104 protein-coding genes and 4 pseudogenes (1 of these 108 running past the window's edge) are annotated in these 112,253 nt (G+C 72.1%); 59 read left to right on the plus strand and 49 right to left on the minus strand.

Annotation, left to right across the window (positions count from 1 at the left end):
• Positions 1-179: 179 nt before the first annotated feature.
• From ACIRNI_RS28680 to ACIRNI_RS28690, 3 genes are all read right to left on the minus strand, one after another.
• Positions 180-1,307, minus strand: coding sequence for a methyltransferase domain-containing protein (locus tag ACIRNI_RS28680; RefSeq protein WP_403555769.1), 1,128 nt, complete (start codon positions 1,305-1,307; stop codon positions 180-182).
• A 1-nt stretch (position 1,308) separates the two neighbouring features.
• On the minus strand, positions 1,309-1,443 hold the full coding sequence (locus ACIRNI_RS28685; RefSeq protein ID WP_403555771.1) for a hypothetical protein: 135 nt from the start codon (positions 1,441-1,443) through the stop codon (positions 1,309-1,311).
• A 270-nt stretch (positions 1,444-1,713) separates the two neighbouring features.
• Complete coding sequence (locus tag ACIRNI_RS28690) at positions 1,714-2,178, minus strand: hypothetical protein (RefSeq protein WP_403555773.1); 465 nt, start codon at positions 2,176-2,178, stop codon at positions 1,714-1,716.
• A 727-nt stretch (positions 2,179-2,905) separates the two neighbouring features.
• Between ACIRNI_RS28690 and ACIRNI_RS28695 the strand changes: the two genes are divergently transcribed.
• Positions 2,906-3,802, plus strand: a complete 897-nt coding sequence (locus ACIRNI_RS28695; protein ID WP_403555775.1) for a transcriptional regulator — start codon at positions 2,906-2,908, stop codon at positions 3,800-3,802.
• Here the strand turns inward: ACIRNI_RS28695 and ACIRNI_RS28700 are convergent.
• The 17 genes from ACIRNI_RS28700 to ACIRNI_RS28780 all read right to left on the minus strand — a co-directional run bounded on the left by ACIRNI_RS28700 (position 3,783) and on the right by ACIRNI_RS28780 (position 21,626).
• Positions 3,783-4,445: an HAD family hydrolase gene (locus ACIRNI_RS28700; RefSeq protein WP_403555777.1), complete on the minus strand. Its 663-nt coding sequence runs from the start codon at positions 4,443-4,445 to the stop codon at positions 3,783-3,785. The genes ACIRNI_RS28695 and ACIRNI_RS28700 overlap by 20 nt on opposite strands.
• A gap of 485 nt (positions 4,446-4,930) precedes the next feature.
• Complete coding sequence (locus ACIRNI_RS28705; RefSeq protein WP_403555779.1) at positions 4,931-6,388, minus strand: catalase; 1,458 nt, start codon at positions 6,386-6,388, stop codon at positions 4,931-4,933.
• A 209-nt stretch (positions 6,389-6,597) separates the two neighbouring features.
• Positions 6,598-7,488 carry a 2-hydroxy-3-oxopropionate reductase gene (locus ACIRNI_RS28710; protein WP_355352857.1) on the minus strand — a complete coding sequence of 297 codons (891 nt, stop codon included), beginning with the start codon at positions 7,486-7,488 and terminating at the stop codon, positions 6,598-6,600.
• A gap of 36 nt (positions 7,489-7,524) precedes the next feature.
• Entirely contained in the window at positions 7,525-8,364 is an 840-nt protein-coding gene (locus tag ACIRNI_RS28715; RefSeq protein ID WP_403555781.1) for a TIM barrel protein, read from the minus strand.
• A 200-nt stretch (positions 8,365-8,564) separates the two neighbouring features.
• Entirely contained in the window at positions 8,565-9,305 is a 741-nt protein-coding gene (locus ACIRNI_RS28720; RefSeq protein ID WP_403555783.1) for a hypothetical protein, read from the minus strand.
• Between the two features lie 56 nt (positions 9,306-9,361).
• Positions 9,362-9,901 (minus strand): hypothetical protein, encoded by a 540-nt coding sequence (locus ACIRNI_RS28725; protein ID WP_403555785.1) that lies wholly within the window; start codon positions 9,899-9,901, stop codon positions 9,362-9,364.
• Positions 9,898-11,184: an MCE family protein gene (locus ACIRNI_RS28730; protein ID WP_403555787.1), complete on the minus strand. Its 1,287-nt coding sequence runs from the start codon at positions 11,182-11,184 to the stop codon at positions 9,898-9,900. Before ACIRNI_RS28730 ends, ACIRNI_RS28725 begins: the two co-directional genes overlap by 4 nt.
• Positions 11,181-12,470 carry an MCE family protein gene (locus tag ACIRNI_RS28735; protein WP_403555788.1) on the minus strand — a complete coding sequence of 430 codons (1,290 nt, stop codon included), beginning with the start codon at positions 12,468-12,470 and terminating at the stop codon, positions 11,181-11,183. The genes ACIRNI_RS28730 and ACIRNI_RS28735 overlap by 4 nt, the downstream gene beginning before the upstream one ends.
• On the minus strand, positions 12,467-13,591 hold the full coding sequence (locus tag ACIRNI_RS28740; protein WP_403555790.1) for an MCE family protein: 1,125 nt from the start codon (positions 13,589-13,591) through the stop codon (positions 12,467-12,469). The genes ACIRNI_RS28735 and ACIRNI_RS28740 overlap by 4 nt, the downstream gene beginning before the upstream one ends.
• On the minus strand, positions 13,588-14,568 hold the full coding sequence (locus tag ACIRNI_RS28745; protein ID WP_403555792.1) for an MCE family protein: 981 nt from the start codon (positions 14,566-14,568) through the stop codon (positions 13,588-13,590). The genes ACIRNI_RS28740 and ACIRNI_RS28745 overlap by 4 nt, the downstream gene beginning before the upstream one ends.
• An 8-nt stretch (positions 14,569-14,576) precedes the next feature.
• Complete coding sequence (locus ACIRNI_RS28750; protein ID WP_403555794.1) at positions 14,577-15,614, minus strand: MCE family protein; 1,038 nt, start codon at positions 15,612-15,614, stop codon at positions 14,577-14,579.
• Positions 15,611-16,873, minus strand: coding sequence for an MCE family protein (locus tag ACIRNI_RS28755; protein WP_403555796.1), 1,263 nt, complete (start codon positions 16,871-16,873; stop codon positions 15,611-15,613). The genes ACIRNI_RS28750 and ACIRNI_RS28755 overlap by 4 nt, the downstream gene beginning before the upstream one ends.
• 6 nt (positions 16,874-16,879) lie before the next feature.
• Complete coding sequence (locus ACIRNI_RS28760; protein ID WP_403555798.1) at positions 16,880-17,683, minus strand: MlaE family ABC transporter permease; 804 nt, start codon at positions 17,681-17,683, stop codon at positions 16,880-16,882.
• Positions 17,684-17,687: 4 nt separating this feature from the next.
• Positions 17,688-18,458, minus strand: coding sequence for an MlaE family ABC transporter permease (locus ACIRNI_RS28765; RefSeq protein WP_403555800.1), 771 nt, complete (start codon positions 18,456-18,458; stop codon positions 17,688-17,690).
• Positions 18,455-19,384, minus strand: a complete 930-nt coding sequence (locus tag ACIRNI_RS28770; protein ID WP_403555802.1) for an ABC transporter ATP-binding protein — start codon at positions 19,382-19,384, stop codon at positions 18,455-18,457. The genes ACIRNI_RS28765 and ACIRNI_RS28770 overlap by 4 nt, the downstream gene beginning before the upstream one ends.
• Positions 19,385-19,487: 103 nt before the next feature.
• A complete protein-coding gene (locus tag ACIRNI_RS28775) occupies positions 19,488-20,465 on the minus strand; it encodes an RNA polymerase sigma factor (protein WP_403555804.1) in 978 nt (325 codons plus the stop codon).
• A gap of 51 nt (positions 20,466-20,516) precedes the next feature.
• Complete coding sequence (locus tag ACIRNI_RS28780; protein WP_403555806.1) at positions 20,517-21,626, minus strand: lytic murein transglycosylase; 1,110 nt, start codon at positions 21,624-21,626, stop codon at positions 20,517-20,519.
• 133 nt (positions 21,627-21,759) lie between these two features.
• On the opposite strand from ACIRNI_RS28780, the gene ACIRNI_RS28785 reads away from it, so the two are divergent.
• The 8 genes from ACIRNI_RS28785 to ACIRNI_RS28820 all read left to right on the plus strand — a co-directional run bounded on the left by ACIRNI_RS28785 (position 21,760) and on the right by ACIRNI_RS28820 (position 29,186).
• Positions 21,760-22,023, plus strand: a complete 264-nt coding sequence (locus ACIRNI_RS28785) for a hypothetical protein (RefSeq protein ID WP_355352890.1) — start codon at positions 21,760-21,762, stop codon at positions 22,021-22,023.
• Positions 22,020-22,397, plus strand: a complete 378-nt coding sequence (locus ACIRNI_RS28790; protein WP_403555808.1) for a helix-turn-helix domain-containing protein — start codon at positions 22,020-22,022, stop codon at positions 22,395-22,397. The genes ACIRNI_RS28785 and ACIRNI_RS28790 overlap by 4 nt, the downstream gene beginning before the upstream one ends.
• A gap of 154 nt (positions 22,398-22,551) precedes the next feature.
• Complete coding sequence (gene uraD / locus ACIRNI_RS28795; protein WP_403555810.1) at positions 22,552-23,100, plus strand: 2-oxo-4-hydroxy-4-carboxy-5-ureidoimidazoline decarboxylase; 549 nt, start codon at positions 22,552-22,554, stop codon at positions 23,098-23,100.
• Complete coding sequence (gene uraH / locus ACIRNI_RS28800; RefSeq protein WP_403555812.1) at positions 23,097-23,486, plus strand: hydroxyisourate hydrolase; 390 nt, start codon at positions 23,097-23,099, stop codon at positions 23,484-23,486. The genes uraD and uraH overlap by 4 nt, the downstream gene beginning before the upstream one ends.
• Before the next feature lie 7 nt (positions 23,487-23,493).
• Positions 23,494-24,417 (plus strand): factor-independent urate hydroxylase, encoded by a 924-nt coding sequence (pucL, locus tag ACIRNI_RS28805; RefSeq protein WP_403555814.1) that lies wholly within the window; start codon positions 23,494-23,496, stop codon positions 24,415-24,417.
• Between the two features lie 71 nt (positions 24,418-24,488).
• On the plus strand, positions 24,489-25,967 hold the full coding sequence (locus ACIRNI_RS28810) for a nucleobase:cation symporter-2 family protein (protein WP_403555816.1): 1,479 nt from the start codon (positions 24,489-24,491) through the stop codon (positions 25,965-25,967).
• Between the two features lie 45 nt (positions 25,968-26,012).
• The gene (locus ACIRNI_RS28815) at positions 26,013-27,398 is read left to right on the plus strand and encodes an 8-oxoguanine deaminase (protein WP_355352908.1); all 1,386 of its coding nucleotides are present in this window, start codon (positions 26,013-26,015) and stop codon (positions 27,396-27,398) included.
• Between the two features lie 318 nt (positions 27,399-27,716).
• Complete coding sequence (locus ACIRNI_RS28820) at positions 27,717-29,186, plus strand: nucleobase:cation symporter-2 family protein (RefSeq protein WP_403555818.1); 1,470 nt, start codon at positions 27,717-27,719, stop codon at positions 29,184-29,186.
• A gap of 116 nt (positions 29,187-29,302) precedes the next feature.
• On the opposite strand, the gene ACIRNI_RS28825 is transcribed toward ACIRNI_RS28820, so the two are convergent.
• Both ACIRNI_RS28825 and ACIRNI_RS28830 read right to left on the minus strand, forming a co-directional pair.
• The gene (locus tag ACIRNI_RS28825) at positions 29,303-29,878 is read right to left on the minus strand and encodes a TIGR03086 family metal-binding protein (RefSeq protein WP_403555820.1); all 576 of its coding nucleotides are present in this window, start codon (positions 29,876-29,878) and stop codon (positions 29,303-29,305) included.
• 97 nt (positions 29,879-29,975) lie between these two features.
• Positions 29,976-30,584 (minus strand): hypothetical protein, encoded by a 609-nt coding sequence (locus tag ACIRNI_RS28830; protein ID WP_403555822.1) that lies wholly within the window; start codon positions 30,582-30,584, stop codon positions 29,976-29,978.
• Between the two features lie 177 nt (positions 30,585-30,761).
• Between ACIRNI_RS28830 and ACIRNI_RS28835 the strand changes: the two genes are divergently transcribed.
• On the plus strand, positions 30,762-32,885 hold the full coding sequence (locus tag ACIRNI_RS28835) for a hypothetical protein (RefSeq protein WP_403555824.1): 2,124 nt from the start codon (positions 30,762-30,764) through the stop codon (positions 32,883-32,885).
• A gap of 6 nt (positions 32,886-32,891) precedes the next feature.
• On the opposite strand, the gene ACIRNI_RS28840 is transcribed toward ACIRNI_RS28835, so the two are convergent.
• Positions 32,892-33,812: a hypothetical protein gene (locus ACIRNI_RS28840; protein ID WP_403555826.1), complete on the minus strand. Its 921-nt coding sequence runs from the start codon at positions 33,810-33,812 to the stop codon at positions 32,892-32,894.
• Positions 33,761-35,116, minus strand: a complete 1,356-nt coding sequence (locus tag ACIRNI_RS28845; RefSeq protein ID WP_403555828.1) for a flavin-dependent oxidoreductase — start codon at positions 35,114-35,116, stop codon at positions 33,761-33,763. The genes ACIRNI_RS28840 and ACIRNI_RS28845 overlap by 52 nt, the downstream gene beginning before the upstream one ends.
• A gap of 445 nt (positions 35,117-35,561) precedes the next feature.
• On the opposite strand from ACIRNI_RS28845, the gene ACIRNI_RS28850 reads away from it, so the two are divergent.
• Positions 35,562-36,104, plus strand: a complete 543-nt coding sequence (locus tag ACIRNI_RS28850; protein WP_403555830.1) for a hypothetical protein — start codon at positions 35,562-35,564, stop codon at positions 36,102-36,104.
• Between the two features lie 88 nt (positions 36,105-36,192).
• Complete coding sequence (locus ACIRNI_RS28855; protein ID WP_403555832.1) at positions 36,193-37,164, plus strand: fibronectin type III domain-containing protein; 972 nt, start codon at positions 36,193-36,195, stop codon at positions 37,162-37,164.
• Between the two features lie 12 nt (positions 37,165-37,176).
• On the opposite strand, the gene ACIRNI_RS28860 is transcribed toward ACIRNI_RS28855, so the two are convergent.
• Positions 37,177-37,773 carry a TetR/AcrR family transcriptional regulator gene (locus ACIRNI_RS28860; protein WP_403555833.1) on the minus strand — a complete coding sequence of 199 codons (597 nt, stop codon included), beginning with the start codon at positions 37,771-37,773 and terminating at the stop codon, positions 37,177-37,179.
• Between the two features lie 77 nt (positions 37,774-37,850).
• Between ACIRNI_RS28860 and ACIRNI_RS28865 the strand changes: the two genes are divergently transcribed.
• On the plus strand, positions 37,851-38,252 hold the full coding sequence (locus tag ACIRNI_RS28865) for a hypothetical protein (RefSeq protein ID WP_403555834.1): 402 nt from the start codon (positions 37,851-37,853) through the stop codon (positions 38,250-38,252).
• 273 nt (positions 38,253-38,525) lie between these two features.
• Here the strand turns inward: ACIRNI_RS28865 and aceB are convergent, their stop codons facing one another.
• Together aceB and ACIRNI_RS28875 are read right to left on the minus strand one after the other, a co-directional pair.
• Positions 38,526-40,148, minus strand: coding sequence for a malate synthase A (gene aceB, locus ACIRNI_RS28870; RefSeq protein WP_356644144.1), 1,623 nt, complete (start codon positions 40,146-40,148; stop codon positions 38,526-38,528).
• Positions 40,149-40,388: 240 nt separating this feature from the next.
• Positions 40,389-41,009 carry an NTP transferase domain-containing protein gene (locus ACIRNI_RS28875; protein WP_403555835.1) on the minus strand — a complete coding sequence of 207 codons (621 nt, stop codon included), beginning with the start codon at positions 41,007-41,009 and terminating at the stop codon, positions 40,389-40,391.
• A 106-nt stretch (positions 41,010-41,115) separates the two neighbouring features.
• Here ACIRNI_RS28875 and ACIRNI_RS28880 point away from each other — a divergent pair, with 106 nt between their 5' ends.
• The 3 genes from ACIRNI_RS28880 (at position 41,116) to ACIRNI_RS28890 (ending at position 44,008) form a co-directional block, all read left to right on the plus strand.
• Positions 41,116-42,948, plus strand: a complete 1,833-nt coding sequence (locus ACIRNI_RS28880) for a serine/threonine-protein kinase (RefSeq protein WP_403555837.1) — start codon at positions 41,116-41,118, stop codon at positions 42,946-42,948.
• Positions 42,949-43,091: 143 nt separating this feature from the next.
• The gene (locus ACIRNI_RS28885) at positions 43,092-43,418 is read left to right on the plus strand and encodes a DUF5955 family protein (RefSeq protein WP_403555839.1); all 327 of its coding nucleotides are present in this window, start codon (positions 43,092-43,094) and stop codon (positions 43,416-43,418) included.
• Positions 43,419-43,474: 56 nt separating this feature from the next.
• Positions 43,475-44,008 carry a CbrC family protein gene (locus tag ACIRNI_RS28890; RefSeq protein WP_403555841.1) on the plus strand — a complete coding sequence of 178 codons (534 nt, stop codon included), beginning with the start codon at positions 43,475-43,477 and terminating at the stop codon, positions 44,006-44,008.
• 47 nt (positions 44,009-44,055) lie between these two features.
• On the opposite strand, the gene ACIRNI_RS28895 is transcribed toward ACIRNI_RS28890, so the two are convergent.
• On the minus strand, positions 44,056-44,640 hold the full coding sequence (locus ACIRNI_RS28895) for an XRE family transcriptional regulator (protein ID WP_355352949.1): 585 nt from the start codon (positions 44,638-44,640) through the stop codon (positions 44,056-44,058).
• A 123-nt stretch (positions 44,641-44,763) separates the two neighbouring features.
• Between ACIRNI_RS28895 and ACIRNI_RS28900 the strand changes: the two are divergent.
• The 3 genes and pseudogenes from ACIRNI_RS28900 to ACIRNI_RS28910 all read left to right on the plus strand — a co-directional run bounded on the left by ACIRNI_RS28900 (position 44,764) and on the right by ACIRNI_RS28910 (position 47,063).
• Positions 44,764-45,599 (plus strand): annotated as a pseudogene (locus ACIRNI_RS28900) (EamA family transporter).
• A 68-nt stretch (positions 45,600-45,667) separates the two neighbouring features.
• Positions 45,668-46,315: an FMN-binding negative transcriptional regulator gene (locus ACIRNI_RS28905; RefSeq protein WP_403555843.1), complete on the plus strand. Its 648-nt coding sequence runs from the start codon at positions 45,668-45,670 to the stop codon at positions 46,313-46,315.
• 40 nt (positions 46,316-46,355) lie between these two features.
• Positions 46,356-47,063: a B3/4 domain-containing protein gene (locus tag ACIRNI_RS28910; RefSeq protein WP_403555844.1), complete on the plus strand. Its 708-nt coding sequence runs from the start codon at positions 46,356-46,358 to the stop codon at positions 47,061-47,063.
• A 5-nt stretch (positions 47,064-47,068) separates the two neighbouring features.
• On the opposite strand, the gene ACIRNI_RS28915 is transcribed toward ACIRNI_RS28910, so the two are convergent.
• On the minus strand, positions 47,069-47,689 hold the full coding sequence (locus tag ACIRNI_RS28915; RefSeq protein ID WP_403555846.1) for a response regulator: 621 nt from the start codon (positions 47,687-47,689) through the stop codon (positions 47,069-47,071).
• Positions 47,686-48,861 (minus strand): sensor histidine kinase, encoded by a 1,176-nt coding sequence (locus ACIRNI_RS28920; RefSeq protein WP_403555848.1) that lies wholly within the window; start codon positions 48,859-48,861, stop codon positions 47,686-47,688. The genes ACIRNI_RS28915 and ACIRNI_RS28920 overlap by 4 nt, the downstream gene beginning before the upstream one ends.
• 112 nt (positions 48,862-48,973) lie before the next feature.
• On the opposite strand from ACIRNI_RS28920, the gene ACIRNI_RS28925 reads away from it, so the two are divergent.
• The gene (locus ACIRNI_RS28925; RefSeq protein WP_403555850.1) at positions 48,974-50,044 is read left to right on the plus strand and encodes an ABC transporter permease; all 1,071 of its coding nucleotides are present in this window, start codon (positions 48,974-48,976) and stop codon (positions 50,042-50,044) included.
• A complete protein-coding gene (locus ACIRNI_RS28930) occupies positions 50,041-50,751 on the plus strand; it encodes an ABC transporter ATP-binding protein (RefSeq protein ID WP_403555852.1) in 711 nt (236 codons plus the stop codon). Before ACIRNI_RS28925 ends, ACIRNI_RS28930 begins: the two co-directional genes overlap by 4 nt.
• 3 nt (positions 50,752-50,754) lie before the next feature.
• On the opposite strand, the gene ACIRNI_RS28935 is transcribed toward ACIRNI_RS28930, so the two are convergent.
• On the minus strand, positions 50,755-51,567 hold the full coding sequence (locus ACIRNI_RS28935; RefSeq protein WP_355352973.1) for an IclR family transcriptional regulator: 813 nt from the start codon (positions 51,565-51,567) through the stop codon (positions 50,755-50,757).
• 327 nt (positions 51,568-51,894) lie between these two features.
• Here ACIRNI_RS28935 and allB point away from each other — a divergent pair, with 327 nt between their 5' ends.
• The 4 genes from allB (at position 51,895) to ACIRNI_RS28955 (ending at position 56,244) form a co-directional block, all read left to right on the plus strand.
• The gene (gene allB, locus ACIRNI_RS28940; RefSeq protein ID WP_403555854.1) at positions 51,895-53,247 is read left to right on the plus strand and encodes an allantoinase AllB; all 1,353 of its coding nucleotides are present in this window, start codon (positions 51,895-51,897) and stop codon (positions 53,245-53,247) included.
• Between the two features lie 5 nt (positions 53,248-53,252).
• Complete coding sequence (alc, locus tag ACIRNI_RS28945) at positions 53,253-54,365, plus strand: allantoicase (protein WP_403555855.1); 1,113 nt, start codon at positions 53,253-53,255, stop codon at positions 54,363-54,365.
• A 245-nt stretch (positions 54,366-54,610) separates the two neighbouring features.
• Positions 54,611-55,243: a dihydrofolate reductase family protein gene (locus tag ACIRNI_RS28950; protein WP_403555857.1), complete on the plus strand. Its 633-nt coding sequence runs from the start codon at positions 54,611-54,613 to the stop codon at positions 55,241-55,243.
• 80 nt (positions 55,244-55,323) lie between these two features.
• A complete protein-coding gene (locus tag ACIRNI_RS28955) occupies positions 55,324-56,244 on the plus strand; it encodes a DMT family transporter (protein ID WP_403555859.1) in 921 nt (306 codons plus the stop codon).
• An 86-nt stretch (positions 56,245-56,330) separates the two neighbouring features.
• Here the strand turns inward: ACIRNI_RS28955 and ACIRNI_RS28960 are convergent, their stop codons facing one another.
• Positions 56,331-57,032 (minus strand): lytic polysaccharide monooxygenase, encoded by a 702-nt coding sequence (locus tag ACIRNI_RS28960; RefSeq protein ID WP_403555861.1) that lies wholly within the window; start codon positions 57,030-57,032, stop codon positions 56,331-56,333.
• A gap of 244 nt (positions 57,033-57,276) precedes the next feature.
• On the opposite strand from ACIRNI_RS28960, the gene ACIRNI_RS28965 reads away from it, so the two are divergent.
• From ACIRNI_RS28965 to ACIRNI_RS28990, 6 genes are all read left to right on the plus strand, one after another.
• Positions 57,277-57,606, plus strand: coding sequence for a polyprenyl synthetase (locus ACIRNI_RS28965; protein WP_403555863.1), 330 nt, complete (start codon positions 57,277-57,279; stop codon positions 57,604-57,606).
• Positions 57,607-57,608: 2 nt separating this feature from the next.
• The gene (locus tag ACIRNI_RS28970) at positions 57,609-58,727 is read left to right on the plus strand and encodes a polyprenyl synthetase family protein (RefSeq protein WP_403555865.1); all 1,119 of its coding nucleotides are present in this window, start codon (positions 57,609-57,611) and stop codon (positions 58,725-58,727) included.
• 68 nt (positions 58,728-58,795) lie between these two features.
• Entirely contained in the window at positions 58,796-59,956 is a 1,161-nt protein-coding gene (locus ACIRNI_RS28975) for an oxygenase MpaB family protein (protein ID WP_403555867.1), read from the plus strand.
• 40 nt (positions 59,957-59,996) lie between these two features.
• Positions 59,997-61,181, plus strand: coding sequence for a cytochrome P450 (locus ACIRNI_RS28980; RefSeq protein WP_403555869.1), 1,185 nt, complete (start codon positions 59,997-59,999; stop codon positions 61,179-61,181).
• A 10-nt stretch (positions 61,182-61,191) separates the two neighbouring features.
• Positions 61,192-61,626 (plus strand): PaaI family thioesterase, encoded by a 435-nt coding sequence (locus ACIRNI_RS28985; RefSeq protein ID WP_403555871.1) that lies wholly within the window; start codon positions 61,192-61,194, stop codon positions 61,624-61,626.
• A 239-nt stretch (positions 61,627-61,865) separates the two neighbouring features.
• Positions 61,866-62,183, plus strand: a complete 318-nt coding sequence (locus ACIRNI_RS28990; RefSeq protein WP_403555873.1) for an Imm51 family immunity protein — start codon at positions 61,866-61,868, stop codon at positions 62,181-62,183.
• 182 nt (positions 62,184-62,365) lie between these two features.
• On the opposite strand, the gene ACIRNI_RS28995 is transcribed toward ACIRNI_RS28990, so the two are convergent.
• Both ACIRNI_RS28995 and ACIRNI_RS29000 read right to left on the minus strand, forming a co-directional pair.
• Positions 62,366-63,337 carry a hypothetical protein gene (locus ACIRNI_RS28995; RefSeq protein ID WP_403555875.1) on the minus strand — a complete coding sequence of 324 codons (972 nt, stop codon included), beginning with the start codon at positions 63,335-63,337 and terminating at the stop codon, positions 62,366-62,368.
• Positions 63,338-63,425: 88 nt separating this feature from the next.
• On the minus strand, positions 63,426-64,433 hold the full coding sequence (locus ACIRNI_RS29000; RefSeq protein WP_403555877.1) for a Gfo/Idh/MocA family oxidoreductase: 1,008 nt from the start codon (positions 64,431-64,433) through the stop codon (positions 63,426-63,428).
• Between the two features lie 211 nt (positions 64,434-64,644).
• Here ACIRNI_RS29000 and ACIRNI_RS29005 point away from each other — a divergent pair, with 211 nt between their 5' ends.
• From ACIRNI_RS29005 to ACIRNI_RS29035, 7 genes are all read left to right on the plus strand, one after another.
• Complete coding sequence (locus ACIRNI_RS29005) at positions 64,645-65,370, plus strand: GntR family transcriptional regulator (protein ID WP_403555961.1); 726 nt, start codon at positions 64,645-64,647, stop codon at positions 65,368-65,370.
• A 135-nt stretch (positions 65,371-65,505) separates the two neighbouring features.
• Positions 65,506-66,510: a substrate-binding domain-containing protein gene (locus ACIRNI_RS29010; protein WP_403555879.1), complete on the plus strand. Its 1,005-nt coding sequence runs from the start codon at positions 65,506-65,508 to the stop codon at positions 66,508-66,510.
• Between the two features lie 152 nt (positions 66,511-66,662).
• Positions 66,663-67,658 (plus strand): sugar ABC transporter substrate-binding protein, encoded by a 996-nt coding sequence (locus ACIRNI_RS29015; RefSeq protein ID WP_403555963.1) that lies wholly within the window; start codon positions 66,663-66,665, stop codon positions 67,656-67,658.
• Positions 67,655-68,728, plus strand: a complete 1,074-nt coding sequence (locus ACIRNI_RS29020) for an ABC transporter permease (RefSeq protein WP_403555881.1) — start codon at positions 67,655-67,657, stop codon at positions 68,726-68,728. Before ACIRNI_RS29015 ends, ACIRNI_RS29020 begins: the two co-directional genes overlap by 4 nt.
• Entirely contained in the window at positions 68,725-69,564 is an 840-nt protein-coding gene (locus ACIRNI_RS29025) for an ATP-binding cassette domain-containing protein (RefSeq protein ID WP_403555883.1), read from the plus strand. Before ACIRNI_RS29020 ends, ACIRNI_RS29025 begins: the two co-directional genes overlap by 4 nt.
• Positions 69,565-69,688: 124 nt before the next feature.
• A complete protein-coding gene (locus tag ACIRNI_RS29030; RefSeq protein ID WP_355353024.1) occupies positions 69,689-70,855 on the plus strand; it encodes an ROK family glucokinase in 1,167 nt (388 codons plus the stop codon).
• Entirely contained in the window at positions 70,852-71,412 is a 561-nt protein-coding gene (locus tag ACIRNI_RS29035) for a hypothetical protein (protein ID WP_403555885.1), read from the plus strand. The genes ACIRNI_RS29030 and ACIRNI_RS29035 overlap by 4 nt, the downstream gene beginning before the upstream one ends.
• Before the next feature lie 6 nt (positions 71,413-71,418).
• On the opposite strand, the gene ACIRNI_RS29040 is transcribed toward ACIRNI_RS29035, so the two are convergent.
• Entirely contained in the window at positions 71,419-73,029 is a 1,611-nt protein-coding gene (locus ACIRNI_RS29040) for an ABC transporter substrate-binding protein (protein ID WP_403555887.1), read from the minus strand.
• Positions 73,026-74,147: a hypothetical protein gene (locus ACIRNI_RS29045; RefSeq protein WP_403555889.1), complete on the minus strand. Its 1,122-nt coding sequence runs from the start codon at positions 74,145-74,147 to the stop codon at positions 73,026-73,028. Before ACIRNI_RS29045 ends, ACIRNI_RS29040 begins: the two co-directional genes overlap by 4 nt.
• Positions 74,148-74,424: 277 nt before the next feature.
• On the opposite strand from ACIRNI_RS29045, the gene ACIRNI_RS29050 reads away from it, so the two are divergent.
• Positions 74,425-74,961, plus strand: coding sequence for a hypothetical protein (locus ACIRNI_RS29050; protein ID WP_403555891.1), 537 nt, complete (start codon positions 74,425-74,427; stop codon positions 74,959-74,961).
• Between the two features lie 161 nt (positions 74,962-75,122).
• Here the strand turns inward: ACIRNI_RS29050 and ACIRNI_RS29055 are convergent, their stop codons facing one another.
• Positions 75,123-76,040 carry a LysR family transcriptional regulator gene (locus tag ACIRNI_RS29055; protein ID WP_403555893.1) on the minus strand — a complete coding sequence of 306 codons (918 nt, stop codon included), beginning with the start codon at positions 76,038-76,040 and terminating at the stop codon, positions 75,123-75,125.
• Positions 76,041-76,139: 99 nt separating this feature from the next.
• Here ACIRNI_RS29055 and ACIRNI_RS29060 point away from each other — a divergent pair, with 99 nt between their 5' ends.
• From ACIRNI_RS29060 to ACIRNI_RS29100, 9 genes are all read left to right on the plus strand, one after another.
• On the plus strand, positions 76,140-77,351 hold the full coding sequence (locus tag ACIRNI_RS29060) for an MFS transporter (RefSeq protein WP_403555895.1): 1,212 nt from the start codon (positions 76,140-76,142) through the stop codon (positions 77,349-77,351).
• 282 nt (positions 77,352-77,633) lie between these two features.
• The gene (pcaC, locus tag ACIRNI_RS29065; protein ID WP_403555897.1) at positions 77,634-79,085 is read left to right on the plus strand and encodes a 4-carboxymuconolactone decarboxylase; all 1,452 of its coding nucleotides are present in this window, start codon (positions 77,634-77,636) and stop codon (positions 79,083-79,085) included.
• 27 nt (positions 79,086-79,112) lie between these two features.
• Positions 79,113-79,757, plus strand: coding sequence for an MBL fold metallo-hydrolase (locus ACIRNI_RS29070; RefSeq protein WP_403555899.1), 645 nt, complete (start codon positions 79,113-79,115; stop codon positions 79,755-79,757).
• Between the two features lie 57 nt (positions 79,758-79,814).
• A complete protein-coding gene (locus tag ACIRNI_RS29075) occupies positions 79,815-80,594 on the plus strand; it encodes an exodeoxyribonuclease III (RefSeq protein ID WP_403555901.1) in 780 nt (259 codons plus the stop codon).
• Positions 80,595-80,642: 48 nt separating this feature from the next.
• Entirely contained in the window at positions 80,643-81,089 is a 447-nt protein-coding gene (locus ACIRNI_RS29080; RefSeq protein ID WP_403555903.1) for a DUF6278 family protein, read from the plus strand.
• Positions 81,090-81,221: 132 nt separating this feature from the next.
• A complete protein-coding gene (locus ACIRNI_RS29085; RefSeq protein WP_403555905.1) occupies positions 81,222-81,965 on the plus strand; it encodes an amino acid ABC transporter ATP-binding protein in 744 nt (247 codons plus the stop codon).
• A gap of 14 nt (positions 81,966-81,979) precedes the next feature.
• Positions 81,980-82,894 carry a glutamate ABC transporter substrate-binding protein gene (locus ACIRNI_RS29090; protein ID WP_403555906.1) on the plus strand — a complete coding sequence of 305 codons (915 nt, stop codon included), beginning with the start codon at positions 81,980-81,982 and terminating at the stop codon, positions 82,892-82,894.
• A gap of 13 nt (positions 82,895-82,907) precedes the next feature.
• On the plus strand, positions 82,908-83,552 hold the full coding sequence (locus tag ACIRNI_RS29095) for an amino acid ABC transporter permease (RefSeq protein WP_403555908.1): 645 nt from the start codon (positions 82,908-82,910) through the stop codon (positions 83,550-83,552).
• The gene (locus ACIRNI_RS29100; RefSeq protein WP_403555910.1) at positions 83,549-84,415 is read left to right on the plus strand and encodes an amino acid ABC transporter permease; all 867 of its coding nucleotides are present in this window, start codon (positions 83,549-83,551) and stop codon (positions 84,413-84,415) included. Before ACIRNI_RS29095 ends, ACIRNI_RS29100 begins: the two co-directional genes overlap by 4 nt.
• Positions 84,416-84,450: 35 nt before the next feature.
• On the opposite strand, the gene ACIRNI_RS29105 is transcribed toward ACIRNI_RS29100, so the two are convergent.
• The 3 genes from ACIRNI_RS29105 to ACIRNI_RS29115 form a co-directional block, all read right to left on the minus strand.
• The gene (locus ACIRNI_RS29105; RefSeq protein WP_403555912.1) at positions 84,451-86,040 is read right to left on the minus strand and encodes a CocE/NonD family hydrolase; all 1,590 of its coding nucleotides are present in this window, start codon (positions 86,038-86,040) and stop codon (positions 84,451-84,453) included.
• Between the two features lie 120 nt (positions 86,041-86,160).
• Positions 86,161-87,387: an Ig-like domain-containing protein gene (locus ACIRNI_RS29110; RefSeq protein ID WP_403555914.1), complete on the minus strand. Its 1,227-nt coding sequence runs from the start codon at positions 87,385-87,387 to the stop codon at positions 86,161-86,163.
• 77 nt (positions 87,388-87,464) lie between these two features.
• Complete coding sequence (locus ACIRNI_RS29115) at positions 87,465-88,190, minus strand: hypothetical protein (protein ID WP_403555916.1); 726 nt, start codon at positions 88,188-88,190, stop codon at positions 87,465-87,467.
• 122 nt (positions 88,191-88,312) lie between these two features.
• Between ACIRNI_RS29115 and ggt the strand changes: the two genes are divergently transcribed.
• Positions 88,313-90,127, plus strand: a complete 1,815-nt coding sequence (gene ggt, locus ACIRNI_RS29120) for a gamma-glutamyltransferase (RefSeq protein WP_403555918.1) — start codon at positions 88,313-88,315, stop codon at positions 90,125-90,127.
• A gap of 3 nt (positions 90,128-90,130) precedes the next feature.
• Here ggt and ACIRNI_RS29125 read toward each other — a convergent pair whose 3' ends face one another.
• Positions 90,131-91,351, minus strand: coding sequence for a cytochrome P450 (locus ACIRNI_RS29125; RefSeq protein ID WP_403555920.1), 1,221 nt, complete (start codon positions 91,349-91,351; stop codon positions 90,131-90,133).
• Between the two features lie 235 nt (positions 91,352-91,586).
• On the opposite strand from ACIRNI_RS29125, the gene ACIRNI_RS29130 reads away from it, so the two are divergent.
• Together ACIRNI_RS29130 and ACIRNI_RS29135 are read left to right on the plus strand one after the other, a co-directional pair.
• Positions 91,587-92,393, plus strand: a complete 807-nt coding sequence (locus ACIRNI_RS29130) for a hypothetical protein (protein ID WP_403555922.1) — start codon at positions 91,587-91,589, stop codon at positions 92,391-92,393.
• Between the two features lie 161 nt (positions 92,394-92,554).
• Complete coding sequence (locus ACIRNI_RS29135; RefSeq protein WP_403555924.1) at positions 92,555-93,664, plus strand: LacI family DNA-binding transcriptional regulator; 1,110 nt, start codon at positions 92,555-92,557, stop codon at positions 93,662-93,664.
• Here the strand turns inward: ACIRNI_RS29135 and ACIRNI_RS29140 are convergent.
• The 3 genes from ACIRNI_RS29140 to ACIRNI_RS29150 are packed head-to-tail and all read right to left on the minus strand — an operon-like array spanning position 93,648 to position 97,065.
• Positions 93,648-94,358, minus strand: coding sequence for a sulfite exporter TauE/SafE family protein (locus ACIRNI_RS29140; protein ID WP_403555926.1), 711 nt, complete (start codon positions 94,356-94,358; stop codon positions 93,648-93,650). The two genes, ACIRNI_RS29135 and ACIRNI_RS29140, sit on opposite strands and share 17 nt — an antisense overlap.
• The gene (locus ACIRNI_RS29145; protein WP_403555928.1) at positions 94,355-95,743 is read right to left on the minus strand and encodes an amidohydrolase family protein; all 1,389 of its coding nucleotides are present in this window, start codon (positions 95,741-95,743) and stop codon (positions 94,355-94,357) included. Before ACIRNI_RS29145 ends, ACIRNI_RS29140 begins: the two co-directional genes overlap by 4 nt.
• Positions 95,740-97,065, minus strand: a complete 1,326-nt coding sequence (locus tag ACIRNI_RS29150) for a uracil-xanthine permease family protein (protein ID WP_403555965.1) — start codon at positions 97,063-97,065, stop codon at positions 95,740-95,742. The genes ACIRNI_RS29145 and ACIRNI_RS29150 overlap by 4 nt, the downstream gene beginning before the upstream one ends.
• 596 nt (positions 97,066-97,661) lie before the next feature.
• Here ACIRNI_RS29150 and ACIRNI_RS29155 point away from each other — a divergent pair.
• The 5 genes and pseudogenes from ACIRNI_RS29155 to ACIRNI_RS29175 all read left to right on the plus strand — a co-directional run bounded on the left by ACIRNI_RS29155 (position 97,662) and on the right by ACIRNI_RS29175 (position 102,959).
• A complete protein-coding gene (locus ACIRNI_RS29155; RefSeq protein WP_403555929.1) occupies positions 97,662-98,504 on the plus strand; it encodes a nitrilase-related carbon-nitrogen hydrolase in 843 nt (280 codons plus the stop codon).
• On the plus strand, positions 98,501-99,799 hold the full coding sequence (locus tag ACIRNI_RS29160) for an aspartate aminotransferase family protein (protein ID WP_403555931.1): 1,299 nt from the start codon (positions 98,501-98,503) through the stop codon (positions 99,797-99,799). Before ACIRNI_RS29155 ends, ACIRNI_RS29160 begins: the two co-directional genes overlap by 4 nt.
• Positions 99,800-99,829: 30 nt before the next feature.
• Positions 99,830-100,313, plus strand: a pseudogene (locus ACIRNI_RS29165) (amidohydrolase family protein); the annotation flags it as partial.
• 241 nt (positions 100,314-100,554) lie between these two features.
• Positions 100,555-101,946 (plus strand): dihydropyrimidinase, encoded by a 1,392-nt coding sequence (gene hydA / locus ACIRNI_RS29170; protein WP_403555933.1) that lies wholly within the window; start codon positions 100,555-100,557, stop codon positions 101,944-101,946.
• 11 nt (positions 101,947-101,957) lie between these two features.
• On the plus strand, positions 101,958-102,959 hold the full coding sequence (locus tag ACIRNI_RS29175; RefSeq protein ID WP_403555935.1) for a TIGR03842 family LLM class F420-dependent oxidoreductase: 1,002 nt from the start codon (positions 101,958-101,960) through the stop codon (positions 102,957-102,959).
• A 27-nt stretch (positions 102,960-102,986) separates the two neighbouring features.
• On the opposite strand, the pseudogene ACIRNI_RS29180 reads toward ACIRNI_RS29175, so the two are convergent.
• Positions 102,987-103,622, minus strand: a pseudogene (locus tag ACIRNI_RS29180) (transposase); the annotation flags it as partial.
• Positions 103,532-104,013, minus strand: a pseudogene (locus ACIRNI_RS29185) (transposase family protein). The pseudogenes ACIRNI_RS29180 and ACIRNI_RS29185, both read right to left, overlap by 91 nt.
• 409 nt (positions 104,014-104,422) lie before the next feature.
• Between ACIRNI_RS29185 and ACIRNI_RS29190 the strand changes: the two are divergent.
• Entirely contained in the window at positions 104,423-105,325 is a 903-nt protein-coding gene (locus ACIRNI_RS29190; RefSeq protein ID WP_403555937.1) for a hypothetical protein, read from the plus strand.
• 231 nt (positions 105,326-105,556) lie between these two features.
• On the opposite strand, the gene ACIRNI_RS29195 is transcribed toward ACIRNI_RS29190, so the two are convergent.
• Complete coding sequence (locus ACIRNI_RS29195; RefSeq protein WP_403555939.1) at positions 105,557-105,763, minus strand: transposase; 207 nt, start codon at positions 105,761-105,763, stop codon at positions 105,557-105,559.
• A gap of 248 nt (positions 105,764-106,011) precedes the next feature.
• Between ACIRNI_RS29195 and ACIRNI_RS29200 the strand changes: the two genes are divergently transcribed.
• Together ACIRNI_RS29200 and ACIRNI_RS29205 are read left to right on the plus strand one after the other, a co-directional pair.
• Positions 106,012-106,527, plus strand: a complete 516-nt coding sequence (locus ACIRNI_RS29200; protein WP_403555941.1) for a GNAT family N-acetyltransferase — start codon at positions 106,012-106,014, stop codon at positions 106,525-106,527.
• Between the two features lie 559 nt (positions 106,528-107,086).
• Positions 107,087-107,509 carry a glycosyltransferase gene (locus ACIRNI_RS29205; RefSeq protein WP_403555943.1) on the plus strand — a complete coding sequence of 141 codons (423 nt, stop codon included), beginning with the start codon at positions 107,087-107,089 and terminating at the stop codon, positions 107,507-107,509.
• A gap of 196 nt (positions 107,510-107,705) precedes the next feature.
• Here the strand turns inward: ACIRNI_RS29205 and ACIRNI_RS29210 are convergent, their stop codons facing one another.
• Positions 107,706-109,982 (minus strand): FG-GAP repeat domain-containing protein, encoded by a 2,277-nt coding sequence (locus ACIRNI_RS29210; protein ID WP_403555945.1) that lies wholly within the window; start codon positions 109,980-109,982, stop codon positions 107,706-107,708.
• Positions 109,983-110,338: 356 nt separating this feature from the next.
• Positions 110,339-112,253, minus strand: the 3' portion of a protein-coding gene (locus ACIRNI_RS29215; RefSeq protein ID WP_403555947.1) for a SpoIIE family protein phosphatase. It continues 164 nt past the right edge of the window; only the last 1,915 of its 2,079 coding nucleotides appear in the window; its start codon lies off the right edge, out of view; the stop codon is at positions 110,339-110,341.

Genomic DNA, 112,253 nt, shown 5'->3' on the forward strand with positions numbered 1-112,253 from the left:
CCATCCCGTTTGTGCCCCCCCTGCCCGGGGGGGGCCCCGGGGGCCCCACTTAACATACGCGGGGGGGTTTGGCCCTAAACCCGGGGGGGGGGGGGCCCCCCCCGCCCCCCCGGGGGGGGGGGGGGGGGGGGGCCCGGGGCCCCGGCGGCTGCGGGCGGTGCAGCGGCCGAGGCGGCCGGTCAGCCGGTCTGCGACATCCAGGCAGACTGAGTGGCGGGTTCGATCACGCGGCTCGGATCGTGCATCCAGACCTCTTGGCGCGAGGCGCGCACGGTGAGGCCGAACTCGGTCAGCTCCGGGCGGCCGAGCTGGTCGTACTCCGCCCAAATGCGTTCGATGTCGCTCCACAGCTCACGAGGCCCGTACTGCCAGACCTCGTTACAGGTCGCACTCGTCGCTGAGCCGTCGCGGTCCTGAGCCCACACTGCGACGGCGCCTTTGTGCCCGCTGTGCCACAGCCGCACATCCGGAAGGCGGGTGCCCGCGTACAGCGCGAAGCCCAGGGACTGGAGGAGCTGCCTCGGATGCACCGTGCTCTTGGAGGCGCGGGCCGTTGAGTCGTCCACCGGTGCGGGAGCGGGGGCCCGGTGGGAACGCATCGGCATGTACAGGGCGCCGCTGTGGGAGAACCCGGAGGCGGTGCCGTCGTCGCCTACGCGTAGTTGTACGAGCGCGCCACTCCAGAAGTCCCGCGCCACGGGTACGACGATGAGCCCGCCGGGGCTTACCTGCTGGACGAGTTCGCCCGGGATGTGGCGCAGGGCGCAGGTGGCGATGAGCCTGTCGAACGGAGCCTCGTCGGGCCACCCGCAAGCACCGTCGCCGCAGGCCAGGTTCGGGGTGTAGCCGGCCGCGCGCAGTGTGGCGGCCGCGTGGTGGGCGAGCCCCGGATCGATCTCGATGCTGTACACGTGTGCATCGCCCAGGCGCCGGGACAGCAGCGCGGCGACGTGTCCGGAGGCGGTGCCGATCTCCAGCACCCGGTGGCCCGACTCGACGTCGAGGAGCCGCAGCATGCGGGCGACCGTGGACGGCTGGGAGTTGGAGGAGGTGGCGATGCCGGGGCCGTCGGCGTGCCCGTCGTCGAGCTGGATGACGACCGGCTCGTCGCTGTGGATGAGGTCGAGGCGCTCCGCCTCGGTGGTGATGGGCACGCATTCGGTGGGGTCCTGGCGCCAGATCCGCTGGGGGATGAAGGGCTCGCGGGGTACGGCGTGCCACACCGCGCGCCAGTCTTCGTCGAGCAGGCCGCGCTCGTAGAGGTGCTCGACGAGGGTGGCGTGCCCGCTCGGGTGGGCGGTCGTCACGTCAGCTCCCGTCTGCCGCGTGCTTGCTCGGCTTGGGAGGGACGCCGTCGGGGTTCGGCGGGGTGGGCGGCGGCGTCCATGGCTTGTCGGACGGCTTCCCGGCGTGCTTTCCGCCGTCGTCCATGGTGGTGCTCATCTGTACCTCCTGGTACGTGGTGCCGGATGCGGCGGGGTGGCGGTGCTCGCCCGCTGCGCCATCCCCGCCGCAGGTCGTGGGCAGCGGGCGGGGCTCAGGGGCGGCGCGTCGGGACGCGCTGCGGTCGGGTCTCTTGGAGCCAGGCCAGATCGGCGAGGACATCGTGAGGCTGGAGCCGGCAGGTACGGCAGCTGTAAAGATGGGTGGGCGCGTTCACGAGGGTCAGGCGCTCTGCGGCGCCGCATCCGGCGCATAGCGCCTTCTGGTCCGTCATGGGGTCCTCCGCTCGTACGCGCGGCGCAGGTGGTCGCGCAGGAGCCCGGGGTCCGTCAGCACACCGTCGCCATGGGGCGGGTACAGCCACGTCCGGCCGCGACCAGTCGCGCCGGGCGCCGGGCAGAGCAGCGCGCCGCCGCGCCCCACGCACACGGTGCCGCGCAGGTCCTCCCACTCCTCGGCCGCACCCGCCGGTACGAGGAACTCGACGGTCTGGCGGGGCTGGCAGTACAGCACGGGCCCGAGCGACACTGGCGTGTTGGCGAGCTCGTCCAGGGCGCGCATGCCGAGCGAGTCGATGGCGCGCAGGACGTCGAACCGTACGCCGAGCGGTACTTCGGCGAGATGGTCGGGGTTGTCGGCCCATGCGGTCAGGATGATCGACGGCGGGTCCATCACGGAGGCGAGCCACAGGGCGCTGGTGTTGATCCGGCTGCCTGCCGGGGCCTGAGCCGTCACGACGTCAACTCCCGTTCCTTGGGCTCCAGTACGGCGTACAGGGGCCGGATTCCGCGCTTCTGGGCGCACGCGCGGTGCGCGAACACGTGCCGGACGGTGCCGTCAGCGTCTTTGGCTTCGCGGACACACACGTCCGCGTCCCGTTTCGGGCAGTACTCGCAATTCTTCACAGGTTGCTCCCCGTCGGTCAGATGGCCAGGCTGGCGAAGCGTCAGGGGCTATCGTGTCCCCCCTCCACGTCCTCTAGAAGGCCCTTGCTGGGACTCTTAGAGGACGTATAAGGGACTTCCACTCACTCCGCCCTGTACCTAGGCTGGATGCAGCCCCATCGTCGGAGGACCACATGGCCCGTACACCTGGTAACACGAAACTCAAGGCCGCCCGCGTAGCGGCCGGGTACGCCACACAGCAGGCCCTCGCCAACGCCCTGAACGCCGCAGGCCCGCAATTGGGCTTGGGACACCTCGATGTGAGCGTGCGCCAAGTCCGGCGGTGGGAGTCGGACTCACCGCCATGGCCGCAGGCGCACTACCAGCGCGCGCTGCGCCACGTGTTGGGCCGGTCCATGGAAGAGCTGGGTTTCACTCCCACGTGGGGCGCGACCGGGTCCCCGCCGACCGCCGGACCACCTGTCCCGTCGGGGTTGGGAGCACCTGCCCCGACTGCTCTGCCGTTGCCCGGTGGCGCGGACGGGCACCAACCCGCGAGTGCTGCTGCGGACTACGCAATGATCACGGCGGCACACCGGCGCCTGTACTGGACGGTGCAGCCCGCCCACATGCATCCCACGGTGGTGGAGCACATGCGTCTGGGGACCGCCTTGATGGCAGAGACCACCGGCGTCGCCCGCATCACCCTCGCCAGGGCGCTCGCGGAAAGCAGCCTCATGGCGGGCCGCATCGAGTTCTTCGACTTGCAAGACGCAGGCGTAGCCGCCGACACATACGTCCGAGCGCTACAGGCCGCCGGCGAGGCGAACGACGCCCTTCTCGGGGCGGCCATCCTGGCACACACCGCCTTCATTCCGGGTTGGGCGGGCGAGCGGACCCGGGCCCAGGAGAGGATGTGCGCCGCACGCTCCTATGCGCGGCGCGGGCGGGCCGGCGCCGAGTTCCGCGCCTGGCTCGACGCGGTGGAGGCCGAGTGCGAAACGCGGTGTGGCAATCCACGGACAGCCCTGAACCTTCTCCAGCACGCCGAGGAGGTCCTGACGGCGGAAAGCGATGCGGACGCGGCCCCAACCCCTGAATGGATGGACTGGTTCTCTCCCATTCGTCTGGCGGCGTTCAAAGGGAACACCCAGATCCGAGCCGGTCACTACACGCAGGCGCGAACAACCCTTCTAGCGGTCTTGGACGAGTTGCCCGCCAGCGCAGGCAAACAACGGGCCGTCGTGCTCGGTGATCTGGCAGCCGTGGCCGCCGCCCAGCGCAACCCGGAGGAGGCCTGCGAGTGGGCCATGCAGGCGCTGGGTCAGCTCTCCGTCACCTGGTACGCCACCGGGATGGACCGCGTCCGGGAGGTGCGCACCGCGCTCCATCCCTGGAATGGGCATCCCCGCGTTACCGAGCTCGACGACGCGATGTTCGGCTGGCGCGCCACCGTCAGTGCTCTTCAGCGCTGAGCTTGGCGATCCTCTCGGGAAGTTCGGTGAGGCTGTCAATGCGCATGGTCGGCAGTCGCACGGCGTCCTCGCTAGTCCACTGGATGTGGGCCCACGGCCCGCGGCGGATGAGCGCGGTGCGCATCCCCGCGGCGATGGCTGGACGCACGTCGTTGTCCATCCGGTCGCCGACGTAAAGGGTCTCCTCCGGCGCGTATGGCACTGCCTCCGCGACGCGCACGAAGAACTCCGGATCGGGCTTGCTGGCGCCCCAGTCGTCCGATGTGCCGATGAGGTCGACATCGTCGGTGAACAGCCGACGCAGGATGTGCCCGGCCCGTACGGTCTGGTTGCCCGCGATGCCGAGCCACAGGCCGTCGGCGCGAAGCTGCGCGAGGGCGGGGCGCACGTCGGCGTAGAGGTCTTCCTCGCCGAAGCGTTCGGGCTGCCCCGCCTGCGCGCGCTTCTCGCGCTCGGCGTAGAGGTCGAAGCCGGGGCGGAACTTCTGGAAGGTCTCCCGGTAGTCACGGCCCTGGGCGATCACAGCGCCGAACACGGATGCGAAGGTGTGACGTGGCACACCCAACCAGTCAGCCCACGTGCCGTACTCCCGCGTCTCGTCCACCAGGCACTCACCGACGTCGAAGACCACTGCGCGAATCATGGCGGCAGCGTAAACGGGAGCCTGGCATGAAGAAAGTGCCACCTCCCGCGCAGCGGCGCAGCCGCGGAAGGTCAACGGTGGCGGATACCGCCGCACCTGCTGCGACAGCACCGAGGCACGAGAAGAGCGCGGAGCTGGGGGACCGTAAACCCCAACTCCGCGCTCGGCTCTGCGATTCTTCAGTTGCTCACACGTGGATACGTGGTGACCGTCCGACGGTGCGAGGCTGGCGCGACAGGACGTTCGCGCCGCCGGACGGAGCTCATGGGGAGGTGTCGGGACCGCGGCGGCGGCGACGGGAGGTTCCGTCGTCCCTTCCTTCAGGTCAAGAAGGGGACGGGTCTCCCTACCACCGCACTGGCTCGCACGCCGCCACGGTCCTCGATCTGGTCCGTCGCACCGACCACCCCTCATCCGGGCCGGTGTTCCGGACCGCGTACAGCGACAGACCTCCCGTCGGCCGCCGTACGCCGTCTGACGGGGCCTCAGTCCTCGCGCAGGGCGCGGACCGCCTCCTCGACGCGCTTGCCGTAGTCCGGGTCGGCGGCGTGGAAGTGGGCCAGGTTCTTCTCGATGACGTCGTCGCGGGAGACCTGGGACAGGCCGCCGGCGATGTTCGCCACCAGGCGCTGCTTCTCGTCCTCCGACATCAGGCGGTAGAGCTCACCGGCCTGGAAGAAGTCGTCGTCCTTGACGTGCACCGGGGCCGCGTGGGTGCCCGTGTAGCCGGCGACGGCCAGCGGGGCGGAGAGCGGCGCGTCGGTCTGTGCAGGACCGGCGTACGAGTTGGGCTCGTAGTTCTTGTCGTGGCGCGAGCCGTTGCGGGTGGCCATGAAGCCGTCCCGGCCGTAGTTGTCGGCGACCGCCGCCTTGGGGGCGTTCACCGGCAGCTGGGTGTGGTTGACACCGAGGCGGTAGCGGTGGGCGTCCGCGTAGGCGAAGAGGCGGCCCTGGAGCATCTTGTCCGGGGAGGGGCCGATGCCGGGAACGAAGTTGTTCGGCGAGAAGGCGGCCTGCTCGACCTCGGCGAAGACGTTGTCCGGGTTGCGGTCCAGGACCATCCGGCCGACGCGCTGCAGCGGGTAGTCGGCGTGCGGCCAGACCTTGGTGAGGTCGAACGGGTTGAAGCGGTAGTCCGCCGCCTCGTGCGCCGGCATGATCTGCACGTACAGGGTCCAGGAGGGGTTCACGCCGCGCTCGATGGCCTGGAGCAGGTCGGTCTGGTGCGAGTTCGCGTCCTTGCCGACCACCTCGGCGGCCTGCTCGGACGACAGGCAGCGGATGCCCTGGTTCGTCTTGAAGTGGTACTTGACGAAGAAGGCCTCACCCTGGGCGTTCGTCCACTGGTACGTGTGCGAGCCGTAGCCGTTCATGTGACGGTACGAGGCCGGGATGCCGCGGTCACCCATCAGCCAGGTGATCTGGTGCGTCGCCTCGGGGGCGTGCGCCCAGAAGTCCCAGACGTTGTCCGGCTCCTGCTTGCCCGTGAAGGGGTCGCGCTTCTGGGAGTGGATGAAGTCGGGGAACTTGATCGGGTCCTTGATGAAGAACACCGGGGTGTTGTTGCCGACGAGGTCGTAGTTGCCCTCTTCGGTGTAGAACTTCACCGCGAAGCCGCGCGGGTCGCGGACCGCGTCCGCGCCGCCCAGCGAGTCGGCGACGGTGGAGAAGCGGATGAAGAGCTCCGTGCGCTTGCCGACCTCGGAGAGGAAGTCCGCCTTCGTGTACGCGGTGACGTCGTCGGTCACCTCGAAGTAGCCGTACGCGCCGGAACCACGGGCGTGCACCACGCGCTCCGGGATGCGCTCCCGGTTGAAGCGGGCGAGCTTCTCCAGCAGGTGCTGGTCCTGGAGGAGGAGCGGGCCACCGACGCCGGCGGTGGCGGAGTTCTGGTTGTCGGCGACCGGGGCGCCGGACTCGGTCGTAAGCACGCGCTTCGACATGGTGACCTTCCGTGCGGGAGCTGCTGAGCGGTGTCAGGAGCGTAAATTCGCTTCCGATGAAACGTCAACAGTTTGTTGAAATGAAGGTGGTGAATCCGGGCCGCGGCTGCGCTTGGGCGCGACAGGACAGGTGTCAGCGCAGCCACGGCCCGGATGCCGGGGGGAGGGCCGTCAGGCCCTCGGGCGGAGCCGCGAGGGCTCCCGCCGGGTCAGACCTGCTGGCCGGAGAGGCGCTCGACGGCGCGCAGCAGGGCCGAGTGGTCCAGGCCACCGTCGCCCTGCGCGCGCAGGGAGGCGACGAGCTGGGCGACCACGGCGCCGACCGGGAGGGCCGCACCGACGTTGCGGGCGGCGTCGGTGACGATGCCCATGTCCTTGTGGTGCAGGTCGATCCGGAAACCGGGCTTGAAGTCGCGGTTGAGGAAGTTGTCCTTCTTGCGGGTCAGGACCGTGGAGCCGGCCAGGCCGCCGTTGAGGACGTCCAGGGCCGCGTTGAGGTCCACGCCGGACTTCTCCAGGAAGACCACGGCCTCGGCGCACGCCTGGATGTTGACCGCCACGATGAGCTGGTTGGCGGCCTTCACCGTCTGGCCGGAGCCGTGCGGGCCGCACAGCACGATGGTCTTGCCGAGGGCCTCGAGGATCGGCTTGGCCTCGTCGAAGTCGGCCTGCTCGCCACCGACCATGATCGAGAGTACGGCCTCGATGGCGCCGGCCTCGCCGCCGGAGACGGGGGCGTCCAGGACGCGGATGCCCTTGTCCTTGGCGTTCTTGGCCAGGTCGACGGAGGTCTGCGGGGTGATCGAGGACATGTCGATCAGCAGGGCGCCCGACTTGGCGTTCTCCAGGATGCCCTCGGGGCCGTACGCGATGGCCTCGACCTGCGGGGAGGCGGGCACCATCGTGATGACCACGTCGGCGTCCTTGACGGCCTCGGCGATCGAGCCGGCGGCCGTGCCGCCTGCCTTGGCCAGGCGGTCCAGCTTGTCCTGCTCCAGGGTGTAACCGGTGACCTGGTAGCCGGCCTTGATCAGGTTCTCGGACATGGGGGAGCCCATGATGCCGAGGCCGATCCACGCGATCTTGGGGAGATTGCTCATGAGGTGCCTCTCAAAAACTGATGGTGCGGGAAGAAGTCAGCGGGCCGCGCGGGCCTCGGCCGGGAGCCAGTCGAAGGACTCGGCGCTCGGGCGGTCGCCGGCCTTGTACTCCAGGCCGACCCAGCCGTCGTAACCGGCCTTCTTGAGCTGGTCGAGCAGCTCCTCCAGCGGCAGCGAGCCGGTGCCCGGCGCACCGCGGCCCGGGTTGTCCGCGATCTGGACGTGACCGGTCTTCGCGGCGTACGCCTCGATGACCTCGCCGACGTTCTCGCCGTTCATCGACAGGTGGTAGATGTCGAGGAGGAACTTGGCGTTGCCGAGGCCGGTGGCCTCGTTCACCTTGTCCACGACCTCGATCGCGGCCGGGGCGCTCACCAGCGGGTAGAGCGGCGACTCCGGCTTGTTGAGGGTCTCGACCAGGAGGATCGCCCCCACCCGGTCGGCGGCGCGGGCCGCGGCGACCAGGTTCTCCAGGGCGAGCTCGTCCTGGACGGCCGGGTCGACGCCGTCGACGCGGTTGCCGTAGAGCGCGTTGAGCGCCTTGCAGCCGACCGAGGCGGCGAAGTCCGCGGCCACGTCGATGTTGGCGCGGAAGCGGTCCGACTCCTCACCCGGGACGGACAGTGCGCCGCGGTCCGGGCCCGGAAGGGCGCCGGCGTAGAAGTTCAGGCCCACCAGCTGGGTGCCGGCGTCGTCCAGCGCCTTCTTCAGGGCGTCGAGTTCGCTCTGGTCGGGCGTGGGCGTCTCGATCCAGGGCCACCACAGCTCGACCGCGGTGAAGCCCGCCGCGGCCGCGGCCGCGGGGCGCTCCAGGAGCGGGAGTTCCGTGAAGAGGATCGACAGGTTCACATCGAAGCGCTGGTCCGTGTATCCCATGAGGGGTTCGGCGCTCCTTCCGTATTGCGGAAGTTCGTTTCTGCTTAACGGAAGATTGCCTGGCGGGAGGGACGGCTGTCAAGACCGGCACGCAAAACGGGCGCACAAAAAGGCGCCTTCCGGACGATGGCCCGGAAGGCGCCTGGGGATCCCTGTGCGGTTGTACGGAAAGACGGGGCCGGGGGAGCCCGGCGGAGGGGTTACAGCGCGTCGACGGCGCTCACCTTCCACCCCTCCGACGTGCGCGTGAGCGTCATCCGCACCCGGTTCAGATCCACCCGCGGCCCCGACACCTGGGTGCTCGTGGTGACCTGGTTCACGAAGAGCAGCACGACCGCCCGGTCCGGGGAGGCCGACACCACCGACACCGCCGGAGCGCCCCCGTCCGGCGGCTCCACCACCGACGCCTTCACCACGCCCCGGTACTTCTTCGCCGTCGGCGCCACCACGCTCGTGGTCGTCCTGCGGTACTCGTCGCGGAACGCGCCCGTCAGGCGGCTCCGCGCCGCCGCGAAGTCCTTCTCCAGGCGCCGGTGGTCGTACGACAGCACCACCGGCGCCGCCTCCCGCGCCGCCTGGGCCGCCTCCGCCCGCGCCCGGTCGGTGCCCCGCCCGTCCGCGTACGCCCGTACGAGCAGGGCCAGCGCGACCGCCCCCGCCACCAGGAGCACGGCGAGCGCGACGAGCAGCGCGGTGCGCCGGCGCCCCGGGGGCGCCCCCTCCGGGCCCTCCCAGTCGGGCGCCTCCCAGTCCGGCTCCGGCGGCGGCGCCTGTGCGCCCGGCTCCTCCCGCGCGCGCAGGGTGCGGGAGGACACCACGGCGGTGCCCGGGCCGGACCGATCGGCACGCTCGGTGCGTCTGGCCGCCGCGCGGGCGGCCGCCGACAGGGAGCGGCGGCCGGGGGAGCCGGCGCCCCGGCCCCGGATGGACGTGTTCGCCATGGGTTTCTCCTTTCGAGCCGGCATCAGCCGGTCATGCGCCGGTCATCAGCCGGTCATCAGCCGACGAACTCGACGCCGGACGTCAGCCAGCGCCCGTCCTCGCGTACGAGATCGAGCTGGAGCCGGTACGTACGGGCCTGGCCCTGCGGCGCGGCGGTGTTGGTGACCTTGGAGTCGGCGACGACCAGCACGCGCGCCGACCGCTCGTCGGCGCGGACGATGCCCGCCTCCAGCACCTGGCCTTCCGACACCGACTTGTTGGCGGCCACCAGCTTCGTCAGCTGAGCCGTCTGCGCCGCGAACTGCTCCTTGAACTCGCCCGTGGCCCCCTTCAGGACGTTGGCGCTGTCCCGCTGGTAGTGCCGGTAGTCGAGCGAGGTGAAGTTCAGCGCCGACTGGCGCGCGGCGGCGAGGACGTCCTGGCGGCGTTGCTCCTCGGTCCGCTGCTCGTACACCCGCACGCTCAGCCAGCCCGACGCGGCCGTCACCGCCACGGTCGCCACCGCGAGCGTGGCGGGCATGGCCCGGCCCCGGCGCGCGGCCCCGCGGAGCCGCCGCAGCGCGTGGGCGCAGCGCCGCCGCACGGCCCCTGTCATGCCATCGGTCCGACGAGCAGCCATTGCCAAGAGTCCTTTCCGAACACGCTCTGTTCGCCTCCCGTCGAGCCGATCTCGACGAGCCTTCCGCCCGGACCGGCGGCGGTGCCGGTCGCGGGGTCGTACGGGGTGACGTGCGCGGCCGGATCCGCGCCTCCGGAGCCGGAACTCCCCGGCCCCAAGGGCCCCGGCGCGTTCTGCGCGCCGCGCACCGAGGTCTTCGAGCCCCGTGGCGCCGAGCAGTGCGCCCGCGTGTTCGCCGGGCGCTCGCTCGTGTCGGCGGGGTCGCGGCGCTGCGTGCCGTAGCCCTGGCGGCAGGCCGGCGGGTCGTCGGCGCCGACGACGAGCCCGAAGTGGGTGGTGCCGTCGCCGGGGATCACCGTGTAGCTGCCGGCCACCACCACCGGGAAGGTGACCAGCGCCTGCTCGACGCCGGGCAGCCGGGCCACCGTGACCTGGCCGCCGCTGATGAGGTTGCCGAGCAGCACCGGCACATGGGGCCGGGTCGAGGTCAGCAGGGAGTCGAGCTCCTGGGCGGCGGGCGCGCCCGCGCCGATCAGGCGGCGGAGGTCGCCGTCGCTCGACTTCAGCTCGGCGGTCAGGGCCGCCAGGTCCTTGGAGAAGGCCTTGATGGCCGAGCCCTGGTCCGCCTGGGTCTTCAGGACCGTCCGCGAGTCCTCGATCAGCGCGATCGTCTGCGGGAGGGAGTCCGACGCCGACTCCACGAGCTTGTTACCGGAGTCCACCAGCCGGCTCAGCTCCGGGCCCGTGCCCGCGAACGCCTTGCCCAGCTCGTCGACCGTGATGCGCAGGTCCTCCTTGCCGACGGAGTTCACCAGCCGGTCCAGGCTCAGCACGAGCTCGGTCGCCGGCAGCGGTACGCGCGTGTCACGGCGCGGGATGGTGGAGCCGTCGCGCAGGTACGGGCCGCCCGCGCCGCGGGGCTGGAGGTCGACGTACTGCTCGCCGACGGCGGAACGGTTCGCAACGACCGCGACCGTGTCCGCCGGGATCCGCGCCCCGTCCTCGATGTCCAGCTCCACCGTGACCCCGTCGCCGCCGGTGAGCCGCAGCTCGCCCACCCGGCCCACCGGCACGCCCCGGTAGGTGACCTCGGCGCCCTCGAAGACGCCCCCGGAGTCGGCGAAGTCGGCGTGGACGCGGTAGCCGCGGTCGAGGATCGCGTCGACGAGCCCCGTGTACTGGGCGCCGACGTACGACACGCCGACGGCGGTCACGGTGGCGAAGGCGAGGAGCTGGGCCTTGACCGTACGGGTGATCACGGTTGCATCCCCTTCAGCAGCAGTTCCGCGAGCGCGATGTCGTACGAGGCCGCGTGCAGGCCCGCGTGCGCGCTCCCGTACGAGACCTGCGTACCGGTGCAGACCGGCGGGCAGAGCGGCTCCGGAGGGGCCGATGGGGCGGGCCCGCCCGGTGGACGCGGTGCGCCGCCGGGCACCTCCGGTACGCCCGGCGTGTCCGGAACCTCCGGCACCTCCGGCAGCCCGGGCGTCTCCGGGAGCCCCGGTACGCCCGGCACCTCCGGCAGACGGGGCGCGGCCGGCGGCTCGTCGTCGAGGTTTCCGTAGATGCTCGCCAGGTCCAGGTCGGCGGTGACCCCGAGGTTGACGTAGTCGCCCTTGATCGCGTCCACGGCGTTGCGCGGGAAGGGGTACGTCGTCAGCAGCTCCAGGGAGTTCGGCAGATCGTCGCCCGCCTTGTTCAGCTGCTCCAGGACCGGCCGCAGGCTGCGCAGGTTGGCCACCACGTCGGAGCGCGAGGCGTTGATCACCTGCGTGCCGGTGGTGCTCAGCGCCGACAGGGAGGTGAGCATCGCCGTCAGCTTGGTCCGCTGATCCGCCAGCACCTTCAGCGCGGGCGGCAGGGTGTCGACGGCCTGGGCGATGGTCTTCTTCTCCGCCGCGAGCCGCTGCGCGAGCCGGTCGAGGCCGGCCAGGGCGCGGACGATCTCGGCGCGCTGCGCGTCGAGCCCGCCGATGAAGGTGTCCAGCTCCTTCAGCAGCGACTTCACCCGGTTCTCACGGCCCTCCAGGGCCTTGTTGAGCTCCGTGGTGATCGTCTTGAGCTGGGCGACCCCGCCGCCGTTGAGCAGCGCCGACAGCGCGGACAGCACCTCCTCGATCTCCGGGTTGCGCCCGGAGCGCGACAGCGGGATCCGCGCCCCGTCCTTCAGCCGCCCGGCCGGCGCCGCTTCCACGGGCGCCGACAGCGCCACGTACTTCTCGCCGAGCATGCTGGTCTGGCGGAGCTCGGCGACCGCGTTGGCCGGGAGCTTCACCGCGTCGTCGACGCGCAGCCGCACGCGCGCGTGCCAGCCGTCGAGCTCGACCTTCTCGACCGCGCCCACGGTCACGTTGTTCACCTTCACCGCGGACTGCGGCACCAGGTCCAGGACGTCCCGGAACTCGACCGTGACGCGGTACGCGTCGCCGTCGGCGGCCGCGCCGCCCGGCAGGCCGACGTCGTACAGGCCGTCGAAGCCGCAGCCCGACAGCAGCAGCGAACCGGCGGCCGTCCACACGACGGCGGTCACCCGCGGCGCCCTCATGCCTTCGCCTCCAGGATCCCGCCGAGCGTCCGGTCGACCGGGCCGCTCCCGGCGACCGGCGCCGCGGACGTCAACGGCTCCGGCAGCGAGTCGAACAGCCGCTTGAGCTCCGCGCAGTCCTTCGCCTTCGCCTCGCCCGCCGTGGAGAGCAGGGAGCACAGCAGCGAGGCCGGGTCCTGGGGATGCTCGGGGTTGTTGCGGGTGTCGAGGGTCCCGGAGGAGGGGTTGTAGGCGTTCTGGAGGTTCGACAGGCCGGTCGGCGCCACCTCCAGCAGCTCCGCGAGCGCGGCGCGCTGGGTGACCAGCACCTTGGTGACCTTGGCGAGCCCCTCCACGTTCGTGGTCAGCGCCTTCTTGTTGTCCCGTACGAACGCGGAGACGTCGGCGAGCGCCACGCCCAGGTGCCGCAGCGCGGCCGCCAGGTCCTTGCGCTCGGCGGCGAGCTGGTCGGCGACCTGCGCCAGGCTGTCGTTGAACGACCGCACGCTCTTGTCGTCGGCCGCCAGCGCCGCCGTGAACACCTGGAGGTTGCGGACGGTGGAGAACAGGTCCTGCCGGCCGTCCGACAGTGTGGTCACCGCCAGGGACAGGTCCTCCACCGTCCGGTGCAGCTGGGCGCCCTGCCCTTCGAGGGTGTCCGCGCTCACGCCCAGCAGCCGGGAGAGGGACCCGTCCTGGTTCGCGCCGCGCGGGCCGAGCGCCTCCGCCGTCGTGTGCAGGCTGTCGAAGACGCGGTCCAGCTCGACGGGCACGGCCGTCCGCTCCTCCGGGATGACGTCGCCGTCGCGAAGCCGCTCGCCGCCCCGGTACACCGGAAGCAGCTGGACGTAACGGTCGCTGACGACGGAGGAGTTGATGATCGCGGCCCGGGCGCCGGCCGGGACCGCGCGCTCGGAGTCGTACTCCAGAGTGACCCGCACCCGCCGGCCCTCCGGGGCGATCTCCTTCACCTCGCCGATGCGCACGCCCAGCACCCGGACGTCGGAACCCGGGTAGATGCCGACCGTGCGCGGGAAGTACGCGGTGACGCGGACCGGCTCCGAGCGGGGCCAGAGCACCACGGTGGCGGCGGCGACGACCGCGAGGGCGACGGCGAGGGCCAGGACTCGACGCGTCTTCATGACGAACCTCCCGTGCGCGGGACCACCGGGGCGGCGACCATGTTCTGGATGTAGCTGTCGAACCAGCGGCCGTTGCCGAGGGTGTTGGTGAAGACCCGGACGTACGGCGCCATGAGCTTGATGGAGCGGTCCAGGCTCGCCTGGTTGCGTTCGAGCATCGCCACCACCTGGTTCAGGCCCTCCAGGGCCGGGCCGATCTCCGCCTTGTTGTCCCGGACCAGGCCCGAGAGCTGGATGCCGAGGGCGGCGGAGCTCTTGAGCAGCGCGTGGATCGCCGCCCGGCGCCGGGCGATCTCCGTGAAGAGCGCGTCGCCGTCCTTGACGAGCTTCGAGAACTCGCCGGAGCGCGCGGCGAGCACCCCGCTCACCCCGTTGGCGTGGGCGAGCAGCTCGCGCAGCTGCTGGTCGCGGGAGGCGACCGTGCGGGAGATCCGCGACAGGCCCTCCAGGGACGCCCGCACCTCGGCGGGGGAGTCCTCGAAGGTGGCGGAGAGGGTGTCGAGCGCCTTGGCCAGCCGCTCCGTGTCGACCTGCTCGGTGGTGGTCGTCAGATCGCTGAAGGCCGCGACGACGTCGTACGCCGGAGTCGTACGGCTCAGCGGGATCTCGCTGCCGGGCGCCAGCTGCCCGGACCCCTTCGGCTCCAGGGCGAGGTACTTCGCGCCGAGGATCGTCTTGATGCGGATGGCGGCCCCGGTGCGCGTACCGAACGCGGGGTCGCCCTTGACCCGGAACACCACCTTGACGTGGTCGCCGTCCAGGTCCACCTCGTCGACCTTGCCGACCTTCACCCCGGCGATGCGCACCTCGTCGCCGGGCTTGAGGCCGCCCGCCTCCGAGAAGGCGGCGCTGTACGTCTCGCCGTCACCGATCAGCGGCAGGCTGTCGGCGTTGAAGGCGGCGACGGTGAGGAGGGCCAGGGCGGTGAGGCCGGCCGCGCCGATGGTGACGGGGTTGCGGTCGCGGAACGGGATCATGCGGGGTTTCATGAGCACCTCGCCCGGGCGACGTGGAGCTCGGGGGTGATGACCTCCCGCGTCTTCGGCAGCACGATCCGGCCGTCGAAGTCGCAGAGGTAGAAGTTGAACCACGAGCCGTACGACGCGGTCCTCGTCAGTTTGTTCAGCTTGTTCGGCAGCCGCTTCAGCACGCCCTCCACGGTCTTCTCGTTCTCGTTCAGCGTTCCGGTGAGCTCGGTCAGTTCGGCGATGTCGTCCTTCAGCGGCGGCCGGGCCTCCGCGAGCAGGCCGGAGGTGGCCTCGGTCAGGTTGTTGATGTTCACCAGGGACTCGCCGATGGGCTTGCGGTCGGCGGCCAGTCCGGAGATCAGCCGCTGGAGCTGCTGGATCAGCCCCGAGAAGCGGGCGCCGCGCTGGTCGAGCGTCGCCAGCGTGGTGTTGAGGTTGTCGATCACCGAGCCGATCAGCCGGTCGCGGTCGGCGAGCGTGGTGGTGAGCGACGCCGTGTGCGCGAGGAGGCTGTTGACCGTGCCGCCCTCGCCCTGGAGCGTCTTGATGATCTCGGTGGCCAGCTGGTTGACGTCCTTCGGGCTGAGCGCCGCGAACAGCGGCTTGAAGCCGTTCAGCAGCGCGTTGAGGTCCAGCGCGGGCTGGGTGCGGGCGAGGGGGATGGTGCCCCCGGGCCGCAGCCTGGTGCCGTCGCCGGCGCCCTCCGTCAGCGCGATGTAGCGCTGGCCGACCAGGCTGCGGTAGCGGATGACGGCGCCGGTGCTCGTCAGCAGCGGCCGGTCCCGGGTGACGGTGAAGGTCACCTCGGCGAGCGTGCGGTCCTTGATCTCGATCTCCTCGACCTCGCCGACGCGTACGCCCGCGACCCGGATGTCGTCACCCTCCTCCAGGCTGGTGACATCGCTGAACACCGCCTTGTACGTGTGCTCGGGGGTGAAGGAGATGCCGACGATGGTCGCCGCCAGCACCGTGGTCGCCAGGACCGTCACCACCGCGAACAGACCGAACTTGATCAGCGGCGCCGCGGCGCTGCGCGCGTTCTTCACCGGGCTCATGCGACGCTCACCGCCGTCCCGCGCGCCATCGGTCCGAAGAGCAGCGTCGCCACCGCCGGCACCTCGTCCGCCGGTACGCCCATCACGGGCGCGACCAGCGCGCCCACGGCACGCTGCTCGGCGGCCGTGGCGGACGACTGGCGGGCGCCCGGCCCGCCGTGGCCGGGGTGCGCGTCGCGCGTGCCGTCGTCGAGCTTGGTGTGCCCGGCCGGGACCTGAGGCCCGGGGAGCCCCCGGCAGTCCGGGCCCGACCGCTCGCGGTAGCGGGGCTCCTCGCCGGGTGCGTAACCCGGCCGCTGGCGGACGATTTCCAGGGTGATGCGCATCTTCCCGCCTCTGAAGGTCTCTTCGGCCGCGGCCTCCTGCCTCACCAGCCCCTTGAGAAGGCACGGGTACTCGGGCGCGTAACGGGCGAACAGCGCCAGGGTGGGGCGGGAGACGCGGCCCAGGGTGATGAGCCGTTCGCCGTTGTCGTCGAGGAAGCCCTCCGCGGTGCCGGAGACCGTGGCCGTGGAGGTGAACAGGGCGGCCAGCTGGTCCTGCTTCTCGACGATCGTGCGGCTGGTGGTGAGGGTGTTGCGCAGGATGCGCAGCAGATCGGGCGCCGCGTCCCCGTACACCTCGGCCACGTCGGCGAACCGCGTGATGTTCTCCTTGATGGACGGCATGTGCGGGTTGAGGCGGCGCAGGTAGTCCTCGACGCGGACGAGGTTGTCGCCGATGCGGTCGCCGCGCCCCTCCAGCGCCGTCGCGAACGCCGACAGCGTCGCGTTCAGCTCGGCGGGCCGTACGGTGCGCAGCAGCGGCAGCAGGTCGTTCATCAGCTGCTGCACCTCGATGCCGACCTTGGTGCGGTCCTGGGTGATGACGTCCCCGGCGCGGATGGGCCGGCCCGCCGGCCGCCCCGCAGGCGCGACGAGATCGACGTACTTCTCGCCGAACAGCGTCTTGGGCAGCAGCCGCGCGTGCACGTTCGCCGGGATGCGCGCCGTGTGCTCGGGCTTCAGCGCGATGTCGAGCACCGCCTTCTCGCCGTCGGCCCGTACGTCCCTGACCTCGCCCACCAGCAGGCCCCGCAGTTTGACGTCGGCGCGCGGCTCCAGCTGGTTGCCCAGGGTGTCCGCCTCCAGCGTGATCCGCACGACGGAGGTGAAGACCTGCTGGTAGACGGCGACGGTGAGGGAGAGGAGGAGGGCTATGACGACGAGGAAGACGACCCCGTACAGCCGCAGTTTCAGCACGTTGACAGGTGTGGCCATCGGTCCCTACCCCGCGATCCGTACGGTCGTGCCGGCGCCCCAGATCGCCAGGCTCAGGAAGAAGTCCAGGACGTTGATCGCCACGATGGACGTGCGCACCGCGCGGCCGACGGCGACGCCGACCCCGGCCGGGCCGCCGCGCGCGTAGTAGCCGTAGTAGCAGTGCACCAGGATGATCACGACCGCGAAGACGATCACCTTGCCGAACGACCACAGCACGTCGACCGGCGGCAGGTACTGCTGGAAGTAGTGGTCGTACGTCCCCGCCGACTGGCCGTAGTAGCCGGTGGTGATGGTGCGGGCCGCGAAGTACGAGGACAGCAGGCCGACGACGTACAGCGGGACGACGGCGACGAACCCGGCGATCATGCGGGTGGTGACGAGGAAGGGCAGCGACGGTACGCCCATGACCTCCAGGGCGTCCGTCTCCTCGCTGATCCGCATCGCGCCGAGCTGCGCCGTGAAGCCCGCGCCGACGGTGGCGGAGAGCGCGAGCCCGGCGACGAGCGGGGCGATCTCGCGGGTGTTGAAGTACGCGGAGAGGAACGCCACGAAGTTCGACGTGCCGAGCTGGTTGAGCGCCGCGTATCCCTGGAGGCCCACCTCGGTGCCGGTGAAGAAGGAGAGGAACGCGATGACGCCCACGGTGCCGCCGACGACGGCGAGCGCGCCGCGCCCGAAGCTCACCTCGGCGAGCAGCCGCAGGATCTCCTTCTTGTAGCGGCGCAGGGTGCGGCCGGTCCAGGCGAGCGACCGGCCGTAGAAGGCGAGTTGGGCGCCCAGCTCCTCCAGGCGGTGCAGCAGAGCCATGCGATCACCCCTTCTGCGGAACGACTTGGAAGTACACGGCGGTCAGCACGAAGTTCGTCACGAAGAGCAACATGAAGGTGATCACCACGGACTGGTTCACGGCGTCCCCCACACCCTTCGGGCCCCCCTTCGCCGTCAGCCCCTTGTACGAGGCGACGATCGCCGAGATCGCGCCGAAGACCAGGGCCTTGAACTCGGCGGCCCACAGGTCCGAGATCTGCGCGAGGGAGGTGAAGGAGGCGAGGTACGCGCCCGGCGTGCCGTTCTGGAGGACGACGTTGAAGAAGTAGCCGCCCGCGACGCCGACGACGGAGACCAGGCCGTTGAGGAGCACCGCGACCAGCATCGAGGCGAGGACCCGCGGGACGACGAGCCGGTGGATCGGGTCGATGCCCAGCACCTGCATCGCGTCGATCTCCTCGCGGATCTTGCGCGCCCCGAGGTCCGCGCAGATCGCGGTGCCGCCCGCGCCGGCGATCAGCAGCGCCGTCACGATGGGCGACGCCTCGCGCAGGACGGCGAGGACGGAGGCGGCGCCGGAGAACGACTGGGCGCCCAGCTGCCGGGTGAGGCTGCCGATCTGGAGGGCGATGACCGCGCCGAAGGGGATCGAGACCAGGGCGGTGGGGAGGATCGTCACACTCGCGATGAACCACGCCTGCTGGATGAACTCCCGCACCTGGAAGGGGCGGCGGGGCAGCGTGCGCAGCACGTCCAGGGCCAGCGCGAAGAGGCTGCCGGACTGGCGCAGGGCGCCGATCGGGGAGAGGCTCACTCGGCCACCGCCTCCTTCACCGCTGTCTCGCGCTCGGCGATGGCCTGCCAGCGCTCCGGCCGGTCGATCCCGGCGCTCGGCAGCAGCCGGGGCGTCAGAGGCGTCGGGGCGTCGTCGCCCGACGCGTCGATCTGGGCCAGCTCCTGCTCGACCTGCGCGGCGTCCTTCTCCTCCGCCATGCCGATCGGGCCCTGCATGCGGCCGTTCAGGAACTGCCGTACGACCGGTTCGGTGCTGGTCAGCAGCTTGTCGCGGGGGCCGAACATCACCAGCTCGCGGCGGAAGAGCAGCCCGATGTTGTCGGGGACCTGGCGGGCCGAGGCGATGTCGTGCGTGACGATCAGGAACGTCGCGTCGATCTGGGCGTTGAGGTCGACGATCAGTTGGTTGAGGTAGGCGACCCGGACCGGGTCGAGGCCGGAGTCCGGCTCGTCGAAGAGGATGATCTCCGGGTCCAGGACCAGCGCCCGGGCCAGCCCGGCGCGTTTGCGCATGCCGCCGGATATCTCGCCGGGAAGCTTCTCCTCGGCGCCGATCAGGCCGACCATGTCCATCTTCTCGAGGACGACGCGCCGGATCTCGCTCTCGGACTTGCGGGTGTGCTCGCGGAGGGGGAAGGCGATGTTGTCGTACAGGTTCATCGACCCGAACAGCGCGCCGTCCTGGAACAGCACCCCGAAGAGCTTCCGCACCTCGTAGAGGTCGTGCTCGCGGAGGGTGGTGATGTCCTGGCCCGCGATGCGGATCGAGCCCCGCTCGGGCCTGAGCAGCCCGACGAGCGTCTTGAGGAAGACCGACTTGCCCGTGCCCGAGGGGCCGAGCATCACCGAGATCTCCCCGGCGGGCAGTGTCAGCGAGACGTCCTGCCAGATGACCTGGTGGCCGAAGGACTTCGTCAGCCCTTCCACGCAGATCTCGACACCCATCCGGTTCACCCTTCAGCCCGTGAGCAGCTCCGACATCTGCTCTACGGGGAGGGGCGGGGCGTCCGTCGCGCGGAACCGGAGTTTTTTCCGGAGGGCTTCTCCGTCAGGGGGTGGGGAGCCCGATGTCCGAGGTCGGTACGGGTACGGGGAGCCCCACCGGCGGGAGGGGCAACTCCGGAACGCGGAGCTCCGGGACCTCGGCGACCTTCGTGACCTCCGGGACCTCGGGAACCCCGGGGAGCGGCGGAACCTTCGGCAGCGTCGGTGTGGGCAGCGGCAGGGACGGCAACGGCGGCCGCGGCGGAGCCGTACGGTCCGCAGGTGTCCTCTCCGCAGGTGTCCTCGTGGAGGGCGCCGACGTGGGCGTGGGCGTGGGGGAAGCCGACGGGGGCGGTTGGAGGGGGGCGCGGACGCTCGGGGCCTTTGAGGTCACCGGGGCCGAAGCGGGCCGCTCCCGGGCCGGCCGGTCCTGAACGTGCGGCAGTACGAACCCGGCCACGGCGAGGGTCGCGGCGGTCGAGGCGGCCGCCACCGCCACCTGCGTGGAGCGCGGGCGGCCGCGCCCGCAGAGCCACAGCAGCAGCCCCAGGGTGGCGGCGAGCGAGTTGCGCAGGGTGCGGCGGGCGCGGGCGAGCAGCGACTCGACCGTGCGGTAGCTCAGGCCCATCTTGTGCGCGACCTGCCCGACGTCCAGGTCCTCGGACTTCAGCCAGAGGGCCTCCGCCTGGCGCGCGGGCAGCTCCCCGCTCCGTACCGCGAGCCACCTCGCCTCGGCGCGGTCGCACACCAGCTCGTCGACCGGCGCCGGGCCGGGCGGGACCAGCGCGGCGGCCCGGCCGGGGTCGGCGTCGCGGTGGACCTGGCGGTACCGGTCGACGCACAGCCGCATCGTGACCGTGGTCAGCCAGGCGCCGAGGCGCTCGTCGTCGAGGTGCGGCTGCTCGGCGGCGCGCAGCATCGCCTCGTGCACGGCGTCCTCGGCGTCCTCCAGGCTCATGGACCTGCGCCGGGCCACCTTGAGCAGGTGCTCGCGGTGGCTCCACGCCCGCTGCCAGCGGTCATCGGACACGTCCGTTCCCATGAGGGCCCCTTCGCGCTACCCGCCGGTACCTGCCGCCCGGCGGGCGCGACATTACCGCCCGGTATCCGGAATTGTGGAGGGGGCTGCGGGCATCGAGTCCTGACCGTTGCCGAGCGGCGGACCTGGGAGGACGGCATCGGCATCCGGAAGCGGAAGATCTGATTCCGAAGCCGGGGCATCGGGTGCTTCCACCGTGGCCGTCGGCCGCGGCCGGGCCGGCTCCGACGGCTCCGAGGGCCGCGACGGCTGCGCACGCTGCGGCGGTACGGGTCCGGACCCGGCCTTCGAGGAGCCGCCCGGCCGCGCCGGGCCGGGGGAGCGGGCCGGCTCCGGCGACGGCGTACGGGAGGGCTCCGGGTCCACCACGGGACCCGCGACCACCACGGGGTCCCCGCCGAGGAAGTACGCGTACCAGGCCCTGACCGTCCGCAGGTACGCCGTCGAGTGGTTGTAGCCGAGGATCGCCCGGTCCAGGTCGGACGGGTCGGCCAGGTCGCGCCCGCCCGCGCAGAGGTAACGCCCGGCGGCCAGCGCCGCGTCGTGGATGTTCCCGGGGTCGGCGCGGCCGTCGCCGTTGCCATCGGCGCCCCAGGCGGCCCAGGTCGACGGGATGAACTGCATCGGCCCCACCGCGCGGTCGTACACCGCGTCCCCGTCGTACGCCCCGCCGTCCGTGTCCCTGATCAGCGCGAAGCCGTTGCCGTCGAGCCGGGGGCCGAGGATCGGCCGCACCGTCGTGCCGTCGGCGGTGAGGCGTCCGCCGCGCGCCTGGCCCGACTCGACCTGGCCGATCGCCGCGAGCAGCTGCCAGCGCAGCCCGCACCCCGGGGCGCTGCCCGCGAGCGCCGTCTCGGCGTGCCGGTAGGCGGCCAGCACCGCGGCGGGCAGCGTTCCGCCGAGGCCGCCCGAGCCCGTGCTCGTACCGGTGGCCGGGCCCGCGGGGGCGGCCGTCCCCTTCCCCGCCCGCAGCGGCGGGAGCTCCGTGCGGTACGGCGAGTCGCCCGTCACGCTCGGCCCCGCCGTGACGCGGCCGCGCCCGCCGGACTCCTCCGTGGCCGAGGCCACCGCTCCGGGAGCCTGCGAGGCGGTCAGCGCCGCCATCGCCGCCGCCGCGAGCGCCGTGCCCCTGACGGCTCTTCCCTTGTGTCCGCGTTCCGTCACCGCGTACGCCCCTTCCTGCCCTTTCCGTCCTGTCACCGGCTCTACGGGGCGAAGGGGCCGGTCCGTCGCACGGAGGAGGCGATTTTCGGGACCGGGCGGCGGAAGGCGGCCGGGCGGGCCTTACCGTGGGGGCATGCAGCGACTGAGAGTGGAGTTCACGACCGAGCCGTTCGACCTGGACGAGGCCCCCGCGCACGCGCTGGTGGCGCGCGAGGTCATCGAGGCGGCCGACCTGGACGCCGTGGACGTGGGACCCTTCGGCAACACCGCCGAGGGCGGCGCGGACGCGGTGCTCACCGCCGTCGACGCGCTCCTGCGACGGGCTCTCGGCGCGGGCGCCACCCGGGTGTCGCTGCAGGTCAACGTACTCGGCGACGCCGGAGAGGACGACAAGTGACCGAGCCGGGAGATCACCCCCTGGTCACCGCGGTGAAGCCGCTGGTGGACGCGATGGGCGCCGAGATACTGACCCCTCAGCAGGCCGCGGCCGACGACGTCGTCCTCACCTGGGAGGGCGAGGAGATCCTCGCCGTACGGCTTCCGCAGCTCGCCGACTCGCTGGAGCGCATCCTGGCGGCGATGGAGCGGCGCCACGGCATGCCGCTGTCCGCGCTGGACCGCAAGACGAAGCAGTCGGTGGTCCGTACGCTGGAAGCGCGCGGCGCCTTCTCGGTGCGGCACGGCGTGGAGACGGTGGCGAACGCCCTCGGCGTCAGTCGTTTCACCGTCTACAACTACCTGAACAGGGAAAACGCCGCGAAGAGTGAGTAGCTGAACACACTCGGTAGAAAGCCGCCGTCCGCATGTCGGGACGGCGGCTTTTGTGTCCCCGAAGTTTCAACAAAGTGTTGACGGGGCGTTGGCGGAGGGCGTTAGCTATCCGCAGCCCGTCAAAGCACAGCGAAAAACAGCCACGGAGGCTCCCGTGACCTCGAGTTCACAGCGCCTTTCGGGGGACGACAGCACCCCCGAGACCCCCGCGGGCCTCACCCGGTTCAACACCTCGGCGGACAGCGACGCGCTCGCCGCCCTGCACGAGGTGTGCGCCAGTTCGGCGTGGGGCAGCAAGCTGCTGGCCCAGCGCCCGTACGCCACCACCGAAGCCCTCCTCCTCGCCAGCGACGCCGCCATGGCCGAGCTCACCGCGGAGGACCTGGCCGAGGCGATGGCGGGGCACCCGCCGATCGGCCGCCCGAAGCCTGGTGACCCCACCTCCTCCCGGGAGCAGAGCGGGATGGCCGGCGCCTCCGAGGCGCTCAAAGCGGAAATGCTCGAGCTGAACCTGGCCTACCAGGAGAAGTTCGGGCACGTCTTCCTGATCTGCGCCACCGGCCGGACCGGAGAGCAGATGCGCGACGCGGTCCGCGAGCGGATCGAGAACTCGCCCGAGCAGGAGCGGGAGATCGTCCGCACCGAACTGGGCAAGATCAACCGCATCCGCCTGACCCGTCTCGTAGAGGAAGCACACGCATGAGCACGGAAACCACCGCCTCGGTGTCCACGCACATCCTGGACACCAGCATCGGTCGCCCCGCCGAGGGCGTCGCCATCTCCCTCGCGGCCCGCAGCGGCTCCGGCGCGGAGTGGGTGGCGCTCGGCGGTTCGCGGACCGATGCGGACGGGCGCTGCAAGGACCTGCCGGCCCTGCCGGAAGGCACCACCCACGTACGTCTCGACTTCGAGACCGAGGCGTACTTCGACAAGAAGCAAGCCGAGGCGCAGCAGGACGCCCCCCGCGTAAGGGACAGCGGCGCGTTCTTCCCGGAGGTGGCGATCACGTTCGCCGTCGTACCGGGCGAGCACTACCACGTACCGCTGCTGCTCAACCCGTTCGGCTACTCCGTTTACCGAGGGAGCTAGCAGACACATGCCCACGATTCTCGGCCAGAACCAGTACGGCAAAGCAGAGAACCGCGTCGTCAAGATCACGCGGGACGGCGACACCCACCACATCAAGGACCTGAACGTCTCGGTCGCCCTCTCCGGCGACATGGACGAGGTGCACTACTCGGGTTCGAACGCCAACGTCCTGCCGACCGACACCACCAAGAACACGGTGTACGCGTTCGCCAAGGAGTACGGCATCGAGTCCGCCGAGCAGTTCGGCATCCACCTCGCCCGTCACTTCGTGACGTCGCAGGAGCCGATCCACCGGGCGCGCATCCGCATCGAGGAGTACGCCTGGGAGCGCATCGAGACCTCGGACGCCAACTCCAAGTTCATCGGCGCCGACGAGGTCAAGCACTCCTTCGTCCGCAAGGGCCAGGAGACCCGCGTCAGCGAGATCACCTACGACGGTGAGAACTGGCAGGTCATCTCCGGTCTGAAGGACCTGGTCGTCATGAACTCCACCAACTCGGAGTTCTGGGGCTACGTGAAGGACAAGTACACGACCCTCCAGGAGGCGTACGACCGCATCCTGGCGACCCAGGTCTCCGGCCGCTGGCGGTTCAACTGGACCGACGACGAGCAGCGGATGCCCAACTGGGAGAAGTCCTACGAGCAGGTCCGCAAGCACATGCTCCAGGCCTTCGCGGAGACCTACTCCCTCTCGCTGCAGCAGACGCTGTACCAGATGGGCGCGCGCATCATCAACAACCGGTCGGAGATCGACGAGGTGCGCTTCTCCCTGCCGAACAAGCACCACTTCCTGGTCGACCTCGAGCCGTTCGGGCTCAAGAACGACAACGAGGTCTACTTCGCGGCCGACCGCCCGTACGGCCTGATCGAGGCCACCATCCTGCGGGACGGCGTCGAGCCCCAGATCCCGGTCGACATGACCAACCTCTGAGCCAGGCCGCTGACCGCCCCGCTCGACCGACCCCGGTCGGGCGGGGCGGCACCGGACCGGAGGGACCAGCAATGGCACAGCCTGCAGGGCCGGCATCCGAAGGCCCGTGTTCCACCTCGCCGGACACCACCGCGCCGCCCGGTGCCGCCCCGGAGGTGCTCACCTCCGCGGCCCACCGCGCACCGAAGAGCGCCGCCGGACCGGACGGCGTCGACTGCCACCCCGTCGACGAGAAACTGCCCTTCTCGCGGCTCGTCCCCGCCGCGCTCCAGCACATCGCCGCCATGTACGCGGGTGTCGTCACCCCTCCGCTCATCATCGGGCAGGCCGTCGGCCTGGACGCGGCCGGCATGACCCGCCTCATCGCCGCGAGCCTGCTCATCGCGGGGCTCGCGACCATCCTCCAGACCATCGGCATCACCAACGTCGCCGGAAACCGGCTGCCGTTCGTGAACGCCGCCTCCTCCGCCGGCATCGCGCCGATGCTCGCCATCGCCGAGACCAGCGCCCCCGGCCATCAACTGCCCGCCATCTACGGCGCGGTGATGGTCGCCGGAGTCTTCTGCCTCGCCGTCGGGCCCTTCTTCGGCCGGCTCCTCCGCTTCTTCCCGCCCCTGGTCACCGGCGTCGTCATCACCCTCATCGGGGTGACCCTGATGCCCGTACCGGTCGGCTGGGCGCAGGGCGGGGACGCGCACGCCGCCGACTTCGGCGCCATGAAGTACCTGGCGCTCGCCGCCTTCACGCTCGTCGTGATCCTGCTCTTCCAGCGCTTCGGCAGGGGCTTCGTCAAGCAGATCGCCCTGCTGCTGGGCCTGTTCATCGGCACGCTCGCCGCGATCCCCTTCGGGATGGCCGACTTCACCTCGCTGCGCGAGGCACCGGTCGCCGCGCTGCCCGCGCCCTTCGCCTTCGGCGCGCCCGAGTTCCAGCCCGCCGCGATCCTCTCCCTGTGCATCGTGATGCTGGTGCTGATGACCGAGTCCAGCGCCGGCATGCTCGCGCTGGGCGAGATCTGCGAGCGGCGCACCGACGGGAAGACCATCACCCGCGGCCTGCGCACGGACGGCATCGCCACCCTCATCGGCCCCGTCTTCGGCGGGTTCCCGACCTCGGCCTTCGCCCAGAACGTCGGAGTCGTCTCCCTCACCCGCGTACGCAGCCGCTACGTCGTCGCGGTCGCGGGCGGCGCGCTGCTCGTCCTCGGCGCCTTCCCGGTGCTCGGCGCGGTCGTCTCGCTGGTCCCCATGCCCGTCCTGGGGGGTGCCGGTATCGTGCTCTTCGGTTCGATCGCGGTCAGCGGCATCCGTACGCTCTCCGAGGCCGGACTGGACGACAGCTCCAACATCATCCTGGTGGCCGTCGCACTCGGAGCCGGCATCATCCCGCTCGCCGCGCCCACCTTCTACGCCGGATTCCCCGCGTGGGCACAGACCGTGCTCGGCTCCGGGATCAGCGCGGGCGCGCTCGTCGCGGTCCTGCTCAACCTGTTCTTCCACCATCTCGGCACCCGGAGCCGTCACGCGGCCCCGGCACTCAAATCCTCCTAGGGTCCTGCCGTGCCCACACCGCCACTGAACGAAGAAGGAAGCACCATGGCACCTTCGGCAGCCCAGCGCATCGTGATCGAGAACTGCGCGATCGCGACCGTCGACGCCAATGACACCGAGTACGCCTCGGGTCACCTCGTCATCGCGGACAACAGGATCGAGTCGATCGGAGCAGGAAAGGCCCCCGAGGGCCTGGAGAACGTGGTCCGGCGCATCGACGCCACCGGCCACCTCGTCACCCCCGGCCTGATCAACACGCACCACCACTTCTACCAGTGGATCACCCGTGGCCTGGCCACCGACCACAACCTCTTCAACTGGCTCGTCGCCCTCTACCCGACGTGGGCGCGCATCGACGAGCAGATGGGGTACGCGGCCGCCCAGGGCTCCCTGGCCATGATGGCCCGCGGCGGCGTCACCACCGCCATGGACCACCACTACGTCTACCCGAAGAACTCCGGCGACCTGTCCGGCGCCATCATCAAGGCCGCGTCCGAGATGGGCGTCCGCTTCACGCTGGCCCGCGGCTCCATGGACAAGAGCGAGAAGGACGGCTTCCTGCCGCCCGACTTCGCCGTCGAGACCACCGAGGGTGCGCTCGCCGCGACCGAGGAGACCGTCAAGAAGCACCACGACGCCTCCTTCGACGCGATGACCCAGGTCGCCGTCGCGCCGTGCTCCCCCTTCTCCGTCTCCACCGAGCTGCTCCGGGAGGGCGCCCAGCTCGCCCGCCGCCTCGGCGTGCGCATGCACACCCACGGCTCGGAGACCGTGGAGGAGGAGAAGTTCTGCCACGAGCTCTTCGGGATGGGCCCCACCGACTACTTCGAGTCGACCGGCTTCCTCGGCGAGGACGTGTGGATGGCGCACTGCGTCCACATGAACGACTCCGACATCGCGGCCTTCGCCCGCACCAAGACCGGCGTCGCCCACTGCCCGTCGTCCAACGCCCGCCTCGCCGCCGGCATCGCCCGCGTACCGGACATGCTGAAGGCCGGCGTCCCGGTCGGCCTCGGCGTCGACGGCACCGCCTCCAACGAGTCCGGTGAGCTCCACACCGAGCTGCGCAACGCCCTGCTGATCAACCGTCTCGGCGCGCACCGCGAGGCGGCCCTGAACGCCCGTCAGGCGCTGCGCCTCGGCACCTACGGCGGCGCCCAGGTCCTCGGCCGGGCCTCGCAGATCGGCTCCCTGGAGGCCGGCAAGCTCGCCGACCTGGTGCTGTGGAAGCTGGACACCCTCGCGCACGCCTCCATCGCCGACCCGGTGACCGCCCTCGTCTTCGGCGCGGCGGCCCCGGTCACCGCGTCCTTCGTCAACGGCAAGCAGATCGTCGAGGACAACCGCCTGCTGACGGTCGACGAGGACGCCATCGCGCGCTCCACCCGGGACGAGGCCCAGCGCCTCGCCCGGATCGCCGCCCAGGGCTGAACCCCTGGCACCGCACTCCGGCCGGGTACCTGACACCCGGGCGGACATCGCCACCCGGCCGGTTCTTCCGGCCGGGCGGGCGATCCACGAAGTCCGGTCGAGGGGGACGGCCCTCGACCGGTCGCCGTGGACCCGAGCGGGGTCCATGGCAGCCGGGCCGGGGGGTGCGTACCACGACTGGTACCGCACCTCCCGGAACGGTGACGCGTGTCTCCTCCCCCACGTCCCGACGACACGCACCGGGCGCACCACCTGCAACACCGCACCACCTCCCTGAAATCCACGTCGTCGCACGTGTAACCGACCGGAGGAACCGCCGTGGCCGCCAAGCCCAGGTTTCGCAACCCCGACAACACCCCCGACCCCGAGTCCCCGGACGTGGGAGCAGCCGCCGCGGACCGGAAGCATCCGGTCGACGAAACGCTTCCGCCCGCCAAGATGCTCACCAGCGGCCTCCAGCACGTGGCCGCCATGTACGCGGGTGTGGTGGCCCCGCCCCTGATCGTCGGAGCGGCCGTGGGCCTCTCCGGCACCGAACTCACCTTCCTGACCGGCGCCAGCCTCTTCACCGCCGGCCTCGCCACCTTCCTCCAGACCCTCGGGATCTGGAAGATCGGCGCCCGGCTGCCGTTCGTCAACGGCGTCACCTTCGCCGGCGTGGCGCCGATGCTCGCGATCGTCGCCACCACCGACGACAAGGCCGACGCCCTGCCGGTCATCTTCGGCGCGATCATCGTCGCCGGTCTGCTGGGCTTCATCGCCGCGCCGTTCTTCAGCAAGCTGGTCCGCTTCTTCCCGCCGGTCGTCACCGGCACGGTCATCACCCTGATCGGTGTCTCGCTGCTGCCGGTCGCCTTCGGCTGGGCCCAAGGGCCCAATCCGGCGGCCAAGGACTACGGTTCGACCACCTACCTCACCCTCGCGGCGATCACGCTCGTCCTGGTCCTGGTGCTGCGCCGCTTCACACGCGGCTTCGTCAAGCAGATCGCCGTCCTCATCGGCCTGGTACTGGGCACGCTGATCGCCATACCCTTCGGCGTCACCGACTTCAGCCCCGTCACCGAGGCCGACGTCATCGGCTTCCCCACCCCCTTCCACTTCGGTGCCCCGCAGTTCGCGCTCGCCGCGATCATCTCCATGTGCGTGGTGATGCTCGTGTCGATGACCGAGTCGACCGCCGACATGCTGGCGCTCGGTGAGATCGTCGACAGGCCCGCCGACGAGAAGACCATCGCCGCCGGTCTGCGCGCCGACACCCTCGGCTCGGCGATCAGCCCCTTCTTCAACGGCTTCATGTGCAGCGCCTTCGCGCAGAACATCGGCCTGGTCGCGATGACCCGCATCCGCAGCCGCTTCGTGGTCGCGGCGGGCGGCGGCTTCCTGGTCCTGATGGGCCTGTCCCCGGTCGCCGCCTCGCTCATCTCGGTCGTGCCCCGCCCGGTGCTGGGCGGCGCGGGCGTGGTCCTCTTCGGCTCGGTCGCCGCGAGCGGCATCCAGACGCTGGTCAAGGCCGGCCTGGAGAAGGACAACAACGTCCTCATCGTGGCCGTCTCGCTGGCCGTCGGCATCATCCCGATCACGGCGCCGGAGTTCTACCACGCCTTCCCGGAGACCGCGAAGATCATCCTGGACTCCGGCATCTCCACCGGCTGTGTCGCCGCCGTCCTGCTGAACCTGGTCTTCAACCACCTCGGCGGCCGCAGCGACGACGACGAGGTGACGGCGCCGATGGAGCCGGGCGAGGAGATCTCCGAAAGCCGCACGGCCAAGACGGCACCGGTGCACTGACCGGTGCACTTAGCCCGACCGCACCAAGCCCGACCGCACTCAGCCGTCCCCGCCCCGGCCCCGTAGGGAGACCTCCTTACGGGGCCGAGGTGCGCCGTCCACCGACCGACCCTCCCTTACGCCCCCGGCCAGTCCGGGTGCCGCCCGCTCAGCCCCACCACGCGGTCGAGCAGCGGCGCTTCGTCCGGTACCTTCACCGGCAGCCCGAACGGGCCCCGCTCCTCCGGGCTGTCGGCCGTCGGAGCCAGCAGCGCCTCGCACACGCGCAGGGCCTCCTCGTCGGCGGCGTACTCCTGGCCGGTCGCGCGGGCCAGGTCCCAGCCGTGGAGGACCAGCTCGTTGAGGGCCACCATGCCCGCCACCTCGCCCGGCAGGGTCACACCGCCCGCCCGCGTGGTGCCCTCCCACGCCTCCGGGGCCCGCCAGGCGGCGGCGAGTTCGTCGAGCCGGCGCGGGAGCGCGGTGCGCCAGTCCCCGTCGAGCGTCGGCAGGGCGTCCTCCGGGCTCGTGTCGGTGGTGGGCCCGAAGTCCTTCCGGGCGGAGTCCCGGAAGGCGAGCGCGAGCCCCGCGAGATGGCCCAGCAGATGCCGCACGGCGTAGTCGGGACAGGGCGTCGGTGCGTCCAGCCGGTCGCCGCCGACACCGTCCAGCAGCGCCGCGACCCGCCGGGCCGTGGGTCCGAGATCGAGCATGGCTTCCTCCTTCATAGACTTTTTCATCGGTTTCCGTGGTGTTCGACCCGGCACGGGCCCCGGAACTCATCGCCGTCCCGCCCTCGCCGTCCCGCCCTCACCGGATCCGCCGCCGGCACTCGGCCGCCAGCCGGGGGTACGCCTGCGCGATGGCCTCGTACACCCGCCGCCGCAGCAGCCGCTCGGCCTCCGCCCGCCCGGTCGCCCCGAACAGCCCGTCCAGCAGCGTGTCGTACCGCCCCAGCGCATGGCGCAGATAGTCCACCTGCCACCGCACCAGCGCCCCCGCCGGACCGGGACCGGGGCCGCGACCGGGCCCCGGACCCCCGCCCCCGCCATCGCCCGGCCGGTCCTCGGCCGTCAGCCGTCGGTGCCGTACCGCCCGCCGCTCCAGCTCCGGGCCGGGCAGCATCGGCACGCGGATCGGCTCCGCCCGGATCGCCGCCAGCACCGCCCGGCGGCGCTTGTCCGCCGCCGCCCGGGCGGCGGCCGAGCCCGGCCCGGCCGCCGCCGCGCACGCCGCGAACTCCGGCGCCCGCTCCACCGCCTCCACCCGCGCCAGCAGATAGAGCCGCACCGGCGCGACCGACCAGCGCCGCGGATCGCGCCCCTGCACATCCGGCTCACCGAGCAGCCCGCGCACCATCGCGTCCGTCCACCCGCGCTCCCGCAGCCCGGCAGGCGTCACATACGTCAGCACCGACACCACGTCGTCCCCCGTCCCTCATCCCCGGTCCCTCGGCCCCTCCATCGTCACGGAGAGTGATGAACCCAGTGAAGCGCACGCCACTGACAACGGACTCTGATCGCCCATTCGAACCAACACCACGTGAGTACGCCGCTCCCTCCCGCCGGGCGCCCATACGCTCCGGGAGTGACCCGAGTGACCCGTACCACTGCCCTGAACACCGGACGTGACGACTTCCTCAGCTGGGCGGAGACGGAGCAGGGCGTCACCCTGCCTCTACGCCCGGCCGACGCCGTCCTGACGCTGCTGGCCCTGCGCGGCGCCGACCGTCGCGCGGGCGTCCCCGAGCCGACGCCGCAGCTCCTGCGCCACGTCCTGCACGAGGACCTGCCGGTGCTGCTCCACGCGACCCCGGACGAGCTCGCCGCCGTACCCCGCGTGCTCACGGCCCTCGCCGACCGGGTCCGTGCCGCGCACCGCCTGAACGGCAAGCGCCACGCCCGCCTCCTCGAGGCCGTACAGGAGGCCGTACCGGAGTACGAGCGGGCCGTGAACGACCCCCTCAACCTCACCTGGCCCCGCTGGTACGCGTCCCTCCTCCAGGCCGACGGCGTCGACCCCGACGACCCCGGAGCCGTGCGGGACTGGCTGGCCGCGTACGCGCGCACCCCGCGCCCCGAGCGGCGGCCCCTCCCGCCGGAGGTGCGGCGCGCCGACGTGGCCGCCCGCACCTTCGCCGCCCGGGCGCTGCTCACCGAGGCGCTCCTCGACGCCTCCGCCCGCGACGCCGAGGGCGCGTCGCCCGCGGGCCGCCTGCTGCCCGGCGCGGCCTTCGACGCGGCGGGCCCCGACGAACTGGAGCGCCTCGCCGCCGAGCTGAGCGACCGCTGGACCGCAGCAGGGCTCGCCGAGGCGCTCGCCGGCCCGTACGCCGACCTCGCGCCCGGCCCCGAGTCCCTGCCGCACGTGGCCCTCGCGGACCGGCTGCTCGACGAGCACCTCGACTACTACGGCGACACCGGCCTCCCGCTGCCGCCACCGCCCGCGCTCCCCGCGCCCGACGAGCTCCGTGACCTCCTGCACGCGGCCCCGCTCCCGGCCGCCCTCGCCGCGGGCGCCGACGGCGACCTGAGCGAACTCGCCGAGCGCTGCGGCTTCCCCGACCCGGCCACCTCCGTCTGGACCGAGGGCACCCCGCAGGAGCTCACCGAACTCGCCGCCGACATCCTGGCCGCCACGGTGGAACGCATCGCCGCCGACAACGAGGAGGGGGAGGACGAGTACGCCCTCGACGCGGCGCACGTCCTGTACTCCCTCTACGAACGCGGCGGCACCCCCGAGTCCGTCGCCCGCAAGGCCTCCGACGTCGCCGGCGGGCCGCCGCTCCCGCCGGAGCTGGAGGACGCCCCGGCCGAGGTCCCCGAGACGGCCCCCGCCGCCTACACCACGCCGTCACCGCAGGAGCTGTCCGCCCTGCTCCACCGCCCCGGCCTCACCGCAGCCGACCGCGCCGAACTCGACGGCCACGCCCGGTCGCTGGCCGCCGTCGTGGACCGGCTCGCCGAGACCGGCTGTGTCTTCCGCACCGGCGACGCCTACGGCCTCACCCCGCTCGGCGACGCCGTCATGCGCCACCTGCTGACGGTGGCCCACGTCGCCGCCCCCGACCGGGACACCGTCCTGACCTGGCACGCGGACCGGGTCGCCGCCGCCGTCGAGTACTGGCCGCCGGCCATCGCCGCCGCGACCCTCACGGCCTGGACGGCCGGCCGGGCCGGAGACGGGGCCGGCGCCGACGACGCCTGGAGCGAGCTGCTCGCCGCCGTCTCCGCGTCCGCCCACCCCAGCACCACCCTCTTCTCGCACCTGGCGCTCGCCGGTATCCCCGACGCCCCGCTCCGGGCCGCGCTGACCGACCCGGTCGTGGGCGCCTACGCCCACCGCCTCCTCCGCGACCGCGGCGAGGGCGCCCCGCTGGACCCCGTCCCGCTCGGCGCCCGCGCGCTGCTCCTCCTGGACGAGCTGCACACGAGCTGGACGCAGGACATGCGCGCCCTCATCGACGCGGCCGCCGCCGAGGAGGAGCAGGAGGAGGCCCGCGAGCCCGAGCCCGCCCCGACGGCCCTGCTCGACGCCTTCGACGCGGCCGCCGCGGCCTGGCCGGGCGGCGCGGCCGCCCTCGTCGACGCCCTCGCCGCCGCCCACCCCTCCGCCTTCGTCCTCCTCGACGACCTGCGCGCCCGCCACCCCGACAGCCGCGTCGCGTCCCTCGCCGCCCGCGCGGTGAAGAACGCGCGCCGCCCGGCGGTCAGGGCCTGAAGCCCGTCAGGGCGTGAAACCGGTCAGCGTGACGGTGTAGTCGCCGTGGCCGGGCCGGTACGCCATGCAGTAGCGCGTCGGGTACCGGCCCGGGACCTGCCAGGAGCGGGGCTGGGGAACCGGGGCGCAGGCGTGGTGACCGGGCGCTGTGCGCAGGCCCTCGAGGAAGGCCTTCGTGAGCATCGGCTCCATGAAGATGATCTCGCCCGCGTAGGCGCCGTAGATGAAGGTGTGTCCGGACAGGGCACCGGAGTCGGGCGGGCGGCTGTCCAGGTGTTCGCCCATGGCGCCCTCCGCCGTCTCCGGGCTGGAGGGTGGATAACCGGGCGGGAGGTGGTCGGCGGGCACGGGCGCGGCGGCCGTGGGGAGCTGGGCGCAGTCGATGAGCAGGGCGCAGCGGCCGAGGCGGATGCGGTCGCGGACCTCTCGCGGTACGAGGTAGAAGTGCACGTCGAAGTGGGGGACGTCGTAGCGGCCGTGGGGCTGGTGGCCCTCGGGGTTCCAGTTGAACAGGACCCACCGGAACGGCAGGTCCGGCCGGCCGCCGGACGGCAGCGCCAGCTCCAGGCCGTGGCCGCCGACGCACTCGTGCGACGGGTGGACGCGCCCGTCGCCGTCCGCGTCCACGCAGTGCTCGCCGTCGGTCGGCGCCGTGGGCAGGCCGGCGAGGGCGGAGGCGGTGAGGACGACGCCCACGGAGCGCGGCCGCCCGCCCGCGTAGTCGGTGAAGACCCGGATCCGGCCGTCGCCGAGCCGCGCCGCCGGGCCGTACCGGGTGCCGGTCCCCTCCACCACCGCGGCCCCGGCTACGGGCTGGCGCGCCGGGACCGTCAGCGCCGCCGCCGGGAGCAGCGCGAGCAGCAGGGCGGCCGACGTCAGCCCCGTCCCGAGCGAGGGGAGTGAGCGGAGAGGGGGGACGAAGCGCATGCGGAAGCCGTTCGTGCCGGGACGCTCCAGGAGGAGCGTGCGTTGAGCCCCGCCGCGTCCACCCCGGTGACCTTGCGCGTGCAGGACCTGATGTCCGCCAGCTTGTGATCCGGCAGGACCTCGCGAATGTCGGAGAAGCCGTCCGGGGCAAGCATCTCCACCTGATGGAGCAGCGGGTCCGGCTCCAGGCGCCGGTGCGCGGCCAGCAGCCGGGCGGTCTCCGGGCGGCGCGTGCGGTCGTACCGGTCCAGCGCCTCGTCCATGTCGTGGTGGGCGAGCTGGTACGCCAGGACGCGCGCGTCGACGATGGCCTGGGACGCGCCGTTGGAGCCGGTCGGGTACAGCGGGTGGGCGGCGTCGCCCAGCAGGACGACCCGGCCGTCGACCCAGGTCGGCAGCGGGTCGCGGTCGATCATCGGGTACCGCAGCACGCGCGGCGCCGCCGCGATCGTGCCGTGGAGGTCGAGGAAGGGGACGCGCCAGCCGGCCAGGTGCGGCAGGACGACGCCGGGGGGCACGGCCGCGTCCCAGTCGGCGGGCGGGACCGTGGCGGGGCCGCCGCCGGGGCGGGTCTCCACGACCCAGTTCAGCGTGGACCGGCCCGCCGCGTCCGGCGGCGAGACCGGGTAGACGACGGCCTTCACGCGGGAGTTGCAGCCCACGATGACCATCGTCCGCCCGTCCAGGAACGGCGGCGCGTGGCTCAGGCCGCGCCACATGCAGATGCCGTTCCAGATCGGCGGCCCCTCGCGCGGGTACATCACCGCCCGTACGGCCGAGTTGATGCCGTCCGCGCCGATGAGCAGGTCGCAGGTGTACGGGGCCGGGTCGTCGGCCGCGTACACCCGCACGCGCCGCCGCGTTCCGCCGGCCGGGTCCTGCTCGTAGCCGGTCAGGCGTCTGCCGGTGAGCACGGCGTGCGGCCCCAGCCGCCGCCGCACCTCCCGCAGCAGCACCTCCTGGAGGTGGGCGCGGTGCACCGAGTACTGCGGCCAGTGGTAGCCGGCCGCCCGGCCGCGCGGCTCGGACCAGACCAGGCCGCCGTAGCGGTGGTGGTACTCCAGCCGGGCCGTGGCCACCGCCCGTGCGGCGAGGTCGTCGCCCAGACCGAGTTCGGTGAGCTCCCGGACGGCGGCGGGCTGAAGGTTGATGCCCGCGCCGACGGCCCGCAGGCGCGGGCACGACTCCACGACCACCACGTTGTCCAGACCTGCGGCGTGGAGGCTGAGTGCGGTCGTCAGCCCGCCGATTCCGGCACCCGCGATCAGAATCCGGGGAGAATTCTTTCCGCTGTATGGCGTCATTTTCAACAGCCCTCCCAGGACGTCCCCCATCAAAAATGCGGGTGGATCCGAAAAGGCACAAACGCAGAGCGGACCAACCCGGCGTACACGCCCGCCGCCCAGGGGCCCTTCACCCGATCGGGCTAGAACCGAGTGCCGCCTAACGTGTGACGTGCTTTTAATTGAGCGTCGGCAACAGAAAGGCTGCGACATGAATCACGTGGCATTCGACGCGTGCGACATCCAGCGCCTCCAGCATGCTGTTGACTACGCGCATCATGCGTCCCGGAGCTCCCTGGAGACTCTTCTCCCGCCCTGGATGCCCGGCGCGCTGAAACAGGAAATCAAGAGCCAGTGCATTGTGTCGCACTGTGCGACCCTGTTGTTCCCCGCCTCCGAAGAATCAGCCGTCGAGTACTTCGAGGAAAATGGCTGGCGGGCTTCGGCGGTAATTCCGAGCGTTCTGGTGAAGCGCCGGCTCGTCGAGCGCCACGGGCTGCCGGAAGACGCGCGAATACTCGTCACGCGCCTCAACGCGACGGCCAGTCCAGGGCCGCAGGTAGAGATATTCCTCTTTCCGCGGTCCAGCCCGGGATACCGCCCGGAGGTCGCCGAGGAGGAGCGCGCCCACGGCTTCGAGAACCACGTGGGACTCTTCCTGGACCGGCCCCAGCCCGCGGCGCTCGCCGCCCTGGCGGACCGGCTGGAGGGCGCGGGCTCGATGGTCTACGAGGGGTCCGCGCACAACCCCCACGAGAACACCACCATGCTGTACTTCGCGCCCAGCGCCCGCGTCGCGCGCGTGCGCCGGCGCTTCCCCCGCTGGGAGCTCCAGTGCGCCGGCGATCTGACCGCGGTCGCCGAGGCCCGGCCCGTACGGGCGGACGCCGTCGAGCGGGCCTACGCGGCGCTGCGCGAGAACTCCGCGTCGACGATCTTCACGGCGCCGATGGCGTCACCCGCGGCCTCGTCGACCTCCTCGGCCGCCGTCGCCTCGACCCGCGCCTGAGATTCCGAGGGGCTCCGGGGTCTTGCCGCCCCGACGCACCCTGTGCCATATAGGTCTGGACCAATACTCCGGACCTGGAGGCCCGACCGTGCGACGCTCCTCCCTCCTCGCCGCCGCCCCGGTCTGCGTGGCCGCCCTCCTGCTGAGCGCGTGCACCTCCGCGACGCCCCAGGACAAGGACACCGGGCGCCCCTCGGCGCCCACCGGGGTGACGGCGCAGGCCGGAAGTGCCACCTCCGTCCATGTGATGTGGCAGCCGGCCGCCGACGACACCGCGGTCACCGGCTACGACGTCCACGAGCGGGGCCGCAAGGTCGCGACCCTCCCGGGCACCAGGACCATGGTGGACGTCGACCGCCTCGCACCCTCGACCGCGTACACCTTCACCGTCCGTGCCCGCGACGCCGCCGGGAACGTCTCCGAGCCCAGCGCCCCCGTCCCGGTCACCACCCCCGCGCCCACGCCCGACGACCGCACCGCGCCCTCCCGCCCCTCGGGCCTGCGCGGCACCGCCGACGGCAGCCGGGCGGCGACGCTGACCTGGCGGCCCGCCTCGGACGACCGGGCGGTCACGGCGTATGACGTCTACCAGGAGGACTCCCGCATCCACAGCGTCGCCGGCACCGCGACCACGGCACGCCTCACCGGCCTGCGTCCCGGAACGGTCTACACCTTCACCGTCCGCGCCCGCGACGCCGCCGAGAACTCCTCACCCGACAGCGACGCCGTCGACCTCACCACCGCCCCCGCGCCCGGCGCCGGCCCCGTCACCGCCCCCACCGACCTCGCGGCCACCGCCCTCAAGGGCGGCGAGATCCGGCTCACCTGGACCCCGCCCCGTACCGACGGCGGCGCTCCGGTCAAGGAGCACCAGTTGTACCTCGACGGCAGGTTCGCCACCACGATCGTCTGGGGCGCCGAGCCGCCGCCCGGGACGGCGACGTACACCTTCACCGTCACCGATCCGCCCGGCACCCGCTACAGCGTCAAGCTCCGCGCCAAGCTGCCGGACGGCACCTGGGGCGACTTCTCCGCCCAGCGCACGGTGACCGTCGCCTGACGGGCCCGATCGTCAGACGACCCCCGACAGCAGGGCGTTGGCGACCGACTCCGAGACGGTACGGGCGAACTCCGGCACCTTGTCGCGGTCCGCCATCAGCATCAGCAGCCAGACGAAGACCGGCCCCACCAGCAGCGCCTGCACGGTGACCGGATCGGGCAGCTCGGCCAGCTCGCCGCGCGCCACGGCCCGCTGGAGCACCTCCGTCACCAGGAGCCGCTCGCGGGCGAGGAACGTCTCGGAGAACCGGGCCGCGAGCGAGGAGTCGCCGTAGATGTCGGCGAGCAGCCCGGCGAGCACGTCCATCGGCGCGGAGCCGAGCTGCGCGGCGATGATCCCGCAGAGTGCCGCCAGGTCCTCCCGCAGGGAGCCGGTGTCCGGCGGCGCCTGCTCCTGCATGTCGTGCACCACGGCGGAGAAGATCATCTCCTGCTTGGTGGCGTACCGCCGGTAGATCGCGGCCTTGCCGACCCCGGCCCTCTCCGCCACCGCGCCGACGGTGAGCCCGGCGTACCCGCGTTCCCCGAGCAGCTCCCGGGTGGCGCGGACGATCGCGTGATCCACCTGACTGTCCCGGGGGCGCCCGACTCCTTGTTTGGGGGTGATCATGGGCCTACTATACGGAACCGCTAGTATCGAAACTGCTGGTTCCGTAATGGGCGGGCAGTGATGACGTGGGGGTTCGAATGATCAAGTGGGCTGGCCGCATCTTCGTGTTCCTGGGGCTCGGGCACACGCTGGGCGCTCTGGTGCTGACCCTCCCGCGGTACGCGGACGCGTGGTTCACCGCCGAGCTGTGGCCCCTCAAGGAGGGCATCGTCGAGATGGGTCCGGCCATGGGGGCCTTCTGGCTGACCACGGGCAGCTTCGGTATCCCGCTCATCGTGGTCGGCCTGCTGGTGCTGTGGCTGGACCGCCGGGGCATCGTGCCGCCGCCGTTCGTCGCCTGGACGCTCGGCGTCTGGTCCCTGCTCGGCGCCGTGATGGTCGAGCCGGCGCCCTGGGTGCTCGCCTGGGTCGCGGTCGGGCTGCTGGTCGCCGGAGCCCGGCGGAGCGAGCGAGCCGCCTCGGTCGTCCCGGCGCCCTAGGGGGTGTCTTGCCGATCTTGCCGGGCTCGCGGCGTCTGGCACGCGCTCCCCCAGAGCTTCGCCTGGGGGTGCCCCCAGCCGCGTTGTCGTCGGTCGCCAATGCTCCGCAGTGGCTCCCTCCTCCGCCTTGCGATCACACGCACCAGACGCCGCTCGCTGATCCGGCCTGATCGACAAGACACCCCCTATAGGTGGCCCCGGACACGACTCCGGACATGACTCCGCCCCCCGGCGCCGTGCGACGCCGGGGGGCGGAGTGATCGGGTGGCGGCCTCAGCCGACCAGCTGCTCGTACGCGGGCAGCGTGAGGAAGTCCGCGTAGTCCGCGTCCAGCGAGACCTTCAGGAGCAGGTCGTGCGCCTCCTGCCACCGGCCGGCCGCGAAGGCCTCCTCGCCGATCTCCTCGCGGATGGCGGCGAGTTCCTCGGCGGCGACCTTGCGGGCCAGCTCGGCGGTGGCCTCCTCGCCGTTCTCGAAGACGACACCGGCGTTGATCCACTGCCAGATCTGCGAGCGCGAGATCTCGGCCGTCGCCGCGTCCTCCATCAGGTTGAAGATGGCCACCGCGCCGAGGCCGCGCAGCCACGCCTCGATGTAGCGGATGCCGACCTGGACGGCGTTGCGCAGACCCTCGTACGTCGGCTTCGCGTCGAGCGAGTCGATGGCGATGAGGTCGCCGGGCGCCACGGAGACGTCCTCGCGGAGGCGGTCCTTCTGGTTGGGCTTGTCGCCGAGCACCGCGTCGAAGGAGGCCATCGCGATCGGGACCAGGTCGGGGTGGGCGACCCAGGAGCCGTCGAAGCCGTCGTTCGCCTCGCGGTCCTTGTCCGCCTTGACCTTCTCGAAGGCGACCTTGTTGACCTCGGGGTCCTTGCGGGACGGGATGAACGCCGCCATGCCGCCGATCGCGTGCGCGCCCCGCTTGTGGCAGGTGCGCACCAGCAGCTCGGTGTACGCGCGCATGAACGGCGCCGTCATCGTCACCGCGTTGCGGTCCGGCAGGACGAACTTGGCCCCGCCGTCACGGAAGTTCTTGACGATGGAGAACAGGTAGTCCCAGCGGCCCGCGTTGAGGCCCGCGGCGTGGTCGCGGAGTTCGTAGAGGATCTCCTCCATCTCGTACGCCGCCGTGATCGTCTCGATCAGGACGGTCGCGCGGACGGTGCCCTGCGGGATGCCGACGTAGTCCTGCGCGAAGACGAAGATGTCGTTCCAGAGGCGGGCCTCCAGGTGCGACTCCGTCTTCGGGAGGTAGAAGTACGGACCCTTGCCCAGGTCGATCAGGCGCTGGGCGTTGTGGAAGAAGTACAGGCCGAAGTCGACCAGCGCGCCGGGGACCGGCCGCCCGTCGAAGCGTAGGTGGCGCTCCTCCAGGTGCCAGCCGCGCGGGCGCATGACGACCGTCGCGAGCTGGTCGGCGGGCTTGAGGGCGTACGACTTGCCGGTGCGCGGATCGGTGAAGTCGATGCGCCGCTCGTAGGCGTCGATCAGGTTGAGCTGGCCGAGGACGACGTTCTCCCAGGTGGGAGCGGAGGCGTCCTCGAAGTCGGCGAGCCAGACCTTCGCGCCCGAGTTGAGGGCGTTGATGGTCATCTTGCGGTCGGTCGGGCCGGTGATCTCCACGCGGCGGTCGTTCAGCGCGGCCGGGGCCGGCGCGACCTTCCAGCTGTCGTCCTCACGGAGCTGTGCGGTCTCCGGGAGGAAGTCGAGCGTGCTGGTGCGGGCGATCTCGGCGCGGCGCTCCGCGCGGCGGGCGAGGAGCTCGTCACGCCGGGGCGTGAACCGCCGGTGCAGCTCGGCCACGAAGGCCAGGGCCGCATCGGTCAGGACCTCGTCCTGCCGGGGCAGGGGCTCGGCTTCGACGATGGCCAGCGGAGACGGCGCTGGTGCGGACATGAGCTGTCACTTCCTTCAGCGGGGGCTTTGGCGCGGCGCCATGCCGCGGCCGCCGGGCGTACGCGCGCGGCACTGAGTGCCGCGGGAGCCGAGATACGGTCACGGGCGCCTTCTGACGGTCGGGTGCTTCTGAACAGTGGATACTAGTTTCCTCATAGTGGAAGTTCAATGGTCTGTTGATGTCGAGATTCTCTGGGTCGACACAACGTGGCTCTGGGTGCCACCTCATACACATGGCGTTCACTCCAACCGCGCGAGATCCGCCGCCGTGTCGATGTCGTAGGGCTCCGCGACGTCCCCGCACTCCACGAGAGTGATCACCGCCTCGTGCTCCCTCAGATAGGCGCGTGCCCCCCGGTCGCCCTCCGCACTCGCCCCCACCTCCGCCCATCGGTCCGCCCCGAACAGCACCGGATGACCGCGCTTCCCGTCGTACGCGGCCGCCGCCAGCGCGTCCCGCGACCGGTACGCGCCCACCACCCGGGCCACCGCCTCCGCCCCGATCCCCGGCTGGTCCACCAGCGACACCACGGCCGCGTCCGCGCCCGAACCGGCCAGCGACTCCAGCCCCGCACGCAGCGACGAGCCCATGCCCCGCTCCCACTCCGGGTTGTCCACCAGGACGCACCCGGGCAGCGACGCCCGCTCCCGTACGGCGCCGGCGGCCGCCCCCAGCACCACGTGCACCACCGCGCAGCCGCCCTCGCGCAGCACGCGCACCGCGTGCTCCACCAGGGGGCGGCCCCGGTGCTCCAGCAGCGCCTTGGGGCGCCCGCCGAGCCTGCGGCCGCCGCCCGCGGCGAGCAGCAGCCCGACGACGACCGGCTCTTGGCCTCTCGTCTCTTCTCTGGTCTCTTCCATGGGGAGTGCATACCTCATGGCGCGGCCCCGGCCCGGCTTGGATAGGGTGCGGCTTTCGGCATTGGCGTGTGTGCGGTGCCAAGTCCTGGTCAGGAGACATGGGTTGATGAGTGGTGCTCCGCGTGGGGGAAGCGGCGGAACGGTCTTCCAGCCGCTCGAGGAGGGCGATCCGCGGTCCGTGGCCGGCTACCGGCTGTCGGCCCGGCTCGGCGCCGGCGGCATGGGGGCCGTGTACCTGTCGTACACCCCCGGCGGCCGGCCGGTCGCCATCAAGGTGATCCGGCCCGACTTCGCCGAGGACGCCGAGTTCCGGCGCCGCTTCGCGCAGGAGGTGCGCGCGGCGCAGCGCGTGCAGGGGCTGTACACCGCGCCCGTCATCGACGCCGACACCGACGCGCGCCGCCCCTGGCTCGCCACGGCGTACGTGCCCGGGCCCTCCCTCGCCGACGCCGTACGGAACCACGGGCCGCTGCCCGTCGACACCGTCCTGCTGCTGGTCGCCGGGATAGCCGAGGCCCTCCAGGTCATCCACGGCGCGGGCATCGTCCACCGCGACCTCAAGCCCGCCAACGTCCTGCTCGCCGCGGACGGGCCGCGCGTCATCGACTTCGGCATCGCACGCGCCGCCGACGCCACCTCGCTCACCGGCAGCGGCGTCACCATCGGCACCCCGTCCTTCATGGCGCCGGAACAGGCGGCGGGCCGCGAGGTCACCGCGGCCACCGACATCTTCGCGCTCGGCCAGGTGGCGGCGTACGCGGCGACCGGCAGCCCCGCCTTCGGCGAGGGCACCTCGCACGGCGTGCTGTACCGGATCGTCCACGAGGAGCCCGACCTCACCGGACTGCCCGACCGGCTGCGGGAGTTGGTGACCCGCTGCCTGGACAAGGACCCGGCCGCCCGGCCGTCCGTCACCGACCTGCTCGCCCTGTGCCAGGGGGCCAGCGACCAGACCGCGCTGCGCCGCCCCGACGAGTGGCTGCCCGGCGCGGTCGCCGCGGACATCACCACCCGTACCGCCGCCCCGGCCCCGGCGGCGGCCACGACTCCGCCGCCCCCGGCGACGCCGCCGACCGTCGTGCCGCCGACCGCTCCCGCCGCTCCGGCTGCTCCGGTCGCCGCGCCGCACGTGCCGCACCCGCCGACGGCCCCGGCGACTCCCTCCGCGCCTCCGCAGGGCTTCGGCCCGCCCGTGCCCCCGCAGCAGCAGCACCTGCACGCGCCCACGCCCGCGCCCATGGCGGCACCGATGGCGGCGCACGCGCCCACGCCCCCGCCGGTGCCTGCGCCCGCACCCGCAGCCGCGCGCAAGTCGTCCTCGCGTACGGTCCTCTTCGCCGTCGTGGCCGCGGTGCTCGCGTTCGCCGTCGCGGGCGGTGTCACCGCCTTCTTCCTGCTCCAGGACAACGACGCCACGAAGCGCACGCAGGCGCGGGAGACGCCGGCCCAAGGCGGCGACAGCGGGACGGGCGACGGCACCGCCGCCGGCAACGAGACCCCCAAGGCGGCCGACCCCGCCAAGCCCTCCGGCCCCGCCACCCCGCCCAAGGCGCCCGAGCCGGTCACGTACAAGGCGATCGACCTGCCCAGCGGCTACGAGGTGTCCCTCGCCGACGACCCCGTGAAGCCCAAGGACAACAGCACCGGTTACGACCTGAAGTACAGCCTCGGCCTCTCCTCGAACGACGGCGGCCGCCTCGTCCTCCTGCGCAACGGCCAGGACCCGTCGCTGGCGACGTGCACGACCGAGACGCGGTTCGCCACCTACATCTCCCAGGACATGCTGACCAAGGGCTCCCGCCTCTGCCTCCAGTCGGGCGCCGGGGACGTGGCCCTCATCACGGTCCAGGGCTTTCCGCCCGAGTCCGACCCCAGTGACTACATCACCCTGGACCTGACGGTCTGGCGAGGCGCGCTGGACGTCGAACAGGCGAGCTGAGGGACCTCCCCCCGTGTGGCGCGCGCCGGTGCGCGGACCGTTAATCTGTCCGCAACCGTCCGGTATCCGACCACCACCGCGGCGGGTTTGCGAGACCGCACAGGGGTGTGCGTGTGAGGGGGAAGAGAGCAGTGTTGCGAAGCATGGGGCAGAAGGGTGCGACCGGCGGCGGCAGCGGCGAGGGCGCGGAGGACCCGAGGGTCACGGAGCTGCGCTCCGCCGTCGCCCGCCTGCGACGGGAACTGGCCGCGCATCCCGCCGAGTTCCTGGACCGCGGGATCGCCGAGGAGGAACTGGCCGCGCTCGCCGCGATGGCCCGCGACGGCGCCCCCGAAGTCCCCCGCCTGCGCCGCTCCCTGCTGCTGATCGCGGGCGCCGTCGGCTCGGTCAGCGCCCTCGGCGCCGCCCTCACGGGTGTACGCAACGCCGTGGAGCTCTTCGGGGGGCCGCCGGGGTCGACGGGGGAGTGACGGAGAACCCGTTTCTTCCTCTTGCGGAGGCAACGCGCTCCGTGGGAGCAAGGGGCATGAACGTCGGCCTGCCTTCCTTCCGCTACCACCCCGACCCCGTCACCAGCGGGTCCATCCGCGCGAGCGCGCAGAGGTGCGTCTGCTGCGAGCGCGCCACGGGCTGGATCTACACGGCGACCTTCTACACCGCCAAGGAGGTCGGCGGACGCTTCTGCCCGTGGTGCATCGCCGACGGCAGCGCCGCCGAACGCTTCGCGGGCGAGTTCACCGACTCCTACGGGCTGGACGGCGTCGGCGAGGACGTGGTGCACGAGGTCACCCGCCGCACCCCCGGCTTCAGCGCCTGGCAGGACCCCCGCTGGCTCGTCCACTGCGGGGATGCCGCCGCCTTCGTCGGCGAAGTCGGGTACACCGAGCTGGCGGCGCATCCGGAAGCCCTCGACCAGCTCCGGGCGGACCTGCGCATGGAGGGTTGGCGCGATGAAACGCGACGCGAGCGGTTCCTGACCAGCCTTGGCGGGGATGCGACCGCCATGCTTTTCCGCTGCACCGTCTGCGGCGCCCACCTCGCCTACATCGACGCGTCCTGAGGGGGTGCCTGCCCACCTCCTCAAGGCCTTGCCGCGCGGCCCGTGGGTCAGCTCGGAGAGGCCGGGCCGGGCGGCAGGTGGACGGTCATGATCAGGTGGCAGGGGCCGTCGCCCGCGCCGCGGTAGGTGTGGGGGGCGTCGCCGTCGAAGGCGGCGGTCTGTCCGGCCTCGACCGGATGCTCGACGCCGTCGACGATCAGGGTCATCCGCCCTGACGTCACGCTGACCGTTTCGACGACCCCCGCCTGGTGGGGGTGGCTCGGGTACTCCTCGCCCGGGTGGAGCCGCCAGCGCCAGACCTCGACCGGGGCGGCGCCCGACGTCGTCAGCATGAGCCGGGCCTCGCTGCCCTGTTCGCCCACCCACAGGGGCCGCACGGCGTCGGCGGACACCACGCGGACGCGGCCTTCGGCCGGCCCCTCCAGCAGCGCGGACACCGAGACGCCGAGGGTGTCGGCGAGCCGGACCAGGGTGGCGAAGTTCGGATTCCCCTGGGCTTTCTCCAAGCCGACCAGAGCCCCCTTGCTGACCTTCGCGCGCCGGCCGAGCTCGTCCAGGGAGAGGCCCGCGCGGGTGCGAGCCGTGCGGACGTTGTGGGCCAGCGTGCGGAGGGCCGCCTCTGTCTCGGTCATCCGGTCACCATCCTCGCCAGTGGATCACTTCAATGCACCGTCCGGTCGTTTGGTTGACAGCGGGCGGTCGTTTCAATGTACGGTCTGGTCGTTCCACTGCAAATGGTAAGGGATGTACGTACCGTGATCGCTCTGCTCCTGGCCCTGGGCAGCTCCCTGGCCTACGGCTGCGCCGACTTCCTCGGCGGTCTCGGCGCCCGCAAGGCCCACGTCCTGCGCACCGTGATGATCGCCGCGCCCGCCTCCCTCGCGGTCGAACCGGTGCTGTGGCCCGTGCTCGGCGCCTCGTTCAGCGCCGGCGCAGTGGCCTGGGGCGCCGCGTCCGGTGTCGCCTCGGCCGCTGCCTTCGCCCTGCTCTACCGGACGCTGGCGATCGGCCCGATGAACGTCCTCTCGCCCGTCACCGCGCTCGTCTCCGCCATCCTCCCCGTCGGCATGGGCCTGCTCCAGGGCGAGCACCTCGGCCTCGCCGGCCTTCTGGGCCTGCCGCTCGCGCTGGCCGCCGTGGTGCTGGTCAGCGCCGGGCACGGCGCCGGGTCGGCCCGCCCGTCCCGTACGGCGCTGCTGCTGGCCTTCGGCGCGGGCGCCGCCATCGCCCTCCAGCTGGTCTTCCTGCACCAGGCGCCGTCCGACAGCGGCGTCGCCCCGCTGATCATCGGCCGCGCGGTCTCCTCGGCCGTCACCCTGGCCGCGGCCGCGCTGATGTTCCGCAGGCTCGGGACGGAGCGGCCCGCGTACGCGATGTCGGCCGCCGCCGGCGTGCTGGACTCGGTGGCGAACCTGCTGTTCCTCCTCGCCGCCCGCAGCGGGGCCTCGCCGTCGTCGCCGTCATCACCGCCCTCTACCCGGCCGGCACCGTCCTGCTCGCCCGCGGCGTCCTCGCCGAGCGCATCCACCGCGGCCAGCTCGTCGGCCTCGGCACCGCCGCCGTCGCCGTCAGCCTCCTCGCCCTGAGCTGACCGCAGCAACACCGCCTGCCGCACCACCGCCCCACCCCGCACCACCGCACCACCGCAAGGAGCCCCGCATGTTCATCCAGCCCTGGGACGCCAGCCTGGACGAAGCCGAATGGCAGACCTGGATCGCCGACGGCCATGACTTCGGCATCCTCAGCGTCAACGGTCTGCCCGGCCGGCCGCCGGCCGCCGTCCCCACGCACTTCACCGGCGAGCCCGGCCACCTCCTGATCCACCTCGCCCGCCCCAACCCCGCCTGGCAGGCGATCGAGCACGACCCGAACGTCCTCTTCACCGCCTTCGGCGACTACGCCTTCATCCCCGGCCCCTGGCGCGCCAAGCCGGACACCCCGCCCGCCGACGGCGTCCCCACCAGCTACTACACCGCCGTCCAGTTCACCTGCCGCGCCACGATCGTCGACGAGCCCGAGGCCAAGGCCGAGCTGCTGCGCCGCCAGATGGCCCACTTCCAGCCCGACGGCGACCACGCCCCCATCGCCGTCGACCAACCCCCGTACGGCCGGCTGCTGCCCGGCATCCGCGGCCTGCGCCTGGAAGTGACCGACGTACGCGCCAAGTTCAAGTACGACGACCAGAAGCCCGTCGAGCACCGCGCCGCCGTCGCCGACCGCCTCACCGCACGCGCCGAGGGCCTCGACCTCCCCGCCGCCGCCCAGCAGCGCCGCCGCCTGGACCGCATCGGCCCCTGGACGCCCTGACCACCCACCCTCGTAGGACGAAGGAACGGCACCCCCTCCCATGACCACCTTCCGCATCACCCCCGCCGTCGCGGACGCCTTCCCCGACACCCGCATCGCGCTGGTGACCGCCACCGGCCTGCGCGGCCGCGCGTCCTGGCCGGGCACCGCCGCCGCCCTGGAGGCACTGGAACAGCGGCTCGCCGACGGCGCCTGGCAGCCCGCCGACGAGACCGACCCGCGCATCGCGGCATGGCACACCGCCTACCGCTCCTTCGGCACCAACCCGCGCCGCGTCCGCCCCAGCGTCGACGCCCTTGGCCGCCGTATGGCCAAGAGGGGCACCCTGCCGCGGATCAATCCGGCCGTCGACTCCTACAACGCCGTCTCCGTCCGCCACGGCCTGCCCGCCGGCGCCTTCGACCTCGACCACGTGCACGGCGACGTCGACATCCGGTACGCGGACGGCTCCGAGGAGTTCACGCCGCTCGGCGAACCCGGCACCGTCGAGCACCCCAAGCCCGGCGAGATCGTCTACGCCGACGGCACCGGCGTCCTGACGCGCCACTGGAACCACCGCGACGCCCACCGCACCCGTGTCACCGAGGACTCCGCCCGCGTCGCGTTCGTCCTCGAAACACTCCACGCCACCCGCGACGGCCACCTCCTCGAGTCGGCAACCGAGGAACTGCGCGGCCTGCTCGTCCCGCACACCGACCGGATCGGGGTGCGCCACCTCAGCCCGGAACAGCCCCAGGCCACCGTCTGAAGGCGTCAGCGGCGGATCAGGCGGCGCTCCCTCGCCGCCGCCACCGCCGCCGTGCGCGAGTCCACGCCGAGCTTCGCGAAGACGTGCACCAGGTGCGACTTCACCGTCGCCTGGCTCAGGAAGAGCCGCTTGCTGATCTGCTGGTTGGACAGGCCCTCGCCGACCAGCTGCACCACCTCCAGCTCGCGCTTCGTCAGCGCCTGCGCCGGGGTGCGCATCCGGTCCATCAGGCGGTGCGCGACCGCCGGCGCCAGGGCGGACTGGCCGGCCGCCGCCGTTCGCACCGCCGCCGCCAGCTCCTCCGGGGGCGCGTCCTTGAGCAGGTAGCCGCTCGCGCCCGCCTCGACGGCCGCGAGGATGTCGGCGTCCGTGTCGTACGTCGTCAGCACCAGCACCCGGGGCGCGCCGGCGCCCGCGGTGATCGCGGCCGTCGCCTCCGCGCCGTCCATCCCGGGGCCGAAGCGCAGGTCCATCAAAACCACGTCCGCCTCTGGGGCGAGCTCCACGGCGCGCTCGGCCGTCGCGGCCTCGGCGACCACCGTGAAGTCCGGCTCCGTGTCGAGGACGGCGCGCAGGCCGGCCCGTACGACGGGATGGTCGTCGGCGAGCAGCAAGCGGATCGTCATACCGCCTCCTCCCGGGGCAGCGGAAGGGCCACGGCCACGGCCGTGCCCTGGCCGGGCGCGGACTCCACGGTGAAGGTCCCGCCGAGCGACTCCGCCCGCGAGCGCATCGCCGGGAGCCCGAACCCGCCCCCGGGGGAGGCCGCGGAGGCGGCGGGGTCGAAGCCCGTGCCGTCGTCCACCACGTCCAGCGTCACCGAGGCGTCCATGAAGGTCAGCGTGATCTCGGCGCGCTCGGCACCCGCGTGCCGCACCGTGTTCGCCAGTGCCGACTGGGCGATCCGCAACAGCGCCACCTCGTACGGCGTCGGAAGCGGCAGCGGCGTACCGCTCACGGAGAAGCGCACCCGGGGCCCCGGCTCCGGTCCCGGCCCCGGCTCGCACAGCCGCTCCAGCGCCGCCGCCAGCGAGCCGCGCTCCAGGTCGGCCGGCGCCAGCGCCCGCACGAACCGCCGCGCCTCCGCCAGGTTCTCCTGCGCCGCGCGGCGCGCCCGCTCGATGTGCACGCCCGCCGGGGAGCCGCCCGGCAGGGCGCGCTCGGCGGCCCGCAGCAGCAGCTGGATGGAGGACAGGCCCTGCGCGAGCGTGTCGTGGATCTCGCGCGCCAGCCGCTCCCGCTCCGCGAGCGTGCCCGCGTGTCGCTCCGCCGCCGCGAGCTCCGCGCGGGTCGCGATCAGTTCCTCGATGAGCCGCCTGCGCCGCTCGCTCTCGCGGTACAGCGCCTGGTAGCCGAGGACCGTCGCCACCGCGACCGCCGCCCCCAGCAGCGGCCCGATGAACGCCCCCGGGTTCATCGGCGCGCCGTGGTGGACGTACGACAGGATCGCCGCGCCCGCGGTGGCGGCCACCGCGGGCAGGGACCACCGCACCGGCAGCAGGTGCAGGTGCAGGAAGTACAGCGGGAACGCCGCCCACAGCCCGTCGGGCGTCAGGCCCAGCAGCACCAGCCAGGCCACGCCCAGCACGCCCAGCCACAGCGCGGCGGCCGGCACCGAGGTGCGTACGGGCCGCAGGACCGAGCCCGCCGCGTACACCGCGCCCATCAGCGTGGCGGCCGCCACCACGGCCGGGTCGCCGGAGGAGCGCAGCGCGGCGAGGGCCAGCAGCCCCGCCAGCAGCAGATGGAGGCAGAGGCGCAGCACGCGCAGGACGGGGGTGAGGGAACGCGGATCCATGGCCCGTCCAGGGTAGGCAGCAACGCCGCCGCCGTCCTCAACCGAAAGTTTGATGCCCGGGCCGTCCGGCGCGCGATGCGGCACCGGGCGGAGCGTGGGCAGGCTGGGCGGCATGTTCGTGGCATGGAGAGATCTGCGGTCCGCCAAGGGGCGGTTCGCGCTGATGGGCACGGTGATCGTGCTGATCACCCTGCTGGTGGGGCTGTTGTCGGGGCTGACGGCCGGGCTCGCGCGGGAGAACGTCTCGGCGATCACCGGGCTGCCCGCCGACCGGCTCGCCTTCGCCGCCCCGCCCCCCGGCCGGTCGGTGTCCTTCGCCGACTCGGCCGTCCCCGAGAGCGCGTGGCGCACCTGGTCCCGGCAGCCCGGCGTCACCGCCGCCGAGCCCCTTGGGATCAGCACCCTGAACGCCACCGCCGCGGACGGCCGCACGGCGGCCGTCTCCGCCTTCGGTACGGCGCCGGGCGCCGGGCTCGCCCCGCAGAGCGCGAAGCTCGGGCCCGGGAAGGCGGTCCTGTCGCGGTCGGCGGCCGACGAGCTCGGCGTGGCCGGCCCCGGGGACCGGGTACGGCTGGGCTCCCGGGAGCTGACCGTGGTGGCGGTCGCGGGCGACGCCTCGTACAGCCATACGCCGGTGGTGTGGACGTCGCTGGCCGACTGGCACGCCTCGGGGCGCACGGGCGCGACGGTCGTCGCCCTGCGGGGCGCGGGGATCGACGTGGCGGCGGGGGACCGGGCCGCCGGTACGCGGACGCTCGGCGTCGCCGAGGCGCTCACCGCCATCGGCTCGTACCAGGCGGAGAACGGCTCGCTCCAGCTGATGCGCGGCTTCCTGTTCGTGATCTCCGCGCTCGTCATCGGGGCCTTCTTCACGGTGTGGACGATCCAGCGCGCCGGCGACGTGGCCGTGCTGAAGGCGCTCGGCGCGTCCACGCCGTACCTGTTGAAGGACGCCCTCGGGCAGGCGGCGCTCATGCTGGCCGGCGGGACGCTGCTCGGGACGGGCCTCGCGGTGGGCGTCGGCGCCTTGGTGAGCGGGGGCGACGTGCCCTTCGTGCTGGAGCCGGCGACCGTCCTCGTACCGGCCGCCGTGATGATCGCCCTGGGGATGCTCGGGGCCGCCCTGTCCATCCGGCGGATCACCGCCGTCGACCCGCTGACCGCGCTGGGGAGCGCCCGATGAGCCTTCTTCTCGACCAGGTGACCCTGACCTATCCGGACGGCGACGGGCGGGTCACCGCACTCGACTCCGTCTCGCTCGCCGTCCCGCCCGGCACTCTCACGGCGGTCGTCGGCCCGTCCGGCTCCGGCAAGTCCAGCCTGCTCGCGGTGGCCGCGACGCTGGTGACGCCGGACCGGGGGCGGGTGGTGGTCGCCGGGACCGACACCGGCACCCTCGACCGGGCGGGCAGGGCCGCGCTGCGGCGCACGCGCATCGGGATCGTGTTCCAGCAGCCGAACCTGCTGCCGTCGCTCACGGCCGCCGAGCAGCTGGTGGTGATGGCCCACCTGTCGGGTGGCTCGGGCTCGGGCCGGGGGAGCCGCGGGGCTGCCCGCGCGCGGGCCCTGGAACTGCTGGACGCCGTCGGTCTCGCCGACCAGGCCGGGCGGCGGCCGCACCAGCTCTCCGGAGGTCAGCGCCAGCGCGTGAACATCGCACGGGCGCTGATGAACGACCCGGCCGTGCTGCTGGTCGACGAGCCGACCAGCGCGCTCGACCACGAGCGGGGCGCGGCGGTCCTGGACCTGCTGGTCATGCTGACCCGGGCACGCTCCACGGCCACCGTGCTGGTGACGCACGACCGCGCCCACCTGGACCGGGTGGACCGCACGGTGACGGTCATGGACGGCAGGCTGTCCGAGCCGCGGCCGCGGCCGCTCCGGCTCTGAAGTTCAGCCCTGGCCGTTGGCGGCGGCGGTGTTCGCCAGCGCCGTCGACAGGTCCTGCGCGACTTCCTGGAGGATCGGGACGATCTTCTCCGTCGCCGCCTCCGTCACCCGGCCCGCCGGGCCGGAGATGGAGATCGCGGCGGCGGTGGGGGAGTCGGGCACCGAGACCGCGATGCAGCGCACCCCGATCTCCTGCTCGCTGTCGTCGACCGCGAACCCGGCCTCCCGCACCTGCACCAGGGCGTCCAGGAAGCCCTCCGGCGTGGTGATGGTCTTCTCGGTCGCGGCCGGCATCCCGGTACGGGCCAGCAGCGCGCGGACCTCCTCCGGCGGGGTGTGCGCGAGGAGCGCCTTGCCCACGCCGGTGGAGTGCGGCAGCACGCGGCGGCCGACCTCGGTGAACATGCGCATCGAGTGCTTGGAGGGCACCTGCGCCACGTACACGATCTCGTCGCCGTCGAGCAGCGCCATGTTCGCGGTCTCGCCGGTCTCCTCGACGAGGCGGGCGAGGTACGGGCGGGCCCAGGTGCCGAGCAGCCGCGACGCGGACTCGCCGAGGCGGATGAGGCGGGGGCCCAGCGCGTACCGCCGGTTGGGCTGCTGGCGTACGTAGCCGCAGGCGACCAGCGTCCGCATCAGGCGGTGGATGGTGGGCAGCGGCAGTCCGCTGCTGGACGAGAGCTCGCTCAGGCCGACCTCGCCCCCGGCGTCGGCCATCCGCTCCAGGAGGTCGAAGGCACGCTCGAGGGACTGCACACCGCCGGTCGCGGGGGCGGGCTTGGCGGCGTCGGTGGTGCTGGCGCTGGACGTCGGCACGGCACGGTCCTTTCGGGGCGGATGGGCAAGTCAGCAGCCTACCGGGCCGTCCGGCCGGGCACATCGCCCGCAGTGGGACGTCTTTGCCGGTCAGGGGCCGTTTGTCCGGGTGCTCGCCGGGATCGGGGGCTGCTCGCCGGACCTCCCTCTGTGGGTAGCTACGTTCCCTTGAATGAAATTATCTTTCCACTTCATGGAAACATCCAAGCCGCCCGCACGCCACCCGGGCCGCCCCGGGGGGCCTCTTGACGGCGCCGGATCCGGAGTGAAGACTCCATCGCAAGCTTCAACAGTTCGTTGAAGTTCCTCTGCTGTAGGACGATGTGGATGGAGAACGACGGGAACGTGGACGTGAATCTGGTACTGCGCTCGACGCGCGTCATCACCCCCGAGGGGACGCGCGCCGCCTCGGTCGCCGTCGCCGACGGCAGGATCGCGGCGGTGCTGCCGTACGACGCCGAGGTGCCCGCCGGCGCCCGCCTGGAGGACGTCGGCGACCACGTCGTCCTCCCCGGCCTCGTCGACACCCACGTCCACGTGAACGACCCGGGCCGCACCGAGTGGGAGGGCTTCTGGACCGCCACCCGCGCGGCGGCGGCCGGCGGCATCACCACCCTCGTCGACATGCCGCTCAACTCCCTCCCGCCCACCACGACGGTCGACAACCTGCGCACCAAGCAGGAGGTGGCCCGGCCCAAGGCCCACATCGACGTCGGCTTCTGGGGCGGCGCCCTGCCCGACAACGTCAAGGAGCTGCGGCCCCTGCACGACGCCGGCGTCTTCGGCTTCAAGTGCTTCCTGTCGCCGTCCGGCGTGGACGAGTTCCCGCAGCTCGACCAGGAGCAGCTGGCCGCCTCGCTCGCCGAGATCGCCGGCTTCGGCGGCCTGATGATCGTGCACGCCGAGGACCCGCACCACCTGGACGCGGCCCCGCAGAAGGGCGGCGCCAAGTACGCCGACTTCCTCGCCTCCCGGCCGCGCGACGCCGAGAACACCGCCATCGAGAACCTCATCAACCAGGCCCGGCGGCTCAACGCACGCGTGCACGTCCTGCACCTGTCCTCCAGCGACGCGCTGCCGATGATCGCCGCCGCCCGCCGCGAGGGCGTCCAGGTCACCGTCGAGACCTGCCCGCACTTCCTCACCCTCACGGCCGAGGAGATCCCGGACGGGGCGACGGAGTTCAAGTGCTGCCCGCCCATCCGCGAGGCCGGCAACCAGGACGCCCTGTGGGAGGGCCTCGCCGACGGGACGATCGACTGCATCGTCTCGGACCACTCGCCCTCCACCGCGGACCTCAAGACCCCCGACTTCGCCACCGCCTGGGGCGGCATCTCCTCCCTCCAGCTCGGCCTGCCCGCCATCTGGACCGAGGCCCGCCGCCGCGGCCGCAGCCTCGAGGACGTCGTCCGCTGGATGTCCACCGCCCCGGCGCGCCTCGCGGGCCTCGGCCAGAAGGGCGCCATCGAAGCGGGCCGCGACGCCGACTTCGCCGTCCTCGCGCCCGACGAGACCTTCACCGTCGACCCCGCCGAGCTGCACCACCGCAACCGGGTCACGGCGTACGCGGGCAAGACCCTGCACGGCGTCGTGAAGTCCACCTGGCTGCGCGGTGTGCGCATCGCCGACAACGGCACCCTGGCCGAGCCGAGTGGCCGGCTCCTCGAAAGGACCAAGTGACACCCGTGACCGCCATACCCAGCTTCACCGGCGACGCGAACCCCTACGGCGGCGGCGACCCGTACGCCGACTACCGCACCGCCGACTTCGCCTTCACCAGCCTGGTCGACCTGGCCGACCGCCGCCTCGGCGCGGGCGTCATCGCCGCCAACGACGAGTTCTTCGCCGAGCGCGAGAACATGCTCAAGCCCGAGCCCGCCGAGTTCGACCCCGAGCACTTCGGCCACAAGGGCAAGATCATGGACGGCTGGGAGACGCGCCGCCGCCGCGGTGTCTCCGCCGACGAGCCGCACCCCACGGCCGAGGACCACGACTGGGCGCTCGTACGCCTCGGCGCCCCCGGCGTCGTACGCGGCATCGTCGTCGACACCGCCCACTTCCGCGGCAACTACCCGCAGGCCGTCTCCATCGAGGCGACCTCGGTGGCCGGCTCCCCGTCGCCCGAGGCCCTCCTCGCCCCCGACGTGAAGTGGACGACGCTCGTCCCGCGCACCGCCATCGGCGGCCACGCGGCCAACGGCTTCGCCGTCGACGTCGAGCAGCGCTTCACGCACCTGCGCGTCAACCAGCACCCCGACGGCGGCATCGCCCGCCTGCGCGTCTACGGCGAGGTCGCCCCCGACCCGGCGTGGCTCGGCGTGCTCGGCACCTTCGACGTCGTGGCGCTGGAGAACGGCGGCCGCGTCGAGGACGCCTCCGACCGCTTCTACTCGCCGGCCACCAACACCATCCAGCCGGGCCGCTCCCGCAAGATGGACGACGGCTGGGAGACCCGCCGCCGGCGCGACAAGGGCAACGACTGGATCCGCTACCAGCTGGTCGAGCAGTCCGCGATCCGCGCGGTCGAGATCGACACCGCGTACCTCAAGGGCAACAGCGCCGGCTGGGCGGCCCTCTCCGTACGCGACGGCGAGAGCGGCGAGTGGACCGAGTTCATGGCGCGCACCCGCCTTCAGCCGGACACGAACCACCGGTTCGTCCTGCCGGAGCCGGTCGTGGGCACCCACGTCCGCATCGACATCTACCCCGACGGCGGCATCTCCCGCCTGCGGCTGTTCGGCTCGCTGACGGACGAGGGCGCGAAGCGCCTGGCGGCCCGCCACGAGGAGCTCAGCTGACCGCATGACCCGGGCAGCACGACACCTGCCCGCACGCGAGCGGCGCACCGGCCCGACAGCACCGGTGCGCCCTCGCGCCTTCTCACGCCCGCGCCCCTGCCGTATGGACGGCTACGCCGCGTGGCCGCCGTCACGCCGCGTGCCCGCTGGAGATCCACTGCCGGACCAGCGATGAGTTCCGGCCACGCGCGCGGTCCGACCATGTGACGGACGATGAAGAAGGACCTGATGAGAAAGGCACCGCCATGGCCACGCTCGCCCTCACCACCTTCATGACGCTCGACGGAGTCATGCAGGCCCCCGGCGGCCCCGACGAGGACCGCAGCGACGGCTTCGAGTACGGCGGCTGGAGCGTGCCGTTCGTGGACGAGGAGTTCGGCCGGTTCATCGACGAGGTCTTCCAGCGCGTGGACTGCTTCCTCCTCGGCCGGCGGACGTACGAGATCTTCGCCTCGTACTGGCCCAAGGTCACCGACGAGAACGACCCCGTCGCGAGCCGCCTCAACACCCTCCCCAAGTACGTCGTCTCGACCACCCTCGACCACGCCGACTGGCACAACACCACCGTGCTCAAAGGCGACCTGGCCGAGGAGGTGAACCGCCTCAAGCAGCGCCCCGGCCGCGAGATCCAGGTCCACGGCAGTGCCCGCCTCGCCCAGAGCCTCCTCGCGCACGGCCTCGTCGACGAGCTGAACCTGCTGGTCTACCCCGTCTTCCTCGGCAAGGGCCGCCGCCTCTTCCCCGACGGCGGGACCCCGACCGCCTTCGAACTCACCGGCCACCGCACGACCACCACCGGCATCGCCATCCAGACCTACCGGACCGCCGGGCCCGCTCAGTTCGGCTCCTTCGAGCTCGACGTCGACCTCGACCGGTGAGCGCGGCCCCGGTACGGTGATCGTCCGCGTGCGAGCCGCCGAAGTCTCCACACCGCCTCGCCCGTTGGAGATCCAGGCGCATGTCGTCGCTCGCCGCATCCGCACCCCCGTACGCCCGGAGGGCGTGGCTCACCGACCTGCCCGTCCTGCTCGTCGCGGCCGTCTGGGGCGCCAGTTACCTCGCCGCCAAGGGCATCACCACCGCGCACACGGTCATCGCCGTACTGGTGCTGCGCTTCGCGGTCGTCCTGCCCGTGCTCGTCGCCGCCGGATGGCGAGCGCTGCGCGCGCTGACGGCTGCCCAGTGGCGCGGGGCGGGAGCCCTCGGAGCCGTACTGAGCGGCATCTTCCTGCTGGAGACGTACGGCGTCGTCCACACGTCCGCGACCAACGCCGGGCTCATCATCAGCCTCACCATGATCTTCACGCCGCTCGCCGAGGCGGCGCTGACCGGGACCCGCCCGTCCGGCTCCTTCCTGGCCGCCGCCGGGACGTCGCTGGCGGGCGTGGTGCTGCTGACGCAGGGCGGGGGGCTCACCGCGCCGTCGGGCGGCGACCTGCTGATGCTGCTCGCCGCACTCGCGCGTACGGTGCATGTGCTGGCCATGTCCCGCATCAAAGCCGTCCAGGGCGCGGACTCGCTCTCGCTCACGACGGTCCAGCTCGGCGGCGCCGTGGCCGTCTTCGCCCTGATCGCCGTCGTCGTGCCCGGGACCGGCGCGTCACCGTGGGCGGTGGCGGCGGGCTTCGGGGCGCGTGAGTGGGCCGGGCTGCTCTTCCTGGCCGTGTTCTGCACCCTGTTCGCGTTCTTCGTGCAGATGTGGGCGGTACGCCGCACCTCGCCGTCCCGCGTGAGCCTGCTGCTCGGCACCGAGCCCTTGTGGGCGGCGGCGGCCGGGATCGCGGTCGCCCGGGAGCAGGTGGGCGCGGTGGGCCTCGGCGGTGCCGCGCTCGTGCTCGCCGGGACGTGGTGGGGGAGGAGCGCCGCGGGCCCGCGGTGATCGGCGGCACCGCGGGCCCGGGCTCCGATGTGGCTCAGCAGCTCACAGCAGCTCAAAGCGGCTGAGCAGCTCAGTGGCTCAGTGGCTCAGCCGAAGTTCACGTCGCTGCACAGGTAGTACGTCTGGTCCATGTGCGAGGCCTTCCAGATCGTGTAGACGACGTGGTGGCCCGTGCGGCCCGGAGCGCTGACGTTGTCGATCACGTAGTTCTGGCTCGGGGCGTAGCGGCCGGTCTGCTTGACCAGTTGCAGGTCGCTCCAGCTCAGCGCCTGGGTGGCGGGGTTGAAGCCCTGCTTGGTGACGTAGACGAGGAAGTAGTCCGCGCCGTGGCTGGCCTGGTCGAAGAGCTTGACCGTGAAGTTGCTCGTGACGTTCGTGGTCTTCCACGGGCCGACGGCGTCCAGGGCGTTGTAGCGACCGCCTTCGGCCTGGCCGCCGCTGCACAGCTGGCCGTTGGGGATGGCCGCCTGGTGGTTGCCGCCGACGCCGTTGCGGTAGAGGCCGTTCCAGTTCCACATGGCGTTCGGGTTGGCCTGCCACGCCTGCCAGCACATCGGGTCCTGCTGCTGCATGGCCGGGTTCATGTGGTCGCTGCCCCAGCGTAACCAGCAGCCGTAGTTGCGGGACGCCGGGTCGACGACGGAACCGTGCGCCGAGGCGGTGCCGGACCAGGGGATCAGGCTGAGCAGCGCCGCGGAGAGCAGGGTGAGCAGGTGCACCGCCCATCGGGGTCGGCGCGGACGGCCCGCGACGGTGCGGGCGCGACTGTCGAGAACATGACCAGTCATTGTGCGGCTCCATCTTCCGGTTGAGTGGGGTGCCGGGTGGATGGGAGCGCTCCCAGACCCTGTGCTACCCATCGCCATGCCGCGGGAAACACGCCTGTCGTTTGTCACCCATTGGGGTATTCGCCGATCTTCGGCGCTCCCGCGCCGCCATGATCGGGTCGGGTCGGGCGCCCGGACGGGCGTCGCTGCTCGACCCGCGCTCTCTGGGACTTCGCGAACTCTGGGACATGGGGACTCTACGGACATGACGCACACGACACGACGGGCGAGCGGCCCGGACGGGCGGGCGGTGCTGCTCGCCGCCGGGCTGGCCGATCTGGCGGTGAGCGCGGTCGGATCGGTGGCGGGCACACTGGGCACCCTGCTGCGCCGGTCGGACGCGGTGGATCTCGCCCGCGACGCCGAACGGGACCTGGAGGCGCGAGGCCGCCTCGCCCTCGACCGGTACGCGCACGTGCCCCCCGCGTACCTGGAGGTGCTGGCCCGGCACGTGGTCGAGCGGCGGGCCGCCGCCGACGGCCGGACCGCCGACGGCCGGACCACCCACCGCCGGGCCCCTGACGGTGATGTCTGACGATGTCCGACCGCTGGGACCCGGCCGCGTTCAAAGCCCGTATCGACGGCACACTGCGGGACTTCCTGGCCGAGGAGGCCGACCGGCTGCTGGACATCGACGACGACCTGAAGCCGGTGGCCGAACAGCTCCAGGCCGCCGCCCGGCACGGCAAGCGCCTGCGGGCGGCGTTCTGCTACTGGGGCTGGAGAGCGGCCGGGCAGCCGGACAGCGACGCCCTCGTACGCGCGGCCGCCTCGATGGAGCTCGTCCACGCCGCGGCGATCGTGCACGACGACCTCATCGACGGCAGCACCCTGCGCCACGGCCTGCCCACCGCCCACCTGGCCCTGGAGGCGGCCCTCGCCGGCCGGCCCCGGGAGACCGCCGCCACCGCCCGCTCCCTGGCCATGCTCGTGGGCGACCACCTCATGGCGCTGGCGGGGGAGCTGTTCGCCACCAGCGGCCTGCCCGCCGCGTACCTCTCCCGCGCCCGACCGCTGTGGGCCACCCTCGCGCGGGAGCTGATCGCGGGGGAGTGCCTGGAGATCCTGCGCACCGGAACCACGCCGGACCTCGGCGCCTCGCTGCAGGTCATCCGCTACAAGACCGCCAAGTACACCGTCGAGCAACCCCTCCTCATCGGCGGCCTGCTCGCCGGCGCCGGCCCCGCACTCCGCGAGGGCTACTCCGCCTACGGCCTGCCGCTGGGCGAGGCGTTCCAGCTGCGCGACGACCTGCTCGGCCTGTTCGGCTCCTCCTCCCGTACCGGCAAGGCGGACCTGGACGACCTGCGGACCCGCCGCCCCACCGCGCTGCTGGCCGAGACCTGGCGCGCCGCCGACCCCGAGGGAAGACGGCTGCTCGCCCGCATCCTCGAAGGCACCGAAGGCACCGAAGGCACCGAAGGCACCGAAGGCACCGAAGGCACCGAGACCGGAGAGACCGGTGAGACCGGGGAGGGCGACCTGGCGGCCGCACGCGCGCTCATGGCGCGGGTCGGGGCACCGGAGCGGATCGAGCACCTGATCCGCGGGCGCGTGGAACAGGCCGTCCGGACCCTGGACGAGCTCGACATCCCGCCGTACGCGCACCGCGTCCTCACCGACCTGGCGAGGCGGGCCACCGACCGCCTGCACTGACATCCCCCGGCCCTCCACCCCTGTCCACCCCCGTCCCCGCCGGCGCGGCCCCCCTCAAGGAGAGAGCGATGACCTACACCGAAGCTTCGATGGACGCCCTGCGCGACAAGGGCGACGAGCTGGCCGACGCCGTCGTGGCCACGCTGTTCGCGCGGGGAGAGGTGGGCACGTTCAACACCCTCATGCGCTACGTCTCCGCCGCGGGCGCCCCCCTGCCGGACGGACTGCCCGACGTCGCCCGCGACTACCTGCGGGAGACCGCCGCGCCGCCGTCCTGGGTGGACTGGGAGGAGATGGAGAAGGCGCGGCTCTTCTTCATCGACAACAACGTGCACATCTCCACCGCCCTGTCGTTCGCCTCCATGCCCGCCTGCTACGTCGTCCCGCACGTCGCCAGGCTGCTGTCGACGACCCACGGGCTGAACTACCCCAACAAGCGCATGGCGGAGACCGGCCAGTTCACCGTCCACCTCATGCAGCCCGGCGCGTTCGAGGCCGGCAGCCGCTTCATCCCGGCCGCCCAGAAGGTACGCCTCCTGCACGCCTCCATCCGCCACCACCTCCGGCGCGAGGACCGCTGGGACACCGGTGCCCTGGGGGTGCCGATCTGTCAGGAGGACATGCTCGGCGGGCAGATGTTCTTCTCCCTGCTGGTCCTGGACAGCCTCCACCGGCTGGGCATCCACATGAGCGAGGAAGGGGCCGCCGCGTACTTCTACGCCTGGCGCGTGGTGGGCGCCATGCTCGGCGTCGACCAGGACGCCGTCCCGCACACCCTGGAGGAGGGGCGCCGGTTCCTGGACCTGTACATGGTCCGCCACATGGGCCCCAGCGAGGAAGGCGTCCGCCTCACCCGCCAGCTGATCGACCTGTACGAAGAGGTCGTCCCCGGGACCTTCTTCGACCCCGTCGTCTCCGCCCTGATCCGCCACCTCATCGGAGACACCTGCGCCGACTGGCTCGACGTCCCGCGTACCGCCTGGGACACCGTCGTCAAGGCGGCCCCCCACCTGCTGGGGGTCCTGGAGACCATCGAGGACCGCTCGCCCCTCGGCGCCTGGGCCCTGGACCGGCTCGGACACCTCACCACCGTCTTCGAGCTGTCGTCCCTCACCCGGGGCCGCGTCATGCACTACGCCATCCCCGAACACCTCAAGAAGGACTACGGCGTCAGCGCCACCGTCCCCCCGCGCCACCGCTGGACCCCGCCGCCCGCCACCGTCTCCTGAGAGGCTGCCCCGCGCCGCCGCCGGCGCGTAGGCTGGGCCGATGGCCATCGTCGATCTCGGCGCGTACGGCGAGGAGTTCAACGCCGACCCGTACCCGTACTACGCCAAGCTCCGCGACAGCGGACCCGTCCACCACGTCCGTACGCGCCTCGGCCACGAGGTGTGGCTGATCGTCGGCCACGCGGAGGCGCGAGCCGCGCTCGCCGACCCGAGGCTGGCCAAGTCGCCCGCCGCCGCCGGTCTCCCGAGCATGCTCGACGAGCAGCTCATCGGGCCGCACCTGCTGGTCGTGGACCCGCCCGACCACACGCGGCTGCGCAAGTTGATCGCCCGCGAGTTCACCGGGCGGCGCGTGGAGGCGCTGCGGCCGCGCGTCCAGGCGGTCACGGACGAGCTGCTCGACGCCATGGACGTACCCGAGCGGCGCGCCGACCTCGTCGACGCGCTCGCCTTCCCCCTGCCCATCACCGTCATCTGCGAACTGCTGGGCGTGCCCACCGCCGACCGCGCCCGCTTCCGCGCCTGGTCCACCGAGATCGTCGCCCCGACCGGCGCGGACCCCGAGCTCGAAGCCGTACAGGCCCTCGGCGCGTACCTCGACGAACTCATCGAGGACAAGCGCTCCTCCCGCCCCACCGACGACCTGCTCTCCGCCCTGCTGCGTACGCGCGCCGAGGACGGCGACCGGCTCTCGGCCGCCGAACTGCGGGCCATGGCGTACCTGCTGCTGATCGCGGGGCACGAGACGACCGTCAACCTCGTCTCCAACGGGATGCGCGCCCTGTTCGCCCATCCGGAGCAGATGGCGGCGCTGCGCGCCGACTTCGGGCTGCTGGACGGAGCGGTGGAGGAGATGCTGCGGTACGACGGGCCGGTCGAGACCGCCACGGCCCGGTTCGCCCTGGAGGCCGTGCCCCTCGGCGACACCGTCATCCCCGCCGGCGCGACCGTCCTCGTCGGCCTCGCCGCGGGCGACCGCGACCCGGCCAGGTTCACCGACCCCGACCGCTTCGACATCCGCCGCGACACCGGCGGCCACCTCGCCTTCGGCCACGGCATCCACTACTGCCTGGGCGCCCCGCTGGCCCGCCTGGAGGCCCGCATCGCGCTCCGCGCCCTGCTGGAACGCTTCCCGTCCCTCGAACCCGACCCCTCCGCCGGCCCGCTCGACTGGCTGCCCGGCCTCCTCATGCGCGGCGTCCGCCGCCTTCCCGTCAGGTGGTGACGAACAACCCATGAACGAATCCGATCTCGACCTCGCCCTCGCCCAGAAGGCCCTCGACAGCCAGCCCTTCAGCCGGCTCCTCGGCGCCCGCATCACCGCATTCGGCGACGGCCGCGCCGTGCTGGAGCTGGACATCCGCGAGGAGCTCCACCAGCAGAACGGCTTCCTCCACGGCGGAGTCCTCTCGTACGCCGCCGACAACGCCCTCACCTTCGCCGCCGGCGCCGCCCTCGGCCCGGCGGTGCTGACGGCCGGCTTCTCCATCCAGTACGTCCGCCCCGCCACCGGCCGCACCCTGATCGCCCGCGCGTCCGTGGTCCACGCGGGGCGACGGCAGGCGGTGGTGCGCTGCGACCTGCTGACGGTCGACCGGGAGGGCGGGGACGAGACGCTCTGCGCGGTGGCGCAGGGCACGGTGCTGTCGGCCCCGCAGACGGGTGGCTGACGCGCGCGGCGGCGTGGACCGCGTACGGCGATCCGTCGAGGGTGGGAGGGCGCCGGGCGAAGCCCAACTCGGTGGGTGAGCAGGCTCGGCGGCGTTGTCAGTGGTGTCTCCCAGCCTGTTGATCACGACAGCGGCGGTGCGGGGCTGAAAAGGTTCACCGGGATCGGCAGCGGCGAGGGACCGGACGAGCAGTGTGAAGGAGTCGGCAGCCCGCGCAGTGGCCGTGAGAGGATCGCGCCGTGACCATCCACCTGCATGCCTTCGACGGCGAGCACTCGTTGACGTGGGATGCCGGCGGCCTGGCCGCCGATGCCGCAGTAGCCGCCGCCGGGCACGAGCCGAACGGGTACTTCTGGGAAGGTCTCGTGCGGTTTGCCTGGCCGGACATTGCCGAGCGCCTCGATTTCGACAGCGAGGCCGGAATGTTCTGCGCGGTCGGGAGTTCGAGCGACCTCGCGCAGCTTAAGACGGCCGTTGCATCCGTCATCACGAGCCCCGAGGCGGTCCGCGACATCATTGCCCGTGCGGAGACCGCGGGCTTCGAATTCGACGACTAGGGCCTGTCTGTAGTCGCGATGACGCGGCAGGGCGGTTGACGCCTTCGGCGAGCGGCCGATTAGGGTCCGCGCCATGTCTGTCGCGCCCGTTGTCGCCCCTGTTTGCTCCGGCTGCGGAGCCCGATCATCATCGGCGCATGCGCACACGAAGGAAACCGCTCACGGCGGGAACACCCCCGTGCTCATGCTTCCACGCGCAGCCAGGTGTCGCCCGCGCGGAGCCAGAGGGAGCCGTCGCGGCCCTGACCGCAGCGGAGGACGACGCGGCCGGGCACCCGGAGCCGGTGGCGGCTGGTCACGGCCCAGGTGGTGCCGGTGAGCTCGGCACGTATGAGCTCGACGGACCGCTTGTTGTGGTTCCTGCGAGTGAGGAGCGCCCGGTTGCCGCGGACGGCGAATCCGTCCGGATCGGGGAGGGGGCTGGGGTAGCTGACCACGTCGCCGGTGGACGGGGTGATCCGCGTCAGGAAGGTGCCGCCGGTGCTGCTGCCGGAGTACCAGACGAGCCACACGTGTTCGTCCTCGGTCGCGGCGGTGCAGCCTTCCAGGGGGTGGGCGGGCAGCCGTCCCCCGGGTGCCCAGGCCGCCTGGCCCCGGGTGTTCCAGCCCGCGAGGCCCGCTCCCGACTCGGGGTGGCCGCCGTAGACGCCCTCGTCTCCGTAAGCCGTCCAGATGCCTCCGTGGACGTCGGTGACCAGGGCGGGGATGTCGTCGCCGACGCAGAACTCGGCTTCGGGGGTGCCCGAGGGGGAGAACACCACAGCGTTGGGCGTCCAGGAGCCCCCGGGCTCGTTGCGGAACGTCCGGCCGCTCACCAGCAGGAACCGGGAATCCGGGAGCAACGCCAAGTGGCTGGGCCGCACCCGGATGTCTTTCACGACGGTGCGCCGCTCCTCCTGCCCCGCGACGGTGACCAACTCACCGGTGAACGGCGTGTCCGCGCCCCAGCCGATCCATCCCTTGATGGAGCGCCTGCGCTCGAGGTGGCGCCGGTGGACCAGCATGACCGCGAGCTCCCCGGCGGGCCCGACGCTCCACCACAGGGCTTTGAAGCCCTTCACGGCGTCGGCGGCGGGCAGCCGCCACACGTGGTGGAGCGCGGCATCGGAACGAGCGGTCGCCGGGCGCGGGTTCAGCGGGTTCAGCGGATTCATGGGCAGTCGCCTTGGGGACTCCGGGGGCCGAGCCGCCCGAAGAGAGCGACCTTACCCGGCCTCGGCGACAGCGACTGCGCGCGGGGCCTCACAGCGCGGACGCGATCTCCTCCAGCCGTACCGGGCGGCGCTCGCGGCGCGACAGTTCGCACGCCTCGGCGATGCGCAGCGCCCGCAGGGCCTCGTGGCCGTCGCAGGGGTTGTCGCGCTCGCCGCGCGCCAGGCGGACGAAGGCGTCGAGCTCGGCTTCGTACGCCGGGGCGAAGCGTTCGAGGAAGCCCGGCCACGGTTTGTCGGCCGGGGGAGGGCCGAGGGGTTCGGTGGAGGTGAGGGGGGTGCGCTCGTCGAGGCCCACCGCGATCTGGTCGCGTTCGCCGGCCAGTTCCATGCGGACGTCGTAACCGGCGCCGTTGCAGCGGGTGGCGGTCGCGGTGGCGAGGGTGCCGTCGTCCAGGGTGAGGAGCACGGCCGCCGTGTCGACGTCGCCCGCGTCGCGGAACATGGCGTGCCCGGTGTCGGAGCCGGTCGCGTACACCTCGGTGACCTCGCGGCCGGTGACCCAGCGCAGGATGTCGAAGTCGTGGACCAGGCAGTCGCGGTAGAGGCCGCCGGAGAGCGGCAGGTACGCGGCGGGCGGCGGCGCCGGGTCGGAGGTGATGGCCCGTACGGTGTGCAGCCGGCCGAGTCGCCCGGCGCGCACGGCGTCGCGGGCCGCCCGGTAGCCGGCGTCGAAGCGGCGCATGAAGCCGAGCTGGAGCGGGGTGCCGGAGGACTCGACCTCGCGCAGCGCGGTGAGGGTGCCGGGCAGGTCGAGGGCGATGGGCTTCTCGCAGAAGGCGGGCAGGCCGGCGCGGGCGGCGCGGGCGATGAGATCGGGGTGGGCGGCGGTGGCCGAGGCGATCACGACGGCGTCCACGCCCCAGGCGAAGACGTCGTCGACGGTGGGGGCGGCGGTGGCGCCGGTGATGCCGGCGACCTCGGCCGCCCGTGCCGGGTCGGCGTCGGCGACCACGAGTGCCCCGACCTCCGGGTGGCGGCTGAGCACTCCGGCGTGGAAGGCGCCGATACGTCCCGTTCCGATGAGTCCGATGCGCATGGCCCCCAAGGTGGTGCCGGGCCCGGTGCCATGTCAAGCGTTTGTCAGGACAATCGGACTTCACGACTTCCCGTCATGATGGCATGCGGATACGCTCGGGGCCGTGCCCAAGCAGACCCCAGAAGCCCGAGACACGCGCGCCCGCGCCGGACGCGTCGCCGGCCGCGGCGGACGCGATCGCGACGAGGTCGCCCCCGTCGCGCGGCTCCCCCTGAGCGTCGACCGCACCAGCCCGGTGCCGCTCTACTTCCAGCTCTCGCAGCAGCTGGAGGCGGCCATCGAGCGCGGCGCCCTCACCCCGGGCAGCCTCCTCGGCAACGAGATCGACCTGGCCACCCGGCTCGGCCTCTCCCGGCCCACCGTCCGCCAGGCGATCCAGGCACTCGTCGACAAGGGCCTGCTCGTCCGCCGCCGCGGCGTCGGCACCCAGGTCGTCCACAGCCAGGTCAAGCGCCCGCTGGAGCTCAGCAGCCTGTACGACGACCTCGAGGCGGCCGGCCAGCGCCCCGCCACCATCGTCCTGACCAACCGTTTCCAGCCCGCCACCGCGGAGGTGGCCGCCGCCCTCGGCGTACCGGAGGGCAGCGACGTCCGGTTCCTGGAGCGGCTGCGGTTCGCGCACGGCGAGCCCATGGCGCGGCTGCGCAACCACCTGCCGCCCGGCCTGCTCGACCCTGCCACCGAGGAGCTGGAGGAGACCGGCCTGTACCGGCTGATGCGCGGCGCGGGCATCACGCTGCACAGTGCCCGCCAGTCCGTCGGGGCCCGGGCCGCCACCGAGCTGGAGGCGGAGCTGCTCACCGAGGAGCCGGGCGCGCCGCTGCTCACCATGGAGCGCACCACCTTCGACGACACCGGCCGGCCCGTGGAGTTCGGTTCGCACCTCTACCGGGCGTCGCGGTACGCGTTCGAGTTCCAGCTCCTCGTCCGGCCGTGACTCCGTCTCCGGCACGCAGCACACAGCGGGCGCGTAAGAATGTTCGGACAAAGTATTGACGGGTCGTCGCCACCGCCGTAGAAACTCACCCAGCCGCAACCGGGCGGCGCCGGGCACAGAAGGCGGACGACCACCATGCGAACCCCCCGCACGGCCGCAGCGGCCCTGCTGACCGCAGTCGCACTCACCGTCACCGCCGCCGGATGCAGCGACTCCGGCGGCAAGGACGCCGAGAACAAGCCCTCCACCCCCGCCGGCGGCGGCAGCCCCGCCACCAGCGACCGCATGACCATCGCCATGGTCACCCACTCCGGCGAGGGCGACACCTTCTGGGACATCGTCCAGAACGGCGCCGAGCAAGCCGCCGCCAAGGACAACGCCGCGTTCCTCTACGCCGCGAACAAGGAAGGCAAGGAGCAGGCCCAGCTCATCGACTCGTACGTGGCGAAGAAGGTGGACGGCCTGATCGTCACCCTGGCCAAGCCCGAAGCCGTCAAGGCGTCCGTCGCCAAGGCCGTCGCGGCCGGCATCCCCGTCATCACCATCAACTCCGGCGGGCAGCACTCCGCCGCGTACGGCGCCCTCACCCACATCGGCCAGGACGAGTCCGTGGCGGGCGAGGCCGTCGGCGAGGAGCTCACCGCACGGGGCAAGAAGAAGGCCCTGTGCGTCATCCACGAGCAGGGAAACGTTTCCCTCGAGGAGCGCTGCGCCGGCGTGCAGAAGACGTTCAAGGGCACCGTCGAGAACCTCAACGTCGAGGGCACCAACATGCCCGCCGCCACCTCCTCCATCGAGGCCAAGCTCCAGAGCGCCGACGACATCGACGCCGTCGTCACCCTCGGCGCGCCCTTCGCCGCCGCCTCCGTCAAGGCCAAGCAGAGCGCCGGCTCCCACGCCGAGATCGACACCTTCGACCTCAACGCGGCCGTCGTCGCCCAGCTCAAGGCCCGGCAGATCGGCTTCGCCGTCGACCAGCAGCCCTACCTCCAGGGCTACCTCGCCGTCGATGCGCTCCGGCTCCACAAGGACAACCTCAACGTCCTCGGCGGGGGCAAGCCCGTCCTCACCGGCCCCGCCCTCGTCACCGAGAAGGACGTGGAGCGGCTGGAGGACCTCACCGCCCGCGGGACCCGATGAAAACCGGACACATCGCCATGACCGATACTTGCCCAGTCGTACGGCAAGGACAGCGAACAGAGCAAAAGGGGCACGGCGTCGTGGCAAGGAGTCCAAGGAGTTCGAGGAGTCCGAGGAGTGCGGGGAGTTCGGAAGCAGCATGGCGCGGCGCCCTGCGCACGGCTCTCGCGGCGGCGCTCGGGCTCTCCCTCGCCGCAGCCCTCGCCGGGTGCAGCGCCACCGGCGGCAAGCGCGCCGAGGACGCCCGCAAGGCGGCCGCCGCCCAGGGCCGGGCCGCCGTGGACACCCCGAGGTGGACCGTCGCCATGGTCACCCACTCCGGCGACGGCGACACCTTCTGGGACATCGTCCAGAACGGCGCCAAGCAAGCGGCCGCCAAGGACAACATCACCTTCCTCTACGCCCACAGCGACGAGGGACAGCAGCAGGCCCAGCTCGTCGAGTCCTACATCGACAAGAAGGTCGACGGCCTGATCGTCACCCTCGCCAAGCCCGACGCCATGAAGGCGGCCGTCGCCAAGGCCGTCAAGGCCGGCATCCCGGTGATCACCGTCAACTCCGGCGCCGAGCAGTCCAAGGCCCTCGGCGCCCTCACCCACATCGGCCAGGACGAGAACATCGCGGGCGAGGCGGTCGGCGACGAGCTCGACCGGCGCGGCCGCAAGAAGGCCCTGTGCGTCCTGCACGAACAGGGCAACGTCGGCCACGAGCAGCGCTGCGCCGGCGTGAAGAAGACCTTCGACGGCGACGTGCAGAACCTCTACGTCGACGGCACCAACATGCCCGACGTCCAGGCGTCCATCGAGGCCAAGCTCCAGACGGACCGGTCCATCGACGCCGTCGTCACCCTCGGCGCGCCGTTCGCGGACGCCGCCGTCCAGGCGAAGAAGACCGCCGGGTCCGACGCCGAGGTCGACACCTTCGACCTGAACGCCAAGGTGGCCGCCGGCCTCAAGGCCCGGCAGCTCGGCTTCGCCGTCGACCAGCAGCCCTACCTCCAGGGGTACGAGGCCGTCGACCTGCTGTGGCTGCACCGCTACAACGCCGACGTACTCGGCGGCGGCAGGCCCGTCCTCACCGGCCCGCAGATCATCACCCAGCAGGACGCCGCCAAGCTCACGGAATACACGGAGCGGGGAACCCGATGACAGCGACCGCACCACCCGTCAAGGACAAGGACGGCGCCCCCGGCACCGGCGGCGGCGACGAGCGCCTGCTGCGCACCTCGCCGCTGCGCAGGCTGCTCGGCCGCCCGGAACTCGGCTCGGTCGTCGGCGCCGCCGCCGTCTTCCTCTTCTTCGCCCTCGCCGCCGACAGCTTCCTGCGCGCCTCCAGCTTCGGCACGGTCCTGTACGCGGCCTCCACCATCGGCATCATGGCCGTGCCCGTCGCCCTGCTGATGATCGGCGGCGAGTTCGACCTGTCGGCCGGTGTGCTGGTGACGACGTCGGCGCTCGTCTCGTCGATGTTCAGCTACCAGATGACCGCCAACGTCTGGGTCGGCGTGGCCGTCTCCCTGCTCGTCACCCTCGCCGTCGGCGCGTTCAACGGCGTCATGCTGACCCGCACCAAACTGCCGAGCTTCATCATCACGCTCGGCACCTTCCTGATGCTGACCGGCATGAACCTCGGCTTCACCAAGCTCATCAGCGGCACGGTCTCCACCAAGACCATCGCCGACATGGAGGGCTTCTCCTCCGCCCGCACCCTCTTCGCCTCGCACGTCACCGTCGGCGGCGTCGACCTCAAGGTCACCATCCTGTGGTGGTTCGCCCTGGTCGCCCTCGCCACCTGGATCCTGCTGCGCACCCGCTTCGGCAACTGGATCTTCGCGGTGGGCGGCAACGCCGACGCCGCCCGCGCGGTCGGCGTCCCGGTCCGTACGACGAAGATCGGCCTCTACATGGGCGTGGCCTTCTGCGCCTGGGTGTCCGGACAGCACCTGCTGTTCTCGTTCGACGTCGTCCAGTCCGGCGAGGGCGTCGGCAACGAGCTGATCTACATCATCGCCGCCGTCATCGGCGGCTGCCTGATCACGGGCGGGTACGGGTCGGCCATCGGCTCGGCGGTCGGCGCGTTCATCTTCGGCATGACCAGCAAGGGCATCGTGTACGCCGAGTGGAACCCGGACTGGTTCAAGTTCTTCCTCGGAGCGATGCTTCTCCTCGCGACCCTGCTCAACGCCTGGGTCCGCAAGCGTGCGGAGGCCACGGCATGAGCACCCCTCTCGTACAGCTCGACGACGTCAGCAAGTACTACGGCAACATCCGCGCCCTGGAGGGTGTCTCCCTCGAAGTCCACGCGGGCGAGATCACCTGCGTCCTCGGCGACAACGGCGCCGGGAAGTCCACCCTCATCAAGATCGTCGCCGGTCTGCACGCCCACGACGGCGGCACCCTGCGCATCGACGGCGAGGAGACCTCCCTCGCCTCCCCGCGCGACGCCCTGGACCGGGGCATCGCCACCGTCTACCAGGATCTGGCCGTCGTCCCGCTCATGCCGGTCTGGCGGAACTTCTTCCTCGGGTCCGAGCCCACCAAGGGCGCCGGCCCCTTCAAGCGGCTCGACGTCGACCTCATGCGGGAGACCACCCGAGCCGAGCTGCTGCGCATGGGCATCGACCTGCGCGACGTCGACCAGCCGATCGGCACCCTGTCGGGCGGCGAGCGGCAGTGCGTGGCCATCGCCCGCGCCGTCCACTTCGGTGCCAAGGTCCTCGTCCTCGACGAACCGACGGCGGCGCTCGGCGTCAAGCAGTCCGGGGTGGTCCTCAAGTACGTGGCCGCCGCGCGCGACGCGGGCCTGGGCGTGGTCCTCATCACGCACAACCCTCACCACGCGTACCTGGTCGGTGACCGGTTCGTACTGCTGAAGCGCGGTGTGATGGCCGGCAGCCACACCAAGGACTCCGTCACGCTCGACGAGCTGACCCGTCAGATGGCGGGCGGCAGCGAGCTGGAGGGCCTCCGCCACGAGCTCGAACGAGCCCCGGCCCCGCCCCCCGCCACCTCCCCGCCCGGCGCCCCCGCCGGCCCGCGGCCCGAGGCGCCGTAACCCCGCCGCACCGCCGCCCCCGTCCCCGTACCTGGCAGAATCGGGGGCGGCGGGCGCCGCCCGCCGCCGGCTCCGGCGCCCCACGCACCGCCCGGCCCACCCCCCACGAGGGACGACAGGACACGTGAGCACGTACCGCGACCCCGCACACCGCGGCTCCGCCCGCGCCACCGTCCTGCGCACCATCTCCGCCCGCGAACGCCGCTCCCACCTCACCGCCCCCCGCGTGCCCACCGTCGGCATCGACATCGGCGGTACGAAGGTGATGGCGGGCGTCGTCGACGCCGACGGCACCATCCTCGAGCAGCTCAGGACCGAGACCCCGGACAAGTCCAAGAGCCCCAAGGTCGTCGAGGACACCATCACCGAGCTCGTCCTCGACCTCTCCGACCGGCACGACGTCCACGCCGTCGGCATCGGCGCCGCCGGCTGGGTCGACGCCGACCGCAGCCGCGTCCTGTTCGCCCCGCACCTCGCCTGGCGCAACGAGCCGCTGCGCGACGCCCTCCAGGCCCGCCTCGCCGTCCCGGTCATGGTCGACAACGACGCCAACACCGCCGCCTGGGCCGAATGGCGCTTCGGCGCCGGCCGCGGCGAGGACCACCTCGTCATGATCACGCTCGGCACCGGCATCGGCGGCGCCATCCTGGAGGACGGCCGCGTCAAGCGCGGCAAGTACGGGGTCGCCGGCGAGTTCGGGCACATGCAGGTCGTCCCCGGCGGCCACCGCTGCCCGTGCGGCAACCGCGGCTGCTGGGAGCAGTACAGCTCGGGCAACGCCCTGGTCCGCGAGGCCCGCGAGCTCGCGGCGGCCGACTCGCCGGTCGCGTACAACATCATCGAGCGGGTCAAGGGCTCCATCCCCGACATCACCGGACCCCTCATCACCGAGCTCGCCCGCGAGGGCGACGCCATGTGCGTGGAGCTGTTCCAGGACATCGGCCAGTGGCTCGGCGTCGGCATCGCCAACCTCGCGGCCGCCCTCGACCCGTCCTGCTTCGTCATCGGCGGAGGCGTCAGCGCCGCCGACGACCTGCTCATCGGGCCCGCCCGGGACGCCTTCCGCCGCCACCTCACCGGCCGCGGCTACCGCCCCGAGGCCCGGATCGCCAAGGCGCAGCTCGGCCCGGAGGCCGGCATGGTCGGCGCCGCCGACCTCGCCCGGCTCGTCGCCCGCCGCTTCCGCCGCGCCAACCGCCGCCGCGTCGAGCGCCACGAGCGGTACGAGCGCTACGCCCAGGCGCTGCGCACCCCGCGCGGCGCCCGCTCCACCGAGGAACCGCAGCCATGACCGTGCCCCACCAGCCCGTACCCGAGCCCGGGGAGGACCGGCGGCACATGATCCGCCGCCGCTGGCTGACCGCGGTCGTCATCGCCCTGCTCATCGGCATCCCGGCCGGCTACCTCGTCATCTCCGCCGAGCAGAGCCGGAGCAGCGGCCGCGACAAGCAGGCCGAGTCCTCCGCCTCCGGCCTGCGCGACAGCTGGCCGTCCAAGATGAAGCGCCGCGTCTTCGAGGTGCCGATCCCCGGCGCGGCCACCGACGTGGCGTACTTCGAGACCAGCAACTGGAAGTCGAGCCGGCTGTACGTGCAGTTCACGACGGACGCCTCGGGGCTGGACGACTTCCTCCAGGACGTCGGCACCAGCCGCTCCGAACTGGTCGCGGACCAGATCACGATCGGCGAGCGCGACGCCCACACGGTCGGCTGGCACTTCCCCGACACGCACGACTGGGCCGGCACCACGCACCGGCGGCCCGACCCGCGGCCCACCCGCGACATCACGGTCGACCTCACCGACCCGGCGGCCCCGCGCGTGTACGTCGTCTCCACCGCGACCCCCTGACAAGACCTACGACCGGGGGATCTGGCAGGCCCCGCTGCCTTCCTGGCCCTTGGGCGGCGGGGAGGCCTTCGGCCAGGCGAGTCCCACGAACGTCGGCCGCTCACCGCGCACTTCCGGGTCGAGCCGGACCACGGCGACGGCCTTGTTGTAGGCGTTGCCCTTGTTGTCGATGCAGATCCAGCCGCTGGCCCCGTCGACCTTGTGCACCCCCCTGAGGGCGTTCCAGTCGGTGCCGATCTCCCGCAGGGTGGGGATGTAGCCGCTCTTGCGGCCCTCCGCGTGCAGCCTGATCCCCGCGATGGCGGTCTTGGCGGAGTCGTGGACGGAGACGGTGCGCGAGTCGTAGATGTCCGCGGGCCCGATCGGCCCGACGGGGGGCGGCGCCGCCAGCCGCTGCATCAGCTCGCGGACCACCGCCGGTGAACCACCCGTCTCCGGCGGCCGCGGCCGCTTGCCGATCCAGCCGTCGGGGTGCGAGACGGAGGTGTACAGGACGGTCACCTTCCCCTCCCACCGGCCGCCGTCTCCGCGCAGGCCGCGCAGGGCGTCCCAGTCCAGCTTCGTGTCCGCGTACAGCGTGGACGCGCCGGACCCGCTGACCACCGTGAACGGCTCGTTCTTGCACGGGCGGTTCCTGGCCAGCTCGTTGAGGAACTGCCGCAGATGCGTGGGCCGGCCGGCGAAGTAGACGGTGTTGACCTGCGGCCGCAGTACGCAGATGTCCGTGGCCATCCGCTTGAACTCGCCGGCCAGCGCGCCCTCGGTGTCCGTCCCCTCGGACTCGAAGGGCATCGGCTCGTGCGGTGACCGGCGCAGCTTCCCCTCGTAGGCCTGCAGGAGCGACTCGTTGTACGGGTCCGACGGCCTGGTGTCCTTGACCAGGATGGCGTGCTCGAGGTCCAGGTTCCTGTCGAAGTGCACCAGGGCGTCCGCCTGGTCGCTGTTGGTGGGCGCGACCCGGGCGAACAGGGGGTAGCCGGTGAACTCGTCGCCCGTGATGGGGCCACCGACCACCGGTATCTTCTTCTCCTTCGTCAGATACGCGATGGCCTCGGCGGTCGGCCGCACGCTGAGGTCGAAGCCGAAGACGGTACGGAGGTTGTGCTTCTTGTCCCGGGAGAGGGCGGCGAGCTGGTCGGCGACCGGCCGCCACTGATCGCGGTTCTTGCCGGGGTTGGCGAGGACGAGGCGGATCTTGGGCTGCTCGCCACCGCTCTGCTTCTCGGACGCGGTGGCGCCGTTGGCGAAGTACTGCGCGATGTAGGCGCCCTGGACCTCGTGCAGGATCTGCCGCCTGACCGGTTCGTGGTCGGAGGTCATCGGGATCATCAGGGCGATGGTGACGTGCGGTTGGCCGTCGATGCGGTCGTTCTCCTCCTTGATGCGCTTCATGACCTCGGCGAGGTCGTCCATGAAGGGCGTGCCGCCGCCGTCGCTGACCCCGATGCACTCGCCGCTGGTGGTGTGCAGGCCCGGGCCGCACGGGTCGGGGTCCTCGGGGCCGTACCGGTCCCACAGGATCCAGCCGGCCACCAGGGCGAGGACCACGCCCAGGGCGAGCGCCACCATGGTCACCGGGCCGTGCCCGGGCCCGGGCCTGTCCGGAGTGTCTGTCACTGCCCCTCCCCTGAGGTGGGCGGCCGTGCCGCGGATGCCGCCTCCCGCACCGTCACCCGCAGCAGCCGCCGCTCGCGCACGTCGCCCTCCAGCCGCAGGGTCCAGGTGTTGAGGAGGGCTTCGAGCTCGTCGAGGGGCGCCGCCGTGAGCCGGGCGCCCGCGTCGTCGTCGCTGACCACAAGGACCACGGGATGGGTGGCCGTACGCCGCCCCACGACGCGGCGCAGGGTCCGGTAGGCGGCGAGGTAGGTGTCGAGGACGGCCCGGCCCCGTGCGTTGTGCACCCGCAGGAGCATCAGCGGGGGCTGGTTCCTGTTGAGCCGGCGCAGCAGGCCGTAGTGCGCGTCGATGTCCGCGAGGAAGGCGGCGATGAGGAACTCGTTCCGGTTGTCCACGCGAGCCGCCTCCGCCCGGGCCGCCTCCACGCGGACGTCCTCCGGGTCGTCGGGGCGCGGCGGGCGCGGCCGGAAGAAGTAGAACAGCCTGATGGCGATCGCCTCCCGGTTGGAGAACGCGCCTCCCTTCTGCACCCTCAGGGCCCGCCCCCACCAGCGCAGGGCCACCCGGTCGGGCCGCGGCCGCCCGGTCAGGAAGCGCACCAGCGTGGAGAGCATCGCCAGGAGGCCGCCGAGCGTGCCGGTCCCCGCCAGCGGCACCTCGAGCTCGCGCAGCAGCTGGTCGCGGCGGGGAGGTTCCTCCTGCCGCCGCCGACTCAGGTCACGTACGAGGGCGCGGTGCGCGTACTGCAGCCGGTCCAGGCCCAGGTCGGCGTGGTCGGCGGCCCAGGTGTGGGCGAGGAGCCCGAGGTGGAAGCGCGGAAAGGCCGGGGCGCGCCGTCCGGCCGGCCCGCCCAGCCCGGACATCCGGGTCGACAGGTACCAGAAGGAATCCGCGACCCCGTTCTCGACCGGGACCTCGGGCACGTTCACCGGCAGCCGCTCCGCGTACGTGTGGCGCAGGCTCCACAGGAGGTCGTTCTGCTGCGTCCGGTCGAGCCCCACGACCTCGATGACGGGAGGCCCGCCCTTGCGCCGCAGCCTGCTGCCCACGCTCGGCCGGTTCCGTGGCTCCATCAGCAGCCCGGATACGACGCGGGCGAGGAGGCGCTCGTACGTCACACGCTTCCCCCCGTCCTCGCGGCCCGAGGCCCCATACGACCCGTCAGCCCCGCGTTGTTGGCGGCCATGTGTATCCGGAGCACCCCGCACTGGCAAGGGGAAGGGAGCCGGGACTCCCGTGATTGGCGTGATCTGGCGCCTGCGCCTACGGGGTCCTGCCGGGCGTACTCCCCGCACGGGCGGTCTCTCGGGATTCGCCGGACCCGCGTCAGCCCGGCGGTCTACCGTACGGGCAGGCCGCGCCGCCTGCCGCGGTCACGTGAGGAGGAACCGTCCTGTGTCATCGCCTTGCGACCCCCAGAACGCCCCCGCCGGTGACGTGGGTGCGGCGCTCATGGTGATCGACTCCCAGCTCAAGGCCATCTACGCCGGCAGGACCGAGATCGACGCCGAGCAGCGCCAGTTGATCAACCAGTACACCGCGTCCTTGAGCCGCAGGGAGCTCCGTGACCTGCTGGACGGCGCGTGCACGCTGATCTACATGTTCATGCGGTGGCTGCGGATGGCCTACGAGGACCACGGCCGGGACGTCTTCGAGTACGTGGTGCCGAGCCTCGTGGGCACGATGCGCAACATGCCCAAGAGCTTCCCTCCCGAGACCATCCCCACCATGGCGGGCCTGGTCATCGCGGCGGGTACCGACCTGAGCCCCAGCCTCTGGCGCAAGCAGTACGGGGAGTGGCCCCAGGAGGAGATGACCCCTCTGGAAGCCACCGCCGTCCTGCTCGCGGAGCACATCAACCGGATCACCGACGACCACGACTTCGCCACCCGGCTGATCACCGGGGCTCTTTCCCGCGCGGACGCGGACTGACTGACCCCCGTCCGTGAGAGGTGACGCGCCCCGCCGGCGTCGAGTCCACCGGCGGGGGCGCGCGGCCTCCCGGCGACGGCCCGGTCAGCAGGTGGAGGTGGAGGAGCGGAAGTAGCGTCGGCCGGGTTGGTTCCGTGAGGCCCCCACCGGGAGGGTCACGGTCACCGACCCGGCGTGACGCCCTTCACCGCCCGCGCGAAGGCGAGGGCGGTCGGGGGGACATGGGAGCGGTGCCAGATCAGCCCCAGCTCGGAGGGGGGCAGTCCGTCGACCGGGACGAAGGCGATGGAGCTGCGCCGCCCGTGGTAGTCGGCCGTGGACCGGCACAGCAGCATGGCACCCCGGTCCGCCGCCGCCAGACTCAGCCCCTCCTGAAGGGTGTTGACCAGCGGGCCCGCCGGGATCGGCCGCAGCTCCGGGGTGCGGTCCGGGGCCTGCGCCAGGCGCCAGTACGCGGGCGCGGGACCGGGCGCCCCGCCCGCGCCCACGCCGATGAGCCGGCAGTCGGCCAGTTCCTCCGCCGACACCGACTTCCGGGCCGCGAACGGGTGCCGGGCGGAGACGGCGAGGGTCTGCGGCTGCCGGGAGAAGACCGGCCCGAGCACCAGGTGCTCCTCCCGTACCGGCAGGAGCACCACCGCGCAGTCCACCTCCTGGCGGCGCACCGGCCCGAACGGGTCCGACAGCGGGATCTCCGTCAGCTCCAGGACGCACCCCGGGCACTCCTCCTCGAACAGGGCTATCGCCTGGGCGAGGTAGTCGTCGACGGTGCCCTGGAAGCCGATCCGCAGCACCCCGCCCATCTCCGCCCGGGCGGCGGCCCGCGCCTCGTCCAGGGTGGCGCGCAGTCCGTCGTACGCGGGCCGCAGGCTGTCGGCGAAGGACTCCCCGAGCGAGGTCAGCCGCACCCGGCGGCTGGTGCGCTCGACCAGCGGGGCGCCGATTCGCCCCTCCAGGGCGCGCAGCAGCTGGCTCACCCTGCTCTGGGAGACGTACAGCCGCTCGCCCGCCCGGCCGAAGTGCAGCTCCTCGGCGAGGACGAGGAACGCCTCCAACTCGCGGATCTCGATACCGCCCACGGAATCCCGGCCTCCTTCCCCCCGATCGATTAATCCCACTCATGGAAGGATGAGGGATTGGCCGTTGTTCCCGAACGGCCCTGCGGGTTGGCTGGCCGTATGGCACAGACAGGGGAAATCGCAGGCAAGGCGCCCGGAGAGGGGCAGTCCGCACGACCCGGGGGCTGGCCCGCGGTCGCCGCCGTCGCCGGGGCGACGTTCACGGTGGTCACCTCCGAGATGCTGCCGGTGGGGCTGCTCACCCCCATCGGCGACGCGCTCCATGTGAGCGAGGGGACCGCCGGGCTCACCCTCACCCTCACGGGTCTGGTGGGCGCGGTCTCCGCGCCGCTGCTGACGCCGCTGCTCGGCCGGCTGGACCGCCGGGTGCTGCTGTGCTCCATGATGGCGGTGCTCGCGCTGGGCAATCTGCTCGCGGCGTGGGCCCCCGACTTCGGGGTGATGGTGGTCGCCCGCGTCCTCGTCGGCATCGGCATGGGCGTGGTCTGGGCGGTCGCCGCCGGACTCGCCGTACGGCTCGTGCCCGGCGCCGCCGCCGGCCCGGCCACCTCACTCATCTTCAGCGGGATCGCGGTGGCCTCGGTGCTGGGCGTCCCGGCCGGTACGTACATCGGCGAACTGGCCGACTGGAGAACGGCGTTCACCGTCATCGCCACCCTCGCCGCGGTGGTCCTGATCGCGCTCGCGGCCCTGCTGCCGCCGCTCCCGGCCGAGCAGGACATCCGGCTCGGCGGCGTGCTGAAGCTGTTCGGCAACCCGCGGGTGGCTACCGGGCTCGCCGTGGTGGCGTTCCTGGTCACCGGGCACTTCGCCGCCTACACGTACGTACGGCCCGCGCTGGAGGAGATCTCCGGGGTCGGCCCCACGATGATCGGCACCCTGCTCCTCGTCTACGGCGTCGCCGGCGTCCTCGGGAACTTCGCGGCCGGCGCCGGGGCGGGCCGCTCCCCGCGCGGCACGCTCCTGGTGATCGCCCTGGTCCTGGCGGCCACGGTGGGGCCGCTGCCGTTGCTCGGCGGCTCGGTGCTGACGGCCGGTGCGCTGCTCGCGGTGTGGGGCATCTCGTACGGCGGCGTGTCGGTGAGCACCCAGACCTGGCTGCTGGCCGCCGCGCCGCTCGCCCGCGAGGCGGTGTCCTCGCTCTTCGTGGGTGTCTTCAACGGGGCGATCGCGCTGGGCGCCCTGGTCGGCGGTCTCACCGCGGACGGCGCCGGGATCGAGGCCGTGATGTGGCTGGGCGGCGGCCTGGCGCTCGCCGCCCTGCTGGTGGCGTCTCTGGGCCGGGCCCCGGAGAGCGGCCGAATCGGCTAGGGGGTGTCTTGTCGATCAGGCCGGCTCTTCTGCGGCGATGGCGTGCCCGCAGTGTGCTCAGTGACGAGCCCGCGTACGGAAGTGCGAGGGCCCGCTGCGCGAGGGCCTGCTGCGACGTGCCGGCACTGGCTTTTCGCGAGTACCCGGGCCCGCGCCGAAGCCTCGGCCAAGGCCGGCTGATCCCTGCGGCCGGCTCTGGACCTGATCCGCGGAGGAGGGGAAGGAACCGCTAGGTTCGACCCGACGCTGTGAGCGATTGTGAGAGATGAGAGGGTCAGGCGGGTGAGTGAGACACCGACGAACACCCTGCAATACCGCTTTGACGGGCCAGAAGACGCCCCTGTGCTGATCATGGGGTCATCCCTCGGTACCACCTGGCACATGTGGGACCGGCAGATACCCGAGCTCACCCGCCAGTGGAGGGTCCTCCGGTTCGACCTGCCCGGGCACGGCGGCGCGCCCGCCGAACCGGCGTCCGCCGTCTCCGAGCTGACCGACCGGCTCCTCGCCACGCTCGACGGGCTCGGCGTCCACCGCTTCGGTTACGTGGGCTGCTCCATCGGCGGCGCCATCGGCACGGACCTCGCCCTGCGGGCCCCGCACCGCCTCGCCTCGCTCGCTCTGGTCGCCTCCTCGCCCCGGTTCGGCACCGCCGACGAGTTCCGCCGGCGCGGCGTGATCGTCCGCACCAACGGCCTCGACCCCATGGCCCGCACGGCGCCCGAACGCTGGTTCACCCCCGGCTTCGCCGCCGCCCAGCCCGCCATCGTCGAGTGGGCCGTGCAGATGGTCCGTACGACCGACCCGGGCTGCTACGTCGCCGCCTGCGAGGCGCTCGCCGCCTTCGACGTACGCGCGGAACTCGGCCGCGTCGGCGTGCCCACGCTCGTGCTGGTCGGTTCGGAGGACACCGTCACCGGCCCCGCCGAGGCCCGGACCCTGGTCGCCGGCATCCCGGACGCCCGCCTCGCGGTGGTGCCCGGCGCGTCGCACCTGGCGCCCGTCGAGCAGCCCGCCGCCGTCACGGACCTGCTGGTACGCCACTTCTCGACCTCGTGGCAGGACACCATGGCCGCCCTCGCGGCGCCGCCCGTGATGCCCGCCATCGCCGCCGCGGCCCCGCACCCCGGGCCCCTCGCGCCGCCCGCCCCCGCCCCCGCCCCCGTGCCCCCCGCCCCCGGCCCCGTCGCCGCCGCGCCGGCACCCGCACCGGGAGCGCCCGCCGCCCCGGTCACCGCCGCACCCGTCGTCGCGCCCCCGGTCGCCGCCGCACCCGTCGTCACGCCCCCCGTCGCGGCGGCTCCCGTCGCTCCCGCCGTGTCGTCGCCGGAAGCGGCACCCGCCGGCCGGCCCGACCCGTACGACGCCGGCATGAAGGTGCGCCGCGAGGTCCTCGGGGACGCTCACGTGGACCGCGCCACGGCCGCCGCCGACGACTTCACCCGCGACTTCCAGGAGCTGATCACCCGCTACGCGTGGGGCGAGGTGTGGACCCGCGAGGGCCTCGACCGCCGCACCCGCAGCGTCGTCACCCTCACCGCGCTGGTCGCGGGCGGCCACCTGGAGGAGCTCGCCTTCCACACCCGCGCCGCCCTGCGCAACGGCCTCTCGCCCGCCGAGATCATGGAGGTGCTCCTCCAGACCGCCGTCTACTGCGGCGTCCCGGCGGCCAACTCGGCCTTCAAGGTCGCCCAGCAGGTGATCCGAGAGGAGACGACGCCCCCCGAGGCGTAACCCTCCGTGGCGTAAGAGGATGCCCTCATGGAGACGAAGCTCAAGCTGACCAAGAAGTCCCACGCCTGCGTCCGGCTGGAGAAGGACGGGCGGACCCTCGTCATCGACCCGGGCGGGTTCAGCGAACACGACGCCGCGCTCGGCGCCGACGCGATCCTCGTCACCCATGAGCACCCGGACCACTTCGACGAGGACCGCCTCCGCGCGGCCCTGGAGTCCCACCCGGGCGCCGAGATCTGGACGCTGCGCAGCGTGGCGGAGCAGCTCTCGGCGGCCTTCCCGGGCCGGGTCCACACCGTCGGCCACGGTGACACCTTCACCGCGGCCGGCTTCGACGTGCAGGTGCACGGCGAGCTGCACGCCGTGATCCACCCGGACATCCCGCGGATCACCAACATCGGGTTCCTGGTCGAGGACTCCCTCTTCCACCCCGGCGACGCGCTCACCGTGCCCGACCGGCCGGTCGAGACGCTGATGCTGCCGGTCATGGCCCCCTGGAACAAGATCTCCGAGGTCATCGACTACGTCCGCGAGGTCAACCCGCAGCGCGCCATCGACATCCACGACGCCCTGCTCACCGACCTCGCCCGGCCGATCTACGACCGCCAGATCGGCGCCCTCGGCGGCACGGTCCACGGCCGGCTCGCCCCCGGGGACTCCACCGACCTCTGACGCCCACCACCCGTCGGCCACCGCCGACTGTCGGTGGCCCCGGTTAGGCTTGCCGTCATGCGCATCGCCACCTGGAACGTCAATTCGATCACCGCCCGGCTGCCCCGGCTGCTGGCCTGGCTGGAGAGCAGCGGCACGGACGTGCTGTGCATCCAGGAGACCAAGTGCACCGCCGAGCAGTTCCCCACCGAGGAGCTGCGCGCCCTCGGCTACGCGTCGTCGGTGCACGCGACCGGGCGGTGGAACGGCGTGGCCCTGGTCTCCCGGGTCGGCCTGGAGGACGTCGTCCACGGCCTGCCCGGCGGCCCGGAGTACGAGGGCGTCGCCGAGCCCCGCGCGATCTCCGGCACCTGCGGCCCCGTGCGGGTCTGGTCGGTGTACGTGCCGAACGGCCGCGAGGTCGCCCACGACCACTACGCGTACAAGCTGCGCTGGCTGGAGGCGCTCCAGGCGGCGGTCGCCGAGGACGCGGCGGGCCCGCGCCCCTTCGCGGTGCTCGGCGACTTCAACATCGCCCCGACGGACGACGACGTCTTCGACGCCGCCGCCTTCGAGGGCTCCACGCACGTCACCCCGCCGGAGCGCGCCGCGCTCGCCGGGCTGCGCGAGACCGGGCTCGGCGACATCGTGCCGCGCCCGCTCAAGTACGACCACCCGTTCACGTACTGGGACTACCGCCAGCTCTGCTTCCCGAAGAACCGCGGCATGCGCATCGACCTGGTGTACGGCAACAAGCCGTTCGCCGACGCGGTCAAGGACAGCTACGTCGACCGCGAGGAGCGCAAGGGCAAGGGCGCGTCCGACCACGCGCCGGTCGTCGTCGACCTCGACGTGTAGCGCGCGCCCTGTAGTGCCGCCGACCGGTTCGGTGCGACGCTGGACGGTATGAACATCCCCTTCCTGGACACCTGGCGCAAGCGGCGCGGCGATGAGCGCGGCGGTGCGCGCGCCCCTTCCGCCGTGGGCGGCGGCGACCCGGACGGCGTGGCGAACATGCTCGCCGAGTGCGCGCTGCTGCGCGCCAGGGTCAAGGAGTTGGGGGTGCGGCTCGACGACACCCCGCGCTCACTGGAGGCGATCGACCAGCTGCTGCCGCGCTGGCGCGACGACCCGGAGGAGCTGCCCTGGCTCGGCAACGACGCGGGCCTGTACCTCGGTACGGTCATCGTGCGGACGGTCCCGGGCGCGGCCTGGCACCTGACGCCGGCCGGCTACCCGGTGGTCAGACTCGCCTCGGGCCGGGAGCTCCATGTCGTCGAGGCCGGTCTGGAATGGGCGATGAGCGGGTCGCCCCAGCTGTCCCAGGTGTACGCCGAAGCGGCCGAGGCCTGACGGACAACAATTTCGGTAAATACGGCTTATGTAGCTTACGCGGCCTTTATGCGTGTCGGTGGTGTTAAGTCCCTTTCAGAGCTGGATAGTTTGCGCTGACCTCGACACAGCGAGCAAGGGGCAGGGCAGCGCATGGCCGTCGATCCGTTGATCGAGCTGCGGGACGTCAACAAGTACTACGGACAGTTGCACGTCCTGCAGGACATCAATCTCACCGTCGGTCGCGGGGAGGTGGTGGTCGTCATCGGCCCGTCCGGCTCGGGCAAGTCGACCCTGTGCCGGACCATCAACCGGCTGGAGCCCATCGAGTCCGGCACCATCACGCTCGACGGGGAGAAACTCCCCGAAGAGGGCAAGGCGCTGGCCGCGCTGCGCGCCGATGTCGGCATGGTCTTCCAGTCGTTCAACCTCTTCGCGCACAAGACCGTGCTGGAGAACGTCTCCCTCGCCCCGATAAAGGTCCGCAGGCGCAAGAAGGAGGACGCCGACCGCCGCTCCCGCGAACTGCTGGACCGCGTCGGCCTCGCCGCCCACGCCGAGAAGTACCCGGCCCAGCTCTCCGGCGGCCAGCAGCAGCGCGTGGCCATCGCCCGGGCCCTCGCCATGGATCCCAAGGTGATGCTCTTCGACGAGCCGACCTCCGCCCTCGACCCCGAGATGATCAACGAGGTTCTGGAGGTCATGCAGCAGCTCGCCCGCGACGGCATGACCATGGTCGTCGTCACCCACGAGATGGGCTTCGCCCGCTCCGCCGCGAACCGCGTCGTCTTCATGGCCGACGGCAGGATCGTCGAGGACCGCACCCCCGAGGAGTTCTTCACCGCCCCGAGCAGCGAGCGCGCCAGGGACTTCCTCTCCAAGATCCTCAAGCACTGAGAGGGGGTACGACGATGACGCGCGTACAACACGCTCTCGTGGCCCTCCTGCTGGTGCTGCTCGCCACCGCGGCCACCGCCTGCGGCAAGGACGGCAGCCCGCCGGTCAAGGGGCCCCAGCCCGACGAACTGCCCGTCTACCGGGTGGCCACCGGCTTCCGGCTGCCCGACTCGCCGACCTGGAACCGCGCCAAGCGCCGCGGCCACCTGGTCGTCGGCGCCAAGGAGGACCAGCCGTACCTGGGGGAGAAGGATCCGGCCACCGGCCGTTACTCCGGCTTCGACATCGAGATCGCCCGGATGACCGCCGCCCACCTCGGCTTCGACCCGGACACCATCGAGTTCCGGACCATCGCCTCCGCCAACCGCGAGACCGCCCTCCAGAACGGCCAGGTCGACTACTACGTCGGTACGTACACCATCAACGACAACCGCAAGAAGCTCGTCGGCTTCGCCGGGCCCTACTACATGGCCGGCCAGTCCCTCCTCGTCCGCACCGACGAGGACGACATCAAGGGCCCCCGGGACCTCGCGGGCAAGCGTGTCTGCTCGGCCGCCGGCTCCACCCCCTACCAGCGCATCGCCGCCGAGTACCCGGACGCCGACCTCGTCGCGTACGACACGTACGCCGTCTGCGTCGACAACCTGCTGACCTTCCAGGTCGACGCCGTCACCACCGACGACACCATCCTCCTCGGCTTCGCCGCCAAGGCCCCCGACGAGCTCAAGGTGGTCGGCAGGCCCTTCTCGCAGGAGCCGTACGGCATCGGCGTCCCGCGCTCCGACAACGCGCTGCGGTTCGCCATCGACGACGCCCTCGCGGCCAACGAGAGGAACGGCAACTGGAAGAAGGCGTACGACGCCACGCTCGGCCTCTCCGGCGCCCCGGCGCCGAAGCCGCCGGCCATCGACCGCTACCCGGTGAGCTGAGGAGGCAGCAGTCATGGACGTACTGACAGAGAACTGGTCCGTCTACGGCGAGGGGTTCCTCGGCACCGTCGAACTCACCGTCTACTCCTCGCTCCTCGCCCTCGCGCTCGGCTTCGTCATGGCGTCGTTCCGCGTCGCGCCCGTCCGCGCGCTGCGCGTCTTCGGCGCCGCCTGGGTGACCGTCCTGCGCAACACCCCGCTCACCCTCCTCTTCTTCGCCGTCCTCCTCGGGCTGCCGCGCTTCGGGCTGGTCCTGCCCTTCACGCTCTTCGCGGTCATCGCGCTCGGCTGCTACACCTCCGCCTTCATCTGCGAGGCGCTGCGCTCCGGCATCAACACCGTGCCGACGGGGCAGGGGGAGGCGGCCCGGAGCCTCGGCATGACCTTCGGCCAGACGCTGGGCAACGTCGTCCTGCCGCAGGCCTTCCGCGCGGTCATCCCGCCCGTCGGCTCCACCCTCATCGCGCTCGCCAAGAACTCCGCGATCGCGGGCGCGTTCAGCGTCGTCGAGCTCCTGGGCACGTACCGCACCCTCAACGAGCTGGGCTACAGCATCATCTGGACCTTCATCTGGATCGCCGTGGGGTACCTGATCGTCACCCTCACCATCAGCGCGCTCTTCAACGTGCTGGAGAAGCGCTGGGGAGTCGCCCGATGACCACCACCGCCCTCTACGACATCCCGGGCCCCAGGGCCCGGCGGCGCCACCTCACCTACGGGCTGGTGGCGACCGCCGCGATCCTCGCCCTCGTCGGCTGGGTCCTCCACCTGCTGTTCGACACCGAGCAGTTCACGTACGCCAAGTGGAACCCGTTCGCGTACGAGGGCATCCAGGAGCTGCTGCTGCGCGGGCTCGGCAACACGCTCAAGGCCTTCGCGCTCGCGGCGGTGCTGTCGCTCGCGCTGGGGGCGGTGCTCGCCCTCGGACGCCTCTCCGAGCACCGGGTCCTCCGCTGGGCGGCCACGCTCGTGGTCGAGTTCTTCCGCGCGATGCCCGTCCTGGTGATGATCTTCTTCATCTTCGTGGCGCTGCGGGTGCACCCGCTGCCCGCGCTCGTCGCCGGACTGACGCTCTACAACGGCTCGGTCCTCGCCGAGGTGTTCCGCACCGGCGTCAACTCCGTGGAGCGCGGGCAGCGGGAAGCCGCGTACTCGCTCGGCATGCGCAAGACGCAGGTCATGACCTACGTCCTGGTGCCGCAGGGCGTGCGCGCCATGCTGCCCGCGATCATCAGCCAGCTGGTGGTCGCCCTGAAGGACACCTCGCTCGGCTTCCTCATCACCTACGAGGAGTTCCTCCACGCGGGCAAGCTGATCGCGTCCAACCTCGACTATGATCTGCCGTTCATCCCCGTGGTGATGGTGATCTCGCCGATCTACATCGGGATGTGCATGTTGCTCTCCTGGTGCGCCACCTGGGTGGCCAGGAAGGAGCGCCGCAGCCCCAAGACCAAGGGCCTGGAGGTGGCGGCCCCGGACGAACCGGGGCCACTGCTGCCCGGGGGCCCCACCAAGCCCTGACGAGAGGGCCAATCCCGCCCGGCGGCGGCCGGAGATCACTCCTCGCGCAGCGGCACCGACACGTACGACGGGTCGGACGCCGGTGAGGAGAAGGTCAGCCGCGCGCCGGACGGGTTGTGCTCGATGTAGAGCGGGTCGACCGTGTCGACGACCAGCGCGAGACGGTGGCCGGCCGGCACGTCGTACGCCGTGGAGAACAGCTCCAGGTCCACGGCGAACGGCTCGCCGGGCACCTTGTCGTGGAAGGTGTACGGCGCGTTGCTGACCAGCTTGCCCACGCCGAGCGGGCCCACGTCGTAGAGGTACGCGACGAGGGTGCCGCTCGACGCGGTGCTGGTGACCGTGGTGTGCAGCTTCGCCGTGCCCCGGACGCGCTGGGCGGAGTCGTACCGCTCGGACTGCCACACGGCGGCGAAGGAGCGGGGGAGGAGCGGGATGGAGGCGACCGGCGGGAGCTTGAGGAACTGGTCGAGGGCGTTGGAGAGCATGACGACACCGCCGTTGGCGCCCGAGTCGACGTTGGCGTACACCTTCTGATTGTCCGCCAGGGCGATCTTGCGCTCGGTCGCACCGACCGATTTCCAGTCGGGGTAGCCCTCGTAGCCGCCGCCGGAGCGGGACTTCAGCTGGACCGGCCGCTCGCGGTCGATGCCGTTGGCCGCGCCCTTGAGGTGGTGGTCGAACCAGCGGTGGGCGTTGGTCCAGGTGTCGTTGGGCAGCCCGAGCAGGCCGGTCGCCTCGGCGGTGGCGTGGTCGCCGGGGCGCAGCTCCAGGCGCTTGGGGCCGGTGAGCTTCTCGTAGAAGGAGGCGTACTGGTTGGGCGGGAAGATGGTGTCGCCCCAGGCGTTGCCCAGCATGATGGCGGTGCCGTTGGCGTTGAGCCGGTCGAGCTGGGTGACGGGGGAGCGCTGGGCGCCCCAGGCGATCATCTCGTCCTCGCGGTCCAGGTTGGAGGCGAGGAAGTCCTTGAGCGTCTGCTGGAGTTCGGCGCTCGGGCGGCCGGTGAGGAAGCCGGTGCCGCCGAGCATCGCGGCGGCCTGGAGGTGCTGGGTACGGCCGCTGTAGATGGAGTTGATGAGGTCGGCCCAGCCGCTCATCGCCACCACGGCCTTGACGCGCTCGTCGTGGGCGGCGGCGAGCAGGCTGATGCCCGCGCCGTAGCTGACGCCCGCCATGCCGACGCGCTCGGGGTCGGCGGGGGTGTGGGCCAGCGCCCAGTCGATGACCTTGGAGGCGTCGGCGATGTCCGGCGGGCCCGCCACCTCGACGTGTCCGCCGGACTGCCAGAAACCGCGGGAGTTGTAGCTGACCACGACATAGCCGGAGTCGGCGAGCTTCTTCGCCTGGGCGAGGTACTCGATCTGGGGCGTGGCCCAGCTGGTCGGCAGCACGATCACCGGGTAGCGGCGGCCGTCCGCGCCGGCGCCCGCGGGCGTGACCACGTTGGCCTTGAGCACGGTGCCGCCGTCACCGGTGATGTCGACGAAACGTATACCGGCGGTCGTCCCGGTGCTCGTCCCGGTGGCGGCGGCGGTGGGGGCGAACCCCAGGGCCGTTCCGGCCAGCAGGGCGGCCGAGACGGCGCCGGTCGTCGTCGTACGCAGGGCTGCGCGCGGCTTTCCCACGGTTCACTCCCTCATCAAATTGAAAGGTGAACCGAAGGAAAGCACGTGTCACTTACCGGAAGTAACCCATCGGTAAGTTACGCGCTGGTAACGATTGTTGGACGCCGTGTCAACGAGGGGTCAGCGCAGGGCGCTCTTCGCCTGCCAGTCGGCCCAGGACAGGTTCCACTCGCCGTAGCCGTTGTTCAGCGCCTGCGTGCCCTTGGCGTCGCCGCCCGTCACCTCGAAGGGGTCGCCGACCTGCACCTTCTCGTACAGCGACCGGGCGTCGGCGGTCGTCATGCCGAGGCAGCCGGAGCTCTTGTTGGCGTTGCCCATGTAGCGGGCGTTCCACGGCGCGGCGTGCGCGTACATCCCCGACCAGGTCAGCCGCATCGAGTAGTCGACCATCTTGTCGTACGCGTCCCCGAGGCCGACCGTCTCGGAGCGCATGTTGATCGTGCCCTCCTTCGACATCAGCACCGTCTTCCCGCGCCACGACGCCTTCTCGCCGCCCGGCGTGCCGCCCGACATGGGCAGGTCCTCGACCACCTCGCCGTCCCGCAGCAGCTTCAGCCGGTGGGTGTCGAGGTCCGCCTTGACCACCTGGTTCCTGCCGATGGTGAAGGTCGTCGCGTAGTCGCGCACGAACCAGCCGCCGGCCTCGCCGGTGTCGATGCCGTTCAGCTCCGCGTTCAGGGTGACCTTGGTGCCGGGCTGCCAGTACTGCTTCGGGCGCCAGTCGACCCGGTCCTTGCCCGACCAGTCCCGCATCCAGCCCCAGGAGCCGACGGTGCTGTTCGACGTCGTCACCTTGAGGTGCTTCTCCACCTCGGCCTTGTTCTTCACGGGGTGGTCGAAGACGATCGACAGCGGCTGGCCGATGCCGACCGTGGTGTTCTTGCCCGGGGCCAGCGTCAGCTTGTTCACCTTGCCGGCGGCGGCGGTGGTGAAGCCCGCCGTGGCCGTGCCGCCGTTCGCGTCCCGCGCCTGGACCGTGTAGCCGGTGCCGGGGGCGGCCTTCCGCGCCGACGTCCAGGACTTCCCGTCGGCGGAGAGCGTGCCCGCCAGGGTGGCGCCCTGGGAGTCGGTGACCGTGACCTGCTTGAGCGTGCCCTCGGCGAGCGTGACGCGGACCGGCTCGCCCGCCCGGGCCTGCTGACCGGAGAGGTTCACCGAGATACGGGTCTCGGGCTTGGCCCCCTTGCCGCCCCCGTCGGCGGCCTGGGCGGCGCCGGAGCCGCCCGAGCACGCGGTCAGTGCGGCCATGGCCAGGCCCGCGGTACCGGCCAGGGCGGTGGTGCGGAAGGGGCGGCGCGGGCGGGTGCGGCGGAGCAGGCTCAACGGGAAAACCTCCGATGCGATCATTCGTCGCCGAGGGAGAGGGCGATCGGAGGCGACCGGTTGCGTTAAATCGGAAGATTTCCGCCCGTGCCGGATGTGACTTATGCCGCGGTTTCGACGGCGGTCCGCGCCTCCCGCGTCACATCCGCCACCAGCTCCACCACGTCGGGACCGTACGCCTGCGAATTGACCACCTTCAGCAGGAGGACGAAGGAGCCGTCGGCGCCGTACTTACGGGCCAGCTTCTCGTGGTGGCGGACCAGGTAGCGGGCGGCCGCCTGGTTGGTGATCGCGCGCTGCCCGCAGAAGAGGAACACCGGCCGCCGGCCCTCGCCCGCCGTCAGCCGCGCGAGGAGCACGTACTCGTGCATGCCCGGGTCGATGAGGTAGCGCTCGGCACCGATCGCGAAGGCGCTGCGCTCCTCGGCCGGCTCCATCTCCGTGTTGACCGTCACCCCCGGCAGCAGGATCCGCAGATGCGCCTCCATACGGCGATTCGAGGAGGGCCCGCCGAGGCAGAACTCCGTGCGCTCCCCGAAGCCCTGCTGCGCCGCGTCGTGCGACACGATGCGCGCGTGGGCCCCGCAGTCCTTGATGAGCGCCGACAGTTCGAGCAGCGCGAACACGTCGAAGCGCCGGACGGCGCCGTCGGTGCCGGCGTCGCGGTTGACGACGAGCAGGCACTCGGCGTTCCCCGGAAGCCCGAAGAAGGCCTGTTTGCGGCGCAGTCCGCGACGCCACAGGGCCGTGCGGGCCAGCCAGCCGAGCGCCGCGCTGACCCCGGTGGCTATCACGCCGAGCACGATGTTGAGCAGGTCGTCATACATGGGCGCGCATGCTAGCGGGTGCCCCGCCGGTGACACCGTGTCGGCGGGGTCCTGGCGGGGTGCCCTCCCCGAAGTTACGCTCGCCGGACGGTCGTTCGACGGTCGTCTGACTGGAGGTACGGATGCGTCGCCCCACGGTACGGACCCTCTCGCTCGTCGCGGTCACCGCGACGGCCCTCACGGTGGGCGCGGCCGCGCCGCCGCCGCAGAGCAGCGCCATCACCCCTCCCGCCAAGTCACCGGTGGCGGTGGGGTACGGCGGCGCCGTCGCCAGCGTCGACCCCGACGCCTCGGCCGCCGGCATCGAGGTCCTGCGGCGCGGGGGCAACGCCGTGGACGCCGCCGTGGCCACGGCCGCCGCGCTCGGCGTCACCGAGCCGTACTCGGCGGGCATCGGCGGGGGCGGCTACTTCGTCCACTACGACGCCAAGACCCGCACGGTGCGCACCATCGACGGACGCGAGACCGCGCCCCTCTCCGCCGACGCCTCCCTCTTCCTCGGCGCGGACGGCACGCCCCTGCCCTTCGCCGAGGCCATGACCAGCGGGCTGAGCGTCGGCACCCCCGGCACGCCCGCCACCTGGAAGACCGCGCTCGACGCCTGGGGCACCAAGCCGCTGCGCGACCTGCTGAAGCCCGCCGAGCGGCTGGCCCGCGACGGCTTCACCGTCGACGCCACCTTCCGCGCGCAGACCGCCGCCAACGAGGCCCGGTTCCGCGACTTCCCCGCCTCCGCCGAGCTCTTCCTGCCGGGCGGCCGCCTGCCGGAGGTCGGCTCGACGTTCAAGAACCCCGATCTGGCGCGGACGTACGAGAAGCTGGGCCGGCACGGCACCGGGGCGCTGTACCGGGGCGACCTCGCCCGCGACATCGTCCGCACCGTGCAGGACCCGCCGGTTCGGGAGGGCGCCCAGCGGACCGTACGGGCCGGGGACCTGGCGGAGCGTGACCTCGCCCGGTACGAGACGGTGTGGCGCAAGCCCACGAAGATGTCCTACCGCGGCCTGGACGTCTACGGGATGGCGCCCTCCTCGTCGGGCGGCACCACCGTCGGCGAGGCGCTCAACATCCTGGAGCGCACCGACCTGTCGTCCCTCTCCAAGGCCCAGTACCTGCACCGATTCATCGAGGCGAGCCGCGTCGCGTTCGCGGACCGGGGGCGCTGGGTCGGCGACCCGGCGTTCGAGGACGTCCCCGTGCGCGGGCTGCTGTCACAGCGGTTCGCCGACGCGCGCGCCTGCCTCATCCGCGACGACGCCGTACTGACCAGCCCGCTCGCGCCGGGCGACCCGCGCGACCCCGACCCGGAGCCGTGCGCGGCGGGCGGGACCGCGGCCCCGACGACGTACGAGGGCGAGAACACCACGCATCTGACGGCGTCCGACAAGTGGGGCAACGTCGTCGCGTACACCCTGACCCTCGAGTCCACGGGCGGCAGCGGCATCACCGTGCCGGGGCGCGGCTTCCTGCTCAACAACGAGCTGACGGACTTCTCCTTCGCCCCGGCGAACCCGGCGGTCCACGACCCGAACCTCCCCGGCCCCGGCAAGCGCCCGCGCTCCTCCATGTCCCCGACGGTCGTCCTCGACGGCCACGCCCGGCCGGTCCTGGCCCTGGGCTCCCCGGGTGGCGCCACCATCATCACGACCGTCCTGCAGACCCTGACGGGCGTGGTCGACCGTGACCTGCCACTGGTCGAGGCGATCGCGGCGCCGCGCGCCAGCCAGCGCAACCAGACGACGACCGAGCTCGAACCCGCCCTCTACGGCAGCCCCGTGCGCGCCGAACTGGAGGCGCTCGGCCACCGCTTCCGCGAGAACCCGGAGATCGGCGCGGCCACCGGCATCCAGCGTCTGCCCGACGGCCGCTGGCTCGCCGCCGCGGAGAAGACCCGGCGCGGCGGCGGCTCGGCGATGGTGGTCAGGCCCGCGTCGTAAGGCTCACCACGCCACGGGCAGCGTCTGCGGCCCCCGGATCAGGCCCTTGCTCTGCCACACCATGTCCTCCGGCTCCACCGCGAGCCGGAGGCCGGGGAACCGGTTCAGCAGACTGGAGAGCATCACTTCCGACTCCATCCGGGTGAGCTGGGCGCCCATGCAGTGGTGCGGCCCGTGGCCGAACGCCAGGTGGCCCAGCTCGCCGCGGTCGAAGTCGAGCGCGTCGGGGTCGTCGAAGACCTCCGGGTCGCGGTTGGCCGCGAGGTACGAGGCGTAGACCACCTCGCCGGCGCGGATCAGCACACCGCCGACCTCGAGGTCCTCCGTGGCCACGCGCGGCAGGCCCACGCCGTTGCGGTGCGGGATGAACCGCAGCAGCTCGTCCACCGCCCGCGGCAGCAGTTCCGGCTCGGCGCGCAGCCGGGCCAGGTGCGCGGGGTGCGTGAGCAGCGCGTACACCATGTTGGCGCTGTTGTTGCGGACCGCGTGCGCGCCGCTGACCTGGATCGCGGTGGTGACGGAGACGGCCTCCTCCTGGTTGAGCTCCCCGCGGTCCAGGGCGTCCGCCAGCACCGTCGCCAGGTCCTCCCGGGGCTCGCGTCGGCGCCGCTCCAGCAGTTCGACGATGTACGAGGTCAGCTCCGCCTTCACCTGGCGGCTGCGCTCCGGGCCCGGCCCGGTCGACATGATCAGGTCGGGCCAGCCGGCCAGCCGCGGCCGGTCCTCCTCCGGTACGCCGAGCAGGTCGCTGACCACCGACAGCGGCAGCGGCCCGTGGAGCATCGCCATGAGGTCCGCGGGCGGACCGTGCCGCTCCACCTCGTCGAGCAGGCGGTCCGCGGTCTGCTGCGCCAACGGGCGCAGCCGCTTCATGCCCTGCACGGTGAACGCCCGGGCGACGACCTTGCGCAGCCGGGAGTGGTCCGGCGGGTCGACGTAGTTGAAGCCCGCGCTGGAGGCGATCTGGTGCGCCGTCATCCCGGTCGCCTTCGCCGTGCGCTCCACCAGCGCCCGCCGGCTGAAGCGGGGGTCCGACGTCACCAGCCGGACGTCCTCGTACCGCGTCACGAGCCACGCCTCGCCCTCGCCGTACGGCAGGCGGATACGGGCCACGGGCTCCTCGCGCAGCAACTCCTCCAGCAGCGGGTCGAACTCCAGGCCGGGCAGGTCGTCGATCGCCCAGAAGCGCGCGGGCGGGGTCTCCGCCGTAGTGGTCTGTGTCATCCCGGTGCTCGCTTTCCCATAGGTCCGTCAGGTCCGTTCAGGCCAGGGCGATGTGTTCCCGGCCCAACCCGCGGCGCCTCGCCGCACGGAGCCAGCTCCCCCCGGACGGACCAATGGGAAAATAAACACACTTGATCGTATGAATGGGTGACAGACCATCGGATGACCGTGGGACGGGCGGACCGACCGGGCAAGGACGAGCTCGTCGGCACGAGCAGCCACAGGAGATCCAGGAATGCCCAGAACTTCCCGCAAGTCCCGCGTCGCCGTGCGCGGCGCGTTCGCCGCCTCCGTCATCGCCACGTCCCTGACGGCCTTCCCCGCCCACGCCGAGGACGCGCAGCACAGCGCGCTCCCCAGCCACCAGTGCACGGTCAACGGCAAGGCCGTGGAGCCCGGCGAGCGCGTCAACGGCACCAGCCGGGACGACAAGATCGAGTGCGAGAACGACATCGAGAACGTCATCATCTGGGGCGGAGGTGGCAACGACAACATCCGGGTCAAGGGCCTCATCCTCGACTCCCAGGTGCTCGGCGGCGACGGCGACGACACCATTCAGACCAGCCACCTGATGCCGCGCCACGGCTCGTCGTCCATCCGCGGCAACAGCGGCCACGACACCATCATCGTCGCCACCGTGCGCGGCACCGCCGACCACGGCGCCACCGTCTACGGCGATATGGGCAACGACCGCATCACCGTCGGCAGCGTCCACGGCGCCCCCGGCGACTACGCCCGCGGCGGCGGCCAGGTCTTCGGCAACGACGGCACGGACCGCATCACCAGCGGGACCATCGACTTCGGCGGCCGGGTCCTCGGCGGCTCGGAGAACGACCTCATCGAGGCCAAGGCCGTCGGCCCCGAGGCGGGCGGCACCATCCAGGGCGGCCCCGGCGTCGACACCATCCGCGGCACGAACGACGGCGTCCTGTCCGCCGGTCCCGGCTGGGGCGTCGTGGACGGCGGCCTCGACGTCGACAAGTGCAAGGTCGAGCACGCCTCCCCGGACCGCGCGCGCAGCACCATCGCCAGCTGCCCGTGAGGCGTCGCCCATGAGGCGCTGACGCGACACGCTCTCGCCCCCGGCCGGTGCACCGGCCGGGGGCGAGCCTTTGGGCCGGCCTCCGGGCGAGCCTTTCCGTGGCGGAGGAGGTCGGGGAAGATGTGGGCAGCATCCACCTCGAGCGAGGAGCCCCCAGCCAGATGCCCCCCTCCGGATCCGCTCCCGGTCCCGGCACCGGTCCCGACACCGGCACCGGCCCTGTCGGCGGCCCGGCCGTCTCGCGGCCGCCGACGATCGCCGACGTCGCCAAGGCGGCCGCCGTGTCCCGTACGACCGTCTCGCACGCCCTCAACGGGCTGGGCAAGGTCGATCCCCGGACCCGGGAGCGCATCAAGAAGGTCGCCGCGGAGCTGGGCTACCGGCCGAACCTGCGGGCCCAGCGGCTGCGCCGCGGCGAGGCCAAGGCGATCGCCCTCGCCTCCTCCATGCCGTTCGCCGTGGCGGGTGGGCCCTCGCGCCTCGGGTTCTACATGGAGGTCGCCGCAGCGGCCGCCGAGCGGGCGCTCGTCCACGGCTACGCGCTCGTCCTCGTCCCGCCCGTGCGGACCGGCTCCCCGCTGTACTCCGTCGACATCGACGGCGCCATCGTCGTCGAACCCGACCAGGACGACGTGGCCGTGGCGCAGCTGCGCGAGCGCGGCCTGCCGTACGTGGCGCTCGGCCGGCCCGTCGCGGCCGGTGACGAGGCGCCGTACGTCGACCTGCGCGCCGGGCTCGTCGTCGACCTGCTCCTCGCCCACCTGCGCGAGCAGGGCGCGCGCCACCCGGCCCTCATCGTCGGAGCGGGCGCGCGGCACTCCACCGTGGACGCCCGCGCCGCGTACGAACGCGCCGCCGCCGAGCACGGCTGGACGCCGGTCGTGGCGACCGCGTCCGAGCAGGGCGGCGAGGAGGCGGGATACGCCGCCTGCGCCGCCCTGCTCGCCGAGCACCCCGACGTCGACGCCGTCTGCGCGCTGGTGGACGTCTTCGCCGTCGGAGCCGTACGGGCCATCCGGGACGGCGGCCGCCGCGTCCCCGACGACATCATGGTCGTCACCCGCTACGACGGCCTGCGCGCCCGCACCTGCGAACCGCCGCTGACCGCCGTCGACCTGCACCTGGACCGGGCCGCCGACGACGCCGTCGAGCTGCTCCTCGGCCGGCTGCGCGGCGAGGCCACGGCGCCCGTCGCCACGCCCCCGGAGCCGCGCGTGGTGCCTCGCGCGTCGTCCCTGCGGCGCACGCCGGGCGTCACACCCCCAGCATGAGCACCGCGCCGGAGACGAGCGCGAAGACCAGCACGAACAGCCGCATCCGGCGGGCGTCCAGCCGGTGGTGCACCAGCCGGCTCAGCCACGCCCCGGCGGCCAGCGCGGGCAGCAGCGCGACCGCCCAGCCCAGCTGGCCGGCGTCGCCGCCGCCCGTCGCGAACAGCAGCGCCAGCGACGCCACTTCCCCGACGAGGAAGCAGACGGCGACCGTGGCGCGCAGCTCCGCCGGCGGCCGGTGCTGGTACACCAGCGCGAGCGGCGGCCCGCCGACCCCGGTTGCGGTCTCCGTCAGGCCGGTGACCAGGCCCGCGCCGACGTACGCGCCCCGGCCGGGCGTGAAGGCGGGCGCGGCGAGGCTCACCACCGCCGCCAGCACGGTCGCCGCCCCGACGAACAGGCCGAGCCGCCGGTCCGGGATCACCCACAGCAGCATCAGCCCGCCGGGCGTGGCCGCGAGCCGGGCCGCCGTGATCCAGCCCGCGCCGCGCAGGTCGAGCGAGGCGCGCTCGCGCCACGCCACGTACAGGTTGAGCGGGATCATCGACGCCAGCACGAACACGGGGACCAGCCCCGGGTCCAGCAGCCCGGCGACCGGCGCGACGATCAGCGCGAAGCCCAGGCCGCTGGCCCCCTGGACGAACGCCGCGACGGCCACCGTGACGGCGAGGACGATCAGTGTCTCCGTGCTCACGGCCGGGCCGCCCACCCCTCGGCGGCCGTCGGGTGGACGCGGGTCACCGGCGCCCGGAGCAGCACCTCCTGGGCCAGCTCGGCCGCCCGCCGCACCAGCGCCGGGCCGTCCCAGTCCACCGGGCGGCCGCGCCACAGCCGCAGCCGCCCGGCCACGAACACCGCGTCGATCTGGTCGCGGTTGCCGCGCCGTACGAGCTCCCACGGCAGGTCCCAGCTCAGCCGCAGCTCGGGCGTGTCCACGTCGACCAGCAGGAAGTCGGCCGCGGCGCCCTCGGTGACCGTGCCCGTACGGGCGGAGAGGCCGACGGCGTCCGCGCCGCCCCGGTTGGCGCGGTCCAGCCACGTCCAGCCGCCGCCGCACGACGAGTCGCCGGTGGCGAGCCCGTACGTGAGGCGCTGCGCGAACTCGGCCGCCTCCGCCAGCCGGAACGCGTCGCCGCGCGTGCCGTCCGTGCCGAGCCCGAAGCGTATGCCGCGCTCCGCCATCGTCGTCGCCGGGGCGACGGCGTTGCCCTTCCAGGCGCTGGCGACCGGGTTGTAGCTGACCGCCGCCCCGCTGTCCGCGAGGAGCGTGACCTCGCGGGGCGTCAGCAGGGTGGCGTGCGCGGCGAGCAACTGCGGCCCCAGGGCGCCGACTTCGTGCAGGTACTCCAGCGGCCGCAGCCCGTGCTGGACGAGCGAGCGCTCCACGGCCGCCAGGTGCTCGTTGACGTGGATCTGGACGACCGCCCCCGCCTCGGCGGCCAGCCGGGCGGTACGCGCCAGGGCGCGCTCCGTCGCCGCCTCGGGTACGGAGATCGCCAGGGACGGGTGGACCAGCTCCTCGGTGCCGTACCGCGCCAGGTGCTTCTCGGCCGCCGCCAGCGTGGTGTCGGTGTCGCCGTCGAGGTCGTTGCAGACCAGCCCGAGGACGCAGCGGATGCCGGCGTCCCGGGCCGCCGCCGCGACCAGCTCCACGTCCACGGACGCGCGGGTGCCCGCCTCGGCGACGGTGGTGAAGCCGCCGCGCAGCGCTTCGAGGGCGGCCAGCTTCGCCGCCACGTACACCGCCTCCTCGTCCAGCGCCCCTTCGAGCGGCACCCACACGCGCCGGAAGATCTCGGACGGTTCGCCGAAGGCGAGCGCCGCGCCGAAGCTCTGCGTGAGGTGGTGGTGGGTGTCGACGAACCCGGGCATCAGGACGTACCCGGGCAGCCGGACCGGCCGCAGGTGCGGATGCGTCCGCTCCACCTGCTGTACGGGCCCGACGGCGCGGAAGGTGTCGCCCTCGACGACGGCCGCGTAGTGGTCCATCAGCCCGTCGGGCGTGAGGACGGCGTCGGGCGCGAGCAGCAGTCCGCGGGTGTCGTCGGTACTCAGACGGTCGGGGGTCAGGTCTCTCATCGGTCGCTTTCGGTACGCGTACGAGTACGGGGGAGGGGCAGCCGGACGTGGTGGAACAGGACGTTGAGGACGGCGGCGACGGTGGCGCCGACGGCGACGCCGCTCTCGAGGAGGATCCGGGCGTTCGGCGGGAAGCCGCCGTACACGCCGGGGATGAGGATGGGCAGCAGTCCGAGCGCAAGGGCGACGGCGCAGATGAACGTGTTGGTGTGGCGGTCCAGCTCACCGGCCCGGCCGAGCATCTGCACGCCCAGCACGGTGATCACGGCGAAGACCACCATGGCCGTGCCGCCGACGACGGCCGACGGGATGACGCTGATGGCGCGGGTGACCGGCGCCAGGACGCCGATGAGGATGAGGACCACGCCCGCGGCGGCGGTGACGAACCGGCTGCGTACGCCGGTGACGCGGACGATGCCGATGTTCTCGCCACTCGTCACCATCAGCGGCAGGCCGAAGAACCCGCCGATGAAGGAGGTGGCCGCGTCACCGCGGATGGTCTTGGGCACGTCGGCCCTCTTGTCGACCTCCTTGCCGACCGCCTCCGCGTTGATCACCGTCTGGCCGGTGGCCTCCGCCATGGAGGCGAGGCTGTACAGCATCAGCGGGAGCGCCGCGATCAGGTTGAACTCGGGGGAGCCGAAGGGCAGCGCCTGGGGCAGGCTCACCAGTCCGCCCTCGGCGGCCCGGCTGAAGTCGACGCTGCCGAGGGCGAAGGCGAGGACCGTGCCGGCGATCAGGCCCAGCATGACGGCGAGCTGGCGCAGGACGCCGCTGAAGAGGGCGTAGAAGGCGACGGTGAAGCCGATCGTCGCCATGCCGAGGAGCAGGTTGGCGGGGTCGGCGAAGCCCGGGGTACCGGGGCGGCCGGTGACGAGCACGGCGCCGACCTTCACCAGATTGACGCCGACGATCACGATCATCGTGCCGATGACGAGGGCGGGGAAGAACGCGAGCAGGCGCGAGAAGACGGGCAGGACGACGAAGTAGAACGCGGCGGTGAGGATCACCGCACCGGTGGCGGTGGGCAGGCCGTGCTGCTCGGCGATGGCCAGGAAGAGGATGAGCGGCGCGCCGCCCGGCAGCATGACGAACGGAAGCTTGGGGCCGAACTTCCAGGGGCCGAGCGACTGGATCAGGGACCCGATCCCGGAGAGCACGAAGGCGGCCGAGAGCAGGTTGACGGTGAGGGCGGCGTCGAGCCGCAGCGTGGCGCTCATCAGGAAGATGGCCGAGATGGGGGTCGCGGCCATGACGAGCACGTGCTGCACCCCGAAGAGCAGGATGCGGCCGAGGGGCCGCGACTCGTCCACCGGATGCACGGCGGTCGCGGTCGCCTTCGTGGTCGTGGTGGGGGTCTTGGTGGCGTCGGCGGGGGAGGGGGCGGGACCGGGGGTGGAGGCGGTGGCGGGGGCGGTGGCCTCCGGTGGCGAGGGGACGGGGGGCGTGGGGCGGGGACTGGACACGGGCGAGCTCCGTTCGGCGCACTCCGACTTCGGCTGTGGTCCGGCCCGGACGGGGGCCAAATCGATTTGGCCAATCGATGTGGCGGTCAGTATTGGGACCCCGTGAGGGTCGCGTCAAGAGATGCGCGTGGATGGAAACCCGCAGCGGCCGGCGGCCGGCGGCATTGGGGCCGGGCGGCCGGGCGCGTACGGCACGCGGCCCGGCGTGCGGCGCGGGCTACGGCCGTCCGCCAGGCCCGGCGGCGGCGATACCGCCATGAGCTGCGCACCTGAAAACGCCCGAGAAGCGCCGGGTGTCGACCACTCGGGTGCGAAACGTGATCGACTCCGTCGGTTCACGGCGGCGGTCTTGCTCCGCGATGTGACGAGGCTTACGTTCACTGTCTACGCACCGCGTCTACGTGCGTAGAGACTCGCAGAGGCTCGTCGACGCCGTGCCGAAGGAGCAGCTCATGTCCCACATCGTGCGCGCCGCCCTCGTCCAGGCGGCCTGGACCGGCGACACCGAATCCATGATCGCCAAGCATGAGGCGCACGCCCGCGAGGCTGCCCGGCAGGGCGCCAAGGTCATCGGCTTCCAAGAAGTGTTCAACGCCCCGTACTTCTGCCAGGTGCAGGAGCCGGAGCACTACCGCTGGGCCGAGCCCGTCCCCGACGGGCCGACCGTCCGCCGGATGCGGGACCTCGCCCGCGAGACCGGCATGGTGATCGTCGTCCCGGTCTTCGAGATCGAGGGCCCCGGCTTCTACTACAACACCGCCGCCGTCATCGACGCCGACGGCTCGTACCTCGGCAAGTACCGCAAGCACCACATCCCCCAGGTCAAGGGCTTCTGGGAGAAGTACTACTTCCGCCCCGGCAACCTCGGCTGGCCGGTCTTCGACACGGCCGTCGGCCGGGTCGGCGTCTACATCTGCTACGACCGCCACTTCCCGGAGGGCTGGCGCCAACTCGGCCTCAACGGCGCACAGTTGGTCTACAACCCGTCCGCCACCCACCGCGGTCTCTCCTCCCACCTCTGGCAGCTGGAGCAGCCCGCGGCCGCCGTCGCCAACCTCTACTACGTCGCCGCCATCAACCGCGTCGGCCAGGAGGAGTACGGCGACAACGACTTCTACGGCACCAGCTACTTCGTCGACCCGCGCGGCCGGTTCGTCGGCGACGTCGCCTCCGACAAGGAGGAGGAACTGGTCGTCCGCGACCTGGACTTCCGCCTCATCGACGACGTACGCCAGACCTGGGCGTTCTACCGCGACCGCCGCCCCGACGCCTACGACGGGCTGGTGAAGCCATGAACACGACGGGCAACGGCCACGATCTCCACGCCCGCCACAGGGCCGTCCTCCCCGACTGGCTCGCGCTCTACTACGCCGAGCCGATCGAGATCACCCACGGCGAGGGCCGGTACGTCTGGGACGCGAGCGGCAAGCGCTACCTCGACTTCTTCGGCGGCATCCTCACCACCATGACCGCCCACGCCCTCCCCGAGGTCACCAAGGCCGTCACCGAGCAGGCCGGCCGGATCCTCCACTCCTCCACCCTCTACCTCAACCGCCCCATGGTGGAGCTCGCCGAGCGCGTCGCCCACCTCTCCGGCATCCCCGACGCCCGCGTCTTCTTCACCACCTCCGGTACGGAGGCGAACGACACGGCGCTGCTCCTGGCCACCGCGTACCGTCGCACCAACCAGATCCTGGCGATGCGCAACAGCTACCACGGCCGCTCCTTCTCCACCGTCTCCATCACCGGCAACCGCGCCTGGACCCCGACGACCCTCTCCCCGCTCCAGACGCTGTACGTGCACGGCGCCGTCCGCAGCCGCGGCCCGTACGCCCACCTCACGGACGCGCGGTTCATCGAGGCGTGCGTCGCCGACCTGGAGGACCTGCTCGGGCACACCGGCGACGTCGCCGCGCTGATCGCCGAACCCATCCAGGGCGTCGGCGGCTTCACCTCCCCGCCCGACGGGCTGTACGCCGCCTTCCGCGAGGTGCTCGCCCGGCACGGTGCCCTCTGGATCACCGACGAGGTGCAGACCGGCTGGGGCCGCACCGGGGAGCACTTCTGGGGCTGGCAGGCGCACGCCGCGAGCGGCCCGCCCGACATCCTCACCTTCGCCAAGGGCATCGGCAACGGCATGTCCATCGGCGGTGTCGTCGCCCGCGCCGAGGTCATGAACTGCCTGTCCGCCAACTCCATCTCGACCTTCGGCGGCTCGCCCATCACCATGGCGGCCGGCCTCGCCAACCTCTCCTACCTTCTGGAACACGACCTCCAGGGCAACGCCCGGCGCGTCGGCGGCCTGCTCATCGAGCGGCTGCGCGCCATCGGCGCCGGCGTCGCGTGCGTACGGGAAGTACGCGGCCGCGGCCTGATGATCGGCATCGAGCTGGTGAAGCCGGGTACGGACGAGCCCCACCCCGAGGCGGCCGCCGCCGTCCTGGAGGCGGCCCGCGAGGGCGGGCTGCTCATCGGCAAGGGCGGCGGCCACCACACCACCGCGCTCCGCGTCGCCCCGCCCCTCTCCCTCACCGTCGCCGAGGCCGAGGAGGGCGCCGCCCGCCTCGAACAGGCCCTGCGCTCCGTCTGAGCCGAACCAGCCGCCGAAGGGGGCCGCACCATGAGCACCACCCGCACCCTCATCCGCAACGGCCTCGTCATCACCGCCTCCGACGAGACCCACGCCGACATCCTGATCGAGGACGGCCGCGTCGCCGCCCTCGCCGCCCACGGCACGGACACCGCCGCCTCCTGGACGGCGTCCGCCGAGCGCGTGATCGACGCGACCGGCAAGTACGTCATCCCGGGCGGCGTCGACGCCCACACCCACCTCGACTTCCCCTTCGGCGGCACCTTCTCCGCCGACGACTTCGAGAGCGGCACGCGCGCCGCCGCCTGGGGCGGCACCACCACCATCGTGGACTTCGCCGTCCAGACGGCGGGCCACGCGCTGCGCGAGGGACTGGACGCCTGGCACGCCAAGGCCGACGGCAAGTGCGCGATCGACTACGCCTTCCACATGATCGTCTCCGACGTGAACGACGCGTCGCTCAAGGAGATGGACCTGTTGATCGAGGAAGGCGTGAGCTCGTTCAAGGGTTTCGTTGGCGCGCGTGACCAGAGATGTTCACGGGTGACGGGCGGTGCGCTGGGGGAGGAGGGCCGTTCGGCACGGTCGAGGGCGCGGGGCGCCCGGCGTGCCGGGGGGTGAGGGCGCGGGTGGACGGCTGAGCTGTCCAGCCGCGCCGGGCGGCAGTTCCACGACTGGCCAGGTTGCCGCGGATGTGAAAGCGGTGGTCGGCGCCTCTGTTCTCCTCGGATGCGATGTGAAGGGACTTCTCACGCATGACTCGGACTCTCATTTCCGGCGGTCTTGTGATCACTGCCGCCGAAGAACTGCACGCGGACGTGCTGGTCGAGAACAGCAGGGTGGTGGCCATGGCCACGCCGGGCAGCCAGCAGTGGACCGCCGAGCGTGTCATCGACGCATCACAGAAGTACGTGATTCCGGGCGGTGTCGATGCGCACACGCATATGGAATTGCCCTTCGGTGGAACGTTTGCGTCGGACTCGTTCGAGACGGGGACCCAGGCGGCGGCGTGGGGCGGGACGACGACCATCGTCGACTTCGCTGTCCAGACCATCGGCCACAGCCTGCGTGAGGGGTTGGACGCCTGGCATGCCAAAGCCGACGGTAAATGCGCCATCGACTATGCCTTCCATATGATCCTCTCCGACGTCGACGAGAATTCTCTCAAGGAGATGGACCTTCTTGTCGAGGAAGGCGTGAGCTCGTTTAAATTGTTTATGGCGTATCCGGGGGTATTTTATTCGGATGACGGGCGGATCCTGCGTGCCATGCAGCGGGCCTCGGTCAACGGGGGCCTGATCATGATGCACGCCGAGAACGGCATCGCCATCGACGTTCTGGTCGAGCAGGCCCTCGCCCGTGGTGAGACCGATCCCCGCTTCCACGGCGAGGTGCGCAAGGTCCTGCTGGAGGCGGAGGCCACGCACCGCGCGATCCAGCTCGCGCGCGTCGCGGGCGCCCCGCTCTACGTCGTGCACGTGTCGGCGGAGGAGGCGGTCGCCGAGCTCGCCGCCGCTCGCGACAAGGGCCTGCCGGTGTTCGGCGAGACCTGCCCGCAGTACCTGTTCCTGTCCACCGACAACCTCGCCGAGCCGGGTTTCGAGGGCGCCAAGTACGTGTGCAGTACGCCGTTGAGGCCGCGCGAGCACCAGGCGGCGCTCTGGCGGGGGCTGCGCACCAACGACCTCCAGGTCGTCTCCACCGACCACTGCCCGTTCTGCTTCAACGGGCAGAAGGAGCTGGGCCGCGGTGACTTCTCCAAGATCCCCAATGGGCTTCCGGGCGTGGAGAACCGTATGGACCTTCTGCATCAGGCTGTTGTTGATGGGCACATCAGCCGGCGCCGCTGGATCGAGATTGCCTGCGCGACCCCGGCGCGGATGTTCGGCCTCTATCCGAAGAAGGGCACGATCGCCCCCGGCGCCGATGCCGACATCGTGATCTACGACCCGCACGCCGAGCAGGTCATCTCCGCCGAGACGCACCACATGAGCGTCGACTACTCGGCGTACGAGGGGAAGACCGTCACGGGCCGGGTGGAGACGGTCCTCTCGCGCGGCGAGGTCGTCATCGACCGCCGCACCTACACCGGCCGGGCCGGGCACGGTCTCTACACGCCGCGCTCCACCTGCCAGTACCTGAACTAGGAGGCCCCGCCGTGGACTTCGGACTCGTCCTGCAGACCGACCCGCCCGCGTCGCAGGTCGTCGGCCTGATGCGGCGCGCGGAGCGCAACGGCTTCCGCTACGGCTGGACCTTCGACTCCGCCGTGCTCTGGCAGGAGCCGTTCGTCATCTACAGCCAGGTCCTGGAACACACCCGGAAGCTGACCATCGGCCCGATGGTCACCAACCCGGGCACCCGGACCTGGGAAGTGACCGCCTCCACCTTCGCCACCCTCAACGACATGTTCGGCAACCGCACCGTCTGCGGCATCGGCCGAGGCGACTCCGCCATGCGCGTCGCCGGCCGCAAGCCCAACACCCTCGCCCGCCTCGGCGAGGCCATCGACGTCATCCGCGACCTCGCCGAGGGCCGCGAGGCGCTCGTCGACGGCCAGCCGGTCCGCATCCCCTGGGTGAAGAACGGCAAGCTCCCGGTCTGGATGGCCGCGTACGGCCCGAAGGCCCTCGCCCTGGCGGGCCAGAAGGCGGACGGCTTCATCCTCCAGCTCGCCGACCCCTTCCTCACCGAGTGGATGGTCGCGGCCGTGCGCAGGGCCGCCGTGGAGGCCGGCCGCGACCCCGCCTCGATCACCATCTGCGTCGCCGCGCCCGCGTACGTCGGCGACGACCTGGCGCACGCGCGCGACCAGTGCCGCTGGTTCGGCGGCATGGTCGGCAACCACGTCGCCGACCTGGTGAGCCGCTACGGCGAGCACTCGTCCATGGTCCCCGAGGCCCTCACCTCGTACATCAAGGCCCGCCAGGGCTACGACTACAGCCACCACGGCCGCGCCGGAAACCCCTCGACGGACTTCGTCCCCGACGAGATCGTCGACCGCTTCTGCCTCCTGGGCCCTCCGGCCGCCCACATCGCCAAGCTGAAGGCGCTCCGGGCACTGGGCGTCGACCAGTTCGCCGTCTACGCCATGCACGACGCGAAGGAAGCGACGATCGACGCGTACGGCTCCGACATCATCCCCGCACTTACCGACTGAACACGATGACTGGGCGACCGACGGCCCGTACCGGGTCTTGTCGAAGCCGGGAGGCCGGCCGCCGCGTGAACCCCTTCGCAGGCGGGCCGCCTTGGTGTCGCTCTTCTCCGGGATCACGTGCCGGATACCGCGTCGCCGCAGGTAGGAGCGGATCAAGCCGTTGCTGTATGCCTTGTCGGCGCCGACGCTGTCCGGTAGCTGCCGAGGTCTGCCCGTGCCGGGCCGGGGGACGCGGATCTTGTCCATGACCGGCTCGAACTGGGTGCAGTCCGCCCGCTGGCCGGGCGTGATGATCAGGGAGAGCGGGCGGCACTTGCCGTCCGCACTCAGGTGGACCTTGCAGGTCAGCCCACCGCGCGAGCGGCCGGGGGCCTCGCCTGGTGCACCGCCTCCGCCAGGAACGGGCACGTGCGGACGTGCGCCCGCACGTGAACTGATCTTTGTGCGGATCCCTTTAAGGAGCCGGGTGGTGTTCGAGGCGGCACCTTCGGGGCCCCGGCGACGTGCTGGTGGGCGCGGATCGACGTGGAGTCGATGTTGATCTTCCAGTCGATGAGCCTTTTCCATCTTGATCAGGTGGCGAGTTCGAGTGCGACGACGGCACGGACGACGGCGGTGATCCGGGTGGTGCTGCAGCGGAGCTTCCTCAGGAGGCGCCAGCATTTGAGGGTGGTCATGGCGCGTTCGCCGAGACTGCGGATCTTGGCGTGATCGCGGTTGTGACGACGACGCCAGCCGCGCAGGTTCTTGCCCCGGGACGGGACGCGGACAGCAGGGCCTGCGCCCTGATACGCCTTGTCAGCCCAGCACTTGACGTCATCAGCGGCGAGAGCGGCGGGAATGCCGTGGGTCCGGGCCGCGGTCAGATCGTGCACGGCTCCGGGTAGCACGTCCGAGTACAAATCAGACGGCCGGCTGGATCCGTGAGGACCTGCACGTTCATCCCGTGGTGCTTCTTCTTCCCCGAGTAGTACGGCCTGTCGGCGGCGATGCGGTCGATTGGCAGCACGGTGCCGTCGAGGATCACGTACGCCTTCTTCCGTACCGTCGTCATGGCCTGTTCCAGCGTGGGCGCGAGAGCGGCCAGGAGGTCTACGGCCTCGCGTATGTACCGGTGGACCGTCGCGATCCCGACGCGGAAACCTGCTGCCGAGGCGGGCGTAGGTGTCGCCGCAGCGCAGGTGGGCCAGGACGAGCACGGCCTGCCGGCCACAGGTCAGGCGCCGCCACCGGGAGCCGATCCGACTTCGGTGGCCTGCGAGGAGACCGGATAGGTGCTGCAGAGTGCGGCTGGAGAGATCGATACCGGACGGGTAAACAAGCACGCGTAAGCTCCTGGCAGATTGGTGATCTTGGTCGAAAACCCATCTACCAGGGGCTTCACCCTGTTGTCAGCCCAACGGCGTACTGCTGATGCAGGTTGAAGAAGCTCAGTGTCAGTGCGGTGCTGTTCACTTGGCCGCATGGACGCCTCCGCTCTGCGCGCCCGTCTGAACGACGCCTGGCGCGCGCCCGAATTGCACTGCCCGCTGCCCACTCATGGGGCAGGGCATGTCTGTGTGCCCAGTGAGGCGGAGGATCTGGCCGAGCTGGAGCGCGTCGCCGCGGACGTGGTCGACGGGGCAAGTCTGCCCGTACGTGCGTGGGTCGTGGGGGGTACGGCGGCAGGGGTGCCCGACGGTCCGCCGGTGGGCGGGGACGGCGGGCTCCCCATCGGCGGCGAGGGCGGGCTGCTTGAGCTACGCGGGTGGGTGCTGACCGAGCACTGGTTCGGATACGGCGTGACGGCCTCCCCCGATGGCCCGCGCCGCGTCGTGATCCTGGCCCGGCGCGCGTTCACCCGCCCGCCCGGTGTCGGGTGGGTGGAGTTGCTGCGGCAGGTCACCGGGTGGACGGAGCCCGATCGGCGCGGCGTCGACTGGGCCGCGACGGAGGCCGCGCTGGGCACCGCGCTGCCCGGTGACTACAAGGACATCGTCGACGCCTTCGGCGCGGGCAGCTTCGACGAGTACCTGGACCTGCTGGTGCCGGGTGCGCTGGGCACGAATCTGGTCTCGTGGGGCCAGGACATGGCACGGTACGCCGACCTGTACCGGCCATACCCGGTCCACCCCGCGCCTGGCGGCGTGCTCCAATGGGGTGCCTCCGAGCAGGAGCTGACCTTCCACTGGCTGACCGGACCGGCCGATCCCGACGACTGGCCGGTTCTGGTGCAGTACGTGGGCGGTGAGTGGCAGCGCTTCGACTGCGGTACCGGCGAGTTCGTGCTGCGCCTGCTCACCGACCGCACCTCGCCGTTCGCGTTCCCGCCCTCCGCCGGACCGTTCCCCCATTGGTTCGCTTCATGGGAGCTGCCGGAGCGCTGAGCCCTTTCTAACCCGGATGTCAGCGCCGCTGACCATGCTCGGCGAAGCGTCTGGGCCGCCGGGACCGACTGCGGATCTGCTGGTCATGACCTCGCTACAGATTGGTGCGTGCAGTCGTCAGCAGGCCGAGGAGCAGCACAGGTATGAGGTTGGAAAAGGCTCGATGCCGCCCGCCGCGTCGGCGACGGCCTGGACGTACAGGAGCAGCCTCTCCCAGGTGCCGTCGGCCGACTACAGCATGTGCCGTTTGTGGACAGTCTGCCACGGGCCGAAATATTCGGGCAGTTCGCGCCACTGGCAGCCGGTGCTGAGCCGATGGATGATCCCGTTGATCACCTGGCGGTGATCCCGCCACCGGCCGCACCGGTTATTGCTCCTGGGCAACAGCGGCTCCAGCACCGCCCACTCGTTATCGGTGAGATCCCCCCTGCTGAGCATGATCAGAACAATGAACCGCCCCTCGAAGGGATACGACCTTCAGCGAGCAGAAGCCCCGGCCAGCGGCCCGGAAATGAGTTGCCCTGACTGAGGAGGAGCTACTACCGTCACGCTAGCGCGACAGACGCGTGATCTCGGGATGGGGAGGTTGATGAATATGGCCGCCGTCGGCCCTCATCAGCATGCCTTCATCCGGCCCGCGCAATAGCAAAGCGCGGCCCGGTCGCTCATACGACCAGGAGAGACACATGTCTTCCTCTTCTCCATCCGCCCACGCCGACGTGGTCACCAAGCGCCTCGTCCTTCGGTCCTGGACCATGAGCGAGGCCACCGCGGTCCTCGACGACACCCGGTCCCCGCGCTGGGCGGACGACTTTCCCGCCGACGGCGATCGCGTGGTCGCGAGCCTCTTTGACCAGTACCCCGAGTGGCTCGGCACCTATGGCCACCGCCTGATCATCGAGCGCGACAGCGGCTTGGTGGTGGGCTCCATCGGCCTGTTCTGGCCACCCAGCCAAGGTGTCCTTGAGATCGGATACGGCATCGTGGCTTCCCGCCGCGGCCGGGGCTATGCCCCCGAGGCCACCCAGGCCCTGGCCGAGTTCGCCCTCACCGCGCCTGATGTCCACACCGTGTCAGCCAACGTGGAACTGTCGAACTCATCCTCGGTCCGAGTATTGGACAAGGCCGGCTTCCACCGGTGGGCCACCGAGGAGAACGTAGTCAGGTTCAGGTTCACGAGTCCGGACCGCAATCGGCGCTGAACCCCTGAGTCCTGGAGGCAGTACCCTCCAGGACCCTAGCGCGGTGGCTGAGTCCCAGGGCAACCAGCGTGATCGGAGAGACAGAACCTAGCTACCACGGGCGCGCGTCGGCGCGTGCCTGTTCGACCAACGGGGGGTTTCCGCCAGCATTCTCGTGAGGACGGGATTCTGATTGGCGAGTTCGGCCGTGGGGAGCTGACACAATCTCTGGTTTTTGGACGGCGGGTACTGCGTGACGTGCGCCCACTTGCAGAAGGGGTCTTCGCGGGTGCCGTGACCCGGCTGCGTGCCTGCCTCGGGCTGCCCGCTGGCGTGCCCACGGCACCGGGGGACGTCCGGCCGGTCTTCCACGGCTTCAGCCCGTTGGTGGTGCCGCGCCCCGAGGACTGGCCGTCCTGGGTCGAAGTGGCGGGCTATTGGTGGCCCGCGCGCCGGACGGCTGGCCCCCCCGGCCGAACTGGTGGATTTCCTACAGGCCGGTCCGTCCCCGGTGTTCATCGGGTTCGGCAGTATGGCGGCTGGGCAGGGGGAACGGCTCAGTGGGCTGGGGGCTGCGGCGGTGAAGTGGGCAGGCGTGCGCGCGGTGGTGCAGGCGGGGTGGGCCGGTCTGAACGGCTGCGGCGCCGACGTCCTGGCCGTCGGGGACGTCCCGCACGACTGGCTGTTTCCGCGCACCGCGGCCGTCGTCCACCACGCCGGCGCGGGCACCACCGCCGCCGCCCTGCGGGCGGGCGTGCCCGCCGTGCCCGTTCCGGTCATGGCCGACCAGCCCTTCTGGGCGTCTCGGCTGCACGAGCTGGGAGTCGCCCCGCGGCCTGTGCCGTTCCAGGACCTCACCGCCGAAGCCCTCGGCGACGTGATCACGGCCTGCCTGTCCGAGCCGTCCCACCGTCGCCGCGCGGCCGAACTCGTCCGCGCGATCGCCGCAGAGGACGGCGCTGCTTCGCTGGTCGTCCACATCGGCTCAGAGAGCGCCGGGTGAAACCCCATCGCCGTGCTGCTGTGCATGGGTGTCCGAGGCACCCTGCCACGGAACCTGGAGAGGGCGGATGCGGGCCGCTGCTCGTATCCGCCCTCACCGGCGCCTGGGCGCCAACGACGGCCGCGTCGAAAGGACCGTGTGGGCGATCGTCCCGATGTCCCGTTAGAACAGGGTCACCGGATGGAGGCCCACGTCGTCAGAAAACCGAGTTGACGGGTGCCGAGCTCGAGAGCAGGTTGCCCGGGGCGGCGGGCTTGAACGGAGCCGCCGTGTTGCCGGTGCCCGCGTAGAACTTGGCGCCCGAGGTTCCTACCGCGTAGAGATCGGCCCGCCCGTCGCGGTCGGCGTCGCCGATGCCGACGAGGTGGGTGAAGACGCCCCAGCCCCCGCCGATCCTCGTGCGCGGGGCGAAGGTGCCGTCGCCCTTGCCCTCGTACAGCCACAGGACACCGGCCTTGTCGCGGGCGACGAGGTCTCCGGCGGAGGTGCCGGTGATGTTGCCGGTGGCGGTGAGCTGGTTGTAGATCCCCCAGCCCCGGCCGATCTTCTTGCGGGGTGCGAGCGGCGCGCTCGTGCTGCCCGTGCCCTTGTAGAACCACAAGTCGCCGGCGGCGTCGGTGGCGAGGAGGTCGGACTTCCCGTCACCGTCGAGGTCGCTGCCGCCGGTCATCTTGTTGTAGATCTGCCAGCCACCGCCGATCTTCGTACGGCCGGCGAAGTAACCGTTTCCGTGGCCCCGGTAGAGCCAGAGCACGCCGGCGTTGTCACGGGCGACAAGGTCGCCGGCCGGGCTGCCGGCGATGTTCCCGACGGCCTCCAGCTGGTTGTAGATCTGCCAGCCGCCGCCAATCTTCACCCGACCCGTCGAGTACGGCTGCGGCGCGGACGCCACCTTGGCCGAGTCGTCGCGCCACAGCACGCCCGCGGCGTCACGGGACAGCAGGTCCGGTGTGCTGTTGTCCGTGTAGTCGTGCAGGCCGGCCGTACGGGTGACCTTGAAGGTGCCGCTCTGCGCGACGTCCGGACCGATGCCGTTGAGCGGGGAGGCGGTGAAGTCCCAGACGTAGTCGCCGCTGGGCGCGAACTCCTTCACGCCCGCGGCGTTGGGGAGCATCCCGTCCCAGCGGAAGTCAACGGATCCCTTGCCCTCGTAGGCGTTCGCCTGCGCGAAGTCGTACCGCACGCTGCGACCCGTGCCGACATGGCGCACCGTCACGGAGCCCTTGGCGTTGGGCCGGGAGAGCACCCAGCGGAGCAGGGCCTGACCGTTGTTCTTGTCGAGGTCGATGACCGGGGGAGTGGCCGCGGTGTGCAGCGTGAGCACGGTCGGCTCGCCGGTGCTCGCGATGAGCGTGGCGGTGGGCTTGCCGTCCGCCCCGAGTGCGATCCGGTAGACCCCCTCGCCGTGGGCGACCGTACCGCCGCGCACCAGGAGCGCGCCGTCGGCGGTGGGGACGGTGGAGGAGGCGTGGTCGAGGAGCTTGACCGTGGATTTGTCGACGAGGTTGACGGCACTGAGCGCGAAGCGTGGGGACGCTTCGGTCGCGGCGGCGCCGCCCGGAGCCGCGTACGTGACCCAGTCGCCCAGGACGCCGACGTGCGGGCGGATGGAGTTGCCCAGGTCGGCCGCTTCCACGGCCGGCGTGCTCCCCGAACCGTCGCGGGTGGCGTACATGAGCTTGGCGTGCGTGGACGTCGGGGCGTCGACCCAGACCCAGCGGTCCCCGGAGAGGGCCGTGTCGGTGTCGTACGCTGACACGCCCACCTCGCGCTTCTCGACGACGGAGGCGGTGGCGATGTCCACGACGGCGAGGTAGGAGCGGTCGGTGTCGGCATCCGCCGAGACGTACCGGACGAGCGCCGAGCTGTCCGACAGGGCCTCGACGCTCTGGACCCTCGAGTTCGGTGCGAGGCCGGTCACCTGCCGGTCGCTGCCCGCCTGGTTCCCCTCGCCGATCAGACGGAGCTGGCCCACCTTGTTCTGGCTGTCCCAGGACGAGAAGACGAGGGTCCTGCCGACCACGCCCTTCCAGTAGAGCCGGGTGTCGGTCTGGTTGACGACCACGGGCTCGCTGCCCGGCGACGACATGTCATGGAGCAGGTACCGGGTCGTGCCGTCCTCCTTGGCGACGACGGTGTCGGAACCGCCGCCGCGGTACCCGCTGGACCACTCCGGGAGCCCCGTGGTGGTGCCGTCGACGGTGCTGGTCCAGCGGTAGTACGTGTGGTCCCATCGGCGCTCCACCGACAGGAACCCGGTCGGGCCGACACTGAGGATCTGGTCGGTGCGGGGGATGGAGATGACACCGTCGACGGCCGCCTGCGCGTCGGCGGGTCCGGCGTCCGCGGCGACGGCAGCGGTGGGCGTCGCGGCGATCGCGGGCGCCGTCGCGAGGCTCGCACCGCCGGTCACGGCCAGAACGGTGGTGACGGCCGCGACGAGCTGATGTCGGGCGGGACGAACATGGATCAAAGCGGGTTCCTCTCAAGCAATCGGGCGCGCACTAGGAGCTGCGCGCCCGGTCAGACTCTTGATCACGTCAGAAGGTTGTGCCGGGTGGCGATGTCGTCAGGCCGACGGAGGTGTCGCTCAGACGAAGTGGTTCTACCGGCGCTTGGTGCCGTCGAAGTACACCCTGACAGCACGCGGGACCGGCTCATGCGTGCGCCTGCCAGCTGAGCACTGCCCCCTCGCTATGAAGCCGGGCCTCCCATTCGGAAGGCCCGGCTTCGCGCTGCTCTGGCGTCTCCCATAAGGCACCCCCGTCACTGATTGCCGCGGGCCTTCATGAGAAGGCGTACGGGCCACTGCGCGATGCGGACCGCGGGTCAGTGGCGGACGTGGGCGATGAGCAGGGCGACGTCGTCGTGGTCGTCCGGGTGGCGCAGGGCTTCCAGGAGGTAGTCGCAGGTGTCTTCCAGGTGGGGGTGCGGGCCGTCGAGGAGGGTGAGCAGTGCGCCGAGGCGGGCGTCGATGTCCTGGTCGCGGGTCTCGACCAGCCCGTCGGTGTAGAGGACCAGCCGGTCGCCGGGGGCGAGATCGACAGTGGTGGTACTGAAGGGGACGCCGCCGACGCCGAGGGGGGCGCCGGTGGGCAGGTCGAGCAGGGCGGGGGTCTGTCCGGGCCGCATGCGGACGGGCGGCAGGTGTCCGGCGGTGGAGATGTGGCATTGCGCGGCGTGGGGGTCGTAGAGCGCGTAGATGCAGGTGGCGATGTAGGGGTCCAGTCCCGCGGTGATCCGGTCCAGGTTGCGGAGCACCTGCGTGGGCGGGAGTCCGAGTCCGGCGAGCGTTTGGGTGGCGGTACGGAGCCGTCCCATGGTGGTGGCGGCGTTGATGCCGCTGCCCATGACGTCGCCGACGACGAGCGCGGTCCTGTCACCGGGCAGGGGGAGGACGTCGTACCAGTCGCCGCCGACCTCGCCGGCGGCTCCGGCGGGCTGGTAGCGGGAGGCGACTTCCAGGCCGTACAGGGGCGGGGGTGGTTCGGGTAGGAGGCTGCGCTGGAGGGTGAGGGCCGTGTCGCGCTGCCGCTGGTACCAGCGGGCGTTGTCGATGCAGACGGCGGCGCGGGCGGCCAGCTCGGAGGCCAGGGTGGCGTCGTCCTCGGTGAAGGGGTGCGGGTTGCGTGCACGTACGAGGTCGAGCGCGCCGAGGACTTCGCCGCGTGCCACGAGTGGCACGGCCAGGTAGGAGTGGACGCCTGCCCGGGCCAGCATGGTCGCGGCCCTCGGGTCGCGGGCGATGAGGGACAGGTCGGCCTCTTCCACGTGGGGCACCATGACGGGCCGGCTGGTGTTGACGACCCGGGTGACCAGGCGGTCGGCTTCGTAGCGGGCCACTTCGCCGGGAGGGTCGGCGGCGGTGGTGACGTCGGTGGGGTAGGCGGCGGCGACGGCCAGGGCGCGGAAGAGCGCGGGCCCGTGGGCCGGTGCGGTGGTGCGGTGGCCGGTCAGGGCGGAGTCGAGGACGTCCACGGCGGCCATGTCGGCGAGCTCGGGGACGGCGACGTCGGCCAGCTCGCGGGCGGTCTGCACGAGGTCCAGCGTGGTGCCGATGCGTACGGAGGCATCCGCGACCACCGCCAGCCGATGCCGGGCGCGGTCGGCTTCCAGGGCCGCGCGGTGGCGGTCGGTGACATCGACCACCGAGGTGCCCACGCCCAGCACCTTCCCGCTCGGGTCCTCCAGCCGGTAGTAGGAGACCGACCAGGCGTGCTCGGTGTTCGGGTCGGCGTCGGTGCGGCCGACGGCATGCTGGTCCACCAGCGGCGTACCGGTGGCCAGGACCCGCCGCATCGCGGATTCGATGCTGTCGGCGTCGAGGAAGGGCAGCGCGTCGCGCACGGTCCGGCCGAGGTGCTCCTCGGCGGGCAGGCCGTTGATCCGCTCCAGGGCCGGGTTGACCATGACGTACCGCAGGTCGGTGTCGAGGACGGCCAGCCCGATGGGGGACTGGTCGACCAGCCGCACGGACAGCGCCAGGTCCTGCTCCACCCGCCGCAGCACCGCCTGGTCGGTGGCCAGCCCCAGGGCGTACGGATCACCGCGGTCGTCCAGGAGCCGCATGTTGCGGAACTCCAGCAGCCGGGTGCCGCCGTCCTTGTGCCGTACGGGGAAGACCCCCGCCCAGATGCCTTCACCCTCCATCACCTGGGCGAACAGACGGAGCACCAGGTCGACGTGCTCGTCGGCGACCATCAGGTGGGCGGCGAACCGGCCGAGCGCCTCCTCGGCGCTGTAG

The sequence above is a fragment of the Streptomyces sp. NPDC093546 genome (genome assembly GCF_044765045.1).
Lineage (GTDB): Bacteria > Actinomycetota > Actinomycetes > Streptomycetales > Streptomycetaceae > Streptomyces.

Bases quoted from the DNA above. Each gene is read 5' to 3' on its own strand.
- ACIRNI_RS28685 (WP_403555771.1), bottom strand. From the start codon at position 1,443: ATGAGCACCACCATGGACGACGGCGGAAAGCACGCCGGGAAGCCGTCC.
- ACIRNI_RS28695 (WP_403555775.1), top strand. From the start codon at position 2,906: ATGATCACGGCGGCACACCGGCGCCTGTACTGGACGGTGCAGCCCGCC.
- ACIRNI_RS28700 (WP_403555777.1), bottom strand. From the start codon at position 4,445: ATGATTCGCGCAGTGGTCTTCGACGTCGGTGAGTGCCTGGTGGACGAG.
- ACIRNI_RS28705 (WP_403555779.1), bottom strand. From the start codon at position 6,388: ATGTCGAAGCGCGTGCTTACGACCGAGTCCGGCGCCCCGGTCGCCGAC.
- ACIRNI_RS28710 (WP_355352857.1), bottom strand. From the start codon at position 7,488: ATGAGCAATCTCCCCAAGATCGCGTGGATCGGCCTCGGCATCATGGGC.
- ACIRNI_RS28715 (WP_403555781.1), bottom strand. From the start codon at position 8,364: ATGGGATACACGGACCAGCGCTTCGATGTGAACCTGTCGATCCTCTTC.
- ACIRNI_RS28720 (WP_403555783.1), bottom strand. From the start codon at position 9,305: ATGGCGAACACGTCCATCCGGGGCCGGGGCGCCGGCTCCCCCGGCCGC.
- ACIRNI_RS28725 (WP_403555785.1), bottom strand. From the start codon at position 9,901: ATGACAGGGGCCGTGCGGCGGCGCTGCGCCCACGCGCTGCGGCGGCTC.
- ACIRNI_RS28735 (WP_403555788.1), bottom strand. From the start codon at position 12,470: ATGAGGGCGCCGCGGGTGACCGCCGTCGTGTGGACGGCCGCCGGTTCG.
- ACIRNI_RS28740 (WP_403555790.1), bottom strand. From the start codon at position 13,591: ATGAAGACGCGTCGAGTCCTGGCCCTCGCCGTCGCCCTCGCGGTCGTC.
- ACIRNI_RS28745 (WP_403555792.1), bottom strand. From the start codon at position 14,568: ATGATCCCGTTCCGCGACCGCAACCCCGTCACCATCGGCGCGGCCGGC.
- ACIRNI_RS28750 (WP_403555794.1), bottom strand. From the start codon at position 15,614: ATGAGCCCGGTGAAGAACGCGCGCAGCGCCGCGGCGCCGCTGATCAAG.
- ACIRNI_RS28755 (WP_403555796.1), bottom strand. From the start codon at position 16,873: ATGGCCACACCTGTCAACGTGCTGAAACTGCGGCTGTACGGGGTCGTC.
- ACIRNI_RS28760 (WP_403555798.1), bottom strand. From the start codon at position 17,683: ATGGCTCTGCTGCACCGCCTGGAGGAGCTGGGCGCCCAACTCGCCTTC.
- ACIRNI_RS28770 (WP_403555802.1), bottom strand. From the start codon at position 19,384: ATGGGTGTCGAGATCTGCGTGGAAGGGCTGACGAAGTCCTTCGGCCAC.
- ACIRNI_RS28775 (WP_403555804.1), bottom strand. From the start codon at position 20,465: ATGGGAACGGACGTGTCCGATGACCGCTGGCAGCGGGCGTGGAGCCAC.
- ACIRNI_RS28785 (WP_355352890.1), top strand. From the start codon at position 21,760: ATGCAGCGACTGAGAGTGGAGTTCACGACCGAGCCGTTCGACCTGGAC.
- uraH (WP_403555812.1), top strand. From the start codon at position 23,097: ATGAGCACGGAAACCACCGCCTCGGTGTCCACGCACATCCTGGACACC.
- pucL (WP_403555814.1), top strand. From the start codon at position 23,494: ATGCCCACGATTCTCGGCCAGAACCAGTACGGCAAAGCAGAGAACCGC.
- ACIRNI_RS28810 (WP_403555816.1), top strand. From the start codon at position 24,489: ATGGCACAGCCTGCAGGGCCGGCATCCGAAGGCCCGTGTTCCACCTCG.
- ACIRNI_RS28815 (WP_355352908.1), top strand. From the start codon at position 26,013: ATGGCACCTTCGGCAGCCCAGCGCATCGTGATCGAGAACTGCGCGATC.
- ACIRNI_RS28825 (WP_403555820.1), bottom strand. From the start codon at position 29,878: ATGCTCGATCTCGGACCCACGGCCCGGCGGGTCGCGGCGCTGCTGGAC.
- ACIRNI_RS28840 (WP_403555826.1), bottom strand. From the start codon at position 33,812: ATGCGCTTCGTCCCCCCTCTCCGCTCACTCCCCTCGCTCGGGACGGGG.
- ACIRNI_RS28845 (WP_403555828.1), bottom strand. From the start codon at position 35,116: ATGACGCCATACAGCGGAAAGAATTCTCCCCGGATTCTGATCGCGGGT.
- ACIRNI_RS28860 (WP_403555833.1), bottom strand. From the start codon at position 37,773: ATGATCACCCCCAAACAAGGAGTCGGGCGCCCCCGGGACAGTCAGGTG.
- ACIRNI_RS28865 (WP_403555834.1), top strand. From the start codon at position 37,851: ATGATCAAGTGGGCTGGCCGCATCTTCGTGTTCCTGGGGCTCGGGCAC.
- aceB (WP_356644144.1), bottom strand. From the start codon at position 40,148: ATGTCCGCACCAGCGCCGTCTCCGCTGGCCATCGTCGAAGCCGAGCCC.
- ACIRNI_RS28875 (WP_403555835.1), bottom strand. From the start codon at position 41,009: ATGGAAGAGACCAGAGAAGAGACGAGAGGCCAAGAGCCGGTCGTCGTC.
- ACIRNI_RS28880 (WP_403555837.1), top strand. From the start codon at position 41,116: ATGAGTGGTGCTCCGCGTGGGGGAAGCGGCGGAACGGTCTTCCAGCCG.
- ACIRNI_RS28885 (WP_403555839.1), top strand. From the start codon at position 43,092: ATGGGGCAGAAGGGTGCGACCGGCGGCGGCAGCGGCGAGGGCGCGGAG.
- ACIRNI_RS28890 (WP_403555841.1), top strand. From the start codon at position 43,475: ATGAACGTCGGCCTGCCTTCCTTCCGCTACCACCCCGACCCCGTCACC.
- ACIRNI_RS28895 (WP_355352949.1), bottom strand. From the start codon at position 44,640: ATGACCGAGACAGAGGCGGCCCTCCGCACGCTGGCCCACAACGTCCGC.
- ACIRNI_RS28905 (WP_403555843.1), top strand. From the start codon at position 45,668: ATGTTCATCCAGCCCTGGGACGCCAGCCTGGACGAAGCCGAATGGCAG.
- ACIRNI_RS28910 (WP_403555844.1), top strand. From the start codon at position 46,356: ATGACCACCTTCCGCATCACCCCCGCCGTCGCGGACGCCTTCCCCGAC.
- ACIRNI_RS28915 (WP_403555846.1), bottom strand. From the start codon at position 47,689: ATGACGATCCGCTTGCTGCTCGCCGACGACCATCCCGTCGTACGGGCC.
- ACIRNI_RS28920 (WP_403555848.1), bottom strand. From the start codon at position 48,861: ATGGATCCGCGTTCCCTCACCCCCGTCCTGCGCGTGCTGCGCCTCTGC.
- ACIRNI_RS28925 (WP_403555850.1), top strand. From the start codon at position 48,974: ATGTTCGTGGCATGGAGAGATCTGCGGTCCGCCAAGGGGCGGTTCGCG.
- ACIRNI_RS28930 (WP_403555852.1), top strand. From the start codon at position 50,041: ATGAGCCTTCTTCTCGACCAGGTGACCCTGACCTATCCGGACGGCGAC.
- allB (WP_403555854.1), top strand. From the start codon at position 51,895: ATGGAGAACGACGGGAACGTGGACGTGAATCTGGTACTGCGCTCGACG.
- ACIRNI_RS28950 (WP_403555857.1), top strand. From the start codon at position 54,611: ATGGCCACGCTCGCCCTCACCACCTTCATGACGCTCGACGGAGTCATG.
- ACIRNI_RS28955 (WP_403555859.1), top strand. From the start codon at position 55,324: ATGTCGTCGCTCGCCGCATCCGCACCCCCGTACGCCCGGAGGGCGTGG.
- ACIRNI_RS28960 (WP_403555861.1), bottom strand. From the start codon at position 57,032: ATGACTGGTCATGTTCTCGACAGTCGCGCCCGCACCGTCGCGGGCCGT.
- ACIRNI_RS28965 (WP_403555863.1), top strand. From the start codon at position 57,277: ATGACGCACACGACACGACGGGCGAGCGGCCCGGACGGGCGGGCGGTG.
- ACIRNI_RS28970 (WP_403555865.1), top strand. From the start codon at position 57,609: ATGTCCGACCGCTGGGACCCGGCCGCGTTCAAAGCCCGTATCGACGGC.
- ACIRNI_RS28975 (WP_403555867.1), top strand. From the start codon at position 58,796: ATGACCTACACCGAAGCTTCGATGGACGCCCTGCGCGACAAGGGCGAC.
- ACIRNI_RS28980 (WP_403555869.1), top strand. From the start codon at position 59,997: ATGGCCATCGTCGATCTCGGCGCGTACGGCGAGGAGTTCAACGCCGAC.
- ACIRNI_RS28985 (WP_403555871.1), top strand. From the start codon at position 61,192: ATGAACGAATCCGATCTCGACCTCGCCCTCGCCCAGAAGGCCCTCGAC.
- ACIRNI_RS28995 (WP_403555875.1), bottom strand. From the start codon at position 63,337: ATGAATCCGCTGAACCCGCTGAACCCGCGCCCGGCGACCGCTCGTTCC.
- ACIRNI_RS29000 (WP_403555877.1), bottom strand. From the start codon at position 64,433: ATGCGCATCGGACTCATCGGAACGGGACGTATCGGCGCCTTCCACGCC.
- ACIRNI_RS29010 (WP_403555879.1), top strand. From the start codon at position 65,506: ATGCGAACCCCCCGCACGGCCGCAGCGGCCCTGCTGACCGCAGTCGCA.
- ACIRNI_RS29020 (WP_403555881.1), top strand. From the start codon at position 67,655: ATGACAGCGACCGCACCACCCGTCAAGGACAAGGACGGCGCCCCCGGC.
- ACIRNI_RS29025 (WP_403555883.1), top strand. From the start codon at position 68,725: ATGAGCACCCCTCTCGTACAGCTCGACGACGTCAGCAAGTACTACGGC.
- ACIRNI_RS29035 (WP_403555885.1), top strand. From the start codon at position 70,852: ATGACCGTGCCCCACCAGCCCGTACCCGAGCCCGGGGAGGACCGGCGG.
- ACIRNI_RS29060 (WP_403555895.1), top strand. From the start codon at position 76,140: ATGGCACAGACAGGGGAAATCGCAGGCAAGGCGCCCGGAGAGGGGCAG.
- ACIRNI_RS29070 (WP_403555899.1), top strand. From the start codon at position 79,113: ATGGAGACGAAGCTCAAGCTGACCAAGAAGTCCCACGCCTGCGTCCGG.
- ACIRNI_RS29075 (WP_403555901.1), top strand. From the start codon at position 79,815: ATGCGCATCGCCACCTGGAACGTCAATTCGATCACCGCCCGGCTGCCC.
- ACIRNI_RS29080 (WP_403555903.1), top strand. From the start codon at position 80,643: ATGAACATCCCCTTCCTGGACACCTGGCGCAAGCGGCGCGGCGATGAG.
- ACIRNI_RS29085 (WP_403555905.1), top strand. From the start codon at position 81,222: ATGGCCGTCGATCCGTTGATCGAGCTGCGGGACGTCAACAAGTACTAC.
- ACIRNI_RS29090 (WP_403555906.1), top strand. From the start codon at position 81,980: ATGACGCGCGTACAACACGCTCTCGTGGCCCTCCTGCTGGTGCTGCTC.
- ACIRNI_RS29095 (WP_403555908.1), top strand. From the start codon at position 82,908: ATGGACGTACTGACAGAGAACTGGTCCGTCTACGGCGAGGGGTTCCTC.
- ACIRNI_RS29100 (WP_403555910.1), top strand. From the start codon at position 83,549: ATGACCACCACCGCCCTCTACGACATCCCGGGCCCCAGGGCCCGGCGG.
- ACIRNI_RS29110 (WP_403555914.1), bottom strand. From the start codon at position 87,387: ATGATCGCATCGGAGGTTTTCCCGTTGAGCCTGCTCCGCCGCACCCGC.
- ACIRNI_RS29115 (WP_403555916.1), bottom strand. From the start codon at position 88,190: ATGTATGACGACCTGCTCAACATCGTGCTCGGCGTGATAGCCACCGGG.
- ggt (WP_403555918.1), top strand. From the start codon at position 88,313: ATGCGTCGCCCCACGGTACGGACCCTCTCGCTCGTCGCGGTCACCGCG.
- ACIRNI_RS29125 (WP_403555920.1), bottom strand. From the start codon at position 91,351: ATGACACAGACCACTACGGCGGAGACCCCGCCCGCGCGCTTCTGGGCG.
- ACIRNI_RS29130 (WP_403555922.1), top strand. From the start codon at position 91,587: ATGCCCAGAACTTCCCGCAAGTCCCGCGTCGCCGTGCGCGGCGCGTTC.
- ACIRNI_RS29135 (WP_403555924.1), top strand. From the start codon at position 92,555: ATGCCCCCCTCCGGATCCGCTCCCGGTCCCGGCACCGGTCCCGACACC.
- ACIRNI_RS29145 (WP_403555928.1), bottom strand. From the start codon at position 95,743: ATGAGAGACCTGACCCCCGACCGTCTGAGTACCGACGACACCCGCGGA.
- ACIRNI_RS29155 (WP_403555929.1), top strand. From the start codon at position 97,662: ATGTCCCACATCGTGCGCGCCGCCCTCGTCCAGGCGGCCTGGACCGGC.
- ACIRNI_RS29160 (WP_403555931.1), top strand. From the start codon at position 98,501: ATGAACACGACGGGCAACGGCCACGATCTCCACGCCCGCCACAGGGCC.
- hydA (WP_403555933.1), top strand. From the start codon at position 100,555: ATGACTCGGACTCTCATTTCCGGCGGTCTTGTGATCACTGCCGCCGAA.
- ACIRNI_RS29190 (WP_403555937.1), top strand. From the start codon at position 104,423: ATGGACGCCTCCGCTCTGCGCGCCCGTCTGAACGACGCCTGGCGCGCG.
- ACIRNI_RS29195 (WP_403555939.1), bottom strand. From the start codon at position 105,763: ATGCTCAGCAGGGGGGATCTCACCGATAACGAGTGGGCGGTGCTGGAG.
- ACIRNI_RS29200 (WP_403555941.1), top strand. From the start codon at position 106,012: ATGTCTTCCTCTTCTCCATCCGCCCACGCCGACGTGGTCACCAAGCGC.